The organism is Bradyrhizobium sp. CCBAU 53415, from assembly GCF_028128735.1.
In the GTDB taxonomy this organism is placed as follows: Bacteria; Pseudomonadota; Alphaproteobacteria; order Rhizobiales; family Xanthobacteraceae; genus Bradyrhizobium.
This window is the reverse complement of record NZ_LBJF01000027.1, coordinates 1,540,248-1,652,340: the sequence shown is the minus strand read 5'-3', so window position 1 is coordinate 1,652,340 and position 112,093 is coordinate 1,540,248. Positions and strand designations below refer to the sequence as shown.

General features: G+C 65.2%; 114 protein-coding genes and 1 pseudogene (2 of these 115 only partly in view). 53 read left to right on the top strand and 62 right to left on the bottom strand.

Annotation, left to right across the window (positions count from 1 at the left end; translation table 11 throughout):
* Positions 1-734, bottom strand: partial view of a cysteine desulfurase family protein gene (locus XH87_RS36020; protein WP_271590846.1) — the 5' portion only. 406 nt of this gene lie to the left of the window's left edge; the window shows 734 of its 1,140 coding nt (coding positions 1-734); the start codon lies at positions 732-734; the stop codon falls past the left edge of the window.
* 346 nt (positions 735-1,080) lie between these two features.
* On the opposite strand from XH87_RS36020, the gene XH87_RS36015 reads away from it, so the two are divergent.
* Positions 1,081-1,728, top strand: coding sequence for an alpha/beta hydrolase (locus XH87_RS36015; RefSeq protein WP_024337874.1), 648 nt, complete (start codon positions 1,081-1,083; stop codon positions 1,726-1,728).
* Positions 1,729-1,738: 10 nt separating this feature from the next.
* Here XH87_RS36015 and XH87_RS36010 read toward each other — a convergent pair whose 3' ends face one another.
* The 3 genes from XH87_RS36010 to XH87_RS36000 all read right to left on the bottom strand — a co-directional run bounded on the left by XH87_RS36010 (position 1,739) and on the right by XH87_RS36000 (position 3,951).
* Entirely contained in the window at positions 1,739-2,062 is a 324-nt protein-coding gene (locus XH87_RS36010) for a DMT family transporter (RefSeq protein WP_271590845.1), read from the bottom strand.
* Positions 2,063-2,072: 10 nt separating this feature from the next.
* Complete coding sequence (locus XH87_RS36005; RefSeq protein ID WP_271590844.1) at positions 2,073-2,750, bottom strand: glutathione S-transferase family protein; 678 nt, start codon at positions 2,748-2,750, stop codon at positions 2,073-2,075.
* A gap of 97 nt (positions 2,751-2,847) precedes the next feature.
* Positions 2,848-3,951, bottom strand: coding sequence for an anhydro-N-acetylmuramic acid kinase (locus XH87_RS36000; protein WP_271590843.1), 1,104 nt, complete (start codon positions 3,949-3,951; stop codon positions 2,848-2,850).
* 165 nt (positions 3,952-4,116) lie between these two features.
* On the opposite strand from XH87_RS36000, the gene tyrS reads away from it, so the two are divergent.
* From tyrS to XH87_RS35980, 4 genes are all read left to right on the top strand, one after another.
* A complete protein-coding gene (gene tyrS, locus XH87_RS35995) occupies positions 4,117-5,370 on the top strand; it encodes a tyrosine--tRNA ligase (protein ID WP_271590842.1) in 1,254 nt (417 codons plus the stop codon).
* 56 nt (positions 5,371-5,426) lie between these two features.
* On the top strand, positions 5,427-6,698 hold the full coding sequence (locus XH87_RS35990) for an MFS transporter (RefSeq protein ID WP_271590945.1): 1,272 nt from the start codon (positions 5,427-5,429) through the stop codon (positions 6,696-6,698).
* A gap of 218 nt (positions 6,699-6,916) precedes the next feature.
* Positions 6,917-7,354, top strand: a complete 438-nt coding sequence (locus tag XH87_RS35985; RefSeq protein ID WP_271590841.1) for a DoxX family protein — start codon at positions 6,917-6,919, stop codon at positions 7,352-7,354.
* Positions 7,355-7,720: 366 nt separating this feature from the next.
* Entirely contained in the window at positions 7,721-9,415 is a 1,695-nt protein-coding gene (locus XH87_RS35980; protein WP_271590840.1) for a methyl-accepting chemotaxis protein, read from the top strand.
* A 76-nt stretch (positions 9,416-9,491) separates the two neighbouring features.
* On the opposite strand, the gene XH87_RS35975 is transcribed toward XH87_RS35980, so the two are convergent.
* The gene (locus XH87_RS35975; protein WP_271590839.1) at positions 9,492-13,301 is read right to left on the bottom strand and encodes a YhdP family protein; all 3,810 of its coding nucleotides are present in this window, start codon (positions 13,299-13,301) and stop codon (positions 9,492-9,494) included.
* Between the two features lie 195 nt (positions 13,302-13,496).
* Here XH87_RS35975 and XH87_RS35970 point away from each other — a divergent pair, with 195 nt between their 5' ends.
* A complete protein-coding gene (locus XH87_RS35970) occupies positions 13,497-14,189 on the top strand; it encodes a peroxiredoxin (RefSeq protein WP_271590838.1) in 693 nt (230 codons plus the stop codon).
* A gap of 111 nt (positions 14,190-14,300) precedes the next feature.
* Positions 14,301-15,656, top strand: a complete 1,356-nt coding sequence (locus tag XH87_RS35965; protein ID WP_271590837.1) for a M23 family metallopeptidase — start codon at positions 14,301-14,303, stop codon at positions 15,654-15,656.
* Here XH87_RS35965 and XH87_RS35960 read toward each other — a convergent pair.
* From XH87_RS35960 to XH87_RS35935, 6 genes are all read right to left on the bottom strand, one after another.
* Positions 15,653-16,630 (bottom strand): DMT family transporter, encoded by a 978-nt coding sequence (locus tag XH87_RS35960; protein ID WP_271590836.1) that lies wholly within the window; start codon positions 16,628-16,630, stop codon positions 15,653-15,655. The genes XH87_RS35965 and XH87_RS35960 overlap by 4 nt on opposite strands.
* A gap of 145 nt (positions 16,631-16,775) precedes the next feature.
* Positions 16,776-17,657 (bottom strand): NAD(P)-dependent oxidoreductase, encoded by an 882-nt coding sequence (locus XH87_RS35955; protein WP_271590835.1) that lies wholly within the window; start codon positions 17,655-17,657, stop codon positions 16,776-16,778.
* A gap of 1 nt (position 17,658) precedes the next feature.
* A protein-coding gene (prfB, locus tag XH87_RS35950; protein ID WP_158667804.1) for a peptide chain release factor 2 occupies positions 17,659-18,790 on the bottom strand; the annotation gives its coding sequence in 2 pieces (ribosomal slippage) (positions 17,659-18,720 and positions 18,722-18,790; 1,131 coding nt in all).
* 113 nt (positions 18,791-18,903) lie between these two features.
* Positions 18,904-21,405 (bottom strand): penicillin-binding protein 1A, encoded by a 2,502-nt coding sequence (locus XH87_RS35945; RefSeq protein WP_271590834.1) that lies wholly within the window; start codon positions 21,403-21,405, stop codon positions 18,904-18,906.
* 230 nt (positions 21,406-21,635) lie between these two features.
* Positions 21,636-22,931: an N-acetylmuramoyl-L-alanine amidase gene (locus XH87_RS35940; RefSeq protein WP_271590833.1), complete on the bottom strand. Its 1,296-nt coding sequence runs from the start codon at positions 22,929-22,931 to the stop codon at positions 21,636-21,638.
* A 614-nt stretch (positions 22,932-23,545) separates the two neighbouring features.
* Entirely contained in the window at positions 23,546-24,304 is a 759-nt protein-coding gene (locus XH87_RS35935) for a hypothetical protein (RefSeq protein ID WP_271590832.1), read from the bottom strand.
* A 51-nt stretch (positions 24,305-24,355) separates the two neighbouring features.
* Here XH87_RS35935 and XH87_RS35930 point away from each other — a divergent pair, with 51 nt between their 5' ends.
* Positions 24,356-26,764 (top strand): Rne/Rng family ribonuclease, encoded by a 2,409-nt coding sequence (locus XH87_RS35930; protein ID WP_271590831.1) that lies wholly within the window; start codon positions 24,356-24,358, stop codon positions 26,762-26,764.
* Between the two features lie 66 nt (positions 26,765-26,830).
* The gene (locus XH87_RS35925) at positions 26,831-28,063 is read left to right on the top strand and encodes an NAD(P)/FAD-dependent oxidoreductase (protein ID WP_271590830.1); all 1,233 of its coding nucleotides are present in this window, start codon (positions 26,831-26,833) and stop codon (positions 28,061-28,063) included.
* A gap of 93 nt (positions 28,064-28,156) precedes the next feature.
* Here XH87_RS35925 and XH87_RS35920 read toward each other — a convergent pair whose 3' ends face one another.
* The 3 genes from XH87_RS35920 to XH87_RS35910 form a co-directional block, all read right to left on the bottom strand.
* Entirely contained in the window at positions 28,157-29,491 is a 1,335-nt protein-coding gene (locus XH87_RS35920) for a dicarboxylate/amino acid:cation symporter (protein WP_271590829.1), read from the bottom strand.
* An 84-nt stretch (positions 29,492-29,575) separates the two neighbouring features.
* Positions 29,576-30,133, bottom strand: coding sequence for a biotin transporter BioY (locus XH87_RS35915; RefSeq protein WP_271590944.1), 558 nt, complete (start codon positions 30,131-30,133; stop codon positions 29,576-29,578).
* Between the two features lie 91 nt (positions 30,134-30,224).
* Positions 30,225-31,412 carry a pyridoxal phosphate-dependent aminotransferase gene (locus tag XH87_RS35910; protein ID WP_271590828.1) on the bottom strand — a complete coding sequence of 396 codons (1,188 nt, stop codon included), beginning with the start codon at positions 31,410-31,412 and terminating at the stop codon, positions 30,225-30,227.
* Positions 31,413-31,604: 192 nt separating this feature from the next.
* Here XH87_RS35910 and XH87_RS35905 point away from each other — a divergent pair, with 192 nt between their 5' ends.
* The 10 genes from XH87_RS35905 (at position 31,605) to aat (ending at position 41,512) form a co-directional block, all read left to right on the top strand.
* Positions 31,605-33,005 carry a M48 family metalloprotease gene (locus XH87_RS35905; protein ID WP_271590827.1) on the top strand — a complete coding sequence of 467 codons (1,401 nt, stop codon included), beginning with the start codon at positions 31,605-31,607 and terminating at the stop codon, positions 33,003-33,005.
* A gap of 98 nt (positions 33,006-33,103) precedes the next feature.
* On the top strand, positions 33,104-33,871 hold the full coding sequence (locus XH87_RS35900; RefSeq protein ID WP_271590826.1) for a DsbA family protein: 768 nt from the start codon (positions 33,104-33,106) through the stop codon (positions 33,869-33,871).
* A 225-nt stretch (positions 33,872-34,096) separates the two neighbouring features.
* Complete coding sequence (locus XH87_RS35895) at positions 34,097-34,915, top strand: DUF1236 domain-containing protein (RefSeq protein WP_271590943.1); 819 nt, start codon at positions 34,097-34,099, stop codon at positions 34,913-34,915.
* A 257-nt stretch (positions 34,916-35,172) separates the two neighbouring features.
* On the top strand, positions 35,173-35,640 hold the full coding sequence (aroQ, locus tag XH87_RS35890; RefSeq protein ID WP_271590825.1) for a type II 3-dehydroquinate dehydratase: 468 nt from the start codon (positions 35,173-35,175) through the stop codon (positions 35,638-35,640).
* A 35-nt stretch (positions 35,641-35,675) separates the two neighbouring features.
* Positions 35,676-36,164: an acetyl-CoA carboxylase biotin carboxyl carrier protein gene (gene accB / locus XH87_RS35885; protein ID WP_035703787.1), complete on the top strand. Its 489-nt coding sequence runs from the start codon at positions 35,676-35,678 to the stop codon at positions 36,162-36,164.
* 79 nt (positions 36,165-36,243) lie between these two features.
* Positions 36,244-37,602, top strand: coding sequence for an acetyl-CoA carboxylase biotin carboxylase subunit (accC, locus tag XH87_RS35880; protein WP_035703789.1), 1,359 nt, complete (start codon positions 36,244-36,246; stop codon positions 37,600-37,602).
* 104 nt (positions 37,603-37,706) lie between these two features.
* Positions 37,707-39,233, top strand: coding sequence for a sensor histidine kinase (locus tag XH87_RS35875; RefSeq protein ID WP_271590824.1), 1,527 nt, complete (start codon positions 37,707-37,709; stop codon positions 39,231-39,233).
* Positions 39,230-39,670, top strand: coding sequence for a response regulator (locus XH87_RS35870; protein ID WP_271590823.1), 441 nt, complete (start codon positions 39,230-39,232; stop codon positions 39,668-39,670). The genes XH87_RS35875 and XH87_RS35870 overlap by 4 nt, the downstream gene beginning before the upstream one ends.
* Positions 39,667-40,770 carry a sensor histidine kinase gene (locus XH87_RS35865; protein WP_271590822.1) on the top strand — a complete coding sequence of 368 codons (1,104 nt, stop codon included), beginning with the start codon at positions 39,667-39,669 and terminating at the stop codon, positions 40,768-40,770. Before XH87_RS35870 ends, XH87_RS35865 begins: the two co-directional genes overlap by 4 nt.
* Positions 40,771-40,831: 61 nt before the next feature.
* A complete protein-coding gene (gene aat, locus XH87_RS35860; RefSeq protein ID WP_271590821.1) occupies positions 40,832-41,512 on the top strand; it encodes a leucyl/phenylalanyl-tRNA--protein transferase in 681 nt (226 codons plus the stop codon).
* Positions 41,513-41,524: 12 nt separating this feature from the next.
* Here aat and XH87_RS35855 read toward each other — a convergent pair whose 3' ends face one another.
* Positions 41,525-42,559: a DUF2155 domain-containing protein gene (locus tag XH87_RS35855; protein WP_271590820.1), complete on the bottom strand. Its 1,035-nt coding sequence runs from the start codon at positions 42,557-42,559 to the stop codon at positions 41,525-41,527.
* Between the two features lie 205 nt (positions 42,560-42,764).
* On the opposite strand from XH87_RS35855, the gene XH87_RS35850 reads away from it, so the two are divergent.
* Together XH87_RS35850 and XH87_RS35845 are read left to right on the top strand one after the other, a co-directional pair.
* Positions 42,765-43,712 carry an alpha/beta hydrolase gene (locus XH87_RS35850; RefSeq protein WP_271590819.1) on the top strand — a complete coding sequence of 316 codons (948 nt, stop codon included), beginning with the start codon at positions 42,765-42,767 and terminating at the stop codon, positions 43,710-43,712.
* 13 nt (positions 43,713-43,725) lie between these two features.
* The gene (locus XH87_RS35845) at positions 43,726-44,745 is read left to right on the top strand and encodes a Na+-dependent transporter (protein WP_271590818.1); all 1,020 of its coding nucleotides are present in this window, start codon (positions 43,726-43,728) and stop codon (positions 44,743-44,745) included.
* 510 nt (positions 44,746-45,255) lie between these two features.
* Here the strand turns inward: XH87_RS35845 and XH87_RS35840 are convergent.
* Both XH87_RS35840 and XH87_RS35835 read right to left on the bottom strand, forming a co-directional pair.
* On the bottom strand, positions 45,256-45,585 hold the full coding sequence (locus tag XH87_RS35840; protein WP_271590817.1) for a cytochrome c: 330 nt from the start codon (positions 45,583-45,585) through the stop codon (positions 45,256-45,258).
* 10 nt (positions 45,586-45,595) lie between these two features.
* A pseudogene (locus XH87_RS35835) lies at positions 45,596-46,833 on the bottom strand (molybdopterin-dependent oxidoreductase).
* A 17-nt stretch (positions 46,834-46,850) separates the two neighbouring features.
* On the opposite strand from XH87_RS35835, the gene XH87_RS35830 reads away from it, so the two are divergent.
* Positions 46,851-47,099 (top strand): hypothetical protein, encoded by a 249-nt coding sequence (locus XH87_RS35830; RefSeq protein WP_271590816.1) that lies wholly within the window; start codon positions 46,851-46,853, stop codon positions 47,097-47,099.
* A 232-nt stretch (positions 47,100-47,331) separates the two neighbouring features.
* On the opposite strand, the gene XH87_RS35825 is transcribed toward XH87_RS35830, so the two are convergent.
* The 4 genes from XH87_RS35825 to XH87_RS35810 form a co-directional block, all read right to left on the bottom strand.
* Positions 47,332-48,222 carry a LysR family transcriptional regulator gene (locus XH87_RS35825; RefSeq protein WP_271590815.1) on the bottom strand — a complete coding sequence of 297 codons (891 nt, stop codon included), beginning with the start codon at positions 48,220-48,222 and terminating at the stop codon, positions 47,332-47,334.
* Between the two features lie 2 nt (positions 48,223-48,224).
* On the bottom strand, positions 48,225-49,283 hold the full coding sequence (locus tag XH87_RS35820; RefSeq protein WP_271590814.1) for a YeiH family protein: 1,059 nt from the start codon (positions 49,281-49,283) through the stop codon (positions 48,225-48,227).
* 62 nt (positions 49,284-49,345) lie between these two features.
* Positions 49,346-50,389, bottom strand: a complete 1,044-nt coding sequence (locus XH87_RS35815; protein WP_271590813.1) for an alpha/beta hydrolase — start codon at positions 50,387-50,389, stop codon at positions 49,346-49,348.
* 256 nt (positions 50,390-50,645) lie between these two features.
* Positions 50,646-51,584, bottom strand: coding sequence for a GlxA family transcriptional regulator (locus XH87_RS35810; RefSeq protein WP_271590812.1), 939 nt, complete (start codon positions 51,582-51,584; stop codon positions 50,646-50,648).
* A 95-nt stretch (positions 51,585-51,679) separates the two neighbouring features.
* Here XH87_RS35810 and XH87_RS35805 point away from each other — a divergent pair, with 95 nt between their 5' ends.
* Positions 51,680-52,411, top strand: a complete 732-nt coding sequence (locus XH87_RS35805) for a DJ-1/PfpI family protein (RefSeq protein WP_271590811.1) — start codon at positions 51,680-51,682, stop codon at positions 52,409-52,411.
* A 456-nt stretch (positions 52,412-52,867) separates the two neighbouring features.
* On the opposite strand, the gene XH87_RS35800 is transcribed toward XH87_RS35805, so the two are convergent.
* A complete protein-coding gene (locus tag XH87_RS35800) occupies positions 52,868-53,275 on the bottom strand; it encodes an NADH:ubiquinone oxidoreductase subunit NDUFA12 (protein ID WP_035703818.1) in 408 nt (135 codons plus the stop codon).
* A gap of 243 nt (positions 53,276-53,518) precedes the next feature.
* On the opposite strand from XH87_RS35800, the gene XH87_RS35795 reads away from it, so the two are divergent.
* The 12 genes from XH87_RS35795 (at position 53,519) to XH87_RS35740 (ending at position 63,873) form a co-directional block, all read left to right on the top strand.
* Positions 53,519-54,184: a BA14K family protein gene (locus tag XH87_RS35795; RefSeq protein ID WP_271590810.1), complete on the top strand. Its 666-nt coding sequence runs from the start codon at positions 53,519-53,521 to the stop codon at positions 54,182-54,184.
* A gap of 248 nt (positions 54,185-54,432) precedes the next feature.
* Positions 54,433-54,855, top strand: coding sequence for a response regulator (locus XH87_RS35790; protein ID WP_035703845.1), 423 nt, complete (start codon positions 54,433-54,435; stop codon positions 54,853-54,855).
* On the top strand, positions 54,852-57,104 hold the full coding sequence (locus tag XH87_RS35785; protein ID WP_271590809.1) for a CHASE3 domain-containing protein: 2,253 nt from the start codon (positions 54,852-54,854) through the stop codon (positions 57,102-57,104). The genes XH87_RS35790 and XH87_RS35785 overlap by 4 nt, the downstream gene beginning before the upstream one ends.
* A gap of 276 nt (positions 57,105-57,380) precedes the next feature.
* Positions 57,381-58,817: a F0F1 ATP synthase subunit beta gene (atpD, locus tag XH87_RS35780; RefSeq protein WP_271590808.1), complete on the top strand. Its 1,437-nt coding sequence runs from the start codon at positions 57,381-57,383 to the stop codon at positions 58,815-58,817.
* Positions 58,814-59,236 (top strand): F0F1 ATP synthase subunit epsilon, encoded by a 423-nt coding sequence (locus XH87_RS35775; RefSeq protein ID WP_271590807.1) that lies wholly within the window; start codon positions 58,814-58,816, stop codon positions 59,234-59,236. Before atpD ends, XH87_RS35775 begins: the two co-directional genes overlap by 4 nt.
* Positions 59,233-59,532 (top strand): AtpZ/AtpI family protein, encoded by a 300-nt coding sequence (locus XH87_RS35770; protein WP_271590806.1) that lies wholly within the window; start codon positions 59,233-59,235, stop codon positions 59,530-59,532. The genes XH87_RS35775 and XH87_RS35770 overlap by 4 nt, the downstream gene beginning before the upstream one ends.
* On the top strand, positions 59,529-59,822 hold the full coding sequence (locus XH87_RS35765; RefSeq protein WP_271590805.1) for an ATP synthase subunit I: 294 nt from the start codon (positions 59,529-59,531) through the stop codon (positions 59,820-59,822). Before XH87_RS35770 ends, XH87_RS35765 begins: the two co-directional genes overlap by 4 nt.
* Positions 59,822-60,505: a F0F1 ATP synthase subunit A gene (locus XH87_RS35760; RefSeq protein WP_271590942.1), complete on the top strand. Its 684-nt coding sequence runs from the start codon at positions 59,822-59,824 to the stop codon at positions 60,503-60,505. Before XH87_RS35765 ends, XH87_RS35760 begins: the two co-directional genes overlap by 1 nt.
* Entirely contained in the window at positions 60,502-60,747 is a 246-nt protein-coding gene (locus XH87_RS35755) for a F0F1 ATP synthase subunit C (protein WP_035703862.1), read from the top strand. Before XH87_RS35760 ends, XH87_RS35755 begins: the two co-directional genes overlap by 4 nt.
* Before the next feature lie 23 nt (positions 60,748-60,770).
* The gene (locus XH87_RS35750) at positions 60,771-61,487 is read left to right on the top strand and encodes a F0F1 ATP synthase subunit delta (protein ID WP_271590804.1); all 717 of its coding nucleotides are present in this window, start codon (positions 60,771-60,773) and stop codon (positions 61,485-61,487) included.
* A complete protein-coding gene (locus tag XH87_RS35745; protein WP_271590803.1) occupies positions 61,484-63,025 on the top strand; it encodes a F0F1 ATP synthase subunit alpha in 1,542 nt (513 codons plus the stop codon). Before XH87_RS35750 ends, XH87_RS35745 begins: the two co-directional genes overlap by 4 nt.
* Positions 63,025-63,873, top strand: a complete 849-nt coding sequence (locus XH87_RS35740; protein WP_271590802.1) for a F0F1 ATP synthase subunit gamma — start codon at positions 63,025-63,027, stop codon at positions 63,871-63,873. Before XH87_RS35745 ends, XH87_RS35740 begins: the two co-directional genes overlap by 1 nt.
* 26 nt (positions 63,874-63,899) lie before the next feature.
* Here the strand turns inward: XH87_RS35740 and XH87_RS35735 are convergent, their stop codons facing one another.
* The gene (locus XH87_RS35735; RefSeq protein ID WP_271520013.1) at positions 63,900-64,796 is read right to left on the bottom strand and encodes a DMT family transporter; all 897 of its coding nucleotides are present in this window, start codon (positions 64,794-64,796) and stop codon (positions 63,900-63,902) included.
* An 806-nt stretch (positions 64,797-65,602) separates the two neighbouring features.
* Between XH87_RS35735 and XH87_RS35730 the strand changes: the two genes are divergently transcribed.
* The 3 genes from XH87_RS35730 to XH87_RS35720 are packed head-to-tail and all read left to right on the top strand — an operon-like array spanning position 65,603 to position 69,879.
* Positions 65,603-69,373: a vitamin B12-dependent ribonucleotide reductase gene (locus XH87_RS35730; RefSeq protein ID WP_271590801.1), complete on the top strand. Its 3,771-nt coding sequence runs from the start codon at positions 65,603-65,605 to the stop codon at positions 69,371-69,373.
* A gap of 31 nt (positions 69,374-69,404) precedes the next feature.
* On the top strand, positions 69,405-69,650 hold the full coding sequence (locus tag XH87_RS35725) for a DUF4160 domain-containing protein (protein WP_271590800.1): 246 nt from the start codon (positions 69,405-69,407) through the stop codon (positions 69,648-69,650).
* Positions 69,631-69,879, top strand: coding sequence for a DUF2442 domain-containing protein (locus XH87_RS35720; protein WP_271590799.1), 249 nt, complete (start codon positions 69,631-69,633; stop codon positions 69,877-69,879). Before XH87_RS35725 ends, XH87_RS35720 begins: the two co-directional genes overlap by 20 nt.
* A gap of 230 nt (positions 69,880-70,109) precedes the next feature.
* Here XH87_RS35720 and XH87_RS35715 read toward each other — a convergent pair whose 3' ends face one another.
* Positions 70,110-70,673 (bottom strand): type 1 glutamine amidotransferase domain-containing protein, encoded by a 564-nt coding sequence (locus tag XH87_RS35715; protein ID WP_271590798.1) that lies wholly within the window; start codon positions 70,671-70,673, stop codon positions 70,110-70,112.
* A 164-nt stretch (positions 70,674-70,837) separates the two neighbouring features.
* On the opposite strand from XH87_RS35715, the gene XH87_RS35710 reads away from it, so the two are divergent.
* Complete coding sequence (locus XH87_RS35710) at positions 70,838-71,353, top strand: ParB N-terminal domain-containing protein (protein WP_271590797.1); 516 nt, start codon at positions 70,838-70,840, stop codon at positions 71,351-71,353.
* A 121-nt stretch (positions 71,354-71,474) separates the two neighbouring features.
* On the opposite strand, the gene XH87_RS35705 is transcribed toward XH87_RS35710, so the two are convergent.
* Positions 71,475-71,741 (bottom strand): DUF2312 domain-containing protein, encoded by a 267-nt coding sequence (locus tag XH87_RS35705; RefSeq protein WP_025575662.1) that lies wholly within the window; start codon positions 71,739-71,741, stop codon positions 71,475-71,477.
* Between the two features lie 109 nt (positions 71,742-71,850).
* Between XH87_RS35705 and XH87_RS35700 the strand changes: the two genes are divergently transcribed.
* From XH87_RS35700 to XH87_RS35690, 3 genes are all read left to right on the top strand, one after another.
* The gene (locus XH87_RS35700) at positions 71,851-72,633 is read left to right on the top strand and encodes a class I SAM-dependent methyltransferase (RefSeq protein WP_271590796.1); all 783 of its coding nucleotides are present in this window, start codon (positions 71,851-71,853) and stop codon (positions 72,631-72,633) included.
* 203 nt (positions 72,634-72,836) lie between these two features.
* Entirely contained in the window at positions 72,837-73,088 is a 252-nt protein-coding gene (locus tag XH87_RS35695) for a hypothetical protein (RefSeq protein WP_081492412.1), read from the top strand.
* Positions 73,089-73,331: 243 nt separating this feature from the next.
* Positions 73,332-74,315: a hypothetical protein gene (locus XH87_RS35690; RefSeq protein ID WP_333909214.1), complete on the top strand. Its 984-nt coding sequence runs from the start codon at positions 73,332-73,334 to the stop codon at positions 74,313-74,315.
* Between the two features lie 21 nt (positions 74,316-74,336).
* On the opposite strand, the gene XH87_RS35685 is transcribed toward XH87_RS35690, so the two are convergent.
* Positions 74,337-75,377, bottom strand: coding sequence for an acyl-CoA desaturase (locus tag XH87_RS35685; RefSeq protein ID WP_271590795.1), 1,041 nt, complete (start codon positions 75,375-75,377; stop codon positions 74,337-74,339).
* A 205-nt stretch (positions 75,378-75,582) separates the two neighbouring features.
* Between XH87_RS35685 and XH87_RS35680 the strand changes: the two genes are divergently transcribed.
* A complete protein-coding gene (locus tag XH87_RS35680; RefSeq protein WP_271590794.1) occupies positions 75,583-76,371 on the top strand; it encodes a transglycosylase SLT domain-containing protein in 789 nt (262 codons plus the stop codon).
* A gap of 148 nt (positions 76,372-76,519) precedes the next feature.
* On the opposite strand, the gene XH87_RS35675 is transcribed toward XH87_RS35680, so the two are convergent.
* The 6 genes from XH87_RS35675 to XH87_RS35650 all read right to left on the bottom strand — a co-directional run bounded on the left by XH87_RS35675 (position 76,520) and on the right by XH87_RS35650 (position 80,393).
* Positions 76,520-77,026, bottom strand: a complete 507-nt coding sequence (locus XH87_RS35675; protein ID WP_035703891.1) for a hypothetical protein — start codon at positions 77,024-77,026, stop codon at positions 76,520-76,522.
* Positions 77,027-77,424: 398 nt separating this feature from the next.
* Complete coding sequence (locus XH87_RS35670; RefSeq protein ID WP_081492413.1) at positions 77,425-77,706, bottom strand: hypothetical protein; 282 nt, start codon at positions 77,704-77,706, stop codon at positions 77,425-77,427.
* Positions 77,707-77,942: 236 nt separating this feature from the next.
* Positions 77,943-78,479: a helix-turn-helix domain-containing protein gene (locus XH87_RS35665; RefSeq protein WP_271590793.1), complete on the bottom strand. Its 537-nt coding sequence runs from the start codon at positions 78,477-78,479 to the stop codon at positions 77,943-77,945.
* A gap of 157 nt (positions 78,480-78,636) precedes the next feature.
* A complete protein-coding gene (locus XH87_RS35660) occupies positions 78,637-79,278 on the bottom strand; it encodes a cell envelope biogenesis protein TolA (protein WP_271590792.1) in 642 nt (213 codons plus the stop codon).
* A 138-nt stretch (positions 79,279-79,416) separates the two neighbouring features.
* Complete coding sequence (locus tag XH87_RS35655; RefSeq protein ID WP_271590791.1) at positions 79,417-79,821, bottom strand: VOC family protein; 405 nt, start codon at positions 79,819-79,821, stop codon at positions 79,417-79,419.
* Positions 79,822-80,033: 212 nt separating this feature from the next.
* A complete protein-coding gene (locus XH87_RS35650; RefSeq protein ID WP_271590790.1) occupies positions 80,034-80,393 on the bottom strand; it encodes a c-type cytochrome in 360 nt (119 codons plus the stop codon).
* A gap of 187 nt (positions 80,394-80,580) precedes the next feature.
* Here XH87_RS35650 and XH87_RS35645 point away from each other — a divergent pair, with 187 nt between their 5' ends.
* On the top strand, positions 80,581-80,754 hold the full coding sequence (locus XH87_RS35645) for a hypothetical protein (RefSeq protein WP_018644642.1): 174 nt from the start codon (positions 80,581-80,583) through the stop codon (positions 80,752-80,754).
* 110 nt (positions 80,755-80,864) lie between these two features.
* Positions 80,865-81,215 carry a zinc ribbon domain-containing protein YjdM gene (locus XH87_RS35640; RefSeq protein ID WP_271590789.1) on the top strand — a complete coding sequence of 117 codons (351 nt, stop codon included), beginning with the start codon at positions 80,865-80,867 and terminating at the stop codon, positions 81,213-81,215.
* A 6-nt stretch (positions 81,216-81,221) separates the two neighbouring features.
* On the opposite strand, the gene XH87_RS35635 is transcribed toward XH87_RS35640, so the two are convergent.
* The 4 genes from XH87_RS35635 to XH87_RS35620 form a co-directional block, all read right to left on the bottom strand.
* The gene (locus XH87_RS35635) at positions 81,222-82,142 is read right to left on the bottom strand and encodes a DMT family transporter (RefSeq protein WP_271590788.1); all 921 of its coding nucleotides are present in this window, start codon (positions 82,140-82,142) and stop codon (positions 81,222-81,224) included.
* Positions 82,143-82,285: 143 nt separating this feature from the next.
* Positions 82,286-82,537 carry a hypothetical protein gene (locus tag XH87_RS35630; protein WP_271590787.1) on the bottom strand — a complete coding sequence of 84 codons (252 nt, stop codon included), beginning with the start codon at positions 82,535-82,537 and terminating at the stop codon, positions 82,286-82,288.
* A 170-nt stretch (positions 82,538-82,707) separates the two neighbouring features.
* The gene (locus XH87_RS35625) at positions 82,708-82,911 is read right to left on the bottom strand and encodes a hypothetical protein (RefSeq protein ID WP_271590786.1); all 204 of its coding nucleotides are present in this window, start codon (positions 82,909-82,911) and stop codon (positions 82,708-82,710) included.
* 126 nt (positions 82,912-83,037) lie between these two features.
* On the bottom strand, positions 83,038-83,202 hold the full coding sequence (locus tag XH87_RS35620) for a Flp family type IVb pilin (protein WP_035703914.1): 165 nt from the start codon (positions 83,200-83,202) through the stop codon (positions 83,038-83,040).
* 351 nt (positions 83,203-83,553) lie between these two features.
* Here XH87_RS35620 and XH87_RS35615 point away from each other — a divergent pair, with 351 nt between their 5' ends.
* On the top strand, positions 83,554-84,861 hold the full coding sequence (locus tag XH87_RS35615; RefSeq protein WP_271590785.1) for a hypothetical protein: 1,308 nt from the start codon (positions 83,554-83,556) through the stop codon (positions 84,859-84,861).
* 5 nt (positions 84,862-84,866) lie between these two features.
* Here XH87_RS35615 and pdxY read toward each other — a convergent pair whose 3' ends face one another.
* Positions 84,867-85,685 (bottom strand): pyridoxal kinase, encoded by an 819-nt coding sequence (gene pdxY, locus XH87_RS35610; protein ID WP_271590784.1) that lies wholly within the window; start codon positions 85,683-85,685, stop codon positions 84,867-84,869.
* Between the two features lie 115 nt (positions 85,686-85,800).
* Between pdxY and XH87_RS35605 the strand changes: the two genes are divergently transcribed.
* On the top strand, positions 85,801-86,145 hold the full coding sequence (locus XH87_RS35605; protein ID WP_028179789.1) for a DMT family transporter: 345 nt from the start codon (positions 85,801-85,803) through the stop codon (positions 86,143-86,145).
* A 21-nt stretch (positions 86,146-86,166) separates the two neighbouring features.
* Here the strand turns inward: XH87_RS35605 and XH87_RS35600 are convergent, their stop codons facing one another.
* From XH87_RS35600 to XH87_RS35580, 5 genes are all read right to left on the bottom strand, one after another.
* Positions 86,167-86,451 (bottom strand): hypothetical protein, encoded by a 285-nt coding sequence (locus tag XH87_RS35600; protein ID WP_050990965.1) that lies wholly within the window; start codon positions 86,449-86,451, stop codon positions 86,167-86,169.
* A 166-nt stretch (positions 86,452-86,617) separates the two neighbouring features.
* Complete coding sequence (locus tag XH87_RS35595; RefSeq protein ID WP_333909213.1) at positions 86,618-86,824, bottom strand: hypothetical protein; 207 nt, start codon at positions 86,822-86,824, stop codon at positions 86,618-86,620.
* A gap of 220 nt (positions 86,825-87,044) precedes the next feature.
* Positions 87,045-87,323 (bottom strand): hypothetical protein, encoded by a 279-nt coding sequence (locus XH87_RS35590; RefSeq protein WP_035703935.1) that lies wholly within the window; start codon positions 87,321-87,323, stop codon positions 87,045-87,047.
* 170 nt (positions 87,324-87,493) lie between these two features.
* Entirely contained in the window at positions 87,494-88,462 is a 969-nt protein-coding gene (locus XH87_RS35585) for an SH3 domain-containing protein (RefSeq protein WP_271590783.1), read from the bottom strand.
* 171 nt (positions 88,463-88,633) lie between these two features.
* Positions 88,634-90,556: an FAD-binding monooxygenase gene (locus XH87_RS35580; protein ID WP_271590782.1), complete on the bottom strand. Its 1,923-nt coding sequence runs from the start codon at positions 90,554-90,556 to the stop codon at positions 88,634-88,636.
* Positions 90,557-90,659: 103 nt separating this feature from the next.
* On the opposite strand from XH87_RS35580, the gene XH87_RS35575 reads away from it, so the two are divergent.
* Complete coding sequence (locus XH87_RS35575) at positions 90,660-91,124, top strand: MarR family winged helix-turn-helix transcriptional regulator (protein ID WP_035703938.1); 465 nt, start codon at positions 90,660-90,662, stop codon at positions 91,122-91,124.
* Positions 91,125-91,241: 117 nt separating this feature from the next.
* A complete protein-coding gene (locus XH87_RS35570; protein WP_271590781.1) occupies positions 91,242-91,676 on the top strand; it encodes a COG4315 family predicted lipoprotein in 435 nt (144 codons plus the stop codon).
* A 56-nt stretch (positions 91,677-91,732) separates the two neighbouring features.
* Here XH87_RS35570 and XH87_RS35565 read toward each other — a convergent pair whose 3' ends face one another.
* The gene (locus XH87_RS35565; RefSeq protein ID WP_433960422.1) at positions 91,733-92,329 is read right to left on the bottom strand and encodes a L,D-transpeptidase; all 597 of its coding nucleotides are present in this window, start codon (positions 92,327-92,329) and stop codon (positions 91,733-91,735) included.
* 345 nt (positions 92,330-92,674) lie between these two features.
* Between XH87_RS35565 and XH87_RS35560 the strand changes: the two genes are divergently transcribed.
* Both XH87_RS35560 and XH87_RS35555 read left to right on the top strand, forming a co-directional pair.
* Positions 92,675-93,706 carry a hypothetical protein gene (locus tag XH87_RS35560; RefSeq protein ID WP_271590780.1) on the top strand — a complete coding sequence of 344 codons (1,032 nt, stop codon included), beginning with the start codon at positions 92,675-92,677 and terminating at the stop codon, positions 93,704-93,706.
* A 384-nt stretch (positions 93,707-94,090) separates the two neighbouring features.
* Complete coding sequence (locus XH87_RS35555; RefSeq protein WP_025035960.1) at positions 94,091-94,321, top strand: DUF6894 family protein; 231 nt, start codon at positions 94,091-94,093, stop codon at positions 94,319-94,321.
* A gap of 1 nt (position 94,322) precedes the next feature.
* On the opposite strand, the gene XH87_RS35550 is transcribed toward XH87_RS35555, so the two are convergent.
* Positions 94,323-95,105 carry an SDR family NAD(P)-dependent oxidoreductase gene (locus tag XH87_RS35550; RefSeq protein WP_271590779.1) on the bottom strand — a complete coding sequence of 261 codons (783 nt, stop codon included), beginning with the start codon at positions 95,103-95,105 and terminating at the stop codon, positions 94,323-94,325.
* Between the two features lie 125 nt (positions 95,106-95,230).
* Here XH87_RS35550 and XH87_RS35545 point away from each other — a divergent pair, with 125 nt between their 5' ends.
* Together XH87_RS35545 and XH87_RS35540 are read left to right on the top strand one after the other, a co-directional pair.
* Positions 95,231-95,623 carry a hypothetical protein gene (locus XH87_RS35545; protein WP_035703957.1) on the top strand — a complete coding sequence of 131 codons (393 nt, stop codon included), beginning with the start codon at positions 95,231-95,233 and terminating at the stop codon, positions 95,621-95,623.
* A gap of 110 nt (positions 95,624-95,733) precedes the next feature.
* Positions 95,734-95,982: a hypothetical protein gene (locus XH87_RS35540; RefSeq protein WP_158671529.1), complete on the top strand. Its 249-nt coding sequence runs from the start codon at positions 95,734-95,736 to the stop codon at positions 95,980-95,982.
* A gap of 21 nt (positions 95,983-96,003) precedes the next feature.
* Here the strand turns inward: XH87_RS35540 and XH87_RS35535 are convergent, their stop codons facing one another.
* From XH87_RS35535 to nuoG, 18 genes are all read right to left on the bottom strand, one after another.
* Complete coding sequence (locus tag XH87_RS35535; RefSeq protein ID WP_035703960.1) at positions 96,004-96,189, bottom strand: hypothetical protein; 186 nt, start codon at positions 96,187-96,189, stop codon at positions 96,004-96,006.
* Between the two features lie 187 nt (positions 96,190-96,376).
* A complete protein-coding gene (minE, locus tag XH87_RS35530) occupies positions 96,377-96,658 on the bottom strand; it encodes a cell division topological specificity factor MinE (protein ID WP_035703963.1) in 282 nt (93 codons plus the stop codon).
* Entirely contained in the window at positions 96,655-97,470 is an 816-nt protein-coding gene (gene minD / locus XH87_RS35525) for a septum site-determining protein MinD (protein WP_158671528.1), read from the bottom strand. The genes minE and minD overlap by 4 nt, the downstream gene beginning before the upstream one ends.
* A gap of 21 nt (positions 97,471-97,491) precedes the next feature.
* Entirely contained in the window at positions 97,492-98,190 is a 699-nt protein-coding gene (minC, locus tag XH87_RS35520; RefSeq protein ID WP_271590778.1) for a septum site-determining protein MinC, read from the bottom strand.
* A 184-nt stretch (positions 98,191-98,374) separates the two neighbouring features.
* Positions 98,375-99,667 carry an S-methyl-5-thioribose kinase gene (gene mtnK / locus XH87_RS35515; protein WP_271590777.1) on the bottom strand — a complete coding sequence of 431 codons (1,293 nt, stop codon included), beginning with the start codon at positions 99,665-99,667 and terminating at the stop codon, positions 98,375-98,377.
* A 33-nt stretch (positions 99,668-99,700) separates the two neighbouring features.
* A complete protein-coding gene (locus XH87_RS35510) occupies positions 99,701-100,048 on the bottom strand; it encodes a hypothetical protein (protein ID WP_158671525.1) in 348 nt (115 codons plus the stop codon).
* 145 nt (positions 100,049-100,193) lie between these two features.
* Positions 100,194-100,469 (bottom strand): DUF1467 family protein, encoded by a 276-nt coding sequence (locus XH87_RS35505; RefSeq protein WP_271590776.1) that lies wholly within the window; start codon positions 100,467-100,469, stop codon positions 100,194-100,196.
* A gap of 9 nt (positions 100,470-100,478) precedes the next feature.
* A complete protein-coding gene (mce, locus tag XH87_RS35500; RefSeq protein WP_035703977.1) occupies positions 100,479-100,883 on the bottom strand; it encodes a methylmalonyl-CoA epimerase in 405 nt (134 codons plus the stop codon).
* Positions 100,884-100,949: 66 nt separating this feature from the next.
* Positions 100,950-102,620 carry a ribonuclease J gene (locus XH87_RS35495; protein ID WP_271590775.1) on the bottom strand — a complete coding sequence of 557 codons (1,671 nt, stop codon included), beginning with the start codon at positions 102,618-102,620 and terminating at the stop codon, positions 100,950-100,952.
* Positions 102,620-103,426 (bottom strand): biotin--[acetyl-CoA-carboxylase] ligase, encoded by an 807-nt coding sequence (locus XH87_RS35490; RefSeq protein WP_271590774.1) that lies wholly within the window; start codon positions 103,424-103,426, stop codon positions 102,620-102,622. The genes XH87_RS35495 and XH87_RS35490 overlap by 1 nt, the downstream gene beginning before the upstream one ends.
* A 1-nt stretch (position 103,427) precedes the next feature.
* A complete protein-coding gene (nuoN, locus tag XH87_RS35485; protein ID WP_271590773.1) occupies positions 103,428-104,864 on the bottom strand; it encodes an NADH-quinone oxidoreductase subunit NuoN in 1,437 nt (478 codons plus the stop codon).
* A 22-nt stretch (positions 104,865-104,886) separates the two neighbouring features.
* The gene (locus tag XH87_RS35480; protein WP_271590772.1) at positions 104,887-106,395 is read right to left on the bottom strand and encodes an NADH-quinone oxidoreductase subunit M; all 1,509 of its coding nucleotides are present in this window, start codon (positions 106,393-106,395) and stop codon (positions 104,887-104,889) included.
* On the bottom strand, positions 106,396-108,501 hold the full coding sequence (nuoL, locus tag XH87_RS35475) for an NADH-quinone oxidoreductase subunit L (protein ID WP_271590771.1): 2,106 nt from the start codon (positions 108,499-108,501) through the stop codon (positions 106,396-106,398).
* 8 nt (positions 108,502-108,509) lie between these two features.
* Positions 108,510-108,818, bottom strand: coding sequence for an NADH-quinone oxidoreductase subunit NuoK (gene nuoK / locus XH87_RS35470; protein ID WP_008547737.1), 309 nt, complete (start codon positions 108,816-108,818; stop codon positions 108,510-108,512).
* Positions 108,815-109,453, bottom strand: coding sequence for an NADH-quinone oxidoreductase subunit J (locus tag XH87_RS35465; RefSeq protein WP_271590770.1), 639 nt, complete (start codon positions 109,451-109,453; stop codon positions 108,815-108,817). The genes nuoK and XH87_RS35465 overlap by 4 nt, the downstream gene beginning before the upstream one ends.
* A gap of 9 nt (positions 109,454-109,462) precedes the next feature.
* Positions 109,463-109,957, bottom strand: a complete 495-nt coding sequence (gene nuoI / locus XH87_RS35460; RefSeq protein ID WP_191093171.1) for an NADH-quinone oxidoreductase subunit NuoI — start codon at positions 109,955-109,957, stop codon at positions 109,463-109,465.
* A gap of 8 nt (positions 109,958-109,965) precedes the next feature.
* Positions 109,966-111,033: an NADH-quinone oxidoreductase subunit NuoH gene (gene nuoH, locus XH87_RS35455; protein ID WP_085973683.1), complete on the bottom strand. Its 1,068-nt coding sequence runs from the start codon at positions 111,031-111,033 to the stop codon at positions 109,966-109,968.
* Positions 111,034-111,043: 10 nt separating this feature from the next.
* Positions 111,044-112,093: the 3' portion of an NADH-quinone oxidoreductase subunit NuoG gene (gene nuoG, locus XH87_RS35450; protein WP_271590769.1), read on the bottom strand. The gene runs 1,026 nt beyond the window's last position; 1,050 of the gene's 2,076 nt are visible here — the last part of the coding sequence; the start codon falls outside the window, past its right edge; it ends in the stop codon at positions 111,044-111,046.

The following is a 112,093-nucleotide window of genomic DNA, read 5'->3' as shown; positions in this document are numbered from 1 at the left end:
CCGGCGATCCCCGCGACATTCTCGGTTCCGGCGCGACGGTTGAGCTCCTGCCCGCCGCCACGCAGCACCGGCTCCAGGCCGCCGACCCCCTCGGCCATCACCAGTGCGCCAATCCCCTTGGGGCCGCCGATCTTGTGTGCAGAGAAGGTGGCAAGGTCGGCACCTACCGACTTGATATCGAACGGAATTTTGCCCAAGGCCTGGACCGCATCGACGTGCAGGAGGCCGCCGGCCTCGTGGACGACGCGTGCGGCTTCAGCGACGGGCTGGAGCGCGCCGGTCTCGTTGTTGGCGGCCATGATCGAGACCAGGGCTGGCGGGCCGTCCTTGAGCTGAGTTTCCAAATGATCGAGGTCGACCACGCCGGAGCGCGTGACCTGGATCAGGCCGATCCTGTCCACGGGGAACCGGCCGCCGGCGAGCACAGAAGCATGTTCAACCGCCGAGACCAGCAGCCGCTCGACAGGGCCGCCAGAAGACCCCCGCAAGCCCGGCGACAGCGCCATCGCGTTCGCCTCGGTTCCAGCGGAGGTGAAGACGACGTTCCGCGGCAGCGCGCCGACCGCGGCTGCAAGCGTCGCGCGGGCCTCCTCGACCAGCCGCCGCGCCTCCCGCCCCTCGGCATGGACCGATGACGGATTGCCGACCAAATCCCAGGCGGCGAGCATCGCACTGCGCGCTTCCGCGCGCAGCGGCGTGGTCGCATTCCAATCGAGATAAACGCGCGTCGGCATGCAGTATTATATTACCCGATGAGAAAACCGTGGCCAGGCGGCCCGCCCGCCGGACATGGCGGGCCGGCACGCCCTTGGCAACCGCGATTCCATATCCGCGGCGCCCGATGACATCGCAATGACACGCTAACACCTTGAGCCCATTGGGTGATGTTCAAGATGCTTGCTTTTTGACCCTCAGCCTATGTTAGAAGCGCACCGTCAAGTCACCGCGCGCTCTCAGCGCATCACCGCAAGGCGCGCCTTCTCACCCGTCATTCGCGCTTCCGTCGGCATCTGCCGATGAAGCCATAATCGGTTGATTGCTAGGGATCATCTCTCCAGGAAATCAATCAAGAGATCACCGATGCCCGAAGTCATTTTCACCGGCCCTGCTGGCCGTCTCGAAGGCCGCTATCATCCGGCCAAGCAGAAGAACGCGCCGATCGCGATGATCCTGCATCCGCATCCGCAGTTCCACGGCACGATGAACCATCAGATCGTGTACCAGTGCTACTACGCCTTCGCGCATCGCGGCTTCTCGGTGCTGCGCTTCAATTTCCGCGGCGTCGGCCGCAGCCAGGGCTCGTTCGACCACGGCACCGGCGAATTGTCGGATGCGGCGGCGGCGCTCGACTGGGCGCAGACCATCAATCCCGAAGCGCGCGCCTGCTGGGTCGCCGGCTTCTCCTTCGGCGCCTGGATCGGCATGCAGCTCCTGATGCGCCGTCCCGAGGTCGAAGGCTTCATCTCGATCGCCCCGCCTGCCAACCTCTACGACTTCTCGTTCCTCGCCCCCTGCCCGTCCTCTGGGCTCATCGTGCACGGCGAGAAGGACGCGGTGGTGCCGCCCAAGGACGTCAACACGCTGGTCGAGAAGCTGAAGACGCAGAAGGGCATCGTCATCGATCAGCAGATCATCCCCGGCGCCAACCATTTCTTCGACGCCAAGCTCGAGCCGCTGATGGAAACCATCACGGCGTATCTGGACATGCGTCTGGCGAACGTTCGGTAAAGGATGCAGCTCAAGCCAGCTTGAGCGCGACGATCCCCATCAAGACGAGCGCGATGCCCGCCAGCTTCATCGCGCTCAAGGACTCGCCGAACAGCACCACGCCCATCAGGAAGGTGCCGGCGGCGCCGATGCCGGTCCACACCGAATAGGCGACGCCGATCTCGAGCACCTTCAAGGCGCGTCCGAGCAGAAACACGAAGGCTGTGAGCAGCACGAGCGAAGCGATGCTCCAGCCGGGCCGCGTATAGCCTTGCGCATATTTCATGGCGATCGCCCAGCCGACGTCGAGCGCGCCGGCGACCAACAGCATCAGCCACGCCATAGACTGCGACATCGGCGCGCGCTCAGGCCGCAAGCTTGAGCATATGCGCGTCGTGGCGAACGAGGAAGGCGCGCAGCAACTCCGGATAGTCTTGGCCAACGGCAGTCCGGACGCTCGGACGCTTCGCCAGCTCCGCGCGCCATGCCCGGACCTTCGGCACATCCGTGAAGATGCCGTGCTCGGTCAGTTCGTCGAACAGGTCGAAATAGCGGAAGATCGGGGCGAACACGGCATCGACGAGGCTGAACGCGTCGCCCGCGAAGAATGGACCGGCGCCGAGCGCAGCCTCGACACGCGCGAATTTTGCGACGAGTGCCTGCCGCTTGCTTTCGAACGTCGCAGGGTCGGTCGTGGTCTCCAGGCCCCAGAGATCGCCGAGGATCGCCGAGCCGAACTCCATCCACGCGCGATGCTCGGCGCACTTGAGGGCTTCGGCTGGATGCAGCCTCACGCCGCCCTGCGTCTCCTCGATGTACTCGCAGATCACGTTGCTCTCGAACAGCGCGACCTCGCCTTTTTCCGTCGTCACCACCAGCACCGGCACCTTGCCGAGCGGCGAGAGCTTCAAGAACCAGTCGGGCTTGTTGGCGAGATCGATGTCGATCCGCTCGAATGGCACGCCCTTTTCGTTCAGCGCGATCACCGCGCGCTGCACGTAGGGACAAAGCTTGTGGCTGATGAGCTTGAGCGAAGTCGTCATGGCAATGATCCCGGCGGTTAGATGCAGCTGCATTGAATATAGATGCACTTGCATGCACTCGTCAAGATGGATGCATCTGCATTAACTGCGGGTGGCCTCAGGGCCGCGCGATCACCCCGCCCGTCATCGGCATCGGCACGCCGGTGGTGGCCGGATAGGACAATGGCAAGCCCTTCAGGCCGCGGGCGGCGAGGAAGCCGAAGGCCTGCGCCTCGATGGCGTCGGAGGCCCAGCCGAGCGTCTCGGCGGCTTCGACGGTGGCCGAGCCTACCCGCTCGCGCAGCATCCGCAGCATGGTGAGGTTGCGAGCCCCGCCGCCGCAGACGATCCAGCTCCGCGGCCGGCGCGGCAGAAGCGGAATGATGCGGGCGATCGCGGCCGCGGTGAAGGCGGTCAGCGTCGCCGCGCCGTCGGCCGGCGCGACATCGCCGAGCTTGAGCGCCGCAAAGTCATTGCGGTCCAGCGATTTCGGCGGCGGCAGCGCGAAGAACGGCAGCTCCAGCGCGCTGGCAATCCAGGCCTCATCCGCCTTGCCGAGCGCTGCGAACTTTCCTTCCGCATCGAACGCCTGGTTCATGGTCCGGTACATGAAATCGTCCAGCAGCGCATTGCCGGGGCCGGTATCGCAGGCGATCAGCGTATCGTTGCCGTCGATATAGGTGATGTTGGAGACGCCGCCGATATTGACCACGACGATCGGCCCCTCTCGCTCCAGCGAATTGGCCAGCGCCCGGTGGTAGACCGGTACAAGCGGCGCGCCCTGCCCGCCCGCCTCGACGTCGGCGGCGCGGAAATCATGCATCACGGGGATATGGATCGCCCTGGCCAGCGCCGGCGCGTCGCCAATCTGCACCGTGAGCCGTTTTTCGGGCCGGTGCAGCACGGTCTGGCCGTGAAAGCCGACGATGTCGATGTCCTCCGGTCTCATGCGGTTCTGGGCGACGAATGCGGCAACGGCCTCGGCATGGGCCTGCGTCACGGCACGCTCGGCTTCGGCCAGGATGCCCGGCCGAGCGTCGCGTTGCGAAAGGTGCACGGCCTCATTCAGCGCCCGGCGCAGCAGGTTGCGCTCTGCCGGACTATAGGCCCGGTAGCCGGACGGCCCGAACGCCTTCACCTGCTTTCCATCGGTTTCGATCAGCGCGACGTCCACCCCGTCCAGCGAGGTGCCGCTCATCAAACCGAGTGCCGTCAACATCATGGATCAGCGTCCTCAAGAGACCCGCCCTGGCCTGCCGATCTTGTGCCAGAGGGACACATCTTATAATGCCAACGCGCCAAGTGGCGGGCGGTCATCGGGTTCCCCCCGAAAACCCTTAAATTGCCCCCAAAACAGTAAACCAAGAATTGTCAGGCACGCCGACAGATGACTGCATTTAAATCGGATTTCCTCAATATCCTGCAGGAACGTGGATTCATCCACCAGTGCTCCGATTTCGCGGGGCTGGATGCGCTTGCCGCCAAGGGCGAGGCCATCGCCTATGTCGGCTACGATTGCACCGCCCGCTCGCTGCACATCGGCAATTACCTGACCATGATGATGCTGCACTGGCTGCAGCAGTCCGGCAACAAGCCGATCACGCTGATGGGCGGCGGCACCACCATGGTGGGCGATCCCTCCGGCAAGGACGAGACGCGCGCGATGCGCACAATCGCCGAGATCGAGGCCAACAAGGAATCGATCCGCGGCGTGTTCGCAAAGGTGCTGCGTTATGGCGAGGGCAAGAGCGACGCCATCATGCTCGACAATGCGGAGTGGCTGACCAGGCTGAACTGGATCGAGATGCTGCGCGATGTGGGCCGGCACTTCTCGGTCAACCGCATGCTGACCATGGACTCGGTGCGGCTGCGTCTCGAGCGCGAGCAGGAGATGAGCTTCATCGAGTTCAACTACATGGTCTGCCAGGCCTACGACTTCGTCGAGCTGGCCAGGCGCACCGGCTGCCACCTCCAGATGGGCGGCTCGGACCAGTGGGGCAACATCATCATGGGCGTCGATCTCGGGCGCCGCATGGGGAGCCACCAGCTGTTCGCGCTGACGACGCCGCTGCTGACGACCGCGTCGGGCGCCAAGATGGGCAAGACCGCGCAAGGCGCGGTCTGGCTCAATGCCGACCAGTTCTCGCCCTATGACTTCTGGCAGTATTGGCGCAACACCGAGGACGCCGACGTCGGCAAGTTCCTGAAGCTGTTCACGACGCTGCCGATCGCCGAGATCAACAAGCTCGAATCGCTCGGCGGCTCGGAGATCAACGAGGCTAAGAAGGTGCTCGCGACCGAAGCGACCGCGCTGCTGCACGGCCGGGACGCCGCGAACGAGGCAGCGGAGACCGCGCGCCGCACCTTCGAGGAAGGCGCGCTCGCCGAGAGTCTGCCGACCGTGGAAATTCCGCGTGGCGAGCTCGACGCCGGCCTCGGCGTGCTCAACGCCTTCGTCAAGGCAGGCCTCGTCGCTTCCAACGGCGAAGCACGGCGCCAGATCAAGGGCGGCGGGCTGCGCATCAACGACGCGCCGGTCACCGACGAGAAGATGGCGCTGTCGGCGGGCAATCTGACGCCGGAAGGCGTGATCAAGCTGTCCTTCGGCAAGAAGAAGCACGTGCTCATCAAGCCTGCATAGGCGTATGAGCTTTTCACTGCTTGTCAGGGCGCGCCGAAGCGCGCTCCCTGACCGCAATGGACCAGAACACGCCCAAGGAAGCGAGCACGGAAGCGAGCAAGGAACGAGCCGGAAGCCCCGGGCCGAACGCGGTGCGCACCGCACTCGTCGTGCTCGGCCTGTGCTTTGCGTTGGCGGTTCTTGGGCGCGGGCTCAGCGAGAGCTTCACCGTCTTCCTGAAGCCAATTTCCGAAAACTTCGGTTGGGATCGCGCCCAGGCGGTTTCGATCTATTCCCTCACCTGGCTCGTCAGCGGGCTGACCGCGCCGCTGGTCGGCCGCCTGTTCGATCATTCCGGACCGCGCATCGTCTATGCGCTCGGACTGTTCCTGCTCGGCGCGGCCTTCCTGATCGCAAGTCACGCGCAAGCACTCTGGCAATTCCAGCTTTCGATCGGCATCTGCCTCGGCATCGGCGTTGCCTTCATCGGCAATGTGCCCAACTCGATCCTGCTCGGCCGCTGGTTCGGTCCAAAGCTGCCGACCGCCATGGCGGTGGTCTATTCGGCGATGGGCGGCGGCGTGCTGGCATTGCTGCCGGCCTCGCAGCTTCTGATCGATCATCTCGGCTGGCGCGAGACCTATCAGGTCTACGCCCTCGCCGCGCTCGGGCTGCTGGTGCCCCTTCTGCTCCTGCCCTGGCGCATGTTCGCGGCCGGCTCACCCCACGTCACCAAGAAGAGCGATCCGGATTTCGTCGACGGCGGCTGGACGCTTGTGAGCGCGATGCGTCACCATGCCTTCTGGGCGCTGTTCTCGACCTTCTTCTTCACCGCGGTCGGCATGTATTCCATCGCGGCGCAGATCGTGGCCTATCTGATCGACGCCGGCTTCCCGCCGCTCCAGGCTGCGACCGCCTGGGGATTCTCTGGCGTCGTGCTGGTATTCGGCATGCTCGGCGTCTCGGCGCTTGACGGGCTGATCGGGCGGCGGCCATCGGTACTGCTCAGCTACGCGATCTCGATCCTCGGCATCGTTCTGCTCTGGCTGCTGCAATACTATCCAAACGTCATCCTGCTCACCGGGTTCGTCGTCTGCTTCGGCAGCATGATGGGCTCGCGCGGGCCGTTGATCACGGCGACCGCGATGAAGGTCTTTCGCGGCAAGCGCGTCGGCACCATCTTCGGCACGATCTCGATCGGCAGCGGCTTGGGCTCGGCGTTCGGCTCATGGAGCGGCGGTCTGATTCACGATGCAACGCACGGCTACAATCTCCTGCTGGTCTTCGCACTTGCGAGCGTGATCCTCGGAATGATTCCCTTCCTGGTCGTCCCCGCCCTGCGGGAGTAGGTCTCCCCGACGTAACCTGCATCCCTTGGCTTCACCGGGAAATTACCTATGAGCGCGAGGCGAACACACGCAAAAAGGGGGATCGCCCGCGGCTCAAGGCCGGGCCTGCGGTGTTTTGTCCGACATGACAAAAATGTCAGCGCGGAATTGATCCTGGGTGGCTTGCGAGACGAAACTGAATGCGGTCCAAGTCGCAGCATTGGATGGAGGGCAAACCAATGGACTTTCCCTATCTCACTCGCTTTCAACCGGTTCTCCTGAGCCTGTTTCGCTTCATCACCGGCCTCTTGCTGTTCCAGTACGGCGTCGCCAAACTGTTCAAGTTTCCGGTGCTCCCCTACTTCGCGAACATCCCGCCGCTGATCTACGCGGCCGGTGCGCTGGAACTCGTGTTCGGCGCGCTCCTGATGATCGGCCTGTTTACCCGCCTCAGCGCCTTCATCCTGTCGGGTGAAATGGCCTTCGCCTACTTCATGGGCCACATGTTCAAGGGCGGGACGCCGGTGTTTCTGCCGCTGCTCAACGGCGGCACCGCCGCGATCCTGTTCTGCTTCGCCTGCCTGTACGTCTCAGCAGCTGGCGGCGGCTCGGTGAGCGTCGATGCCGCGATGGGCAAGGAGAGCGACGCGGGCGGCGGTGCTTTTGCGCGACGCTGACGCGCTTCGCCGGTTAACCTGAAAGCAAGACGGCACCGGCGGGTCCGCCGGTGCCGGGTCAGCGCGCACCCAGCACGTTCCAGATGAGAACAAGGGCAGCCACGAGCAGCACGGACATGATGATGCGATGAACGAATCGGTTCATTAGCGTTCCTGCCAGACTGGCCGATCACCAACGCGAAAGACCAATCCTCTCCGGCATCCGCACCGGCCTGCCCCGACGCCTGTCGCCGATTTGGTTGCAGGATTGCGCACAAGGCTGCACAGCAGCTTTCGCGCGGCACGCTTCTGCGCGCCTATGTTCATGATTGGTAAGAACTTCATGCTACCCATGCGAGCAATAACAACCATTTCGTAGGGGCTGTGATGAAGTTGCTGAGCCATCTGAAGATCCGCACCAAGCTCGCCAGCATGGTTTGCCTTGCGGCCCTCACAGTCACGGCCATCATCGGTGTATCGGCCGTTCTCAGCAAGAGCCGCATGATGGAAGACCGCGTCCAGCAGATGCGGACCGCGGTGGAGCTTCTCTACAACTACGCACAATCGCTCCAGGACGAGGTGACCGCCGGCAAGCTGACGCCCGCCGACGCCAAGTCGATGTTCCATCAGCGCGGCCGCCGCATGAGCTTCAATGGCGGTCAGGGCTACCCGGTCGTCTACAACGCCGATACCTCCTTGGTCGCGAACGGCGCCAACCAGCAGCTCGAAGGCAAGATCACCGGCGCCAAGGATTCCAACGGCGTGCTGATCGCCGACGCCATTATCAAGGCCGGCAGCGAGACCGCGCAGGGCGGCGTGACCTCCTATCTCTATCCCCGCCCCGGCCAGACCGAGCCGGTCCGCAAGACCGTGTTCGCGCGCAAATTCGCGCCCTGGAACGTGACCATCAGCTACGGCCTCTATGTCGACGACATCGACGCCGACGTGCACGCATTGACGCTGGAGCTTGCCGCGATCGGCCTCGGCCTGATGCTGCTGATGGCGACGCTGTCCTGGCTGATCGCCCGCGACGTGCTCAGCGCGCTCGACCGCCAGAAGAACCGGATGCAGGAGATCGCCGAGGGCGCCATCGACAAGCCGGTCGAGGAAACCGACCGCGGCGACGAGATCGGCCGCATGGCCGAGACTCTCGAAATCCTGCGCCAGACGGCGCTGACCGCCCGCACGCTCGAGGCCGAGCAGGTCGCCACCAAGACCCGCAGCGAGCAGGAGAAGCGCGACGCCCTGATCGCGCTCGCCGACCGCTTCGATGCCTCCGTCGGCCAGCTCGTCGGCCTGATGGCCTCCGGCTCCGGCGAGCTCGAGACCACCGCCAAGTCGATGTCCTCGACCGCCGAAGGCACCAACCGCCGCGCCGCCGTGGTCGGTTCGGCCGCCACCGAAGCCAGCCAGCGCGTCCAGACCGTCGCCGCTGCCGCCGAGGAACTCTCCTCCTCCATCACCGAGATCAGCCGTCAGGTCGCGCAATCCGCCGAGGTCACCGGCCGCGCCGTGGACAGCGCCCGCCGCACCGACACCATCGTCCGCGCACTGTCCGACGGCGCCCAACAGATCGAGCATGTCGCCGAGCTGATCTCCAGCATAGCGGCACAGACCAACCTGCTCGCGCTCAACGCCACCATCGAGGCCGCCCGCGCCGGCGAAGCCGGCCGCGGCTTTGCCGTGGTCGCTTCCGAGGTGAAGTCGCTGGCGAGCCAGACCGCGGAAGCCACCCGCGAGATCGGCGACAAGATCGCCCAGATCCAGGGCGCCACCAAGGAAGCGGTGGACGCCATCGGCGGCATCACCGCCACCATCGAGGAAGTCAGCCGCATCGCGACCTCGATCGGCGCGGCGATCGAGGAGCAGGGCGCCGCCACCGCCGAGATCGCCCGCAGCGTCTCGCAGACCGCGGAGGCGACCAAGGAGGTCACCACCAATATCGGCGTCGTCTCCACCGCCGCCAACGAGACCGGCAACGCCGCCGGCATTGTGCTCGCCGCAGCCAGCAACCTCTCCAAGCAGGCCGAGCAGCTCTCCGGCGAAGTCGGGACGTTCCTGGCGGGCGTGCGCGCGGCGTAGGACTTCCGGCGCAACTATCTCCATTTGCGTCATGGCCGGGCTTGTCCCGGCCATGACGGCGTCTGGAGCTTCGTGCTTACCGTCGCGCCAGACTGCAACCGCTCGAGAGCTGACGCGTCGATCCGGTCGAGCCGCCGTTCGACTGCGACGGGAATTCCTCGAACGGCGAGTTCTGCTTGCCGGTGTTGAATTCGAAGATCTTGCGGAACAGGCCGGGAGCCATCGCCGAGATCGGATTGACACGCATCACGGGTGCCGCCGGCGTGCCGACGACCTCGTAGGTCACGCCGATCAGCCCCTCGTTGTTGCCGCCGCCGAGGAAGATGCCGAACAGCGGGATCTGGCCGAAGATGTTGTTGACGCCGTACATCGGCACAAAGGTGCCGCTCATGCAGACCTGGTTGCCGGGATAGTCGATCGAGCCCTCGATGGTGGCGCCGATCATCGGGCCTTTCACGACGCCGTCACGGATCGTCAACGCGCCGTTCTGGCGGGTGAACTCGGCGCGCAGCGCACTGAAGGAGACGCCGTTGCCGGTGCCATTGGGCGCGCCGGCGGCGACGCGTTCGAGCTGCGCCTCGCCCTTCACCGTGAAGTCGCGAACGTTGATGAGGCCCTCGCGCGACGTGTTCGGCTCTGATGTCGGCGGCTCCATCGCCACCACCATCTGGCCGCCGACCGCCTTGGTGTAGGTGTCAGTGAAGCGCAGCAGCGCGCCGGCATCGTTGGTCTGGAGATAGATCACCTCGCGGTTGCCCTGCGCGCGGCCGCCGCGCAGGTCGGCTGCCACCGGCGTGTCGCGGCCGATCTTGCCGCTCAGCGTGAAGGCTTTGACGGCGCCGTTGCGTTTCGACATCTTGGCATCGACGCTGCGCATGGCCTCGCCGTTGAATCCGGCCACGGCGCCGAGCTTCACGTCGATGTCGAAATCGACGTTCTTCAGCTTGCTCTTGGCATCGTCCTTGGAATTGCCCGAGATCGCCGACTTCAGGAAACCGCGGCCGTCGAAGACGTCGCCGCGCATCGTGCCGCGCACCACGCCGTCCTGGCTGCGCTCCACCTTGAGCGACGCCTTGTCGCCGTCGGACGGCGCGTAGGTCGGAAAATTCGCATTCATGAGATCACCGTTCGCGTCGACCTCGAGCGAGCCCTTGATCGAGGCGCCGCCGCCCTCGATGACGATGTCCTCGAAACGCGTCGATTGCGCCGTCGGCACCACCTTGAAGCTGGCCTTGGCCGACTTGCCCGGCAGCTTGACCCAGCCGGGCAGGATGTTGTCGAGCTTGACCGAGGTCAGGTCGGCCTCGACGCCGAGCTTGGTCGTCTGATCCGGGCCGCTTGCGATCCTGCCCGACAGCTTGATCGGCAACGATCCGCTGACGGCGGGGCTCAGATCAAATCCCAGGCGCGCGCGGCTGGCATCGTCCAGCGTCGCCTGCAATCGGACGTCCGCATCGCCCTCGGCCGGCTTGCGATAGTCGAGCGAGGCCGCCTGCCCGTTGATCTTGACGTCGCCCTTGACCTGATAGCCCTGGTTATTGGCGACAATCTTGAGATTGTTCGCCTCCAGTTTCTGGTTCATTACCAGCTTGTCGGCGGCAAAGCCGTTGAGGTCGGCGGTGACGGCATAGGTGGTGTCGGCCTTGGTCAGCTCGCCCTTGACAGGCATGCCGAGCTGGATGTTCGCCGAGAACGTCCCCTTGCTGGTGCTGGGATCGACGACGGTCGACGACAGATCGCTCAGGCGGTCATTGGCGAGCATTTCGGCCGCGGCAGGCACCGATCCGTCGACGCGAAACTTCGTTCGCGACGGCGACGGCTTGGGCGCCATGTCCGGCACCTCGAAGGTGAAGTCGGAGATCGTGATCTTGCGGCCGGCGGGCGTATCGGCAACGCCCTGCCCGATGTTCACGGTCGCGGTGCGTCCGGTCACGCGCGCCTTCAAATCGGCATCACGCACCACCGGCATGCCGTCCACGGGGCGGACCGCGACGCCGCTCGCCACGATGTTGACCGAGAGGCCGTCGTCCGGAATGGGCGGGCCCCTGCGGGGCAGGTTCTTGGTCGGCGAGTTGATGCCGATCTCGATGCGCTGGAGCGTTCCGCGCTCGATCCGTTCGATCACCCACTCACGCAATTCGGGAACGACCAGCGTCGGCCACATCCGCTTCAGGGCGGAGGCCGACATCGGCGTTCCCGCAAAGCCGAGTGTCAGCCGCGGCTCGCCGGAATAGTCGATGGCACCGGTGCCGGCGACGCCGATCTCGCCATTGCTGATGTCGGCCTGCGTCAGCAGGAGGCGCTTGTGATCCGTGTCGAAGCGGAAGCCGATCGCAATGCGGTTGAAGACGAGCGGCGGCTCGTTGTCGATGCCGCCGAGCAGGATCGAACCGCCGCTGAAGCCGAGCTGCCAGTCGTTGGTGGTGCCGTTGGGCGGCTCGAGATGAGCCAGCAGCGTCAGGCGGTTCGCACCGGAGAGAACCTTGAACGGAGCGACCAGCACGCGCCGGTTGGCGTCCCACTCGACGTTGATCTCGGCCGAGTCGATTCCCATCGGATAGTCGGGCGTGTCGGTGTCGATGATATTGCCGGCGCCGACCGCGATCCTGCCGCTGAAGAAGGTCGGGACGCCGTCGCGGCCGAGCTCGCCCTTGAGCTCGCCGGTCAGCGGCAGGTCGGCGGTATAGGTGAGGTCCTTCACCCGCAGCGCCAAGAGGATGTTGGAGGTCGAGACCTTGTCGGCCTTGATGTCGACCGAACGCACGCCGTTTTCGGCAGGGCCGATCGTGGCGCGCAGCATCCAGGGGTGCGCGCCCTCCTCGCCGAGGCTGAGCGCGACGCCGCCGCGGCTCGGCCGGCGCAGGCTGAGCGTGATGTTCTCAAAGGTCCATTTGCTGCCGCGCTGCTGATCGTCGACGATCAGATTGCCGTTCTTCAGGCCGATCTCGTTGAGGTTCTGGCCGTCGAGGCCGGTCATGCTCAGACTGTCGAGCCAATCGAGACCCTGGAGGATGCCGCTCTGCGCGGCCGCCTGCGGTGCGGTCTGTGATGCCTCCGGGCTCGCAGGCGCGGTCGCGAATGGCGGCGGCGGGACACCGCTGCGCGGGAATGTCGGCGGCAGGCCCGCATCCTTCTTGGACGCGACACCCGTCGCCAGCGGCTTGGCTGTGTCGCCGGCCGACACGGTGACAGTGCCGTCAGGCGCAATGCGAATTGCGAGCTCGGCATCAACGAGATTGAGGCTCTCGGCGCGCAGATGCCCCATCAGCAGACCCGCCCCCGACAGCCTCACCTCGGCCTTCGGTGCGCTGGCGACGATGGCGTGATCGCGGTCGCGAACGATGATGTCCCGGATGCGGACGGCAATGCGGACCCGGCCGGCGCGCTCGATCTGGGTGCCGCCGACCTCAACCGTGTTGCCGTGACCGATATTGTCCTCGATCGCGGCCGCCAGCCATGGCGTTGCGATGTCCAGATTGATGGGACCGGCGCCGAGCCGCCACCACACCGCACCAAAACAGCCAACGAAAATGGCGACCAGGGTGCCGACGACAACGACCAGGCGCTTCAGCCAGCGACCACCACCCAGCCAGCGGCGCAACGCGCCGAATCCGTCACCGACGCGGTGGAATCCCGAACCGGAACGAGCCAGCAGCCGGCGTGCACGATGGCCCGCCGCCGCTTCCTGATCCGGATCCCAGTCGGCGTCGTCCCAATCCTGCGGCTCATATTGGCCGCCGCGCCGATCGAAATCCCGGTTGTGGTTCTGGGGCGACGTATTCCTTGCCATTGCCTCTCGATACAGGCGCCCGTCATAGGATTGAGCACCGCCGGGACCGCAGCCGTCCAGGGGAAGTGAAGCTCCCTGCGCCGGCACTGCCGCCATACCTCGAATATTCCTGCTGTTCGTCATTTCGCCCCGGGAGCGCGTTCAACGAGCAGATGGGTGGTGTGTGGAATTCCTTGTAACCATACTCCGGCGTCGTCAGACTTGCCCAGCCGAGGGCGCGACTCCGGCACGCCGGACGAGAGTTGCAATACCGCTTCGATTGACCCGCCGAAAGCGTCGAAAGGAAGGCGTATGTCCAAGAAATCCCGAAAGAAATCGTCCAAAACGTCCTCCGGCAGTTCAACCGCCAAAAAGAAGACCGCAAAAACGCGGGCATCGACTCAGGCACAGTCCGCGACAACTCAGCGGACACCGGCAAGCAAATCAACCGGGAGCATAGCAAAAGCAGGGTCACATAAGGCCGCATCGAAACAGTTAAGTTCATCCAAATCAGCCTCCCGCCCGCCCGCTGCAGCGAAGTCCGGCCTGGCCGAGGGCCAGAAGGCCCCCGCCTTCCGCCTGCCCCGCGACGGCGGCGAATTGGTCACGCTGGCAGACTATGCCGGTCGAAAGCTCGTCCTGTTCTTCTACCCCCGGGCCGACACACCCGGCTGCACCCGCGAGGCGATCGACTTCACCCGCCTGGCCGATGCCTTCGCTGCCGCTGGCACCGCCGTGCTCGGCATCTCCGCCGATCCGTTAAAGGCCCAGGAGAAGTTCCGCGACAAGCACAAGCTGGGCGTCCCCCTCATCTCGGATGAGACACATGAGATGCTGGAGGCCTATGGCGCCTGGGGCCAAAAGTCCATGTACGGCAAAAGCTTCCTGGGAATTCTTCGCACCACTATATTGATCGGGACCGACGGCAGGGTGGCCCGGATCTGGCGCAATGTCCGGGTCGACGGCCATGCCGACGAGGTGCTGGAGGCGGCAAGAAGCCTTTAACCAGTCCGTTGAATTCGCCTGTTCCCATTTCCGGAAAATTAACCATGACCGGCCCAGATTGCTGCGGCAATTGAGCCGGAAGGAGCCCATCCGACCGGCGCGGGAGTGCCGATGTCGAAAAGTTCTGCCCAATACTCGCACTACTCCCAGCATCATCCTCATGACCACGGACGCGCCTTCCAACGCCGTCCGGCCGCCCCGGCGGCGGCCGCCGCGATTCCCCTGCCCGCCGCTGACGACGCCTACACCATTGTCCATGCCGGCAAGCAGGTCCGCTTCGGCCCTGTGGTGTTCTGGATCGTGGTCGGCACCGTCGTGCTGCTCGGGCTGTGGTCGGCCGCGACGGCCACTTATTTTGCGTTCCGTGACGACGTCCTGACCCGGCTGATCGCCCGGCAGGCCGAGATGCAATATGCCTATGAGGACCGCATCGCCGAGCTGCGCGCCAAGGTCGACCGCACCACCAGCCGCCAATTGCTCGACCAGGAACAGTTCGACCAGAAACTCGACCAGATCATGAAGCGCCAGACGGCGCTGGAGTCCCGGGCCACGGCGCTCGGGGCCATGCCCGACGTGACCGGCTCGATTCCCCGCTCCGCACCGCAGCGTGGCGATTCAAGCCAGACCACGCCAAAGCCGTCGCCGATCAGCGACACCGTCATCTTCGTGGCGCCGCCGGACCGCGAAGCGCGCCTCGAATCGCGTGCCCCGACCGTCGTGGCGCCGCCAGTCAGCCAATTCGCCAGGAACAACGGTTTCGACAACGTGCTGGCCCGGCTCACGAACTCGCTCGACCAGGTCGAGCGGCGCCAGATGGCGGCGCTCAGCGCCGTCGAGGAAAGCATGGATTCGCGCATGCGCCGGATGCGCGGCGTGGTCAGCGATCTCGGCTTGAACCTCGCCCATCTCGAAGCCGCCGTACCACGCACCGCCATGGGCGGGCCGTTCGTTCCGGTCAGGCTGCCGGCGAATGCGGGAACGTTCGAGAAGCAGCTCTATCGCATCAACACCACGCGCGCCGAGATGGACCGCCTCAACCGCACGCTGGCGCTGGTGCCCTACCGCAAGCCCGTCATCGGCGAAGTCGAGTTCACCTCCGGCTTCGGCGTGCGCAGTGATCCTTTCCTCGGACGGCCCGCGATGCACACCGGGCTCGACTTCCGCGCCGCCAGCGGCGATCCCGTTCGCGTCACCGCCAACGGCAAGGTGGTTTCGGCGGGCTGGTCCGGCGGCTACGGCCGCATGGTCGAGGTCGATCACGGCAATGGGTTATCGACGCGCTATGGCCATCTCTCCGAGATCAATGTCAGGGTCGGCGAGATCGTGAAGATCGGCCAGGTGATCGGACTCGTCGGCTCGACCGGCCGCTCCACCGGTCCGCATCTGCACTATGAGACCCGCATCGAGGGCGAAGCAGTCGATCCGCAGAAATTCCTGCGCGCCGGGGTCCGGCTCAGCGCGGGCTAGACCCTCGCTTCTCTTTTCGCCTCCTGCTCGCCCCTCGCGGTCTTCCTTGTCAGGCCGGGAGCTTGCGCGCCGCGGCGCAGCAGGCCAAATGCGCGCCCGTCGATCACGAGCAGCGCGCTGCCGATGATGATTGCGCCGACGATCTCGCGCATCGAGATCGGCTCGCCCAGCGCCAGCCAGCCCAGCAGGATGGCGGTGACGGGAATGAGCAGCGTCACCAGCATGACATTGCTCGCACCCGAGCGCCGTATGATCTGAAAGAAGACGATGTAAGCGAGTGCCGTCGACAGGGCGGCAAGGCCGAGCACCGCCAGCCATGTCGTGAGGCCCGGCGCTGCAAGGCGCCAGGGCCGCTCCACCACGCCCACCACAATCGCCATCATCACCGTCGATGCCATCAGCTGAAACGTCGCCGCGCCCAGCGGGGCTGCGTCCTTCAGCATTCGCCGCGCCGCCAGCGCCGCAAAGCCATAGCTCAGTGCGCCGCCGAGGCAGAGCAGGATGCCGAGCCCCTGCCCCGGTCTCGTCTCAATGCCCCACCCGCGCAGGATGACCACGCCGACGACGCCAAGCGCTACGCCAGCGACCCGCCTCATCCGCAATGCTTCCTCGCCAGCGGCAGCCATCACGACCACCGTGAACAACGGCGTGGTGGCATTCAGGATCGAAGCGAGCCCGCTCGAACTGAAGGTCTGGCCGATCACGATCAACGAGAACGGAACGACGTTGTTGAGTAGCCCGATCACGACGAACGGCCGCCATCCCGTCATGCTCTTGGGCAGGCTGATCCCCCGCAGGCGCAGCAACGGCAGCAGCATCCCCGCGCCGAGCGCAACCCGCAGAAACACCAGCGTCAGCGGCGGAAGTTCCTGCAACGCCGCACCGTTGAAGAAGAACGAACCACCCCAGAGGATCGAGAGCACGGCGAGCAGCGACCAGTCGCGCGCATCGATCCTGTTGTCATTCGGGGGCATGGGCTCTCACATCGACGGCCGAGCCCGCTGGCCTAGGACGACGCGGCGATCGGTGCCACCCGATTTCCGATGAACTGCCGGTTTACAAAACCGATGCTGGCAACGAACGGAGCGATCGAATTTACTCCATGTCGATGCAACCCGGCTAGGACGGCTCCCTCGGCCGCGACACCAGCTCGATCATCCTGCCTTCGTCGTCATCAGGCATCTCGGCCCTCGCCTGCGCGTAGGCCTCGACCGCGGCGCGCGAGACCAGCGGCTTGTCGGCCAGCAGGCTCTCCGCGAGCTTCACGGCATAAGCGGCATCCTTGTGCCGCAGCGCTGCCGTAAAGGTCGCACCACTGAAGTCGCGAGCAACCATGCGCTTGGAGTGGCGCTGCACCTGGGGGCTTGCGGCGACGCCTGCCTGGATCGACTCCAGCACAAGGTTCATGTCGAGCCCGGCCTGCTCGGCGATCGCAAGGCCCTCGGCGAGACCAGCGATCTGAATCGCGCCCATCAGATTGTTTATGAGCTTGTAGACCGTCCCCGTGCCGACCGCGCCGAAATGGCGGATGGTCGAACCGATCGGTTCGAGATAGGGCCGCGCGCGCTCGAGATCTGCCGCATCGGCGCCGGCGAGCAGCGTCAACTTCCCGGCCGCGGCAGCATCCGGCAATCCCGTCACGGGGCAATCGATGTAGATCAGCCCGCGCGCGTTGAGCTCGCGGCCCATCTCGCGCGCGTGGTCATAGGAGACGGTGGAGCATTCAATCGCGATGGTGCCGGCTTTCGCCGTCTTGGCCGCGCCCTTCGGCCCGAGCCAGACCGCGCGCGAGGCCTCGTCGTCGGCGACCATGGTCACGACCGCGTCGGCATCGATCGCGGCGTCCTCTGGTGAAGTCGCCCAATGCGCGCCGCGCGCAACCAGATCTTCCGCCTTGGCCTTGCTGCGATTCCACAGCGTCACCGTGAACCCGGCATCGAGATAGCGGCCGGCCATGCCATGACCCATCCGCCCCAATCCGATGAAGGCGACACGGGGCATACTAGTCCACGTCCTCGATCTCGCCGGTCGTGGTGCCGAAGGCGCGCTGTGCCAGCGTCGCGGCCATGAACTCGTCGAGATCGCCGCCGAGCACGCCTGAGGTGTCGGAGGTCTGCACGCCGGTGCGCAGATCCTTCACCATCTGGTAGGGCTGGAGCACGTAGGAGCGGATCTGATGGCCCCAGCCGATATCGGTCTTGGCGGCCTGGTCGGCGGCGGCCTTTTCCTCACGCTTCTTCAGCTCCATCTCATAGAGCCGCGCGCGCAGCATGTCCCAGGCCTGCGCCCGGTTCTTGTGCTGGGAGCGGCCGGCCTGGCAGACCACCGCGACGCCGGTCGGGATATGCGTCAGGCGCACCGCGGATTCGGTCTTGTTGACGTGCTGACCGCCGGCGCCGCCGGAACGCATGGTGTCCACGCGGACATCGGATTCCTTGATGTCGATCTTGATGCTGTCGTCGATGACGGGGAAGACCTGCACGCTCGAGAACGAGGTGTGCCGGCGCGCGTTGGAATCGAACGGCGAGATGCGGACCAGGCGATGCACGCCCGCTTCCGTCTTCAGCCAGCCATAGGCGTTGTGCCCGGAGACCTGGATGGTCGCGGACTTGATGCCGGCCTCTTCGCCTTCGGATTCTTCCAGAAACTCGACCTTGAAGCCGTGGTTTTCGGCCCAGCGCGTGTACATGCGCAGCAGCATCTGCGCCCAGTCCTGGCTCTCGGTGCCGCCGGCGCCGGCATGCACTTCGAGATAGGAATCGAAGCGGTCGGCCTCGCCCGACAGCAGCGCCTCGAGCTCGCGCCGTGCCACTTCCTTCTTGAGGCTCTTCAGCGCAGCTTCGGCTTCCGCAACGACGCCGTCATCGCCCTCGGCCTCGCCGAGCTCGATCATGCCGATGTCGTCTTCGAGCTCCTGCTCGACCTTGCCGATGCCCGAGAGCGCATCCTCCAGCGAGGTGCGCTCCTGCATCAGCTTCTGGGCTTTCTGGGGATCGTTCCAGAGGTTGGGATCTTCTGCGAGCTTGTTCAGCTCAGCGAGGCGCGCCGTCGATTTCTCGACGTCAAAGATGCCTCCTCAGCAGCCCGACTGACTGCTTGATCTCTTCTACCAACCGTTCGATTTCGGCGCGCATGTCGTTCTCTGGTTTCGCGGAACAGGTCCCGCAAGCGATTGAGGTGGGCATGTAGCGGCGGCGGCTGCAAAGCGCAACCGCCGGAACCGCGATCGTCCGTCTTGTCCTAAGGCCTAGTACAGCCCGCCGGTGCCCGGCCGCATGAAGAAGCCGGAATCCGGCTGCTGCTGCTGCGACGCCGGCATGCGCCCGTCAGCGTCGGCGACACCGATGACCGAATAATTGTCCGGCGGCGCCGTACCCGGCTTGAAGGCCTCGAGGATGGTTCCGCCGGTCTCGCCCGGGCCGGCGCGCATGCCGGTCTTGGCGACGACGCGCACGAGCTTGATGCCGGCCGGCACCTTGAACGGCACGGCGGGCTTGTCGGCGAGCGCGAGCTTGAGGAAATCGCGCGCGATCGGAGCTGCCAGATGGCCGCCGGTCGCGGCGTTGCCCCTGCCCAGCGGACGCGGCTTGTCGTAGCCCATATAGATCGCGACGGCGATGTCGGGTGAGAAGCCGACGAACCAGGCGTCCTTGGCCTCGTTGGTGGTTCCGGTCTTGCCGGCGACCGGCTTGCCGACATCCCTGACGACAGTGGCCGTACCGGCCTGCACCACGCCTTCCATCAGTTCGGTGATCTGATAGGCGGTCATGGAATCCAGCACCTGCTCGCGGCGATCGATCAGCTGCGGCTCCGGCTGGTTCTTCCAGCCGCCCGGCGCGTCGCAACCGCGGCATTCGCGCTGATCGTGCTTGAAGATGGTGTGGCCGTAGCGGTCCTGGATGCGGTCGATCAAGGTCGGTTTCACCCGACGGCCGCCATTGGCGAGCATCGAGTAAGCCGTGACCATGCGCATCGCCGTCGTCTCGCCGGCGCCGAGCGCGTAGGAGAGATAATTCGGCAGCTCGTCATAGACGCCGAAACGGCGGGCATATTCACCGATCAGCGGCATGCCGATGTCCTGCGCGAGGCGCACCGTCACCGTGTTGAGCGACTGCCGCAGCGCGTTGCGCAGCGTTACCGGTCCCTGGAATTTGCCGGAGGAGAAGTTCTCAGGCCGCCACACGCCGGCGCCCTGGCCCTGATCGATTTCGATGGGCGCGTCGAGCACGACGGTCGAGGGCGTATAGCCGTTGTCGAGCGCGGCCGAATAGACGATCGGCTTGAACGACGAACCCGGCTGCCGATAGGCTTGCGTGGCGCGATTGAACTGGCTCTGGTCGAACGAGAAGCCGCCAACCATCGCGAGCACGCGGCCGGTCCAGGGATCCATCACCACCATGGCGCCGGAAACTTCCGGGATCTGGCGGAGCCGGTACTGGCCCTCCACCGGCTGGCCATCCTTGTAGAGCGGATCGGCATAGATCACGTCGCCGGGCTGGAGCACCTGCGACACCGCCGTCGGCGTCTTGCCCTTCGTGCCGCCCTGCGCGGCCCGCGCCCAGCGCACGCCGTCGACCGTGACGATGCCGGTCTCGCGCTGCTTGCTCACTGCGCCGCCAAGCTCGCGGCTCGGCTGGAAGCCGATGCGCGCCGACTGATCGCTGGTCTCCAGCACGACGGCCATGCGCCACGGCGAAATGTCGGAGAGCGATTTGATCTCGGCGAGCTTCACGCCCCAGTCGCCGGAAATGTCGAGCTTGCTGATCGCGCCGCGATAGCCCTGCCGTTCGTCATAATTCACGAGGCCGGCCACCATGGTCTTGCGCGCCATGACCTGGATCTTCGGATCGAGCGTGGTGCGAACCGACAGGCCGCCCTCGTAGAGCTTCTTCTCGCCGTAGCGCTCGAAGATGTCGCGACGGACTTCCTCGGCGAAATATTCGCCGGCGAAGGTGTGGGCGCCGTTGGAGCGGCTGGTGACGGCCAGCGGCTCCTTGCGCGCCTTGTCGGCGTCGGCCTGCTTGATCCAGCCGTTCTCCAGCAGACGGTCGATGACGTAGTTGCGGCGCTCGATGGCACGGTCGCGGTTGCGGACCGGATGCAGCGTCGCAGGCATCTTCGGCAGCGCCGCCAGATAGGACGCTTCCGCCACCGTCAGCTCGTTCACCGACTTGTCGAAATATACCAGCGAAGCGGCCGCGATGCCGTAGGCGCCGAGGCCGAGATAGATCTCATTCAGATACAGTTCGAGGATCTTGTCCTTCGAGTAGGTCTTCTCGATGCGCATCGCCAGCAAGGCTTCCTTGATCTTGCGGGCGAAGGAGACCTCGTTGGTGAGCAGGAAGTTCTTGGCGACCTGCTGGGTGATCGTGGAAGCGCCCTGCGGACGGCGGTTGGAGCCGTAGTTCTGCAGATAAAGCAATCCGGCGCGCGCCATGCCGGTGTAGTCGATGCCGCCATGCTCGTAGAAATTCTTGTCCTCGGCGGCCAGGAACGCGTTGATCACGAGCTTGGGCACCGCCTGGATCGGCAGGTACAGCCGCCGCTCCTTGGCATATTCGCCAAGCAGCGAACCGTCGACGGCGTGCACACGCGTCATCACCGGCGGCTCGTAATCCTGGAGCTGAGAGTAGTCCGGCAAGTCCTTGGAGAAATGCCAGATCAGGCCTGCCACGGCCCCGACACCAACAAGGAACACCACCGTTCCCGCGGCGAACAGGAAGCCCATGAACCGCACCAGCAAGCGCATTATCTGTTTATCCGTTCAAACTCTGGATCAGCCCAGTATCAGCCCATTGGCGCCCCAAACAGGCACCGACCTCACGTCGCGAATGCACCGGCTTACGCAATCACATCAAGGCCGGGCTTAGGACGCTTGCCGAACAGGATTCTCGCCGATTCCGGAACCCCCTGCGGGGTTTTTATAAAGCGTCCGCTGTGGCTAAACTAGGGCCTTCGGGTCGGGACGGAAAAACCCGTTCAGTTCGACGTGCCGGCCGTGGCCATCCGCTTGGCCAAAAACCCGTCGATCGCCTGCGCCATCGAGCCCACGGCGCGGGACCGCCACCCCTCGGAGACCAGGTGCTCGAGGTCCCCCTTGTTGGAGACATAGCCGATCTCGACCAGCACCGAGGGCACGTCGGGCGCCTTCAGGACCCGGAAGCCGGCGGACTTCAGGGGATGCTTGTGCATTCGCACCGTCGACTTCATTTCACCCATCAAGAGGCGGGCAAAACGATTTGAAAAGGTACGGGTTTCCCGCTGCGTGAGGTCGATCAGGATGTCGGCGACGTCGGTCGGCTCCTCCGCGAGGTTGAAGCCGGCGATCGCATCCGCCCGGTTCTCTGCATCCGCCAGCCGCTGGGCCTCGGCGTCGGATGCCTTGTCGGAGAGCGTATAGATGGTCGCGCCCTGCGCATCGCCCTCGGCACGAGGCAGTGCATCGGCATGAATCGAGACGAACAAAGCCGCCTTGAGATTGCGGGCGATTTTGGTCCGGTCGTTGAGGGGGATGAAGGTGTCGTCATCCCGCGTCATGACCACGCGGTATTTACCGGCCTTCTCCAGCTTGTCGCGTAGCGCCAGCCCGAAAGCCAGCACCAGGTTCTTCTCGCTTTCGCCGCTCGACTGCGTGCCGTTATCGATGCCGCCGTGGCCCGGATCAATCACGACCACCGGCCGGCCGTCGGCCTTCTGCTCCGCGGTTTCCGCGGCCGCCGCAGCGGGGACTGTGCCGGGCGGCGGCTCCGCGATCGCGGGCCGCAGCTCGGGACGTTTTTCGGGGGCAAGCGACGGCACAAAGGCAGTGCGATCGACCTCGGCCAACTCGAGCACGAGCCGCGCCGGTTGGCCGTTGGCCGCTTCCAGGACGTAGGAATTGGCGATCTTTGCCGGTCCGGTCAGATCGAACACGATTCGCGAGCCGCCGGGCATGACGAGCCCGTAGCGGAAGGCCTTGATCAGCCCTCGCCCCCCGCTCCCCGTACCGGCGGGCAGCTGAAAATTGACTTGCGGCACGTCCACCACCACGCGGTAGGGGTCGGCCAGCGTGACGGCGCGGAAGGTAACGACCTGATCGAGGTCGAGGATGAAGCGGGTCTGCTTGCCATCGCCGGCCAGCCGGGCGGCCGAGGCGATCGGAAAATTCGCTGCCGCAACAGCGGGCTGCGGCTGGCTTTCCGCAGCAATGAGACGCGAGGAATCAGCACACGGCAATGCTGCGGCGCACAGCAACACGCCGCCCAGCAAAACCCGTCGATTTGTGCGGCTCGCCACCGATTCCGCGCCTCCGAGCAGCTCTCTTAACGCAATAGAACCACAGGGTTAATCGATCCTTTATGACGGAGCTGCGAAACTGGCCGACTGTGACCGCCGTGCGACGCTCCCTTGCACGGATGGCTCATTCCTCGTATGTACGGAATGCTGACGGCCGATATTTCCGGTTGTGTCGCATTCAGCCTCCCGGTGCAGCGCCGGAACTCCCAAGGTTTGGGAATTCCAGCGTTTTCCGCTTCCCTCCAAGACCAGCGCAGTGCGCGGCAACGAGGTGGAGGGGTCAAGCCCCGGCGGCGGACGGTCTCGGGTTACCACTCATGTTACCGGGACGGTTCTGACAGCGACGTAACCCATTACCCGGTCCCTTGATCCCCAAGGGAGCGGTTCGTGATCTCAAGGCGAGCGCACTCGCGCCGTGCCTGGCCAGCAGCAACTGATTGAAGGGCGGCCTCGCCGCCCAATGTTTCATACGGGCCGACGCTTGATGCGCCAGACTGTGCCGACGAAATCTGAAGGACCATTCGCGACGCTGCGGAGTGACAATCCCGCGCGTCGCAATGGCCCTGAAGCTTCCGGTTCGGCGAGGCGCGAGAGACGGCGTTTCGGCCTTCCCCTCACCCCCGAATCAGGTGGACCGTCGCGTCACCCGGCGGCGCGATACGCGCCCACGGCTTATCGCGCCCGCCGCCGCCAAGAGTTAAGACATGCCCAACAAGATGTTGATCGATGCCACCCACCCGGAAGAGACCCGGGTCGTCGTGGTCCGCGGCAATCGCGTCGAAGAGTTTGATTTCGAGACCGCGCAACGCAAGCAACTGCGCGGGAACATCTACCTCGCCAAGGTCACAAGGGTCGAACCCTCGCTCCAGGCCGCCTTCGTGGAATATGGCGGTAATCGCCACGGCTTCCTCGCTTTCAGCGAAATTCATCCCGACTATTATCAGATCCCGGTCGCCGACCGGCAGGCGCTGATCGAGGCCGAGGAACAGGCCCATCGCGAGGCCGAGGAAGAGAGCGAGAATCGCTCGCACGGCCGCCGCCGTTCGCGCCACCGCAACGCCCGCCGCCGCGGTCATGGCGAGCGCGTGCGCAGCGACATCGTCGAAGGCCTCGAGGCCGATCCCGCGGCCCAGCCGATCGAAGGCGAGACCTCGCATAGCGAGGGCGCGCCGGACGAGGGCGAGCACCTCCACGCCGACGTGGAGCATCACGGCGAGCATGAGCATCACGACCACGAGCATCACGACCATGGCGATCATGATCACGCCGATCATGATCACGAGGGACATGGTCATGAAGGACATGGTCAGGATGACCACGATCACGTCGATGCGGACGATCACGCGCACGATCACGATCACCAGCACGACCATGATCACACCGATGCAACACCCGCGCCTGTCGCGGCCGTCGGCGCCGAGCCCGTGGTTGCGACCGAGACCACCGCCGAGCCGCAGGAGGCTGCCGCCTCCGAAGCCCGCACCTCGGAAGGGCACGCCGAGGCTCTCGCCGAAGCCGTGACCGCGGCCGTCGAGCCGGCCGATGCCGTTTACGGTGAGAGCACTGAAGCGCCGCACGCCGAAGCTGCGGAGGCTGCCGGTGAAAACGACGACGAGGATGAGGACGGCGAGGAAGCCGAAGAAGAGGAGGTCGTCGAATCCGTCGGCGGCGACGACGTGCTGGAGGAAGTGCCGGAGCGCACCTTCCGCCCGCGCCGCCAGTACAAGATCCAGGAAGTCATCAAGCGCCGCCAGGTCATGCTGGTGCAGGTCGTCAAGGAAGAGCGCGGCAACAAGGGCGCGGCGCTGACGACCTACCTCTCGCTCGCCGGCCGCTACGCTGTCCTGATGCCCAACACCGCTCGCGGCGGCGGCATCAGCCGCAAGATCACCAGCGCCCAGGACCGTTCGCGCCTGAAGGAAGTGGTGCAGGACCTCGACGTGCCCGAGGGCATGGGCATCATCCTGCGCACCGCGGGCGCTTCCCGCACCAAGCCCGAGATCAAGCGCGACTTCGAATATCTGATCCGGATGTGGGAAACGGTGCGCGACCTCACGCTGAAGTCGCAGGCCCCGACCCTCGTCTACGAGGAAGGCTCGCTGATCAAGCGCTCGCTGCGCGACCTCTACAACAAGGAGATTGACGAGATTCAGGTGGCCGGCGAGTCCGGCTACCGTGAAGCGCGCGACTTCATGAAGATGCTGATGCCCGCCAATGTCAGCGCGGTGAAGCAGTATCGCGACGGCCAGCCGCTATTCTCGCGCATGGGCGTCGAGAGCCAGCTGGATGCGATGTTCTCGCCGACCGTGCAACTGCGCTCCGGCGGCTACATCGTGATCAACCAGACCGAGGCGCTGGTCTCGATCGACGTCAACTCCGGACGGTCGACCCGAGAGCATCATATCGAGGACACCGCGCTCAAGACCAATCTGGAGGCCGCCGAAGAGGTCGCCCGCCAGCTCCGGCTGCGCGACCTCGCGGGCCTGATCGTCATCGATTTCATCGACATGGACGAGAAGCGCAACAATCGCGCGGTCGAGCGCAAGCTGTCCGATTGCCTCAGGCAGGATCGCGCGCGCATCCAGGTCGGCCGCATCTCGCATTTCGGCCTGCTCGAGATGTCGCGCCAGCGCATCCGCGCCAGCGTGCTGGAGAGTTCGACCGATCCGTGCCCGCATTGCGGCGGCACCGGCCACGTCCGCTCGGTCTCCTCGGTGGCGCTCCAGCTGCTGCGCGGCCTCGAAGAGATCCTGATGAAGGGCGCGACCCACAATCTCGTGGTCCGCACCCGCACCGACGTCGCGCTCTATGTGCTGAACCACAAGCGCGGCCATCTGCGCGACCTCGAGAACGGCTTCAAGGTCACGCTGTCGGTCATCGCCGATCCCAGCGTCAGCGGCCCGCAGGCATATGTCATCGACCGCGGCGAGCAGGTGCATACGCTCGAAGCCGCCAAGGCGCTGCTCGCCGCGCAAGCCGCCGCGAGCCCGCCGCCACAGGCCGAAGAAGCCTATGACGACGAAGATGGCTTCGACCTGGAGACTGAATCCGAGGTCGAAACCGACGAGACCGAAGGTCTTGCTGACGAGCAGGCTGCCGGCGAGGCGGCCTCCGAGCAGGATGGCCAGCGCCGCAAGCGCCGGCGCCGCCGCCGCGGCCGCGGTGGCCAGCGCGAGGGTGAGTTGCGCGAGGATACCGCGCCCACACTGCCCGAAGCGGCCGTGGCGGCCGGTGAAGGCGAAGAGGACGCCGAGTCCGAGCAGGAGGGCGAGGAAGGCGAGGAGCAGGCAGCCCGTGGCGAGCAGCAGGGCGGCGGCGAGCGCCGGCGCCGGCGTGGTCGCCGCGGCGGACGCCGCCGTCGTGGTAGCGGCGAGGAAGGTCTCGCCGGCTCGATCAACGACGAGCTCGGCACCAGCCAACCGTCGGAAGCTACCGACGCGGTTGCCGATTTCGACGGCTTCGGCGGCGAGGCTGCGCCCTCGATTGCGCAGGCCGAGCACATCGCGGAGCCGCAAGTCGCGGAGCCTGAGCCGCGCGCCGAGGTGCAGGCCGAGGCGCCAGCCCAACCAGAGCCGGCTCCCGCCACGACGATTGCAGCGCCGGAAGAAGAACCCGCCGACGACAAGGCCACGCGCCGTCGCTCCACGGTCCGGGAAAAGGTGAGCTTCCTGCTGAACAGCCAGCCCGAGCCCGCAACGCCGCCGGCCCAGGCGACCGAACCGGTCGCCGCGCCCGCGCCGGCACCTGAGCCCGCGCCGGAGGCCGCAAGCGAAACCCCGGCCGCTCCGCGCCGTGCCGGCTGGTGGTCACGCCGTTTCGGCGGCGGCGAGTAAAAGGAACAATGGAGTTGAAACCGCCCGGCCAAACCGGGCGGTTTTGATTTGGTGAGGTCAGGTTCGATGCAAAGCGCGATCATTCTCGGCGGCGGCATGGTGGGCATCGGCGCCGCGCTGCATCTGCAGCAGCGCGGCTGGTCGGTCACGCTGGTCGATCGCAGGGAGCCGGGCCGGGAGACCAGCTACGGCAACGCCGGGATGATCCAGGCCGAAGCGGTGCGCCCCTATCCCATGCCGCGCGATTTCGCTTCGCTCCTGAAGATCGCGACCGGCCGCACCAACGACGTGCGCTACAGCCTCTCCTCTCTCCATCTCCACGTCGAGCCCCTGCTCCGCTACTGGTGGCATTCGGCGCCGAAACGGCATCGCGAGGCGATCGAGGCGTGGGCACGGCTGATCGCCTACGCAACGGCCGAGCACGACATCCTGATCCGCGAGGCGCATGCCGATAATCTCATCCGCCGCGCCGGCTACCGAGCGTTGTTTCGCGACCCCGCTTCATTGGATCTCTCGATCAAGGCCGCGGAGGAAGATCAGCGCGAATTCGGCGTCAACTTTCGCGTGCTGTCGGGCGGCGAGCTTGCCAGGGCCGAGCCGATCCTGCGCGACGATCTCCCTGGAGCGATCCATTGGCTCGACACCTGGACCGTGTCCGATCCCGGCGCACTGGTCACGGCCTATGCCGGACTGTTCGAGCGCCTCGGCGGCACGATCGTGCTCGGCGATGCCCAGAGCCTGCAACAGACCGCGACCGGCTGGTCGGTCGATACCGACAATGGACGCCTCGATGCTCCCCACGCTGTCGTGACGCTCGGGCCGTGGTCGCCCGACCTCCTCCACAAATTCGGCTATCGCATTCCCCTGGTGCGCAAGCGCGGCTACCACATGCATTACAGCGGCGGCGCTTCGCTCGACCTGCCGCTGATCGACAAGGCCGGCGGCTATGCCATGGGGCCGATGGCCAGGGGCATTCGCATCACCACGGGGGCGGAGCTGACGAGCCCGGACGCGCTTGCAACGCCGGTTCAGCTCGCCAGCGCCGAAGCCTCCGCACGCGAGCTGATCGACCTCGGCAAGCGGGTCGAGCCGGATCCGTGGTTCGGCACTCGGCCCTGCACGCCCGACATGCTCCCGGTGCTCGGTCGCGCCCCGCGCCACCCCGGCCTCTGGATGAACTTCGGCCATGGTCATCAGGGCTTTACGCTGGGACCCGCGACCGGACGTTTACTCGCCGAGATCATGAGCGGCGAGACGCCGGCGGTCGATCCCACGCCATATCGGCCTGAGCGGTTTTAGACCCGAAGAAAACGGGCTGATCGAGGATCGCGACCAGCCCTGCCATTTTCAAGTCCGACGGCGCGGCCAACGCCGTCAGATGTGGCTTGCAGATCAGTCCGTCGTGATTGCCGTCTCCATGTCGGTCGGATCGATCCGCTTGGCGAGGTTGGCGTTGAGCTTGTCGCGGTCGAGCTCACCCTCCCACCATGCGACGATCACGCAAGCGACGCCGTTGCCGCACAGATTGGTCAGCGCGCGGCACTCGCTCATGAACTTGTCGATGCCGAGCACGATCGCCATGCCCGGCACCAGGCGGGGATCGACCACGGCGAGCGTCGCCGCCAGCGTGATGAAGCCGGCGCCGGTGATGCCGGAGGCGCCCTTCGAGGTCAGCATCGCCACAACCAGGATCGTGAGCTGTTGGCCGAAGGAGAGATCGAAGCCGAGCGCCTGTGCGATGAACAGCGTCGCCAGCGTCATGTAGATGTTGGTGCCGTCGAGGTTGAACGAATAGCCCGTGGGCACCACGAGGCCGACCACCGACTTGGAGCAGCCGAGCCGCTCCAGCTTCTCCATCAGGGACGGCAGCGCGCTTTCCGAGGACGAGGTGCCGAGCACGATCAGCAGCTCGTCCTTGATGTAGGCCAGGAACTTGAAGATCGAGAACCCGGCGATGCGCGCGATGATGCCGAGCACGACGAACACGAACAGCGCCGCGGTGACGTAGAACGTCGCGATTAGTCCGACAAGGTTGAGAATGGCGCCGGTGCCGAACTTGCCGATGGTGTAGGCCATCGCGCCGAACGCGCCGATCGGCGCCGCGCGCATCACGATCGAGATGACGCCGAACACCGCATGCGCGGCATCGTCGATGAAGCTGCGGATGGTGTGGCCGCGCTCGCCGAGGCTCATCAAGGCAAAGCCGAACAGCACCGCGAACAGCAGCACCTGCAGAATTTCGCCTTGCGCGAAGGCGCCGACCACGGTGTCCGGAATGATGTGCAGCACGAAGTCGACGGACCTCTGGCCGGCGGCCTGCTTGGCGTAATTCGCAACGGCCGCCTCGTTTGCCGCCGCATTGCCGAAGCCGGCGCCCGGTCTGACGAGATTGCCGATGATGAGCCCGATCACCAGCGCAAAGGTCGAGACGACCTCGAAATAGACCAGCGCCTTGACGCCGATGCGCCCGACCTTCTTGGCGTCCTGGATGTGGGCGATGCCGGAGACGACGGTGCAGAAGATGATCGGGGCGATCACCATCTTGATCAGCTTGATGAAGCCGTCGCCGAGCGCCTTGATCCAGTCGTTGGTGGCGACATGCGGCCACAGCCAGCCGACGATGGCGCCGAGCACGATGGCGATCAGCACCTGGACGTAGAGGACTTTGTACCACGGCTTGGCGGCGGGCGGCGCGACCGGCGCCCCCGTCATCGTTGTCGTCGTCATCGGTTCACTCCCCCTCAAAACACTGGGCCAGCCAAGATCAACTTGGCCGGCCCTGTCAATTGGAACTGCTCGTGATGACGCGTTTTACCCGCGGCGCTCGACGATGCGGCGTGCCGCTGGCATCAGTGTCGCGCCGAGCGCATTCTTGACCAGCGAGGCCGCAATGAACGGCACGATGCCGACCTGCCAGGCCTTTGCGGCGCCGAGACCCAGGCCGAATGCCAGCCAGCCGAACCCGGCCGCCAGAATGACGATGTGGCCAACGGCCATCGCCGCAAACAGCAGCATCACGCTGCGATCCCAGCCGCGCTCGGCGAGCCAGCCGGTCACGAAGGCAGCCAGCACGAAACCGAACAGGTAGCCCGCGGTCGGACCGACCAGCGGCGCAATCCCACCCACGGGACCGGCGAACACCGGCAGCCCCATCGCGCCCTCGGCGAGATACGCAATCATGGTTGCGCTGCCAAGGCGCCGGCCATAGGCGGCGCCGATCATCAACACCACCAGCGTCTGCAGCGTCATCGGCACATAGGGCAGCGGAAGATTCACCTTGGCCGACAGCGCCATCAACGCCGTGCCGAGCGCAATCAGCACGACGGCGCGCAGCGCGCCGACGGCTTCGCCCGGCCTGGTCGGCCACATCAAAGCGGCGAGAGAGGAATGTGGCGCAGCGGCGGACGGGACGGAACGGTCTGACAAGTCGAACTCCGGGGGGTGAAGAAAACTGGCGCAGTTATTTAAGCCACTCAGCAATCCGGTCAACTGCCTCGCGCATATCATCGCGCGAGCGGGCATAGGAAAGCCGGATGAACGAACGGCCATGGATGGGATCGAAGTCGAGGCCGGGCGTTGCCGCCACGCGCGCCTGCTCCAGCATCTGCTTGGCGAACTCGAAACTGTCCGAAGTGAAGTCCGAGACGTCGGCATAGAGATAGAAGGCGCCATCGGCCGGCAGGAACCTCGTCAGTCCGGCCTTGGGCAATCCATCGATCAGGATACGCCGGTTTTCCTGATAGCCGTGCTTGATCTCCTCCATCTCGGCCGCGCCGTCGAAGGCGGCCTCCGCCGCGATCTGCGACAGCGACGGCACCGAGATCGAGAGGTTCTGCTGCAGACGCTCGATCGGCCGCACCAGGATCTCGGGCACGACCATCCAGCCGACGCGCCAGCCCGTCATGCAGAAATACTTCGAGAACGAATTGATCACGAGTGCGTGCTCGGACAGCGCCGCCGCCGTCACGGCCGGAAACGCGTAATCGAGCCCGTGATAGATCTCATCCGAGACGAAGCGGATGCCAGCGTCTTCCGCGGCCGCAATGAGGCCGGCGAGCGCTTCGCGGGACATCATCGTGCCCGTCGGATTGGCGGGGCTGCCGACCAACACCCCCTTCAGCGGCGCCTTGCGATGGGCGGCGAGCAGCGCCTCACCGGTGAGCGCGTGGCGCGTCTCGTTCGTGGTTTCGATCAGCACCGGCTCGCAGCCGAGCGCGGTGAGGATATGACGGTACGGCGGATAGCCCGGCACTGTCACGGCGACGCGATCGCCGGGCTCGAACATCGACAGGAAAGCCAGAATGAAGCCACCGGAGGAGCCTGTGGTCACCACGATCCGCTCGGGGTCGACGTCGCAGCCGTAGGTGTCGCGATAGTGGCGCGCGATGCGCTCGCGCAGACTGGGGATCCCGAGCGCGGAGGTATAATCGATCCGTCCAGCCTCGAGCGCCGCATGGGCGGCCGCGATCGCGGTCCTGGGTGCACCGGCCGCGGGCTGGCCGACCTCCATGTGGATGACATGGCCACCGGCGGCCTCGATTCGGGCCGCCGCCGCCATGACGTCCATCACCATGAACGGGGGAACATCGCTGCGGCGGGAGGGCTCGAGCCACTGCCCCAACCGGTTCCTCAATGTCGCATCGTGCATCGATTTCTGCTATTTCGCTGGCGGACCGGCCTGTCCGGTCCGGGAAACGGGGCGCTTGCGCCCCAGACTGGCCGCATTGTACGGCTCATAAGGGGTACGGCTCATAGGCCATATCGCGTATCCGGTCCGCCGCCAATCGCCAAAACCAATCACGAAACTGCTTGACCCAGACCGTTTGACCCAGACCGCCTGATGTTGCTCCAGATTGCACTGCGCAGGAAGGCCTCCGCCCTCACCGCCCTCGTCACGGCAGCGGCCATCGCGCTGTTGCCGATGCCGGCGGCGCATGCGCAGGCCAAGGGTCCGCCGGTGCTGCGCGACACCGAGACCGAGCAGCTGCTGCGCGATTATACGCGCCCGATCCTGCGCGTCGCGGGTCTGGAGAAGCAGAACATCCAGATGGTCATCATCAACGACGGCTCGTTCAACGCGTTCGTTGCGGACGGCCGCCGCATCTTCGTCAATTGGGGCGCGATCCTCCAGTCGGAGACGCCGAACCAGATCATCGGCGTGCTCGCGCACGAGACCGGACATCTGGCCGGCGGCCATCTGTCCAAGCTGCGCCAGCAGCTCGCCACGGCCCAGACCCAGATGATCATCGCAATGCTGCTCGGCGCCGGCGCGATTGCAGCCGGCAGCGTCCAGCGCGGCAGCGCCGGCAACAACGGTCTGGCCAACGCAGGCGCGGCCGCCATCGCCGCTCCGCAGGAGATGATCCGCCGCACGCTGTTGTCCTACCAGCGCCAGCAGGAGGAGAACGCCGACCGCGCCGGCGTGAAATTCCTGACTGCGACGGGGCAGTCGCCGAAGGGCATGTACGAGACCTTCAAACGCTTCACCAGCGAGAGCCTGTTCGCCTCGCGCGGCGCCGATCCCTATCTCCAGTCCCATCCGATGCCGGCCGAGCGCGTCGCCGCGCTCCAGGAATTCGCGAGCTCCAGCCCATACTGGAGCAAGAAGGACGATCCCGCGCTTCAGCTCCGGCACGACATGGTCCGCGCCAAGATCTCCGCCTTCATGGAGCGGCCGGAGACGGTGTACCGCCGCTATCCCCAGACCAACGACAGCCTGCCGGCGCGTTATGCCCGCGCCATCAGCACCTATCTGCACGGGGATTTGCGCAGCGCACTCACTCAGATCGACGCGCTGATCCAGGTTCAGCCGAACAACCCGTACTTCTACGAGGTGCGCGGCCAGGCCCTGCTGGAAAGCGGCAAGCCCGCCGAGGCGATCCCTGCCCTGCGCAAGGCGGTGCAACTGTCGAACAATTCACCCCTCATCGAGATGTTACTTGGGCAGGCTCTGGTTGGAACCGATAATAAGGCCTACACGGACGATGCCGTTCGGATTCTCCGCGCTGCGGTGGCACGCGAGCCCGAGGCGGCGCTCGGCTATACCCAGCTCGCGATGGCCTATGGCCGGAAGGGAGATTATGCCGAGGCAGATCTCGCCTCGGCCCAGGCCGCGTACCTGCGCGGCGACAACAAGACCGCCCGCGAACTTGCCACGCGCGCGAAAACCCGTTTCGCCGTCGGCACGCCCGGATGGGTCAAGGCCGACGACATCGTGGCGGCGAAGCCGCCGCGCAACTGACGCAACTCGAACGACGCCCGACACCACGACGTCACGACACCGAGCTTAAGTCCGCCGGGACGTTTCTCGAAACCTGCTTTGGATAAGAGGATTTGCCTATGCCTTCGCTGCGCCTGCTTGCTCCCGCATTGTTTGCGCTCGCCATGTTCGGTGCAGCCGTGCCCGCCTCGGCCGACAGCTTCTCCGATACCCAGCGCACCGATATCGAGGCCATCATCAGGAACTATCTCGTCAGCCACCCCGAGGTGCTCGAGGAGGCCATGGCCGAGCTCAGCAAGCGCCAGGCCGCGGCCGAAACGCAGAAGCACGAGGCCAGCATCGCGCAGAACGCCGATGCGATCTTCAACTCGCCGCGGCAGGTCGTGCTCGGCAACAAGGATGGCGACGTCACCTTCGTCGAGTTCTTCGACTACAATTGCGGCTACTGCAAACGCGCCATGGGCGACATGCTCGACCTCATGAAGAGCGATCCGAAGCTGAAGGTCGTGCTGAAGGAGTTTCCGGTGCTGAGCCAGGGCTCGGTCGAAGCGGCGCAGGTCGCGGTCGCCGTGCGGATGCAGGATCCCTCGGGCAAGAAATATCTCGATTTCCACCAGAGACTGCTCGGCGGTCGCGGTGCGGCGGACAAGGCGCGCGCGCTTCAGGCGGCCAAGGAGGCCGGCCTCGATACGGCGAGAATCGAGAAGGACATCGCCAGCCCCGAAGTGCGCGCCACCATCGAGGAGAATTTCAAGCTCGCCGAGGCGATGGGCATGAACGGCACGCCGAGCTATGTGATCGGCAAGCAGATCGTGGTCGGCGCCGTCGGCGTCGAAGGCCTCAGGGAAAAGATCGGCATCGCCCGCTGCGGCAAGGCGACTTGCTGAAGGCGACTTGCTGATCGCGCCGTTCGCAACTCGTGCATGCACAAGGGCCGGCTGAAGAGCCGGCCTTTTTTTTCGCGCGCCCAACATTGGCGTCTTCGTGCAAAGTCATTCATCCAGCGTTCAACAAACAAATGCCGCGGAACAGACGAAGTTCCGGAACAACTCAAATCTCCTTTCGTTGTCGGCGCGGGCAATGACGCAAAGAAACACGTGAGGAGAATTTCGATGTTGAACCGCTTTATGATCTCGGTTGCCGCAGTCGCACTCGTCGCGGGCACCGGTCTGGCGAACGCACAGGGCACCACGGGCCGCGACAGCGGTGGCGGCGCCGGTGGCTCGCAGCAGATGCAACACTCGCAGTCTTCCGGCGGCGCCGCCGAGCGCGGCGGCGCGATGGGGCGCGACTCCATGAGCCATGACAAGAGCACCGTCGGCCAGGCCGGCGGCGCCATGAAGTCTGGCGGAGCGGCTGAGAACAAGTCGCCCGGCATGATGGAGAAATCCGGCGCAGCGGAAAAGTCCGGCGGGATGGAAAAGTCCGGCACGATGCACAAGGACGCGGCTGATGAGAAGGCCGGTATGAAGGGTGAGCACGCCCAGGGTGCGCAGGACAAGTCGAAGAGCATGAGCTCGGACTCGACGATCAAGTCTGACTCCGCCAAGTCAGCCAAGGACATGAAGGCCGAGGACAGCAAGGCCGGCGGCGCCGCCAAGAGCAACAATGCCGAAAACCGTCCGGCTGCGACCGACAAGTCCCAGACCACGACCGGCACCGCCTCGGCGACCGCTTCCGCTCCGCCGGCCGAAAAGCGGGCTGAAATCTCGACGGCGATCAAGTCGGCCAAGATCCAGGAGACGACGAACGTCAACTTCAATATCTCGGTCGGCACCGCGATCCCGGCCTCCGTCCGAGTCCATCCGCTTCCGCCCCGGATCGTGGAGATCTACCCGGAGTGGCGTGGCTATGACGTGATCTTCGTCCACGGTCAGTACGTGATCGTCCGTCCGCAGACGCGCGAGATCGTCTACATCATCGAGGGCTAAGCCGCTTCGCTGGCCACACAAGGAGCCCCTGCCGAGAGATCGGCAGGGGCTTTTGGCCTATGAGCCGGTCTCGGTCGGGGCCGCGGCCCGCAGCCATGGTTCGGACTGGTTAACAAGCAATTTCCGTAGTTTCCGCACAGGTTTTTGCGCACTGGATGAGGTGCTTGAACCCGCCCCTGAGGCCCTTCGAGGCTTCCCCTCACGCGCTTTGTTACCTATAACCCCCGCCACGCCGAAGCACCTCTTCCGGGATTGGAATGGCAGAACCTGCAACCGACACGATCCTCGTCCTGAACGGGCCGAACCTCAACATGCTGGGGACGCGCGAGCCCGATAAGTATGGCCATGCGACGCTGGCCGACGTCGAGGCGCTGTGCCGGGAGACGGCGGCGACGTTCGGCCTGAAGGCCGATTGCCGGCAGTCCAACCGCGAAGGCGAACTGATCGACTTCATCCACGAGGCGCATCGACGCAAGATGAAGGGCATCATCATCAATGCCGGCGGCTATTCACACACCTCGATCGCGCTCCACGACGCTCTGCTCGCGGTGCAGATTCCCGCGGTCGAAGTGCACGTGACCAACGTCCACGCCCGCGAGAGCTTTCGTCACCATTCCTACACCGCACGCGCGGCCTTCGCATCGCTCTGCGGTTTCGGCATCGAGGGCTACCGCCTCGCCATCCAGGGCCTTGCCGCCAAGCTCGGCATCAAGCCCAACGCCTGACGCTCCCTTCCAACAGAACATTCGGATCAAACAACATGGCGCGCCAGCCAGACGACAAAGCAGCCGCAAAGTTCTCCAGCGAGGATTCCGCGCTCGTTCGCGAGCTTGCCTTGCTGCTCGATGAAACCAGCCTGACCGAGATCGAGATCGAGCGTGCGGGGCTGCGCCTGCGCGTCGCCCGCAACATCAGCGTTGCCGCGACCATGCCGGTCGCGGCCGCTCCCGCCGCCCTTCCGGTGGCAGCAAGCGCCGTCGCGCCCGCAACTGCCGCGGCCGACCTGTCGAAGCATCCCGGCGCCGTGACCTCGCCGATGGTCGGCACCGCCTATTGGGCGCCGGAGCCGGGCGCAAAACCGTTCATCGACGTCGGCACCAAGGTCTCGGTCGGCCAGACGCTGCTGATCATCGAAGCGATGAAGACGATGAACCAGATCCCCTCGCCGCGCGCCGGCACGGTGACGCAGATCCTGGTCGAGGACGGCCAGCCGGTCGAGTACGGCGAGCCGCTCGTCATCATCGAGTGAGGGAGTGGCGAATAGCGAGTAGCGAATAGCTGCTCCTCCTATTCGCCATTCGCTATTCCCCATTCGCCCCTGAGGCACCATGTTCGATAAGATCCTCATAGCCAATCGCGGCGAGATCGCCCTTCGCATCCTCAGGGCCTGCAAGGAGCTCGGGATCGCGACCGTCGCCGTGCACTCCACCGCCGACGCCGATGCCATGCATGTGCGCCTGTCGGACGAGAGCGTGTGCATCGGGCCGCCGTCGTCCAAGGACAGCTATCTCAACGTGCCCGCGCTGCTCGCAGCCTGCGAGATCACCGGCGCCGATGCCGTGCATCCCGGCTACGGCTTCCTCTCCGAGAACGCGCGCTTTGCGGAAATCCTTGCCGAGCACAATCTGCATTTCATCGGTCCCAAGGCGGAGCACATCCGCCTGATGGGCGACAAGATCGAGGCCAAGAAGACCGCCAAGCGTCTCGGCATCCCCGTGGTGCCCGGCTCCGATGGCGCGGTCGGTCCCGATGACGACGCGATGGCGATCGCCAGGAAGATCGGCTTCCCGGTGCTGGTCAAGGCGGCGGCCGGCGGCGGCGGCCGCGGCATGAAGGTCGCGCACAGCGAGGCCGACCTCCAGCTGGCGCTGTCGACGGCGGCCAACGAGGCCAGGTCCGCCTTTGGCGATGCTTCGGTCTACCTGGAAAAATACCTCCAGAAGCCGCGCCACATCGAGATCCAGATCCTCGGCGACGGCCGCGGCGGCGCGATCCATCTCGGTGAGCGCGACTGCTCGCTGCAGCGCCGGCACCAGAAGGTCTGGGAGGAAGGCCCCTCGCCGGTGCTGTCCGCCGCGGCGCGGGCCAAGATCGGCGAGACCTGCGCCAAAGCGATGCGCGAGATGAAATATCTCGGCGTCGGCACCATCGAGTTCCTGTACGAGGACGGCGAGTTCTACTTCATCGAGATGAACACCCGCATCCAGGTCGAACATCCCGTCACCGAGAGCATCACCGACATCGACCTCGTGCTGGAGCAGATCCGCATCGCCGCCGGCGGCGACCTGCCGGCCAAGCAGGACGAAGTCCAGGTCATCGGCCATGCGATCGAGTGCCGCATCAACGCCGAGAATCCGCAGACCTTCCGTCCCTCGCCCGGCCGGATCCTGCAATATCATCCGCCAGGCGGCCTCGGGGTGCGGATCGATTCCGCCGTCTATCAGGGCTACTCGATCCCGCCCTATTACGATTCGCTCGTCGGCAAGCTGATCGTGCACGGCAAGACCCGCGCCGAATGCCTGATGCGGCTGCGCCGGGCGCTGGACGAGATGGTGGTCGAAGGCATCGAGACCACGCTGCCGCTGTTCCGGGCACTGGTGCGCGAAGACGACATTATCAACGGCGACTACCACATCCATTGGCTGGAGCAGTACCTCGCCGGCAAGCCGGAACCCGAAGCGAGATAATCTTCTCCTTGTGGAACCCTTTGGCCCCAATCGCGTTCTGGACGGTTGGGGCCAGTTCCAAGGGGGCGTCTTGAACTCCATTGAACGCAGACAGGTGAACCGTCGTGACGGCTGAAGGCCAGCGACGGCGCACATTCTGGCAGATCCTGCTGTTCGCGGCGGGCCTTTTGGTGCTGACCGTGATCAGTGCGGGCTCCGTCTACCTCGTCAACAAGGCGCGTGAGGACAGCAAATGGGTGGTTCACACCATCGAGGTGGAGAACCAGATCAACACCCTGCTGCTGGAGATCCGGCGCGCAGAAAGCGGCGCCCGCGGCTTCCTGCTGACGCAGGGACCGGATTTCCTGTCGGATCATGAGAAGGCTGTCGCGGCGATCGTTCCGGCGCTCGACAAGCTCGCGCGCCAGATCGGCGATAATCCGGCGCAACGCGACAGCATTGAGAAGCTGAGGGCGGCGATCGAGATCCGGCTCGACCAGTTCTCGCGCGAAATGACGTTCGTGCAGGAGGGCCAACCCGGCAACGCCTCTGCGCTCGTCCGCGAGGCCGCGGCCGGCAACACCACGACCACGATCAGCAACCAGGCCAACGCGATGATCCGCGAGGAGGAACGGCTGTTCCGGCTCCGAACGGCAAACTCCGACCGGAGTCAGACCCTCGCTGCATCGATGACCGGCATCGGCTCGGGCCTCGTCGTGCTGCTGGCCCTCGTCTCGGCCTGGCTGGTACGCCGCTCGGCTCGCGCCCGCGACGAGGCTGAAGCGCGCCTGCGCGACGCCAACTTCAATCTGGAGGCCATCGTCGACGAGCGCACGGCGGACCTGCGCGAGGCCAACGACGAGATCCAGCGCTTTGCCTATATCGTCAGCCACGATCTGCGCTCGCCGCTGGTCAACATTATGGGCTTTACCAGCGAGCTCGAAGAGCTCAGCGGCGATATCTTCCGCCGTATCGGCAGCCTCGCACGCGTCCCTGCGGAGGGCGCGACGCTGGCCCCGGCCGGGCCGGGCGAGATCGTGCTCGAGGGCGCCGACAAGCAGCTCTCGGAGGATTTTTCCGAAGCGCTCGCCTTCATAAAGACGTCGATCGCCAAGATGGACCGGCTGATCTCGGCCATCCTCAACCTCACGCGCGAGGGCCGGCGCGAATTCCAGCCGGTGAAGATCGACACGCGCGAGCTGATCGAGGCCATCGCCTCGACGCTGGCGCACCAGGCGGCCGAGGCACAGGCCGAGATCCACCTCGAGCCGCTGCCGGACGTCGTGAGCGACCGTCTCGCATTCGAGCAGATATTCTCCAATCTGATCGACAACGCGATCAAATATCTCAAACCCGGCTTGCCCGGCGAGATCAGAATCCGCGGGCGGACCAAGCTCGGCTACGCCATCTTCGAGATCAGCGACAACGGCCGCGGGATCGACGCTAGGGATCACCAGCGGATATTCGAGCTGTTCCGGCGCGCGGGAACCCAGGACAAGCCCGGCCAGGGCATCGGTCTTGCGCATGTCCGTGCACTTGTGCGTCGCCTCGGCGGCACCATGTCGGTATCATCGGAACTGAACGCTGGCAGCACCTTCACGATCACGCTGCCGATCGCATGGAATGTGAGCAACCGGAACGCAGATCGATGACCCAGCCTGTCACCATCATCATGATCGAGGACGACGAGGGCCACGCCCGCCTGATCGAACGCAACATCCGCCGCTCGGGCGTCAACAACGAGATCGTCTCCTTCCGGAACGGCACGGACGCGATGAAGCATCTGTTCGGCGCGGACGGCTCCGGACTCGTGCAGAAGGGCAATGCGCTCCTGATCCTGCTCGACCTCAATCTCCCCGACATGACCGGGATCGACATCCTGAAGCAGATCAAGGAGAACAAATATCTAAAGGCCTCGCCCGTGGTGGTGCTGACCACCACCGACGATTCCCAGGAGATCAAGCGCTGCTACGAGCTCGGCTGCAACGTCTACATCACCAAGCCCGTCAACTACGAGAATTTCGCCAATGCCATTCGGCAGCTCGGCCTGTTCTTCTCGGTCATCCAGGTCCCGCCCGCCGCCACATGAACCAGCGCACGCCGACACTGCTCTATATCGACGACGACGACGCGCTGGCGCGCCTGGTCGATCGCGGCCTGACACGACGCGGCTACCGGGTCGTTCATGCCGCGAGCGGCGAGCAAGGTCTCGAGCGCATCCGCTGCGCGGCCGCCGAAGGCGGCATCGATGTCGTGGCACTCGATCAGTACATGCCGGGCCTTGACGGGCTGGAGACGCTCGAGCAGATCATGGCGATCCCGGACGCGCCGCCGGTCGTGTTCGTCACCGCGTCGCAGGATTCCAGCATCGCGGTGACCGCGCTGAAGGCGGGGGCGGCCGACTATCTGGTGAAGGACGTTCAGGGCGACTTCATCCCGCTCCTCCACGTCGCCGCCGACGGCGCACTGCGCCAGGCCGCGTTGCAGAGGGCACGCGAGGAAGCCGAAGCCGAAATCCACGCCTCGCGCGATCGCTACGCGGCGCTCGCCGCCGAACGCGAGCTCCTGCTGCGCGAGGTCAACCACCGCGTCGGCAATTCGCTCCAGATCATCGCCTCGCTGCTGCACCTTCAGGCCAGCTCCGCCGCGCAGGATGAGGTCAAGGCGGCGCTGACCAATGCAATGGGCCGCGTCGCCGCGGTCGCGCAGGTGCACCGCCGCCTCTACACCTCGCAGGACCTGAAAAGCGTGGTCCTGAACCAGTATCTGGACTCGCTGCTCGAGGATCTCCGCCGCTCGGCCGAAGGCAACCGGATGTCGCGCCTGACGCTGAAGGCCGAGCCGATCGAGATCGATCCGGACCGTGCGGTCGCCGTCGGCATCATCGTCAACGAGCTGGTGATGAACGCGGTGAAATACGCCTATCCCGACGGCGCCGGCCCCATCCATGTCGAGCTGGTCTCGCAGGGCGACGATCTCCTGCTCTCGATCACCGACGATGGCGTCGGCGACAACGTCAAGGCCGATCCGCGCTCCACCGGCATGGGCCAGCGCATCGTCGCGGCCATGGCCTCCAAGCTCGACGCCTCGGTCGAGCGCGATCCCGCGCATTCCGGAACCCGGATCGTGCTCAAGTTCGGCCGCATGCCCGCAGCCCCCGGCAAGACCAGCACCGCCGCGGCGAGCTGACCTCGCGCCCGGCCGCGCCACCCATCGCAACCGCATTGCGATCCTGCTATGATGGCAAGCCATGACTTCGCGCGACTCCGCCCCGTCTGAAATCACACCGGCCGTGCTGCTGCGCGCTTATGCCTGCGGCATCTTTCCGATGGCGGAAAGCGCCGACGATCCCACGCTGTTCTGGGTCGAGCCGGAGCTGCGCGGCGTCATCCCGCTCGACGGCTTCCGCGTCGCCTCGCGGCTCGCGCGCACCGTGCGTTCGGATCTGTTTCGCGTGACCGTCAACACCGCGTTCAAGGCCACGATCGCCGGCTGCGCCGCGCCGCAGGCCGGACGCGAGGACACTTGGATCAACAAGCGCATCCGCGACCTCTATGGCGGCCTCTTCGAGCTCGGCCATTGCCACAGCGTCGAAGCCTGGCAGGGGGACGAGCTCGTCGGCGGGCTGTACGGCGTGAGCCTCGGACGGGCCTTCTTCGGCGAGAGCATGTTCCACACCGCGCGCGATGCCTCGAAGGTCGCACTGGTGCATCTGGTCGCGCGGCTGATTTATGGTGGCTTCGAGCTGCTCGACACCCAATACGTCACCGAGCATTTGAAGAGCTTCGGCGCGGTCGAGATTTCGCGGCGGCGCTATACGGCGCTGCTCGACCAGGCGCTGGCCGGCGAACCCGGCGATTTCCTGAGGCTCTCCGCCGGCGAAGCAATCCCCGGCGCGCACGCGCTCGAGATCATCGCCTCCCGGCAGTAATCGCTAGCGGGCTTAGCGACCGAACCCTGGAATACCGAACAGACCTGGCCGCTGCTCCGGTGGGGGAGGAGGCGGCGGAGCCGGTTGTTGCTGCTGGATCGGCGGCAAAGGCTGCGGCGGACGCTGCTGCACCTGCTTCGGCGCGGCCTTCTTCTGCGCAGGCGGCGGAGGTGGGGGCTTGGTCGCAGGATCCGGTGCCGCGGTTGCAATGGTCTGCTGCGGCTCTTTGCAGTCGGTCAGCCAGATGTCGTAGATCGGGTGCTCGACGCCGTGCAGGCCCGGGCTTGCCGCATACATCCAGCCCGAGAAGATACGCTTCACCTCGCCCTGCAAGGTGATCTCGTCGACCTCGACGAAGGCGTCGGTATTGGCCGCCTCGGTCGCCGGTCGCGTGTAGCAGGCGTCAGTCTTGACCCTGAGCGCGCCGAACTGGACGGTCTCGCCGATCTCCTCGTCGAAATTGATGATGCGCCCGGTGATCTTGTCGAGGCCGGAGAAGGTCGCCTTCTTGTTCACGATCTTCTGGGCCGGCGGCTCGGTCACGACCTCGTCGCCCGGCTGGAGGCTCGCCGGCGTCTGCGGAACCGTGCCCGGCGCGCCCTTCTGCTGCGGCTGGCGTTGACCGGGCCCACCTGGAGCGCCTTGCGGACCGGTCGGAGCGATCACGGCGGACGGCAGCTGGTTTGGCGGCGCCACGGTGGAGCCCGGCGGCGGCGCCAGCGGCTGGCTCTCGACCGGCCCCGGCATCACATTACCTTGGCGGCCTGGAGGCGGCAGCATCGGGCGCGACGGCAGCACGCGACCCTGCGGCGGCAGCTCCGGCACCTCTTCATCGTCTTCCGGAATTTGCTGCGGCTGCGGCTGGCCGCGCGGAATATTGCCGGGCGGCCGCAGCGGCGGCGGATCGGAGAAGATCGTGCCGATCTGCGCCTGAGCCGGCGTCGCGACCGTGAGTGCGGTGGCGGCTAGAAGCGCCGCAAGGCCTGTCAGGGTGGAGGTTCGAAACATCTCGCGCGGCTTCAACGGCGAATCGGGCTTGTTGGACATTCTACAGGGGATACCGCCGCTCGCAGGCCCTCCGGTTAACACGGCGAATACGGCGGGGGAAGGGCGGCATCCCTGCCCTTCCCGGCGCGGTCTGGCCAGGCCAGCTCCCGGATGGGATAGTCATGAGCCCTCCCCGGGGCCGCAGGCGGGCGCCCGCCCCGAAAATGACATCCAACGATAACCGGAAATCCCAAGGCCCCCTTTCATGCCCGTTGTGCTCGATCCCGATGCCGCCGCCGTCTACAAGGCCTTCCAGGAGGCCGGCCGCCCCGCCTACGAGACGCTGACCGCGGACGAAGCACGCGCCTATTATTCGCAGGCGCGTTTTGCCACCAATCCTGACGCGCCGGAGCTGGCGCGCGTCGCGCCACTGGCAATCCCGGCGCCACACGGCACGATCCCCGCCCGCCTCTACGTTCCGAACCAGCTGCGCCGGCACGACGGCCTGTCGCCGGCCCTGGTATTCTTCCATGGCGGCGGCTGGGTGATCGGCGATCTCGACTCCCACGACGTCGTCTGCCGCCAGCTCGCGGCCCAAGGTGCACTGATCGTGATCTCGGTCGACTACCGCCTCGCGCCCGAGCACAAGTTTCCCGCCGCCGCCGATGACGCGATCGCCGCGACCAGATGGGTCGCCGCAAATGCGCGCCAGCTCGGCATCGACGCCTCGCGCCTTGCGATCGGCGGCGACAGCGCCGGCGGCAATCTCGCCGCGGTCGCGGCGCTTGCAGCCCGCGACGGCAACGGCCCCGCGATCGCGGGGCAGGTGTTGATCTATCCGGCAACCGATTTCGCCATGACGCACCGCTCCCACAGCGAACCCGAGACCAGCGTGCTGCTGACGCATTCGGTGATCCGCTGGTTCCGCGACCATTATCTCAATGGCGCTGCCGACATCCACGACTGGCGCGCCTCGCCGGCGCGCGCGCAAAACCTGGCCGGCCTGCCGCCGGCCTATGTGCTGACCGCCGGCGCCGATCCGCTGCGCGACGAAGGCGACGAATATGCCGAGCGCCTGAGCCAGGCCGGCGTGCCCGTGACTTACAGGCACTATCCCGGCCAGTTCCACGGCTTCTTCACGATGGGCAAGCTGTTGCGACAGGCCAACGTCGCCGTGAGCGAGATCGGCGTTTGGTTGAAGGGATTGGGCTGACCCACCGTCCCGCATGCCGTCCATTCTTCATCCCATCTTCGCACTCCCCCTGCGCGGGCTGACCTGGCTCGGCGGCCAAGGCACCCGCGCGGTGGCGGCCGTCGCCTTCATCGCCGTCGCGGTGCCGCCGCTCGGCGCCCTCCTGCGCCCTTACGTCACCGAGGCGATTTTCCTTCTGCTCTGCATCTCCTTCATGCGCGTCGATCTCATGGCACTGTATGGTCATTTGCGCCGGCCGGCGCTGGTCGCGGCCGCCACGGCCTGGACCACGATCGGTGTGCCGCTGATCGTCGGATTGATCGCCCATGCAACGGGGCTGACGAGCCACTCGCCCGGCCTCGCTCTCGCGCTGATGCTCCAGGGCATGGCCTCGCCGATGATGGCCTCGCCGGCCCTCGCTGCGCTGATGGGGCTCGATGCCACGCTGGTGCTGGTCACGCTGGTGACCTCGACCGCGCTCGTTCCCTTTACCGCTTCGCTGTTCGCGGGCCTCTTTCTCGGCGACATGCTCAGCATCTCGCCGCCGACGCTCGGCCTGAAACTGCTCGGCATCCTCACCGCATCGCTGCTGGCCGCGACCGTCATCCGCTGGATCTTCGGCGCGAAGGCGATCCAGCGTCAGAAGCGGCCGATCGACGGCTTCAACATCATCATCCTGCTTGTGTTCGCATCGGCAGTCATGGGAGATGTCGCGAGCGACCTGATGAGCCAGCCGATGTTCACCATCGGCCTCGCGCTGCTGTCCTTCGCGATCTATTTCACACTGCTCGCGATCACCACGCTGCTGTTCCGCCGCATCGGCACCGAGCGCGCGCTGGCGCTCGGGCTGATGGTGTCACAGCGCAATCTCGGCCTGATGCTGGCGGCGACGGCCGGCGCATTGCCGCCCGCCACATGGCTCTATTTCGCGACGACGCAGTTCCCGATTCATCTTGCGCCGTACATGCTGATGCCGATCGCGCGGCGCTTGACAGCGCGCGCAGATACATCGAGCGGGGCGGCGGCAAATGGCACGACTAAACAGTACTCATAATCCTGAAATGTCTGCTTCGAGCGCAATCGGAGGGGCGGTCCCACGATCGTGGCGTCACCCCGTGAACCCGTAGAAGGTCTAGGTGCGACATCTAGATACAATGCCATTTAGCTTATGTTATTGCGTTAATTTTAAATAGAATATAAAATGATTTAATACTTTTAATTTAGTGGGCCCGGCGGAGCACAACCTGGGAGAGCAGCCATGAAGATCACTTGGGGTATTCTTTCCGCCGCGGCACTTGCGTTGACTCTGGCGATGACGACCGCACCACCTGCCGCGGCTTGCAACGGCAAGGGCAATTGTTCCAACGCGCCCGGCCATACGAGGGGAGCCCCCGGACCGATTGCGGGTGCCGGCCTTCCCATTCTCGCGATTGGATACGGCGTGTACTGGCTGGTGAGACGGCGGCGGACCCGCTAGTCTATAGGCGGACGGTTCAGCGGTGCTCGGTTTGGAAGAACGTCTTGGTCTCATCCATTCGGTACCACTTGTCAGCGGCGCCGAGCATCACCGGTCGCCTCCTTTGACCTTGGCAAGATAGTCGACGATCGCGGGCACGTCGCTGTCCTCGACGGGAGCTCCATAGACCTTGATCATCTTGTGCACCTCGGATTCCCAGCTGGACTTGGGCAAGGCCGGCTGGTTCAGCACCATGTCTGCCGAATGGCACGCCAGGCAGTTGTTGTTGATGGCATCCGCTTCGGGTCCACCGGGAAAGAGCGCGTCGCCCGCCGGGAGCTCCACGGTCGTGGAGGTCATTGCGGGGGCCGGCCACGCGGGCGAGGATGCCAGCAGAGCGGCGAACGAGGTGCCGATGACGAAGATGAGGTGACGCATGGTGTTGCCCCTAGATCGCGGTGAGTTGGACCGTCTCGACGACATTGCGCATGAAGCCGCTGCCATTCCAGTTTGATGCTGCCGGCTGAATGTCGCCGGCGGCGTTCGTGCAGCGGACCATCAACGAATGGCCGCCCTTCGTCAGTTGTGGAATGTCCAGCTGCCAGCGGCGGAAGCTGTACTTGCCGTGGTCCTCGCCAAGCGTCGCGGGTTGCCACGTCCGGCCATCATCCATCGACAACTCGACCCTGGCGACGCCGGCATCACCGCCGAACGCGATCCCGCGGATCGTTGCGACTGCGCCCGCCGGAAGCGAAGCGCCGTCCGCGACGTTCGTGAAGAACGACCGTGGCACCATGCGGCTGATCGGGACCATCTTGACGCCGGTCTGGCCCGGCTTGATGTTGGCATGCGGCGTATCCGGTACGGTGTAGGCGGTCGCCATCCAGTAATTGTCGTCCTGGCGAGAACCTCGATGTCGCTGAGCATCTTGACCCAATAGGTCGAGTACCATCCCGGCACGATCAGCCGCAGCGGGAAGCCGTTGAGGAGCGGCAGCTGCTCGCCGTTCATGGCGAAAGCGATCATGACCTCGCCGTCACGGGCGTGATCGATATCGAGCGACTTGCGGAAGTCGGGTGCCCCGGGCACGACCGGCTCGTCCAGTCCGTTGAAGCGGACCTGAACTGCGCCCGGCTTGACGCCCGCGCGGTCCAGCACGTCCTTGAGCAGGACTCCCGTCCATCGCGCATTGCCCATCGCGCCATGCGCCCATTGCGCGCCCGGCACACGAGGCAGGAAGAACCCTCGCGAATTTCCGGAGCATTGGTTGACGGCGGCAAGCTCGACACGTGGCAACTTGAGCAGGTCGCCGATGGACAACGAGAGGGTTTGGTTGACGTGACCGCGCACGGACAGTCTGAAGGCGTCCGCATCCACCGACGTCGGTATCACCGCCCAGTGCCAGCGCACATAGAACTGGTCGTTGGGGGTGAACACGCCGCGGTCGAACACCTCCATCGGGGTCTCAAGCAGCGGCGGTCGCGTGCGCTGCAGGATCATGCTCCCCTTTTGCGGAAAGTCATGCGTGATCGGCCGATCACGCGGCTCGCCGGCGATCGGCAGCCGGATCGATTGATCGGCGCGGACCGATGAGCCGGCGAGCGTGAGGCCGGCAACCCCGAGGGCTTGAAGCATGGCGCGGCGGGACCATGCCGGAGAGCGTGCATGGTCGAGATATTGGGACATCGAAGACTCCTGTTCGAATGCATTTGCTGAATCAGTCCCGCGGCTCATCCGAGGAGCAAGTCCGCGAGCGGATCTTCGACCTGCCGGTGAGGTTGCGCCTGCCGGACGCTCGGAAGATGCCTGCCGATCTGGCGGACTCCTCGTTCCGAGTGAATGGCAATTTTGGGATCCGGCGCGTGCACCGGGCTGCCGGCAAACGCGGGCGGCGCACCAAGCGTGGACGCGGCAGCGACGAACAGGGCGATCGCAAGGAAAGCGCGACGTGAATGGGTCATTGTCGTTCTCCATCTCTGTATTTTCCGCACGCAATCCTCGAAGCGCCTGCGTGTGTCCAAGGAGGTAGACCTCGGCGCATCGGCAATCCAACGAGATGATCAGATCGTTCTGATCGTCGACCGCGATCGAATTCCCCAGCCGCTCGCACGCGCGCGCCGGCGCACTTGCCGGCGAGACGTGGGTTCGATCGTTGCGGAATACGCGCTACGGGCTGGGCTCCGCCTATGGCGCGGCGCCGGCGGCGATGCTGGACATCAGGGCGGCTTCCGCCTTGCTGATGTGCCGCTCCTTGTGACGGAGCGCGTAGAACGAACGCTTCGCCAATTCGTCCTCGAGCTGAACGAGCTGTTTTGCCTTTATCGCCTTTTCGACCACGAGATCGGAGATGGCTGCAGCGCAGCCGCCCGCTTCGATCGCGGTTCGAATCGCTTCGTTCGAGGCCAATTCGAGTTGCACCGTCAGATCGGCGAGGCGCACCCCGCGCTTCTTCAGCGCGCGTTCGAACATGGCCCGCGTTCCGGAGCCCGGCTCGCGAAGGATCCACGGTGTCCTGGTCATCCAGTCGGAGGGCAGCTTCTTTTGGCTCGCCAGAGGGTGCCGCGCACCCACCACGGCGACCAGCGCATCGCCGTCGACCCGGCGGGCGGACAATGCGGCGTCATCAATGTCGCCCTCGACAAAGCCGACATCCGCCATGCCGTCGCGAACGTCGGTTGCGACCTGCTCGCTGTTGGCGATCCTGACGTGGATTTCGATGCCGGGATGGACGGCCTGAAACGCCAGCAATCTCATCGGAAGCCAGTAGCTCCCGACCGTCTGGCTTGCCGCGATCACCAATCGTCCGGCCTTGAGGCCGGCAAAATCGCGCAGGACCTGCTCCGCGGCGTGCGCGCGCGCCAGCACCGCACGCGCTTCCCCGAGAAACGTCCGGCCCATATGCGTGAGGACGATACCGCGTCCCACCCGATCGAACAGCTTGACCCCGTAGCGTACTTCGAGCGCGGCGATTGCCGCGCTCGTGGCCGATTGTGTCAGATTCAATTCCTGGGCGGCCTGGGTGACGTGCTGCTTGTCGGCGACAGCGGCGAATATCCGGAGCTGTTCGAGCGTCATGGTCATCCCACGAGTTTGATGAGAATCAAGCTGAAGGCTGCGATGAAGAGGAAGGCCAGCCCGCCCAGCATAGCCGGACGCAGCCCCTCCGCGTACAATTTCGAGACGTCGGTCTCAAGGCCCATGGCCGCAAGCGCCATCGTGAGCAGGAAGGTCGAAAACGTGATCGTCGCGCTCCTGAGGCCCGCCGGAATGCACACGACGCTGTTGAGTGCGGCTATCGCGACAAAGCCGATCGCGAACCAGGGGATGGGCGGCCTTGCCGACTTGCCGCCGGCCGGCTGCGCCGAAGCCCGGGTGACGACGCTCAGGGTCAGGACGACCGGCGCGAGCAGCATGACGCGGGCAAGCTTGGCAACGGTTGCCATTTCACCCGCGCGCTGGCTGTTCTGGAAGGAGGCGGCAGCCACCTGGGCGATCTCGTGGATGGATGCGCCGCTCCAGAGGCCGTACGCGTCGGCATCGAGATGCAGAAGACGAGGCAGCATCGGATAGACGAACATCGCGATCGAGCCGAAGATCGTGACGCATGCGATCGCATATGCGACGTCCTCGTCGGACACTTCGGTGACGCTGTTGGTTGCGACGACGGCTGACGCGCCGCAGATCGAGGTGCCCGCGGCGATCAGTTGGGTGAGCTTGCGTTCGACGCCCAGCGCACGCCCGGCTGCAAGCGTGAATCCGAACGTGGCAACGAGCGTGCCGGCGACGATGAGAATCCCCTTGGTGCCGACGGTGGCAAGCTGGGTCAGCGTGATCTGGAAGCCCAGGAGCACGATCGCGAGCCGGAGCAACCGGCGCATGCTGAAGCTGATTCCAGCGCGGGCGAGAGCTGGCGTTCCGGCGAGGTTGCGCACGGCCATTCCGATCGCGATCGCCAGGATCATGGGACTGAACGTCGCGACGGCAGGAATACTGCGCATCATGTTGGCGACCACGGCAATGGTCGCGGCCAGCGCGACGCCGGGGACGATGGCAAGGGCGGAGTCCCGATATGACAGGATGTTGTCGCGCATGGCACGCGTGGTGGGGTATGGGCGGGAATTCTGAACAATGGTCATTGGCGTGTCTCTGGGGAGCTGCGAGGGATGCGACGGCGAAAAGCCGCCGCATCTCTCATCGGTCAATCGGTCGCGGCCGCGAGATGCCGACGCAGACCCTGGTTCACCTGTTCGATCGCAGCTTCAGTGGAGGGCACGTGACGCAGTGCGTTGAGCAGCACGAAATCGTGGATCGTGCCGTTGTAGCGGACCGCGTCCACGCTGACCCCGTCCTCCTTCAGCTTCCTCGCATAGGCCTCGCCCTCATCGCGCAGCGGATCGTTCTCCGCGGTGATGACGAGCGCAGGCGGCAGTCCCTTCAATTCCTCGCTGCTGGCGCGCAGCGGCGATACGTAGGGATTGTCCCGGGTCGTCGCGGCGGGCGCATAGAGATCCCAGCCGTACTTCATGAAGGCGCGGGTGAGGAAACGGCCGGCTCCGTATTCGTGATATGACGCCGTATCGACGCTGGCGTCCGTCGCAGGGATGAGCAGCGCCTGATAGCTGATCTGCGGCCCCTTGCGGTCCTTGGCCATGAGGGCCAGTGCCGCACCCATGTTGCCGCCAACGGAGTTGCCTGCAATCGCAATACGATGGCCGTTGGCACCGAATTCCTCGGCATGCACCGCGATCCACTTGAGCACGGCATAGCATTCTTCGAGTTGCGTCGGATACTTCGCTTCCGGCAACGGTGTGTATTCCACGAACACGCCGATCTGCCCCGAGCCCACGACCAGGTCCCGCAACAGCCGCTGATGGTTCTGGAAGTTGCCGACGATCCAGACACCGCCATGGATGAACAGCACGACGCCAGGTCTGCCGGTCAGATGTTCGGGCTTCATGACGTAGAGCCTGACGGTGCGCCCGTCCTGCTCGATCGTCCGCGCGGTCGTGGTGACGCCGGACATGTCCACGGCCGTCCGAGACTGCAGCGATGTCAATACGTCTTGCGGCTCGGGTTGGGGCAGCTCCCAGAATGGCGTGCTGTCCTTGTTGATCTCGGCGAGAAATGCACGAATCCCGGGATCGAGGCGCGGGTCGTCGGAGGGAGCCGGAGCAGCCGTTGCGGCCTGGTTGATCTGGCTCGCTTCCGTGATCGGGGCTGCAAACGTTGTGGTGCGGTTCATGAGATTGATCCAATGCTGGTTGGAGTGACTCACTGAGTGGGTCTCAGCGCAGCGAGGATCGGAGAATCCAATAAATTGATCCAACGAATTGTTCGAGTTCAATCAATCGATAAAATCGATTCGTTTCAGTCCGACGCAGCAGGCGGCTGGCCAGCCGATTGCGAAACGGGATGTCGCGCGCGAACTAACATTTGTGCGATCGGACTGATCCCACCGAACTCCTCGAGGCCATTCGCGAAGGAGGTCCGTAGAGCACCTACCCGGCCCGCGCCGCGCGCCGCAGTGCCTGCGGCGGCTGGCCGAAGGCGCGGATGAAGGCGCGCCGCATTCGCTCGGGATCGCGGAAGCCGGTCGTTTCCGCAACGAGCTCGATCGCCTCGCGCGAGGACTGCACGCGCTCGCGCGCGACTTCGAGACGCAGGCGCTCGATCGCCTTGGATGGCGTCGTGCCGGTCTCGGCGGCAAAGGCACGGGCAAAATGCCGTGCGCTCATGCCGGCGCGATCGGCGAGATCTTCCACCGTCAGCGGCGCATCGAGGTTTTCGCGCGCCCAGGACAGCAGTGCGCCGAAGCGCCCGCTCGGCGTCTTCAGCTCCAGCAGCGAGGAGAATTGCGACTGGCCGCCGCTGCGGCGGTGATAGAGCACGAGCTGGCGTGCGGTCTGCTGCGCGATCTCCTCGCCGTGGTCCTCGGTGATCATCGCGAGCGCGAGATCGATGCCCGCGGAGATGCCTGCCGAGGTCCAGACATTGTCGTCCCGGGTGAAGATCTGGTCCGGCTCGAACTTCACCTTGGGAAAGCGCGCGACGAAATCGCGCGTCCGCCCCCAATGCGTGGTGGCGCGGCGGCCGTCGAGAAGTCCCGCCTCGGCCAGCACATAGGCGCCCGAACAGACGCTCGCGATCCGCACGCCGCGTTTCGCCAGGCGCTGCACCAAGGCGCGCGTGACCTCGCAGCGCGCGGCATCAGCCACACCGGCGCCGCCGGCGACGACCAGCGTCGTGATGGCGTTCGACGCCTTGAAGTCGTGGGCCATCATCTCGACACCCGACGAGCTGCGCACGAGGCCCGCCGTCGCAGCCAGCACGCGAATGCCCGGCGCCTTGCCGGTGCAGCGCGCTGCGATCTCGAACGCCGAGATCGGGCCTGCCGCATCGAGCAGCTGGAAATCCGGGAAGATCAGGATGCCGATCATGGATCGTGTCCGAAAGTGAGGGAATTACGCCATTTCGGACGGAAGGGCACCATGACATCCTGCCGGCGTCAAGCTCGTAATTGGAGGATCCGCAGATGCCGTCACCGCTCCAGATTGGCCTCTTGGTGTTTCCGCGCGTCACCCAGCTCGACTTCACCGGTCCCTTGCAGGTGTTCTCGATGGTTCCCGGCGCAAAACTGCACCTGATCTGGAAGCGGATAGAACCGGTGCCGAGCGATTCCGTGATGACCCTGACGCCGACCGCGACCTTTGCAGACTGCCCTCAACTCGACGTGATCTGCGTGCCCGGGGGCGGCGGCACCAACGACCTGCTCAGCGACACGGAGGTGCTTGACTTCCTGCGCAGGCAGGCCGACGGCGCCAAATACGTCACCTCGGTCTGCACGGGATCGCTGGCGCTCGGCGCCGCCGGCCTGTTGAAGGGCTACCGCGCCGCCACCCATTGGAGCGCGATGGACATGCTCGCCCAGTTCGGCGCGACGCCGACAAAGTCGCGCGTCTGCATCGATCGCAACCGCATCACCGGCGGCGGCGTCACCGCCGGCATCGATTTCGCGCTGACGCTGGTGTCGATCATGGTCGATCGCACCACGGCGGAAGCGATCCAGCTCCAGATGGAATACAATCCGGCCCCGCCGTTCAATTCGGGCTCACCCGACACCGCGTCCGCCGAGGTGCTGGCATTGCTGAGGGAGCGCGGCGCGCAGAACCAGGCGCGGCGCCTGGAAGCGGTCAAGCGCGCGGCGGAGCAGGTGAACCGCTCTCGTGTCCCGGACGCGGTGCAGCGTGCAACGCTGCTCCGCTGAGCCGGGACCCAACAGAAGGCTACGCAAACCGCTGCAACATGGGCTCCGCTCTGCAGCGCATCGCTGAAGGAGCCCTGCGCTGCGTCCGGGGCACGTTGATCTTCGTGCCGGTCTCCAAAAGAAAAAGGCCGCTCGGTTTCCCAAGCGGCCTTTCCTGTCTTACGGCGGCTGCACATTTCATCGGGCGATTTCGGAGCTTCCAGACCGGGGGCCTATCTCCCGATCGAGTCCTGGTCGGCGGCCGCTGCATCTCGGGACAGTCGCGAGCTGTTGCCCGAACCGAACGCGATGGTCTCCCATCTCCGTAAGATGCGATCATTGAGCCGCATCGCCCGCGCCGGCGCAACGCCCGCGCGAACGGCATCCCCGCTGTTCCCCTTGTCCACAGCAGCGTGCCGCGGATGCATGTGCATCCGCTTCGGACGACGGCGGCGGTCCGCGGATGGGCCGGAAAGGCTAGCCAGGCGTCCAGGGCTGGTAGTCGCCGGTCGCCTTCGGACGCCTGCCGCTGGCAAGCGTCGAACCGGAGGGACGATACGCCCGTGCCGTGCCGGTGAGGTTCGGCTGGTGAGGCTTTTCCCACTCGCGCGGCTGATAATTGGCCTCGGTCGGCGGCACGTCGACGACGTGATGAATCCAGCCGTGCCAGGATGGCGGAATCCGGCTCGCCTCGGCATAGCCGTTATAGACCACCCAGCGCCGCTCGAAGCCGAGCGTCGGGTCGACCGCCCCGCCGCGGGTGCGATAATAGAGGTTGCCCTGCTCGTCCTGGCCGACCAACTCCCCGTACCGCTTGGTCCAGAGCTGGGTGCCAAAAGTCTGGCCATTCCACCAGGTGAAGAATTTGAGGAAGAACTGTTTCATGCGGCGAGGGCCCTGCTTCGTCGGGTCCTGATGCCATCCGGGCGGCGAAATGTCCAGTTCGGTGGCGGGCCGGGCCCTCTCCGCAAATCCGGCTATCGACCAGACCCTGCCGCAAAGCGGACGCGATTCATTCATGCCCGGTACAGCGGCAGCGCGTGAGGCTCCATTCGCGCGCAAACCGGCGTGATCTCAAGGAACCCCCGCGCTTTCATAGGGTTTGCTTTCCGGGAAAGGAGTTCAACCATGAACAGTCTGAAAGTCTTGAGTGCCGCCGCGGCGGTGGCCCTGGTTCTTCCCCTTGCGACGCCGAGTTTTGCCCAGGGTCGTCCCACATTGGGCGGAGGCGGTGGCGCCCATATCGGCGGCGGCGGTGGCGGTGCCGGCGCGCACATGGGTGGCGGCGGCGCTGCGTTCCATGGCGGTGGCGGCGCTGCGTTCCGCGGCGGTGGCGGCAATTTCGGGGCTGGTGCCGCGATGCGTCCGAGCGGAGGCAGTTTCGCGGCCCGCACTGCGATGCGTCCGAGCGGCGGCAGCTTCGTAGCCGGCGCGACGCCCCGTCAGTCCCTCTCGCCCTCCTTCAGCGGCACCCGTGACGTCGCAACCGCAGGCAACTGGCGCGGTGGAAGCAACTGGAGCGGCCACCACTGGCATCATCGTCGCGGCGGCTTCTGGCCGGGCTTCGCGGCTGGCGCCGCAATCGGCGGCCTGGGCTCGTACGCCTATTACGGCGGCGGCTACGGCTATTACGATGATCCCTATTATTACGGCTATTATGACGAACCGACGGTTGCGGTGGTGCAGGATGGCGGCGGCGATTCCGCTGCCTATTGCGCGCAGCGCTTCAAATCGTACGACCCGGCTTCGGGCACCTATCTCGGCTACGACGGCCAGCGGCATCCCTGCCCGTAGGCAGATCCGCCGAGGCGTAAGGCAAAAGGCGTCGCAGCGATGCGGCGCCTTTCTGGCAGTCGGCGTATCCCCTCGCCCGCTTCGGTTCCGTCAAGATCGGATCCGCCAGGATGCCTACAAATCGATGCAAATGGACCTTTATGCACCGCGCCGTGCATATCCTTGGTGATCCAATCCAAAATTGACCGGATACACGATTCGCGGATATCACCAACCACAGTGGGGACTTCGATCACCTGGGAAGTGTCATGCCGCGTATTCTCGTGGTTGATGACGATCCGATGGTCGGCGCGACCATCGAGGTCCTCCTCCAACGTCAGGGCTTCGACGTCACGCTGACCGACGGCGGCGAAACAGGACTGGCTGCGCTGGAATCGCAGGCCTTCGACGTGATGCTGGTTGACATCTTCATGCCGCATATGCGCGGCTTCGAATCCATCCGCATCTTTCACGAGCGCGCGCCGACTACGCCGCTGATCGCGATGTCGGGCTACGCCTTCGCCTCATCCGCCTCGCCCTCTCCGGACTTTCTCCGCATGGCGCTGGAGCTCGGCGCAACGCGCTGCCTGCGCAAGCCGTTCACGCCCGAGGCGCTGCTGACCACGATCCGGGAATGCCTCGCCGGCCGGGGCGAGAGCGCACAGCCGATGGACAAGAAAGAAGCCCCTTGATTGCAACGCAGCGCGTCATTCTCGGTGCTGGACTTGCCATCCTCCTGATCATCACCGCGGCCTCGATCGCCCTCGACGTCAAGTCGCGGTCCGACGCGGCATGGGTCAGTCAGACCGTCCAGATACAGAAGAAGATCTCCGATCTGCGCGTGCTGCTCCGCCGCGCCGAGAGCGCCGCACGCGGCTATGAGCTCTATCGCAGCCCGGGCTTCAGCGAAGAGTTCCAGGCGGTACACGCCAGCATCGCGCCGGCCCTTGCCGACCTCAAGCACGACCTGCGCGACAATCCCGACCAGGTCGCGCTGCTGGAGGGCACCGAGCCGCTGGCGATGCGCCGGATCGAGATCGCCGCCACGGCGATGCGCCTGCGCGCCGAGAACGACCAGGCCGGCATTGCCGCGCTCAACGGCAGGGCCGAGGGCCGCGGCCTCATGGACACGGTGATGGGCAATCTCGACCATCTGAGCACCGAGGAAGAGCGCCTGCTCAACGAGCGCAGCCGGGATTCGCGCCGCACCGGCATCGTGCTGCTCGGTATCGACGTCGCCGGCGCCGTGCTGATCCTGCTCCTGGTCGCGCTGGTGATGCGCGAGAGCCGGCGCACCACGGGGGAGCTCCAGAACTCGCTCGAGCAGACACAAGCCGCCAAGGCGGCGCTCGAGGAGGCAGTGGCCGAGCGCACCGAGCACCTGGTCACCGCGCACGACGAGCTGCGGCTGTCGGTCAACGTGCTGCAGAGCACGTTTCGCAGCATGGCGGAGGCGGTGCTGGTCATCGACGCCGAGGGCAATGTCCTTCTGTCCAATCCGGCCGCCGAACGCATGCTGCAGCATCGCGCCGGGATGAACTTGAGCAATCTGCGCGCACTTTCGGATGTGTTTCACGGCGACGGCGTCACGCCGCTCAAGGCCGACGAGCTGCCATCGAAGCGCGTGCTGCGCGGCGAGCAGTTCGAAGAGCTGGAGATGATCGTCCGCCCGCACAGCGGCAACCCACCCCGCCATCTCATGATCAGCGGCCGGCCGATGCGGGACGCGAAAGGCAACATCTCCGGCGCGGTGCTGGTCTATCACGATGCGACGACCTCGCGCGAGACGGAGCGGCAACTGCACCAGTCGCAGAAGCTGGATGCGATCGGCAAGCTGACCGGCGGCGTCGCGCACGACTTCAACAACATGCTGACCGTCATCTCCGGCAACACCGAGACGCTGGTGGAGAGCCTGAAGGACCAACCCGAGCTTCAGCGCACGGCACGGCTGATCGACGATGCCGCCGAGCGCTGCGCCGAGCTGATCCAGCACCTGCTCGCGTTTGCGCGCCGGCAGCCGCTCGAGCCGCGCAACGTCGAGATCAATGCGGCGATATCGGACATCGCCAAGCTGCTGCGCCCCACCCTCGGTGAGCAGATCCAGATCGAGACCGCGCTGGAACAGGGACAGATGACCGCGCATATCGATCCGTCCAGGCTCACCAACGCCGTGCTCAACATGGCGATCAACGCGCGCGACGCCATGCCGAACGGCGGCAAGCTGCTGCTGGAGACCCAGCGCGTCGTGCTCGACGAGGCCTATGCGCAAGCCAATGCGGAGGTTCAGCCCGGCGCTTACGTGATGGTCGCGGTGAGCGACACCGGTACCGGCATGCTCCCCGACGTCCAGCAGAAGGCGTTCGAGCCTTTCTTCACCACCAAGGAGGTCGGCAAGGGATCCGGCCTCGGCCTCTCGATGGTCTACGGCTTCGTCAAGCAGTCCGGCGGCCACATCAAGATCTACAGCGAGGAAGGCCACGGCACCACGATCAAGCTCTATCTGCCGCCGGGCGAAGGCACGTCGGACGTGGCAGCCGGCGTCGCGCCGCAGGCCGAAGGCGGCGCGGAGACCATTTTCGTGGTCGAGGACGACACGCTGGTGCGCAACTTCGTCACCGCGCAGCTCCAGAGCCTCGGCTACAAGACGGTGGCCGCGCCCGACGGCCGGGCCGCGCTGCAATTGATCGAGGCCGGCCAGCCGTTCGATCTCCTCTTCACCGACATCGTCATTCCCGGCGGCATGAGCGGCCGCGAGCTCGCCGAAGAAGTGGCCAGGCGGCGGCCGGGTGTGAGGGTGCTCTACACCTCCGGCTACACCGACAACGCCGTCGTCCATCACGGCAAGCTCGACGACGGCGTGATGCTGCTGACCAAACCCTACCGCCGCAACCAGCTCGCCGAGATGATCAGGAAGGCGCTCGGCCGCGGGGCGGCCGGTTAGTTAGCCGGGATCCCATAACGCAGACTAAGGAATAGATGGCAGAGCAGGCCAGGGGTCCGTTTGTCCGGTGGACAGTGTCCCTCGGTCCGCCTTTCCCAACGCACAACCCGCGCCCTGTCTCGCAAGCATCGGTGGAACGACGGTCCATTCGCGATTGCAGGCTCTTGGGAGACTCTCGCTCGCAAACGGATTCGTGATGAGGGGCGCCGCCCCATTTGATTTCCGTCAAAGGCCGCGTGGAGTTCAACCTTAGCATAGCAAACAAAAGGACGCGGGATGACGGAAAGCAATCCAAAAACAGCTCGCGTAGACGGTAAGGTACTCGCCGTTCGTGGTGCAGTCGTCGATGTCGTTGTTGACGGAACCGTTCTTCCGGAGATCGGCGATGCGCTGATAGTCCAACGCGGAGGCAACGCCCCCTCAACACTGACGGTCGAGGTTCAAGCACATCTCGACGAACACGTCGTTCGTGGCGTCGCGCTGCAATCGACCGCGGGCCTGAGACGCGGCTTGACGGTGCGCGCGAGCGGAACTCCGGTCGCCATTCCCGTCGGTGACGCCCTCCTCGGCCGCCTGCTCGACGTGACCGGGCAACCGAGAGACGATGGGCCGACGCTGCCGGAAGACTTGCCGCGCGTTCCCATCCATGGCCGCGCGCCGCCACTGAGCGAACGCAGCCCGGCGACTGCGATCTTCGAGACCGGAATCAAGGTGATCGACCTTCTCGCTCCGCTGCCGCAGGGAGGCAAGGCGGCGATGTTTGGGGGCGCCGGCGTCGGCAAGACCGTCGTCGTCATGGAGCTTATTCACGCCATGGTCCAGGCTTACAAAGGCATTTCCGTGTTCGCCGGGATCGGCGAGCGCTCGCGCGAAGGGCACGAACTATTATCGGAAATGCGTCGATCCGGCGTGCTTGATCGCAGCGTGCTGGTGTTCGGCCAGATGAACGAGCCACCGGGCGCACGCTGGCGGGTTGGGTTGACAGCACTGACGATCGCCGAATATTTCCGCGACCGGAAGCGGCAGAACGTGCTGCTGCTGATGGACAATGTATTTAGATTCGTCCAGGCCGGCAGCGAGGTCTCGGGCCTCTTGGGAAGGCTGCCGTCACGCGTTGGCTACCAGCCGACCCTGGCGACGGAAGTCGCGGCCCTTCATGAGCGCATCGCCTCCATTGCCGGCGCCGCCGTGACCGCAATCGAGGCCGTCTATGTTCCCGCGGACGACTTCACCGATCCGGCGGTGACGGCGATATCAAGTCATCTGGACAGCACGATCATGCTGTCTCGCGCGATGGCTGCGGAAGGAATGTATCCGGCCGTGGATCCCCTGAGTTCATCCTCGATTCTGCTCGATCCTACGGTCGTCGGGCAAGAACACTACAGCACCGCAGAGCGAGTTCGCGAGATCATCGCGCATTACCGCGAACTTCAGGACGTCATCTCGCTCCTCGGTATGGACGAATTGACCGCCGGGGACCGGCTTGCAGCCGCCCGCGCCCGCCGGCTCCAGCGCTTCCTGACCCAGCCCTTCGCTGTGACGGAAGCATTTACCGGCGTAGCGGGCAAGTCGGTGCCGCTCGTAGAGACCATCAGGGGATGCCAGGCGATCCTTCGTGGCGACTGCGACAAATGGCCGGAGAGCGCGCTCTACATGATCGGCGACCTCGCCGAAGCCACGGCACGGATGAAGGCCTCGGAGATGGCCGGATGAGGCTGCTGATCACTTCCCCTACCGCAATTGTCGTCGATGATTCCGACGTTGTCTCGGTACGGGCCGAGGACGCAAGCGGCGGCTTTGGCATTCTTCGTGGTCATGCCGACCTGCTCACGGCGCTGAGCGTATCGATCGTGGCCTGGCAGGCTGCTTCCGGTCACACGCGCTACTGCGCGGTGCGTCGCGGCGTTCTCTCGGTGACCGGAGGGAATGAGGTCGGCATCGCAACGGCAGAAGCGGTTCCCGGCGACGATCTCGGCCAACTCGAGCAGATCGTCCTCGACGAATTCCGCAGGCGTACCGAAGCCGAACGCGCCTCGCGTGTCCAAGGCGCCCAGTTACAGATGAAGGCGATCCGGCAGATCGTCCAATACCTGCGCCCCGACCCGAACCACCTCAGGGAGGGCGGCGCGTGACGGCCCGTTCCGATCCATCCGGCAAAGCCTCTCCAGACGGCCTCGCAAAGGCCGTGCGCGATCAGCGTGTCCGCCGCGAGCGATGGCGGACCGAAGGCGAACCGTCCATGATGAAGTTCGTCGGCCAGATAGGCGTGCTTGGCTGGATCATAGTCGCACCCGCGCTTGGCGGCCTCTTCATTGGTCGCTGGATCGATCACAGATTCGGCACGGGCATCTTCTGGAGCGCGCCGCTGCTGTTCCTTGGCGTGACAATCGGCTGCTCGTCGGCCTGGCGATGGATGCATCAACGGTGATCGGCACAATCCTGTACAACTCCCTGGCCGTCGCGGTCGCTTCCTCGGGTTGGTTCGCGGCCGGTTCGCTGCTCGGTCTTGCGCATTTCGGCTCGCTGCGATGGACCACCCGGTGGATGCTCGGGGGACGTACCCTGTTTTCGATCGGACTACAGGGTCTTCGCTTCGTTGCGACCGCCGGGACCCTGGCCCTGCTCGCACGCTGGTTCGGCGCGCTGCCGCTACTCACGGGCACGATCGGCTTGCTGGCGGCCCGCACGGGGCTGCTGTTGCTGGAGCCGCAGCAATGATGAGTTCACCCCTCACGGCAGAGGTCGTCTTCGTGATCGGCCCTGTCGCGGTCACCAAGCCTGTCATCGTTACCTGGGGACTGATGCTGGTCATGGGCCTCGGCGGCAGCCTTGCGGCCCGATCGCTCTCGGTCCAGCCAACGACACGCCAAGTCGTCGTCGAGATGATCGTCGGCTTGGTGGAAGATCAGATCCGCGCAACCATGCGCGTGAGGCCGCAGCCGTACATCGCAACGATCGGCACTCTCTTCCTGTTCATCCTGTCTGCCAATCTGTGCTCGCTCGTGCCGGGTATCGAGCCGCCGACGGCGCATATCGAGACCGATGCCGCGCTCGGCCTGATCGTCTTCTTCGCCATAATCTATTTCGGCATCAAAGCTCGAGGGCTGAGAGGCTATTTGAAGACCTTCGCCGAGCCGACGTTGATCATGATCCCGCTCAACATCGTCGAAACGTTCACGCGTACCTTCTCGTTGATCGTTCGCCTCTTCGGTAACGTGATGAGCGGCGTTTTCGTCGTTGGCATTGTGCTCTCGCTCGCCGGCCTCCTGGTGCCGATCCCGCTGATGGCGCTCGACCTGCTGACCGGAACGGTACAGGCCTACATATTCACGGTCCTCGCCATGGTTTTCATCGGCAGCGCGCTGGACGCAGGGCAATCGAAGGAAGGAAGAAAATCATGAACTGGATCGAAATCGTCAGCATTCTCGCCGCCGCGCTTGCCGTCTCGTTCGGGGCGATCGGTCCGGCGCTTGGCGAAGGCCGCGCCGTCGCCGCGGCCATGGACGCCATCGCGCGCCAGCCGGAGGCCGCCGGGACGATCTCGCGAACGCTGTTCGTCGGCCTCGCCATGATCGAGACCATGGCGATCTATTGCCTTGTGATCGCTCTCCTCGTCCTGTTCGCCAACCCGTTCTTGCACTAGCTATGCACATCGATTGGTCGACGTTGGCGTTCCAGACCGTCAACGTGCTCATTCTGATCTGGCTTCTCGGTCGATTCTTCTTTCGTCCCGTGGCTGATATCGTCGCCCGACGGAAGGAAGAGGCAACCCGAACTCTTGCGGACGCCGAAGCGGCGCGCAAGCAGGCCGAAGACATGCGCACCGAGGCGGCCCGATTGAACGCCGCCGTCAACGCCGAGCGTGATCGTCTGCTGGGCGAGGCTCGCAAGGCGGCGGAGACGGAGAAAACGGCTTTGCTCGCACAATTGTCGGTCGAAGCCGACAAGCAACGTGAGACCGAGAAGGCGGAGATCGCGCGACAGCGCGCCGCGATGGCGCACGACGTGCTCGCGCATGCCAGCGAGCTCTCCGTCGAGATCGCGCGGCGCCTGCTCGAGCGGATTCCGGCGAGCAACCTGTTCTCGGCGTTCCTCGCCGATCTCGGCGGCACGCTGCGCAAATTGCAGCCCGACGCGCGCGAGGCCCTGGCAGTCAGCGGCGCTGAGCAGCCAATCGAGGTGATTGCGGCGGCGCCCCTCGACGACGAGCAAGCCGCAAATCTGAAGGACGCGCTACGTGCGGCCCTCGGCGTAGAGCCGGTCATGAAGATCGCGACTGACAAGTCGCTGATCGCAGGCTTCGAGGTCAGGAGCCGGAATCTCATCCTGCGCAACAATTGGCGGGCCGATCTCGCGCAGATCAGACGGGAGCTCGACAGGTGACGGACACCGTGGGTCTCGACAGATGGCTCGACGATGCCAGAACGCGCGTGAGCGCATTCGTGCCCTCGCCGACTGTCGATGAGATCGGCCGTGTCGAATCCGTCGCCGACGGCATCGCAATGATATCCGGCCTTCCCGAATTGCGTCTGGACGAGCTTGTGAGTTTCGAGCACGGACAGCGCGGTTACACGACGACGCTCGACCGCGACATGATCTGCTGCGTGCTGCTCGATGCTGCGGGGGTTGCGGCGGGCCAAACGGTGCGCGGCACTGGCGAAGTGCTCCGCGCGCCGGTCGGGCAATCGCTCCTGGGGCGCATCATCGACCCGCTTGGTCGGCCGCTGGACGAGGGGCAGGAAATCGAACCGGAGCGGTTCGATCCCATCGAACGTGCAGCACCGTCGATAATCGACCGAGACTTCGTCAGCGAACCGGTCCAGACGGGTCTGCTCGTGATCGACACCATGTTCGCACTAGGCCGCGGACAGCGCGAACTCATCGTCGGCGACCGCGCCGTCGGAAAGACGGCCATCGCGCTGGATTGCATTATCAACCAGAAATCAAGCGACGTCATCTGCGTCTATGTCGCGATCGGCCAGAAGTCGTCGACAGTGAAGCGGGCGATTCAGGCCGTGAAGGCTCACGGCGCTCCGGAGCGCTGCATCTTCGTCGTGGCCGGCGCGTCGACGGCGCCGGGGCTGCAGTGGATCGCACCTTTTGCCGGATTTACAATGGCTGAGTATTTCCGCGACCGCGGCCAGCACGCATTGATCGTGATCGACGATCTGACCAAGCATGCGGCAACCCACAGGGAAATCGCCCTGCTGACGCATCAGCCTCCCGGTCGAGAAGCCTATCCGGGCGATGTGTTCTATGTTCACGCTCGCCTGCTCGAACGTGCCGCCAAGCTCTCAAAGGCTGCGGGAGCAGGCTCACTCACGGCGCTTCCGATCGCGGAGCTGGACGCCGGAAACCTCAGCGCCTACATCCCGACCAATCTGATATCGATCACGGACGGGCAGATCGTGCTCGACTCCCGCCTGTTCCACGAAGGCCACAAGCCGGCGGTCGATGTCGGCAAAAGCGTAAGCCGCGTCGGCGGAAAGACCCAGGCGCCGGCGCTGCGGGAGGCAGCGCACTCCCTCCGCCTCGACTACGCGCAGTTCCTTGAACTCGAGACGTTCACTCGCTTCGGCGCCGTGACCGATACCGCAGTCAAGGACAAGATCGCTCACGGCAAACGGATCCGAGGCATCCTCGGCCAGCAGCAGTACGCGCCCATTCGGCTTGCGGACGAGGTCGCACTGGTCATGGCGGTTCAGGAAGGGTTGCTGGATCGCGTCGACCTTGCTGACGTCGATCGGTTTCGCAGCGAGTTGACGACCTGGCTCGATCGGAATGCAAAGGACGTAGTGGACGATCTCTCAGGCACAGGACGGCTCCTTAGCACCGACCGGACCAAATTACTCGGCGCCCTAACAGACCTTGCATCGACATTCACGAGCGACGAACCCGTCGCGGCCGAAGGAGCTTCATAGTGGCCGATCGGCTCGCCCAGGTCTCGGCGCAGATCGAGAACGTTCGCCAGCTTCAGTCCGTGGTCACCGCCATGCGCGGCATCGCAGCCTCCCGCGTGCAGCGCGCGCGTGCCCTGCTGGCAGGAGGTGACGCCTACAGCGCCGTCATTTCACGTGCCATCGGCCAGGCTTTGACGCTGCTGCCGGCCGACTACCGGCCAGGACACGGATCGCGGCGGGCCGCCGTCGTCCTTTTTTGCGCGGAACAGGGTTTTGCCGGCGCCTACAGCGAGCGCGTTCTGGATCACGGTGGCGCATATCTGCCGGACGCGACGAAATTCCTGATCGGAAGCCGCGGCGGGATAGCCGCCCGCGAGCGCGGCCTGACCACAGCATGGAGTGCGCCAATGGCAACCCATACAGAGGCGATCCCGGCGCTGGCGTCCACCATCGCGGACGCACTCTACGAGTACATCGCCGATGGCGCGCCATCGGCGATCGACGTGGTCGTGCCTGTCTGCAACTCCGCGGGCGACATCCGCATCGAGCGGCGCTCGCTGCTTCCGCTCGACCTCTCGAGCTTCAAGCGGCCCGTCGCGCAAATGCCACCGCTGACGACGCTGCCGCCCCACGAACTGCTGGAGCGGCTGACGGCGGAGTACGTCTACGCCCTGCTCTGCGAGGCCACGATGCATGCCTATGCGGCGGAAAACCAGGCGCGTATGATGGCCATGACCTCGGCGCGCAACAACATCGAAGCGAGGCTCGCCGAACTCGAGCATCGGAAGCTGCAGCTCCGGCAGGATGAGATCACGAGCGAGATTGTCGAACTCACAGCAGGTGCGCACGCCATGCAAACCATCCGCTGACTGCACCTCGCGACGCGCATCCGCGATCATCGCGTCGCCAGCACCACCGCGGCCAGCGTGAAGACCAGCGCCGCGATCTGCCCTGCCCCGAGCGGCTCGCCCAGCGCGATGGCCGAGGCCACCACGCCGATCACCGGCACGGCCATCGTCCCGATCGCGGCGACCGACGCCGGCAGGCGCGCAAGCGCTGCGAACCAGCTGACATAGGCGATGCAGAACTGCACCACGGTCGAATAGACCAAGAGCCACCAGCCGACCGGCGTCACCAACGAGAGATGCGTGGTCTCGACCAGGAGGCCGATGATCGAGATCGGCAGGCAGCCGATCCCGATCTGCCAGGCCGCGGCCGTGATCGGTGGCAGATGGATCGGGTACTTCTTCGAGAACACCGTGCCGACGGCGAAGCCGAACGCGCCGGCGAGCGCCATGATGATCCCAGGCGCTTTCTCTGCGCTGGCGGCAATGCCGTTGCCGCCCATGATCGAGGCAAGCCCGGCAAAGGCCATCACCAGCCCCAGCGTGCGCAAGACCGTCGGCCGCTCGCCCAGCACCGGCCAGGCGATGATCGAGGCCCAGACTGGCATGGTGTAGGCGATCAGCGCCGCCTCGCTCGCCGGCAGCCAGAGCAGCGCGAGGCCCATCAGCACCATCCAGCCAGTGACGTTGAGCATGGCAGCGGTCACGAGGCGCGGCCAGATCGCGCCCTCCACGCGCAGGCTTTGCCCGCGCAGCACCGCAAGCAGCGCCAGCAGCACCGCCCCGAGCACGCCGGTGACCCCGCGCAGGGTCAAAGGCGGCAGCTCGGCGAGCAGGAATTTCGTCACCGGCCAGTTGAAACCCCAGCCGATCGAGGTGATCGCGAGGAACATCAGGCCGGCCGGGGCGATGCGCGGCCGCGCATCCCGGCGAGTCGAATCAAGCATGTCTGGTAGCCCGGCAAGATCGAGCGTCAGCTTGGCCCGGATTCGGGGTCGGAACCACCACCTCGGCGGGCATGCCTGCCCTCACCTTCCGTGGGGCTACGTGAGTCCCCCTGACGCAATCCCGCCCACCAAAAATATACCTGCCCTGTGAACAGCGGGATGAAGCCTCCTCATCATCACGGGACGCAAATTTTTTCGGTTGGGAATCCCTGAGGACTCACTGATACTTGGCTCCACAACAGGCGCGGTGCAGACCCCTGTTATCCCCCGCAATCCACCATATTTAGTATTTGATTCAGGAACTCGCACTAGTTCTTGACGGGCGCAACGGAGAGTCCTAGCTTTCGATCCGTTCGGCGCGAGTGAGTTTGCGTCCCGCCGGCACTCCCCCAAAGGGTCTCGCAAATCTTTCGCTCCGCCAGCCAGCCAAAGGCTGCGGAATGAGGGCTTGTCTGCCCGCGAAATGCGGACTCCCGGGGGCGCCAGAACGGGCCGGCAACAGGCTCGGAAGGCAGACTTCACGGCGGTTTCGAAGTGACACCTGCGTGAAGTGAGACAAGTAGCGGCGTTGTGGGGCGTTGAACGCATGTCGCGCACATCCCCTTGGGGGCGGATGGGTGTGGACGTGCCGGCGGGATGATCGATGCACGCATCGACATCGCGTCGGGAAAAACAGGGCCGGATCCACCGGCTGAACTGCGGTATCTCGAGGCCGGACGGCCGCAAGGAGCCGCGAAACGAAATGTCGACCCGGCACGTCCTCAACGAGGGGCGATCCGGTCAAAGATTAAGGACGGGGCAAGACGATGCGGATTGAGCGGCGCCACACCACTTCAGGACAGTCACCTTATGCGGGAATCGAATTCCGCCTGACCACGTCGGAGATTCGCAATCCCGACGGCTCGGTCGTGTTCAAGCTGGACAATGTCGAGGTGCCGACCGAGTGGTCGCAGGTCGCCTCCGACGTGCTGGCCCAGAAGTATTTCCGGAAAGCGGGCGTTGCCGCGCGCCTGAAGAAGGTCGAGGAGGAATCCGTCCCCTCCTTCCTGTGGCGCTCCGTGCCCGACACCGACGCGCTCGCGGGTCTGCCTGAGAAGGAGCGCTATGTCAGCGAGCTCTCGGCCAAGCAGGTGTTCGACCGCCTCGCCGGCTGCTGGACCTATTGGGGCTGGAAGGGCGGCTACTTCACCTCGGACGACGACGCGCAGGCCTTCTACGACGAGCTCCGCTACATGCTCGCCATGCAGATGGTCGCGCCGAACTCGCCGCAATGGTTCAACACCGGCCTGCACTGGGCCTATGGCATCGACGGCCCCGGCCAGGGCCACTATTACGTCGACCCCTTCACCGGCAAGCTGACCAAGTCCAAGTCGGCCTACGAGCATCCGCAGCCGCACGCCTGCTTCATCCAGGGCGTCGGTGACGACCTCGTCAACGAGGGCGGCATCATGGACCTCTGGGTCCGCGAGGCGCGCCTGTTCAAATACGGCTCCGGCACCGGCTCCAACTTCTCGCGCCTGCGCGGCGAAGGTGAAAAGCTCTCCGGCGGCGGCCGCTCGTCCGGCCTGATGAGCTTCCTCAAGATCGGCGACCGCGCCGCCGGCGCGATCAAGTCGGGCGGCACCACGCGCCGCGCCGCCAAGATGGTCGTCGTCGACGTCGATCACCCCGACATCGAAACCTATATCGACTGGAAGGTGAAGGAGGAGCAGAAGGTCGCCGCCCTCGTCACCGGCTCCAAGATCAACCAGAAGCACCTCAAGGCGGTGCTGAAGGCCTGCGTCAACTGCGAAGGCTCGGGCGACGACTGCTTCGACCCCGAGAAGAACCCGGCGCTGCGCCGCGAGATCAAGCTCGCCCGCCGCAGCCTGGTGCCCGACAATTACATCAAGCGCGTCATCCAGTTCGCCAAGCAGGGCTACAAGGACATCCAGTTCGACACCTACGACACCGACTGGGACAGCGAAGCCTACCTCACGGTGTCGGGCCAGAACTCCAACAACTCGGTCTCGCTGAAGGACGACTTCCTGCGCGCGGTCGAGACCGACGGCGACTGGAATCTGAACGCCCGCACCTCGAAGAAGGTGACGAAGACGCTGAAGGCGCGCGATCTCTGGGAGAAGATCGGCTACGCCGCCTGGGCCTCGGCCGACCCGGGCCTGCACTTCAACACCACGATGAACGACTGGCACACCTGCAAGGCGTCCGGCGACATCCGCGCCTCCAATCCGTGCTCGGAATACATGTTCCTGGACGACACGGCCTGCAACCTCGCCTCCGCCAACCTGCTGACGTTCTACAACACCACGACCAAGCGGTTTGACGTCGAGGGCTACGAGCACCTCTGCCGGCTCTGGACCATCGTGCTGGAAATCTCCGTCATGATGGCGCAGTTCCCGTCGAAGGCGATCGCCGAGCTCTCCTACGAGTTCCGCACGCTCGGCCTCGGCTACGCCAATATCGGCGGTCTCTTGATGACCATGGGCCTGCCCTATGACAGCAAGGAAGGCCGCGCGCTCTGCGGCGCGCTCACTGCGGTCATGACCGGCATCACCTACAAGACCTCGGCCGAGATTGCAGCCGAGCTCGGCACCTTCCCCGGCTACAAGAAGAACGCTCAGCACATGCTGCGCGTGATCCGCAACCACCGCCGCGCCGCGCACGGCCAGTCGAGTGGCTATGAGGCGCTCAGCGTCAACCCGGTGCCGCTCGACCTCGTCTCCTGCCCGCAAGCCGACCTCGTCGGCCATGCGCAGGCGGCCTGGGATGCGGCGCTCGAGCTCGGCGAGACGCACGGCTATCGCAACGCCCAGACCACGGTGATCGCGCCGACCGGCACGATCGGCCTCGTGATGGATTGCGACACCACCGGCATCGAGCCCGACTTCGCGCTGGTGAAGTTCAAGAAGCTCGCCGGCGGCGGCTACTTCAAGATCATCAACCGCGCCGTGCCGGCCGCGCTGCGCGCGCTCGGCTATCGCGAAGCTGAGATCGCCGAGATCGAGGCCTACGCCGTCGGCCACGGCTCGCTCTCCAACGCGCCCGGCATCAACGCCTCGACCTTGAAGGCCAAGGGCTTCACCGATGAAGCCATCGCCAAGGTCGAGAAGGCGCTGCCGACCGCCTTCGACATCAAGTTCGCCTTCAACAAGTGGACCTTCGGCGAGGACTTCATCCGCGAGCAGCTCGGCATCGGCGCCGAGGCGATCGCGGCCCCCGGCTTCGACCTGCTCCAGGCCGTCGGCTTCACCAAGCGCGAGATCGAGGCGGCCAACGTCCACATCTGCGGCGCGATGACTGTGGAAGGTGCCCCGCACCTCAGGCCTGAGCACTATCCGGTGTTCGACTGCGCCAATCCCTGCGGCAAAATTGGAAAACGCTATCTGTCGGTCGAGAGCCACATCCGCATGATGGCCGCGGCCCAGCCCTTCATCTCGGGTGCGATCTCCAAGACCATCAACATGCCGAACGACGCGACCGTGGAGGATTGCAAGTCCGCCTACATGCTGTCGTGGAAGCTCGCTTTGAAAGCCAACGCGCTCTATCGCGACGGCTCCAAGCTCAGCCAGCCGCTCAACTCGCAGCTCATCAGCGACGATGAGGACGAGGACGATGCGGTCGAGACCCTCTACGAGAAGCCGATGGCCGCGCGCGCGGCCCAGGTCTCGGAAAAGATCGTCGAGAAGCTGGTCGAGCGCATCATCGTGATGCGCGAGCGCGAGAAGATGCCCGATCGCCGCAAGGGCTACACCCAGAAGGCGGTCGTCGGCGGACATAAAGTCTATCTGCGCACCGGCGAATATGACGACGGCCGCCTCGGCGAGATCTTCATCGACATGCACAAGGAAGGCGCGGCGCTCCGCTCCTTCATCAACAACTTCGCCATCGCGGTATCGCTCGGCCTGCAATACGGCGTGCCGCTGGACGAATATGTCGACGCCTTCACCTTCACCCGCTTCGAGCCGGCGGGCCCCGTGCAGGGCAACGACAGCATCAAGTACGCGACCTCGATCCTCGACTACGTCTTCCGCGAGCTCGCGGTGAGCTATCTCAGCCGCTTCGACCTCGCCCACGTCGATCCCAACGAGACGGGATTCGACGCGCTCGGCAAGGGCGTCGAGGAAGGCAAGGAGCCGGACGAGGACGGCGGCCACCACGCCACCAAGCTGGTCTCGCGCGGCCTCACCCGCTCCCGCACCGACAATTTGTTCGTGATGCGCGGCGGCTCGGCCGCGGTCAGCCAAGGCAACGACAGCGCGCCCTCAGGCGGCAGCAAGGTCACGGCGATGGCCTCGCATGGCGCGAGCGCCCGCCTCAGTGACGCCCTCGAAGGCGCCGTCGCCCTGAAGCAGGAAGTGAGCCACGACCTCTCGCCGACGGAGAAGCTCGAGCAGCTCCAGTGGAGCAAGGCCGGCAGCGCCGCGACCGCAGCCCCCACCAAGGCCGAGCGCCGCGCCGAAGCCAAGGCCAAGGGCTACGAAGGCGAGATGTGCAGCGAGTGCGGCAACTTCACGCTGGTGCGGAATGGCACGTGTATGAAGTGCGATACTTGCGGCAGCACGACGGGGTGTAGCTGATACCAGCAGCGCAAGTCGCCCGGAGGCATCGATGCCGGTTGCATTACGCCAGGGGGGCTTGCGCTACTACTTCTTCTCGAACGAGGGGCAGCCGCCCGAGCCGGCGCATATTCATGTTAAAGGCGGCGGCTGCGATGCCAAGATCTGGCTCGAACCTGCCATATCGATTGCCGATAGTTATGGCTTCAATCCGCGGGAACTTTCGAATATCCTGCGCGTCGTCGAGGACAACCGCGATCTTCTCCTGAAGGCTTGGCATGACCATTTCGGCAACTAGCGTACGCTTTGACGAATACACTATGTGGGTGGAACTGTCGGACGGCCGGACGCTCGGCGTCCCCCTCGCCTGGTTTCCGCGGCTGCTGCACGCCACGCCCACCGAGCGCGACCAAGTCGAGCTAAGCCGTGTCGGGCTGCACTGGGAAGCACTCGACGAGGATATTTCTATCGCTGGCCTACTTGCGGGACGTGGCGACGTCACGCGAACATCCGAACACGCGGCGTAGCCACCCACGCAACCGTGAGCGCAACCGACCACCCACGAAGGGCGGCAGAAGCGGGTGCGTTTCTTGCGCTTGAATCCGGTCTAGGCGCTCCCACATCGTGTCAACGGAGACTATTCATGAAGCGCGCACAAGACTTTATTACGGTGACAGTGCACTAAACATTCCCTCTCGCCCCTCCTCCACGACAGCAGCTGGATGGCGTACTCAGTGCACCGCCACAGTAACCGCGGCTAAGCCGCGCTGCTGCGCTGCATGTGACGCCCTTCCTTCACCTCTTCGATGATCTTTGCGCTGAACGCCTTGAGGTCACCGGGGTTGCGCGAGGTGATGATGCCCTGGTCGACGACGACCTCCGAATCTTCCCACTTCGCCCCGGCATTGGCGACGTCGGTCTTGATCGATTTGTACGATGTCATCCGACGGCCCTTCGCGATCCCCGTCTCGACCAGCAGCCAGGGCGCATGGCAGACCGCGGCGACGACCTTCTTGGCATCGAAGACACTCTTGATGAATTGAAGCGCCTTCGGTTCGACGCGCAGCAGGTCGGGGTTGATCTGCCCGCCGGGCAGCACCAGCGCGTCATAATCGGCCGCGGCGGCCTGATCGAGGGTCTTGTCGACTTTGACGGGGCGGCCCCAGTCCTTCTTGTCCCAGCCCTTGATCTCGCCAGGCTGCAGCGAAATGATCTCCACTGTCGCACCGGCCGCCTTGAGTGTGTCACGCGGTGCTTCGAGTTCCGATTGCTCGAAGCCATTGGTGGCGAGAATCGCGATCTTCTTCCCGGACAGTTCCATCCGTGTCTCCTTTGAGCGTGTGGTGATGCCAGTCAATCGAACGCTTCGGCGTTTCGTTCCTCGCGCCCCCCGCCGAAATTTCCTTTGCGGTCGAGCCCTTCCCTCCTAAACTCCTAACCCACCGTCATCGGTTCCGACGGGCCCGGTAGAAGCGGAGTCAGACTATGCCCAAACCGGAAAGCTTCCCGATCGAGACGATCTTCGTTCCCACGAAGCAGAAGAAGGCCATCAGGCCCGAGACCGTCGGGGAGATCGCGGAAAGTATTCTGGAGATCGGACAACAGGCCCCCATCTCCGTTCGGCGCGACGGAGACCGCCTCGTTCTGGTCGAGGGACTGCATCGGTTAGAGGCCTGCAAGGCGCTCGGCGAGACGACCATTCTCGGCGTCTTGGTCCCGGCCGAGCTTGCTGAGCACAAGCCGCGGCTAGCCGAGCGACCCGAAGTCGAGGCAGAGCGCATCAAGATGGCGCGATTGAAACAGTTGCGCCTGGCGAAGGAAGCCGCAGAGGCAGCGACGGCGGCCCCGCAGCGCATCAACGCAACGCAAGCGCCGCGCACCCGTCTGGCGAAAGGCGTCCCCAGCAATCCGAAGGCATCACAGGGCCGGGCTGCGAAGTCGCCACCGAAAACATTGTCGGCCTGGATCACGCAGCAAAAGGGCAGCGGCGGCCGCTATTGATGGCCGGGATTGCGGCGAGATCGAACCAAACGCCCGATCATAGATCGATCAATCCGTCACCGTCACGCAGGAGCGATAGCCGCAAGCGGCGGCTACCTCTCCTTGCATGATCGCGATCGTCTCAAGCCGCCTTCGCCTGCTCCGGCGAGGCCGTTTCCATCGCGCGCATGTAGAGGTCGAGCAGGCTTTCGCGCTCGTCGCGCTCGTTCTTGTCTTCCTTGCGGAGCTTGATGATCTCCTTGAGGATCTTCACATCAAAACCCTCGCCCTTGGCTTCCGCGAAGACTTCCTTCTTCTGTTCGCTCAACTCCTGCATTTCGCTGTCGAGGTTCTCGATCCGCTCGACGAACGAACGGATTTTGCCGCCGGGAATGGTGATGTCGGACATGATGCCTCTTTGCTGACTGAGGTCGTGAAAATGACCGCAAAGAAATGACCAATGTGTTAACCTCGCCGCCCACGCATTGCCTGCTGATGGACACCGAGGGAGCCGTTCCATGCCTGAGCTTCGCTTCGATGACGGTGCCGCCTATGAGCAGGTGATGGGAGTCTGGAGCCGTTCGGTCGGCGAGGTCTTTCTCGACTGGCTCAAGCCGGCGCAAGGGCTGCGCTGGATCGATGTCGGCTGCGGCAGCGGCGCCTTGACCGAGCTCATCCTGGCACGCTGCGCTCCCAGCGACGTGCAGGGCATCGATCCCTCGGAGGGACAGCTCGCCTATGCCCGCGCGCGTCCCGGCGCGCGCGGCGCTGCGTTTCAAACGGGCGACGCCATGGCACTGCCCTTTCCGGCGGAAAGTTTCGATATCGCGGTGATGGCATTGATTCTCGTCTTCGTGCCGGACCCAGCAAAAGGTGTCGCGGAATTGGCGCGGATCGTTCGCCCCGGCGGCCTGGTTGCGACCTACATGTGGGACATGCTGGGCGGCGGATTTCCGCTCGATCCGATCCTCGACGAGATGCACGCGCTGGGACTGTCGCCGACGCGTCCGCCGCATATGGAAGTCTCGACCCTCGCCGCGCTTCAGGGACTTTGGCGCGCGGCTGGGCTGCAGCAGATCGCGACCCGCGAGATCGCCGTGCAGCGGGGGTTTGCCGATTTCGACGAGTTCTGGAACGTAGAGACGAAATCTCCCTCTATTGCGCCGGTGATCGCAGCCATGCCGGCGACCGATGTCGCCGCGCTCAAGCAGCGCATGAAGGCGCGGCTTCCCGCCGGCGCGGACACCCGCATCACCTGCAGCGCCCGCGCGCACGCGATCAGCGGACGCAAGCCGGGCTGACGATGCGGGAGGCAGGAATGATTGTGGCCCGTGGGGTCGCCGCAATCGCTACGTTCACGGCGGATCGCAGCACGGCGCGTTCCGATGAGGGGCTTCGCGAGATCCGGGACTATTCGGCCCGCACTCGTGGAGATTGCCGATGACAGTTCTCTCATGCTAACCTTGGGATGAGCAGATGCTCAATTTCAGGGTCTGGGGGGACAATGACCAAGCTGATAGTTGCGGTTGTGATGACGTGCTTTGGCGTCTCGGTTGCGCAAGCCGCCCCGCTATATGAATGTGGCGGCGATCCCGCCTGCCAGGCCAAACGCGATAAGATGTCCCGTTCGAGTTACGAGCAAAACATCAACAGATGTTTGGCCGCGGCTGGAGCGACGCGCGAGCAGTGGCGCGCCCACGCGGTGCCGCGACCTGCTGCCGACAAGGTTCGCGCCTGTCTGGAAAAGCACGGATAGCGCGCACCCCGAGATTGATGGTGCCCATAGGGCGCATCTCGTCGGCGTAACCCATCTCTTTGCTTTCCGCGATAATAGACGTGCTGGGTCACGCTGCGCGACTCCGCTTTGCGCTCGTTTCGGAGCCAACCCACCTACGCGCTCGCACCGTCCGCGCCCTCGCCCGCCATAATTTTTCCTTGGCATGCGCGTTGTGTCGAACAGCGGCGAGACCTATCCTTCCAGTGATCGGACTGCCTCCCATTGACGCCCGACCGGATGGAGAGCGCATCGGTGCCTGACACGCACGCCCCCAAAGCTGAGATCGCCAAGCCCGATACCGGCAGCCCTGAGACCGCCAAGCCGGGCGAGGCGCGCGCCGATAGCGGGTTGACGCGGGCCTACGACCGGATCAAGAGCGCGGAGGAGGACCTGGCGCGGCTGGACCGGCTGGTTTCCGGAATGGAACGCGACAGCGAAGACAAGCGGGCCTCGCACACAGGCGCCGCTGCGACGGCGGCCGCCACTCCCGAAAGCAAGGCGCCGACGCTCGATGCCAAGGCCTCGAATGCCAAAATCCGGGAGGCTCGCCGTCGCGATCAAGGCTTGAGGAAAGATCCGGCCATGATGCGCGCCCTGGTTATTCTCGTGCTGGCGATCGGCCTTCTCGGTGCCGCCGTCGCTTCGCAATATCGCGATGAGGCCAAATCGATCATGGCGCGATGGGCGCCACCGGCCGTGAGCCCATCCCCGCAGGCATCCGCTGCGGATGAGCCGAGCCCGGTGCCCGCACCGCCACTCCCGAAGGAAACGGACAGCGCGCCGAAGCCTGCCGCCACGGCGGCCGACCCGCCATCGTCCGAGCTCGCGCAATCGTTCAAGGCCATCACGAGCGAGCTTGCAAGCATCAGCGGGAAGCTCGAGCAGCTGAAAAGCAGCAACGAGCAGACCCTGCGCGAGCAGGCCGCCACCATTCAACAGCTGAAGGCGGCGCAGGAGAAGGACGCGGCGGACAATGCGCGCCTCGCCGCGCAGGTCCAGGCGCTGCAGACGCAACTGAGCGCGCCATCGGCGTCATCCGCCTCTGCAGCCGCCAAGCCCGTCGTGCGCAGTGTGAACAACGATGCGGCTGCGCGTGCCCGGGGGCAAGTCCCGGACGCCGCGCCACGGCGGGTGAGGCCGCCGCCGCGACGTCCCTGGATGCCACCCTATATGGACGACCCCTATTACGGCTATCCGGACTGGTGAGCCGTCGAGGCGCGGAAAGCCTTACCTTCCAGCCGAGCGAAGGTCTTCTGCAACACCGTCGAATGCGTTCTGCATGGCGGCGGCCTCCGCGCCGCCCTGCTCGGCCTCCGCCGACAGCTGACGCTTGCCGACTCCGAAAATATCGTGCACCAGCCCCAGCTTCCCCAGCCCCAAAATGATCAGCCCATTGATGTCCACCTCGTACCAGGCGTGCGACAGATACGCATCCCGCGGAAACCGATGGTGGTTGTTGTGCAGTCCTTCGCCGAAGGTGAGCAGCGTCGTCACCAGCTCGTTGGTGGTGCCATCATGGGTCTCGAAGCGGCGGTAGCCCCAGCGGCCATCGCTGTGGCAGACCGAATTGACCAGCGAGGTGGCCATGGTCATGAGGTAGCTGCGGAACAGGCCGGCGAACAGGATGCAGCCGACCATCGTGTGCACGCCACTGAGGGCGTAGCCGATGGCGCCGGGAATGATCAGCGCCGACAGCGCGTACCAGTACCAGCGCGTCCGGGTGAAGAACATGGCGATCGGGTCGGCCAGGATGTCCTTGGCGTAGTATGCGGCATCGGTGGTCTCGCGGTCCCACACCCAGCCGCCTTGCGCATGCGACATGCCCTTGGCGAAGCTGGTATAGGCGTTGCCGGAGCCGTCATAATAGGGGCTGTGAACGTCGCCGGGCCTGTCGGAGTGAAGATGATGCCGCCGGTGGTTGCTCACCCATTTCAGGATCGAGCCCTGCACCGCCATCGTCGCGAGTGCGGCGAAGATCGTCCGCATCACCGGACCGCAGCGAAAACTCCGGTGCACGAAGTAGCGGTGCATGAACCCGATCCCGACCGTGGACAGCACGAACGTGCCGGCGAAGACCGAAAGCTCCACCCGGCCGATGCCTTGCCAGAACGCCCAGACCAGCGCCGCGATCGAGCCCCCGACCATGATGGCGAACGAGATGTAGGAATCGCGAAACTTGGCGTCGACCACCGGGCCCTCGAGAAGCACACCCGGTGGCATCTTCCGGTCCGCAGCTTGCTCGGACGCCACGCTCTCAACCACGGTCATTTCGGCCGATCCATTCACAAAAAATTAACTCTTCTGCAGCGCACCGTACAACCACTGGTTATTTCCAGCAAGGACCGGTCGGCCCTTGGAGCACGGAGCGGGGACCTGAAATGACGCGGACAGAGGAAAATGAAGCGGAATTTCAAGGCTCCGAGGACGGCGTTAACCAGCTACACAATGTCCGCAATCGCACTCCCGCAACGCCATGCCCAGCAAAAGCAGTCGCCTCCTCCCTCGCCTTCGCAGCGTCCGTCGGGGCGTGCGGAAAGCATTCGCACGGGCACCGCGGACGGTTCGCATCGCGAGCGGCGTGGCGATGCTGCTTACGGCCGTCGCACTTGTGAACATCGGCTACCAAGTGGTGCGCAAGCCGACCGAGCTGTTCGTCCTTGCCGGCAACGCCTTCGACAAGGAGCCGGCGGAGACCTGGGCGAGCTACGGGCCGCTGTTCCGGAAAGCGTCCACCGCGACGATCACGCCGGAATTGCTGGCGGCGCTGGCGCAGGTCGAGAGCTCGGGCAACCCGGTGGCGCGCACCTATTGGCGTTGGCGATGGAGCCTCAATCCGCTCGCGATCTACCGGCCCGCCTCCAGCGCCGTCGGGCTCTTCCAGATGACCGACCCGGCCTTCGCCGAAGCCGCGCGGTTCTGTGTCCGCGGCAACGTGGTCACGGAGACGGCCTGCGGCTTCACCAGCTTCTATGTCCGCGCGATCCCGAGCCATGCCATCGAGCTCGCCTCGGTGTATCTCGACCGCAACGTCGCTGACGTTCTCGACCGCGCCGGCGACGTGAAGGCAACCGCGCAGCAGAAGCAGGATCTCGCCGCCTTCATCCATCTCTGCGGCGCGGGCCCCGCCACGGCTTACGCGCGCCGCAAGTTTCAGATGCGGGCCGGCGAGCGCTGCGGCGATCACTCGGTCGCAAGCTATCTTTCCCGGGTCAACGCGATGAAGCGGCAGTTTCAGCGGCTTGCCGCGGATGACGGCGGTTAGCAGACGAGCGCAGCCCGGATGAGCGACTTGTCCGCCGTAGCTCGAAGAGCGAAGGCGGAAGCGACATCCGGGGGAATGCTTCGGCAGCATAGCCCCGGATATCGCTCCGCTCATCCGGGCTGCGAACTGGCTACGCTCTACGCCCGCCTCACCGTATCTCGCTCATCGTCACCTTGGCGGCGATCCCGCTCAACTCGGGCTCCTGCGGTTCAAGCTCCTCGTCGGAAGATGGGCCGAACGAGACTTCGGCCATTCTGCGCTTGACCTGTTCGCATGTCTTGCGGACGTCTTCGGTGAAGAGCGCGCATTCCTCGATGCGCTTGAAGATCTTCCGTCCCTCTTCACGATACCCCGCCGCCGTTTCTCGCATGAAGGCGATCGCATCATGAACCTGGACCGTCAGCGCCTCGCATTTCTGCGCGGCATCGATCAACTCGGTGCCCATGGCCTCGATCTCTTTTGCCGCGGACTCATAGTCGCGAATGACCGCCTCTGCACTGAGCGCGCCTACGCGCGTCACGCCCGCGGTGTGCTCGACGTAATCAGGTAGAGCAATTGAAGTAATGGAGCTTCCCGAGCGGACCGACGCAATGTCCGCCTCGAGTTGGACAAGGTTCACACCTTCCCGTCTGCGCAATTGTTCAACACTTGCCATGACTGATCCTCCCAATACGTGCCCAAAACCCCAAGCAGCATTGGTTTTATTATGGGGATAAATGCCATTCCACCCCGATGTATTGTTGACAGTCTCAAATTTGCCATTTTTTCCTGGCGATTGACGCCGCACGCAGAGATCATCGACTTGCCAATATTCAACTTTATCCGGCCGGTGGTTGGCGAAGACGGCAGATTTCGCAAGAACTCGACCCGTCCAATGACAAATGAGCCCGTACGAACGGTTGAGCGAGGCTGGCCCGGATCTAGAGTGGCGAAATCGGCAGGTAGGCCGGGCGCGTGGAGCCCGTCATCGACGGCGCCTTGCGCCGGCAGCGGGTTGTTCAGTTCTGCGTCCGACGCTGGCTGATCGTCACATGTCTCGAATGTGATCGTTCCTCACCACCAATACGGCCACCGCCATCCCTCATAGCGAACGTAGGACGGCACCAGCGGCGGACCGTAGGGATCGACCCGGTCGTCTTCAGGGCGATACCGATATCGTGGAACAATATAATAATCCCACGGCGTCGGCCTGAGCACGGGCGCCGTGACGACAAGCCTCTGCTGCGGCTCACGAACGACGACAGCCTTCCGCGTCCGGGCTTCAGCACCGGATGCCCCAAGGCTGCACAGCACCAGCGCCGTTCCGAGCGCACACGCGATGTTCTTTTTCTTCATGCGTTGGTCTCCTTCCCCGGGAGAGTGCAAAAGGACGCAAGGCAAGGCAAGCGAATTCGCGCGCGGCGTTGCGGGAATGACCGATGCCGGCCTACGCTCTCTCTCCACCGTCATTGCGAGGAGCCCTTGCGACGAAGCAATCCAGATTGTCCCCGCGGAAAGATTCTGGATTGCTTCGCTGCGCTCGCAATGACGGAGAATGTGACGGCACTCGGAGTGCGACGCGCGGCACCCGCCTACGCCGCATCCACCTCATCAGGCGCTGCGCCCGCAACGAGTTGGTCGAGGCTGACCATCAGCAGATCGGCCATGTGCATCAGCTGATAGAGCGGAATATCCGCCTCGCCCTTCTCCGCCGATGACAGGAAGGAGGGCGCAGCGCCGATGCGCTCGGCGAGCTGCTCCTCGGTGTAGCCGCGGGTCTCGCGCGCAGCTTTGACGCGCGCGCCGATGCCGAGCCGGTGCCGAGACTGCTCGTCCGCGGTCATCATGACGGCCTGCTCGTCCGGACTCGCATAGCCGTCCGCGAAACCGCTGCCGATCAGCCGACCCTTGCGCCAGGCCACCCGGCAGCCCTTGCGCAGGCCGCTTCTGAAGATCAGCGTGAACTGCTCGGCCACCCACAGCGACGAGTTGAGCTGCAGGCGCGCGCCGCTGCCGGAGACATTGCGGATCGTGCAGGGCACGCTGACTGTGCTGCCGCTGCCGTTGTCGAATTCGACGATGCCGGTCCTCAGCGTGTGATGCCTGACTGCGGCGCGATGATCGCTCATGACAGCTCCCAAAAGCCTGCGGCGACATCGAAGGGCAAGTCCGACGCGGGCATGATCGGGGCAGGATACCGCAGAAATTTCCTGCAACTGCTAAACGTCGAGCGGCGCGGCCGGGACTGGATGGGATGGTAAAGAAATCCCTCCCCACCTGCGAAAGCTATTCGCGCGCGCGTCGCAGCGCCTGCTCCAGCTTTGTCCGCTGCTTGTCCCAGCGGGCCTGCTCGGCCTCGGCGCGCTCGTCGAGCGCGGCCCGCTCGGCTTCGATCTCCTCGGTCTTCGCTTCGTGCTCGCGCCCTGCCTTGTCCAGTGCCGCTTCGGCAGCGGCAACCGCCTTGGCGCGGCGCGCGCGCTCCCTGGCGCGGGCGGCCTCCTCTTTCCGGCGCTCGGCCTCGCGCCGTCGCTCTTCCTTCTCGAATGCCGCGGCCGCCTTGCGGGCGGCCTGATCGTCGATCTCAAGGGATGTTTTCCTTGCGGTCTTGGCCGGACGCTTCTTGAGTTTACGCGTGGACTTGGCGCCGTCGTCAGCGAGATCGGTCGGCAGCTCCGCGCTCTCGGTGAACGGGCCGTGCGAGCCGACCGGACGCCTGAGCACGATGCCCGGCTTCGCCATGGTCGCGGCGACGATATCAGGGTCGTCGGTCTCCTTGGCGACGCCCTGATGGAAGAGATTGGAGCTGGCGCCCCACGCCTGAAGCGCCGCCTTCATCGAGGGGGCGGCAATCGCCTGATCGTAGAAGCCGAGCGAGGTCTGGTAGGTCTTCAATTTTCTCGTCGACTTGCTTTTCGCTTGTTTTGGCATGCCCTGATTTCAGCTTCGCTGTCCGCTGGCGATCGTAGCAAGCGAAGCCCGGATGAGCGAAGCGATATCCGGGATTCATCTGCCGAGGTAGTTCCCGGATGTCGCTTCGCTCATCCGGGCTACGAACTCGGTCGCGAACTACGAACTCCCCAACAACGCGTCATATCCTCTCGCGCTGAACGCCAGCAGACAGAATCCGTGCCCGAACGGATCGGCCAGCATCGCGATCCGCCCGTAGGGCGCATCGCACGCGGGCGCCTCCAGGATCGCGCCCGCGCCGAGCGCACGCGCCACGGCAGCATCGACATCGTCAACGACGACGTCGATATGCACGGGCGTCCAGTGCCGCTCGTAGCGGCGGCGGTCGCCGCCGGCGCCGACCGTGCCGGCCCGCTTGGTCAGGAGATACACCGGTGCCGGCCAGCCGAGCAGTTCGACGAAGTCGGCGCCGAAGCGGCGGCCGACCGTCAGTCCGAAGGCTTCGGTGTAGAAGGTCGTGGCTTTCCCGACGTCCGGGACGTCGATGTTGAGGAGGAAGGTCATGGCAGGCTCGTCGGTGTCGTTTCCGGATGAGCGGAAGCTACGCACCGAACGCCGAGACGTCGAGGGAACACCACCGTGGCATAATGCGCCTGTTTTGCCCGACGGGTCAAACCATTTTCTGTATTACCGAAGTAAAATCAAACCCCGAGCGATTCCAGAGGGATGTCTACTGTGCATGGGGTTGTTTTCGCAAAATTCGTTTGGCCCGGCTCTCAATCGCCCCTCAGGCTCAGGATGTACGCCGAAAGCGCATCCGCCTGCTCCGGCGAGATCACGAGGTTCGGCATGTTCTGGTGGCTGGTCCGCCAGAACACCTTGAGCGACAGCGCGGTGGTGCCGTGCCGGTCGGCGACGGCCTGGAAGCTCGGGGCCTCGTCGAACAGTCCGATCATGTGCGGCTCGACGGCGTGACAGGTTTGGCACCACGCTCGCGCCAGGCGATGTCCTTCGGCGATCATGCGCGAGCCGGGCCTGGAGGCCCCCGCGGCGGTGTGGACGACGCTGAAGAGAAACAGCACCGACAAGGCGATCAGGATGACGATGCCGATGTAGATTCGAACACTGTGCGACATGGCCCAGACCTCACCGCGAATGAATCGTCGAACGAGCCTAGATTTGCACCGAAAGGCCGAGTTGATCTGCGTCAAGGGAGGCGCGGACGACTTGCGCGGTCGACATTGCCTCATTGATCGGACCGCTCGCCAAGATCACGGCGACCGCATAGGCTCGGCGCTCATGCGACGGTCAGGAGGCATCACCATGAACGGCAATCGCTATTACGGGGTCCGGGTCGAGGGCGCGAAATACGGCGTGGGATTCGGCTCGGCGCTCGCCATCGCGATCTCCTACACCAACAATCATTCGATCCTGTGGGCGATCATCCACGGCATCCTGGGTTGGCTCTACGTGATCTTCGTCGCGCTGTTTCGGTGACATCGCACCGGCAGGCGAGGCCGGGTCCGCGCGGTTTGCAGCTTTTCCTTGCTTTCGCGGTTCCCGCCTCTACGGTCGCGCCGCGAACGAACCGTTGAGACGAGACAGACATGACCGACACGATGAAATGCCCGGCCTGCAACTCCGAGCACGCCTACCAGGACCGCGATCTCTGGGTCTGCCCGGAATGCGGCCATGAATGGAGCGGCACGGCGGAAACGACCGCGGACACGGCGCAGGATGCCGGCGTGCGCGATGCCAACGGCAATGCGCTCGCCGACGGCGACAGCGTCATCGTGATCAAGGATCTCAAGATCAAGGGCTCGTCCTCGGTCGTCAAAGGCGGCACCAAGGTGCGCAACATCCGCCTGCAGGACGCCAGCGACGGCCACAACATCGCCTGCAAGATCGACGGCATCGGCGCGATGAATCTGAAATCGGAGTTCGTGAGGAAGGCGTAAGGTCCGCTAGTTTTGCCGCTGCGCCAGATAGAAGCCGCACAGCACCGTCACCAAGCCTGCCGTCTGCAACATCGTCGGCGGCTCGCCGAGCAGCAGCCAGCCGGTGAGCAGCGTCAGCGCCGGCACGCAGGCCGGAAACACCGCGGCGCGGGCAACGCCGAGGCGCTGGACCGAGACGGCGTAGAGATAGAGCGCGGCGGGACCGGCGAGCACGCCCTGCGCCAGCGCCTGGATGGCGTTCTCGGTCACGCCGATTGCCGCAACATGGGCGAGGCCGACGGTCGCGATGTAGACCGGCAACAGCAGCAGCGACAGCACGTTGATCACCAGCGCGGCCGATACGGCCGAGACGCGCCAGCGGCGCAACATCGCACCAAAGCCGCCGAACATGAATCCGGTGAGCACGAAGATCAGATCGCCCTGCACGCCGTCGGTCCCGATATGGCCGATCGATTCCGCACCGATCACGCCGAGGCCGCCGACGATGACGACCGCGCCGGCGAGGCGCGAGGCGGAAATCCGCTCCTTCAGCACGAGTGCCGCGAGCAGCAGGCCGCCCAGCGTCGCGCAAGAGGGCTGGATCACGCTGCCATGGCCGAGCGGCACGAACAGGAAACCGGTGTAGGAAATCAGCGACATCACGGGGCCGCCGAGCACCATCAGCACGAGGCCCCTGCTCCAGCCGATGCCGCAGAGATCGGAGATGCCCGCACGCGCTACCAGCGGCAGGAACGCGATCCCCGACCAGACATAGCGATGCACCAGGAGATCGACCGGCGTGAAGCCGACCTTGAGGCCATGCCGCGTGCCGGCAAAGCCGAGCGCCCAGAACAGCGCCGCGGCAAGGCCGCAGATCACGCCGAGCAGTGCCGGCGCCGAATCGTTCTTCCGAGTGAGAGCGTCAGCGCCGCTCGTCCGCTGATCCATGGATCAAGCGATATGTCGTCGCGCCGAGCGGCTCAACCCACGCGGTTGCAGGGCTGGCACGCAGGCATCGCGACGGACGCGCGCAGCCTGCAGCGCCGTGATCGCCGCACCCGCAATGCGCATGCGGCGACGTGATGTCATCCTTAGCGGGCTGCGCCGGTGGTGACGTCCGCGGTCTTGACCTTGCGGGGGCTGAGCACCTTCGCCTGGTGGGCCGAGGCGACTGCAGTGGGCGCCGAGACATGCTGCTCGACATGCGCAGCACCGAGCACGCGCACCTGCAGGGGAGAGACCGGGAAGCCGTTGGCCTCATAGGTCGGCAACTCGGCGGCGACTGCGGTACCGCCCGCGATCATCAGGATGGCGGCGGCGATCGACAAAGTCTTCTTGTTCATTGGTGATGCTCCAAAGGTGAGAGTCGGAGCATATTTAGGTCCGTTTTGCTGCATTGCGACATGCTTTGTTGCAACGCAATAGCGCGCGTGATGCATGGCGATATGCCTCATGCGTATAAGGCCTTGGAGGAATCACGCTGGCTGCGACGTCGCGCTTCCATAGGCGGCGCTCAGCCACCGAGCACGTCGCCCCAGCCATCAAAGAGATAGGATTTCCAGGCCACGGTCCCGCCCCCGCCGGGCCTGCTGGCACGGCGATAGTCATCGGCCTGATCGGCGGTCCAGGTGATGATCGTGTCCGAAAGGCGATCGTGCAGGATGGCGGGTTCGGTGGGATCGAAGGCGTCCATGGGACGAAGCGTGGGATGCGTCATGGCGCCTCCAACGCACCAGCCGCCGCAAGGTTGCGGCAGCGCGTCGGACGAAGCACCGCGTCAGGGAAGGTGAATCGAAAGGGCGTTGCAGCGCGTCCGGGATACGAGGGGGGCGATGCAGGGACCTCATTTCAATGCTGTTGCCAGCGATTGCAGCTTTGCGACGAGATCGGTGCCGAGGGCATAGATGATTTCGATGATGGCGAGCGCGATTCCGGCTGCGATCAAGCCATATTCGATCGCGGTGGCGCCGGATTCGTCGGCGGCGAATTCGGCCAACATGCATTTCAATTTCACAGGCGACGTCCTTCCAATTCGACCGGAGATTGCCGGCACACGAGGGATGCACGACCACAATCCAAGATTGAGTTAATGCGATCGCTGCAAGTCGACGACAATGCTGCGTTTGCCGCCGTTGTCGCCCCGGGACACACTGGACCGTCTCGGAACCCGCGTTGCATATCGGCAACACCCGGCCTGAAAAGCCCGTTTTCGCCGATTTACGCCATTGCGCCGCCACACCGTCCCTCGAACAATCGACGCGTTGCGTGCCCTTCCGTGCAAGACGGTTTCGTCAGGACTGTCTGCATCATGACTATCCGGACAAGATGGTTCGAACAGAACCGTCTGGAGGCAGGGATCATGAACGATCGGCGGTCTCTTCTGGTGGCGGTGTCGTGTCCCTCGGCCGTTCTCGCCGGCTGGCTGGCGTTGTCTCTCTCCGCCTATGCGCCTGCCCTCATCGAGAACAGCGGCGCCAATGCGGCCGCCGTCTCGCACGCCAAGGATCCCGGCCGCCTCGACCTCGCCGACGTGCCGCCCGCTGCGACCATCGAGGATGGCCTCGCCTTGACCGCCGACATCGCCGCCGCCGTCGCTGCGGCGCCTGCCCCGGCGGCGCCCCCGCAGGAAACGCCAGAGGAGCCCGCCGCAGCCGTCAAGCTCGCTTCGGCCGACCCGGCGTTGATCCTGCCGACCGAGGCGGCGCCCGCGCCGCAGATTTCGCCTGAACCGGAAGCCATCGTCAGCGAAGCTGCCCCCGCCCCTGCGCCAGAGCCCGTCCAGGTCGCGTCCGCCGATCCCACCGAGATCGTGACGACGGACGCGCCGTCCCCCGCGGCGATCGCGAGTGGCCCGGCCGCGGCTGCGAGCAACGCGTCACCGCCTGCCGATACAGTCGCCGTGCTCGACGAATGCTTCGTCATGGATGCCTGCATCGACCGCTACCTCTGGACGCTCTATCAGCGCACGGCCAAGGAGGACACGATCAAGGTTCAGGAGCGGCGCGCCGTCACCGTCAAGCGCAAGGGCAAGACCGTCACGGTGATGCGCAGCTTCACGAAGCTGGTCGACCAGGACTTCGCCTGGAAGGATCCGAAGGCGGCCGAGCGCGCCGGCATGTCGATGATGGACTACGTCATCGGCGGCATGGACAAGAGTTTCAAGCGGAAGCTGTTCCGCACGCTGCTCGCGGCCGAAGCCGCCGGCCTGTCGCCCGGCATCACCAGCGCGTTCCGCGACGACTACCGCCAGTCGATCGCGAGCGGCCTGAAGGCCGCTTCCGACCGTTCCTATCATGGCGGCAGCATGCGCGGCGGCTATGGTCACGGCATGGCGGCCGACATCGTCAGCACCCAAGGCAACAACCGCGCGCAGCGCTGGGTCTCGACCGAGATCCTCTGGAAGTGGGTCGACGCCAACGGCAAGGCGTTCGGCATCGGCCGCCCCTACCTCGACCGCGATCCGCCGCATGTCGGCCCGATCGACGGCAAGGAGTACATCTCTCGCCGGGGCACGGGCGATGGCAAGGAAGTCGCCAGTGTGAGATCCAAGAAGGTGGTGCGCGCCGCGGCCCATGCCAAGCCGCCAAAGGCCCAGGCCGCACGCGCGCAGAAGAGCCCGGCCAAGCCGCAGAAATCGGCGCAATCGGCCGGCAAGCGCGCGACCTGACGCCGTTACGCCTTACGCGCCGGGATCGGCAATGGCACCAGCCGCATCTCGGCGGAGCCGGCTTCCTGAGTGCGCACCAGCACTGCGAACACAGTCTCGACCGCAAGTCGCACCGCTGCCTCCGTCGCCTCGCCCTTGGCCAGATGCGCCGCGATCAGGCCGGTGAGGAGATCGCCGGTGCCGTAGGGTCGGATCGGCAGGCGCGGCGTCGCAAAGCGCGACAATCGCCCGTCGGCGCACAGGATCGTCTCCAGCTGCCCCGCCGCCGTGTCAGCAAGCGTGCAGCCGGTGGCGACGACGTCGGTGCGGCCCGCCCCTGCCAGCATCGCACACGCCGCGCCGAGGCCCGGGGCATCAGCGGCCGTGACGCCGGAGAGCAGCTCGAGCTCGAACTGGTTTGGCGTCGTGAGGTGCGCCGCCGGCAGCAGCCGGCGTCGGACCACGTCCAAAATGCCGTCCGCGACATAGACGCGGCCGTCATCGCCGATCACGGGATCGCAGAGATAGACGAGCTTCGCATTCCGCGTGAGCGCCCGCTCGACGAAGTCGGCGATCACGACCGCGTTGCCGAGCGAGCCGAGATAGCCGGTGACGAGCACCGCGGCCTCGTCGACCAGGCCGCGCTCCTCGACGCCCTTCAAGAGGTCGGCGACGAGTTCGGTCTCAAGCACCCGCCCGCGCAGGCTCGGATAGCGCGGATGGTTGGACAGCAGCGTCGTCGGTACCGCTGCAACGTTCACGCCCTCCGCCTGCATGGCGTAGGCAGCCGCGCTGTTGCCGACATGGCCGTGGACCACCTGGCTCTGAATGGAGATGACGAGCATGAGAGGTCCGTAGAGTCAAACGTGCGGCGATGCAAGCGCAGCCCTCTGTCGCGGGCGCGTCACCCTCGCGTGATATGCGCCGTCAGATGTCAGCCATCATCGGCCCGGTCTCCGCATGAGCTCCGTCTTCAACGCCTATACGGCTCTCGCCCTCGCCATCGTGTTCGAGGTCACCGCGTCGGCATTCCTGCAGCAGTCCGCGCAGTTCACCCGTCCTTGGCCGACGCTGGCGATGGTGCTGTTCTACGTCGCCTCGTTCTACGCGCTGTCGGTGGCGATCCGAGTTATCCCGTTGAGCATCGCCTATGCGATCTGGGGCGGGGTCGGCATCATCCTGACCGCCACCGTCTCCTTCGTGCTGTTCCGCCAGATACTGGACGCCGCAGCCTTCGTCGGCATCGCGCTGATCGTCTCCGGGGTCGTGGTCATCAACCTGTTCTCGGAGACCACGGTGCGTTGACGCCGGAACGCCTGCGTGCAGCTATCGGCTCTGCGTCGGCTTGGGCGGACGCGGCGCCTTTGCACCGGGCTTGGCCGCACCCCGGGGCGGCGACGCATCGACTGACTCCAGGTAGGCGGCGAGCGCCTTGGCCGAGTCGGAGCTGGCTGCGTAGTGATCCTTCAGGAACCAGGACAGCGTCAGGCTGAAGCGGCCCTTGGCGAGACCGCGCGGGCTGCGGTGGCAAGTCGCGCAGCCTTCAGCGAAAAGCTTCGCGGGCGACTTTCCGGCGTCGAGATTTTGCGCGGCTGCAACCGTCGCGGTCATCACGGCGGCGGCTGCGATCAGACCGCACCCCGGTCGAAACAATGCTGTCAAGTGTCGTCCCCTCGAGCATGATCCGGAACAGTAAAGAGCGATTTTCCCCCGCGACCAACGCGCAAGCGTTTGAGCGGAGATCATGCTCGAACAATAGTCCAAATCCGCCCTGCGATCACGCCGCCGACAGCTGATCGAATTCGGGCGGCGCGTAGGCCTTGCCGTCCTGGTCGGTGATGACGACCTGCCACCCCTCGCTCGCCCACACTTTCGCCTTCGCCACGATGAGCAGCCGGCTCTCGCGGGCAAAGCTGTACTTCTCGTTCTCGCGTTCTGCGATCATCTTGTAGGCCAATTCGCATCCCCTTGCGTCGCCCAGCACCCGGCCTCGTCGTGGCAGCGGGCTTTGGCGGCAATTCGCCGGGAGCGTGGCAATTTGGTGCCATCCGCAGGAAGAGGCTCCGTTCGGCCCGAAAACGGAGCCGTCCTCCCATGTCCGAGCTGCGCTGGAGCATGGTCCGGAAAGTGAACCGGTTTTCCGAAGAAGTCATGCTCGAACAATAAACTAACGCGTGATGACGATTCGTCCTGATCTCATCGCGCTAGTGCACCCGGATAATGTGAGGGCGGCCGAGATTGATCAGGCCCTGCACCGCCGAGAGGCGGTCATCGAGGGCTGCAATGGTGAGCAGCAGATTGTTTCGGCGCTCGTCGAGCAGGCCTATCTCGGCGCCGGTGAGCTTCGTGCTCGCCCGTTCCTTGTGGATCGCGTCGAGGGATTTGCGCAGTCCGGCAATCAGGCCGGTCAGCTGCTTGGCCTCCTTGGTCATCGACCGCTTCGCGACATTTTGGCGGCGCGTCTCCGCCTGGCTCTGTCTCATCGTCATCCTCCCGTGCCCCGCTGCCCCGAGTGGATGCTTACATCTTTGGGTACACATCTTACGATCGATGAAATCTGCCCGCGAAGAACTTTCTTAAATTGTACGCGCAGGGAACTCGATCCGAACCAAACAGAAAGCCCGGCGCAAGGGCCGGGCTCTCATCAGCGACGTCAGTGCTTCTGATGACCGCCACCGGGGCCGCCGGCCGGCGGGCCACCACGCGGCGCGGCGTTGATGTGCGGAGCGCCGCCGCCCGGATGCGGCATCGCCGGTGCAGCCGCGCGCGGCGCCGGCATCTGCGCACGGGCATTCATCGGCGAACCGTGGCTGACATTCGGCCGGGCCACGTGCGGCATCGCAGGCCGCTTCGGAGCCGCGGCAGAGACACGCGGAGCCTCATGAGCACGTGCCATCGGCTGCGCGCGCACCGCGGCGCGGCCCGCAGCATGATCGTGCATCATGCGCGCCTGTGCGTCGCGCGGGTGACGGCCCTGCACGGCGGTTCGCTCATTCACGATACGCGCGCTCCGTCCGGCGCGGGTCCGGTCAGCCGTAACCGCGGACTCCCGCTTGGCGATGGCGGCTTCCGGCCGAGCGATCGCGGCACCACGTCCCGAGACGGCGGCCCCGCCCCTGCCGCGCACACCGCTGCGTTCGAGTGCGACTGCCGCATCGCGCGTGGCCGCGCGACCGATGCGGGCTGCGCGCGGATCGAGCGTTCTCCGCGTCGCAAAGCGCTGATGCGACGTCCAGTAGTTATTCCAGTAGGCGTGGCGGCGGTACCAGGGACGTCCCGCATAGTAGCTCGACCAGTACGAGGTCAGCACGAACGGGGCGACGGGCACGTCGATCTCGTCGACATAGTCCGGGAGATAGACGTAGTGATTGCGATAGAGATATTCGAGATATTGCGACGACACCCAGCCGCGATCGTCGGAGAAGCTGACGTCGCACCAGGCATTGCCGCGCAGGCAGCCATGGATGTTGACGCGGGCGCCTCCTGGGATGCGATCGACCAGGGGAAAGCCCGTGCCCGGCCCGGCACGCAGGCCGGTGGAGACAGTGACGATGCCCGGCGCAGCCAGCGCGGCCGTCGGGGCAAGTAACAATGCGGCAACCAGAATGCTTCTGAATTTCATGGCGTGTTCCTCCTCTTCGAGTCGGAACGCGCAAGCGGAATGGGCGTTCCGCGCGCAGTCGCCGCATCAGGCGAAAGATTGAGCCGCCCGCCGCACGGCGAGTTCAATATTCATCCGCCGTTCATCGCAGCGGCAAGCGCGGTGCTTGCCGGGCCTCAGCTCGCCTTCGCCTCAGTTCGCCTTCAACATGAAGCGTTCGAAGTACGACGCAAGCCCGGCATGGTCATCAAGCGGCAGCACATTCGCGACATACTGGTCAGGCCGCACCACGACCATGCAGCCGTTCTTTCGATCGATGCCTCGCATTGCGAAAATGTCGTGGCCGGCCTTGAGGTCCGGACAAAACATCTTTTCGTAGTCGATCAGGCCATAGCGGCCCTTGCGCGGGAGCAGCAGCGGTGGCATCGCCGTCACGGCCAGCTCACGATGATCCTGCTGGAAGACGGCGCGCAAGTCGATCACGCTGTCGATGTCCGCGCCAACAGGCGTATATCGCCTGGTTGGCGATTCTCCGGCCTCGGTCAGGAACTTGCACAGCGCGCGAATGGCCGAGCCGGCCGCCGCAGGATCTTCCGCAGGTGAAAACGCGTAGATGCGGAAACGGCCATCGGCCTGCGCGGCGTGGCCGAGGTGGACCGGCTTGGCGTCCGCCAGCCGGATCGCCGGCGCGGAATGGAAGCGCTTGCCGATGATGAGACCTTCCGCGAGGTGCTGATGCGACGCCGCGCCGGTGAGAACCGAGGGCTTGTAGTGCGTCGCCGTGCCCGCGGTGTAGCGGCCGTGCCTGACGAAATAGTCTTGCGTCTTGGCGGCACCGGCGCCGCCGGCCTTGGCAGCGGAGGCGAGAATCCCCGCCCATTCGCGGTCGAAATCGATCAGCTCCTTCGCGACCGCCTGGCGCTCCGCCGAATAGGAATGCAGCAGGCTCGGGGCGCACTGTCTCCGCAGGACCGCGGCGAGCTTCCAGCCGAGATTGAAGGCATCCTGCATCGAGACGTTCATGCCCTGCCCCGCTTTCGGGCTGTGGGTATGGCAGGCATCGCCGGCGATGAAGATGCGCGGAACGCGCGTATCGGTCTCGGCCTCCGGCACGTCGTCGAATTTGTCGGTGAGGCGCTGGCCGATCTCGTAGACCGACCACCAGGCGATCTCCTTCACCTCGAGCGTATGCGGCTTCAGGATCCGCTGCGCCTTGGCGATCACGTCGTCGGCAGTGATGTTGCGGCTCGCAACGCGCTCGCCGACATCGAGTTTTGCGAGCTCGACATAGATGCGGACCATGTAGCCGCCTTCACGTGGAATGATCAGCAGGCTGCCGTCCCTGGCCGACTGGACCAGGGATTTGAAGCGGATGTCCGGGAAATCCGTCGACGCCAGCACGTCCATCACGCCCCAGGCGTGGTTGGCGGAATCGCCATGCAACTCGCGTCCGATCGACCTGCGCACGATGCTGCGCGCGCCGTCGCAGCCGACGACGTAGCGCGCCCTGATCGTCTCGACCTTGCCTTCGTTCGCGGCATCGACGCGTTCGAGACGCACGGTCACGGCATGAGCGGCTGCATCGGCAGCCCGATCGACGTGGAGATCAAGCACGCGTCGGCTGTAATACGGCTCGAGCTTCGCCGGCGATCTGCGCATCACGTCGATAAAGCAGTCATGGATGCGCGCCTGGTTGAGGATGACGTGCGGGAATTCCGACAGCCCGTCCTCGACGTCCTGCACCCGGCCGCTGCGGGTGATTTTCTCCGGCGTTCGCTCATCCGGCTTCCAGAACGTCGTTTCATTGACCCAATAGGCCTCCTTCAGCACGCGCTCGCTGAAGCCATAGGCGTGAAACATCTCCATGGTGCGGCAGGCGATGCCATCGGCCTGCCCGACCAACAGGCGGTCCGGCTTCTGCTCGACGATGCAGGTCTTGAGGTCGGGGAATTGCGCAAGCTGGGCGGCGAGCGTCAGGCCGGCCGGCCCGCAGCCGACGATGAGAACATCGACCTCGTCCGGCACGGCGCCCGCGGCACCCGAAGCCTGAACGCGCTCGGCGGGATCCGCAATCTCGGGATCGCCCGGCTGAAATCCATTCAGATGGAATTGCATGAGCACCTCTCCCGCAAACATTCTGTTTTGATATTGATCAGTATGCTGACTATCAGTATACTTGTCAACGCCCCGCACCTCGCTGCGACTTCCGGAGGATACGGTGAAAGACAACAACGACATGCCCGGGCATCTGGCGCGCCGTTTCCAGCAGATCGCGGTCGCGGTGTTCCTGGCCGAGGTCGAAGACGCCGGCTTCGATCTCACCCCGGTGCAGTACGCCGCGCTCGCGACCATCAAGGCCAATCCGGGGCTCGACCAGGTGACGCTCGCCGGATTGATCGCCTACGATCGCACCACCATCACCGGCGTGATCGATCGCCTCGTCCAGAAGGGCCTCGCGGAGCGCCGCCCCTCCAGCCGCGACCGCCGCGCGCGCGAGCTCGAGATCACCGACGAAGGCCGGCGCACGCTGCGCCGGATCACGCCGGCCGTCGAATCCGCGCAGCGCATCATGCTGCGCGGCCTCAGCGCGAAGGAGGGCGAGGAGCTGATGCGGCTGCTGCGCAAGGCCATCGCCGCCGGCAATGAGCTCAGCCGCGCCCCGCTACGCGATGCGCAGGTCTGATCCCGGACCGTGGCCGCAATTGTCGCAGCGCACGAAACCAGGAACTAACCTTCAGCTGCTAGCCTCGGCTGCATTGGGCGCTTAACGCGCGATTAACTTTGCGGGGCGGAGTTTCGGATGTTCAGGTTCCTCGTGGTGGCCACAGCCGTCGTGCTCTCGAGCAGTCACGCGCTCGCAAACGGCCATGGCGGCGGCGATGCCCCGCCTCCCCCGAAGCCCGAGGCGACGACCGCTCCGGCGAAGGTGGTCCTGACCAAGCAGGGTCCGAAGCTCGTCGATCTCAAGGGCATGACGCTCTACTATTACGAGCGCGACACCACCGGAAAGACGTCGAGCTGCAACGGCAAGTGCACCGAGAGCTGGGTGCCGCTGGCGGCCACGGCCGACGCCAAGGCCGTCGGCGACTTCACCGTGATCAGCCGCAATGACGGCAGCAAGATGTGGGCGTATCGCTATCGCCCGCTCTACACCTCACCCGCCGACAAGGCGCCGGGCGATGCCAACGGCAATGCCACGACACTGCAATGGAGGATCGCCCGGCCGGGCGAATAGCGCGATCGACCCGCGCGCGTGGACACCAGACGCATTGACGTCCGAGTGAGCGTTCCTCACCCGCGCCAGCGCGAGCCCGTCTCGGCCTGCGCGCTCTGCCCTGGCGGCAACACCACGACCGTCGAATTGAGCTTGACCCGGTCGTAAAGGTCGATGACGTCCTCGTTGCGCATCCGGATGCAGCCGGACGAGATCGCCTGCCCGATATATTCGGGCTGGTTGGTGCCGTGGATGCGGTAGAGCGTATCCTTGTTGCCGACATACAGATAGATGCCCCGCGCACCCAGCGGATTGGCGGGACCACCGCGAACGCGCGCCGGATACGGGCCGAGCCGCGCCTGGATATCCGCCGTCGGAACCCAGTCCGGCCATTCCGCCAAGCGGCCGACCCGCGCGACGCCGGAGAACGCCATGGCTTCCTCACCGACCGCAACGCCGTAGCGGATCGCTTTGCCCTCGGGCAGCACGTAATAGAGGTAGCGCGCATCGGTATCGACCAGGATCGTGCCGGGCTGCTCCTTGCGGTGGTAGTCCACGATATGACGGAGATATTGCTCGGGCACGTTCGCCTGCGCGTAAGGCGTGTGCGCAAGCAACTGACGGTCGCGCGGCGTCATGCTCGCATCCGTCGATGGCGAAAGCGTCGTCTGCATGCAGCCGCCCAGCGGCAGCAAGGCTGCGACGAACAAAACGAGTAGAGATCTTGGCACCGCCGGCCCCCCGATAGCGGATAGCAGCACCCCCAGCCCCTCTACATGCGGCCAAAATCGTGCAGAAAACAAGGCAGGGACGGAACACGTGCGCGTGTTCGGTCAACCGGGTTCCATCACCACAAACGGCGGAGGACTGTCGCATCATCTCCACCTCCTCGCCTTGCTTTGGTCAAACCCGGCTGGACTCGTGCGCCATGGGGTTCGGGATGGGCTCACCTCGATAAATCGGCCCCGCGCCAATGCGGTCGACCTTGACTTGAAACACCAGGCTTCAAAGGAGCTGCGATGCTCGCGACGCTGAACGCCAAGCAAATCGTCGATGAGATCGTGAAGGACACGATCAAGGACAACGATCCGCACGACGCGGTTCAGATCTCTCCAGAGATCGTGCTGGCCTCGCGGCCCATCAGCGTGTCACCTGCGCTGGCGCCCGGGATCGCGCCGCGTCCGGAGCCCAAGCTCACCTCCACCTCGGAGCCGAAGTTCACTCCGGAGCCGGCGCGCGCGCCCGAGCCCACCATCAACGTCGTCTACGGAAAGCCCGCCGCGACACCGTTTGTCGACACGGCTGTCCGCGTCACGTCCAGCGACGGTCCCGTCAGGCAGAAGCGATCCTCGGTCGGCAAGTGGCTGCGCGGCGCGTTCGTCACGTTGCTGCTTGCGGGGACCAGCACGGCCGCCGCCATCGCCTGGGAGAAGCACGGCGACACCGCCAAACAGATGCTCGCGGAATGGACGCCGGCACTGGCCTCGTTGCTGCCTGCGACTTCGTGGCTGACTGCGACATCGCAGACCGCGCCGGCCCCCGCTGCGCAGGCGGCGCCGCCCGTGGTGGAAGCCGCGGCGGATCAGACGGCTGACCAATCTGCGACGCCGCCCGCGGCTGAAGTTGCGGCAGCCGCGCCCGCAGCAACGGAGCCGGTCGACGCAGCGCAGTCGGTACAATCGATGACGCGCGATCTCGCCGCGATGGCGCAGCAGATCGAGCAGCTCAAGGCCAACATCGCCGAGCTGAAGGCCGGGCAGGAGCAGATGGCGCGCGAGATGGCGAAGCCGCCCGCACCGAAGCCGGCAGCCGAAGTGAGGCCGCCCGCCGATCCCCGCGCGCGCGCCTCTGCGCTTCCGCCGAAGCCGCCGGTTCGCAAGCCGAAGCCGGCCGTGTCGCACACTTACATGCCGGCCCACGCGCCCGCGCCGCTCGCGCCTCCGCCGTCGCAGTCCGCCGCGGCCCCGCCACCAGCTGCGCCGGTTGCAACGACACAGGCCGTTGCCGATGACGATGGGCCCGTCGTGCGTCCACCAATGCCGCTGCGTTAGGGCAAACACCGGGCGACGGCAGCACAGCGTGGCTGTGACAGCGCGCACTCTGTCCGAGTCGATGTGATGCGTTGAGTCCGGGCAATTACGGAGATCGCTGCTGCGATCGTCCGCGATCAAGAGAAAAGGCCGTCGGGATCTATGCCGCCGGCCTTCTCTTGCAGCTGCCGGTTCCCGGAGCCCGGTTCTGCCGCCATTCGATGCCTTATGATCGCGCCGGCATATTTAATAAATTCTTAACGACCTCGCATGCTGCACATCATTTCTGCGCCATGAGCACAGAGATTGCGCCGCCTGTTCATTCGCTGGATATCGACTCGTGATATCATCCGACATCTGTTGAGACTTGCACTGAAACTCGGATCGTCACATCGGGGAATTCGAATGCCCTACTACTATTTCGATCTTGTGGTTGGTGAAGAGTTCAAGAACCAGGGAGGAATCATCCTCGAGGACATCGAGGTTGCCTCCGACCGCGCCGATCAATTGGCATGCGAGCTGTCGCAGGTGAAGCCGGAGCTGCAGCAGAAGGGCTGCGCGGTGCGCGTCACCGATCGCGATCACAACGAGCTCTATCGCACGCCGCTCGATCCGGTGCCGGCCTGGCAGCGCTGAGCTAGTCCAGCGTCGGCGGCTCGAACCAGTTCGTCAGCGACAATCCCCCGTCAACGACGAAGGCTGCGCCGGTGACGTAAGCGGAGAGCTTGTTCGACAATACGGTAAGCGCCATCGGTGCAAGGTCCTTGGCCTCGCCGAGACGCCCGAGCGGAACGTGCCGCGCCAGCGCCGGATCGGCAACGAAGCCACCGGCGGCGATTGCGCCGGGCACCAGCGCGTTGACGCGGATGTCGTAACGCCCAAACGTCTTCGCGAGCTCCTTCACCAGCATCGCCATTGCCGCCTTTGCCGTCGAATAGTGCAACAGGTTGCGCGGGGTGCCCGCATGCAGCGAGGTGAGAAACAGGAACGAGCCCGGCCGCTTCGCCGCGATCAGCCGTCTTGCGATCTCGCGCGCCAGGTGAAAGCCGGCATCGAGATTGACCGCGTGCATCTCCTGCCACGTCCTGCGATCGACCGCGAGCGCATGATCGGCCTCGCGCCGTGGCGGCGATGCGCTGTGGACGAAATGCGTCACCTCGCCCAGCGCTGCCTGTGCGGCGGCCAGCAGTTCGTCGCAGGCCTCGGGCATGGCGAGATCGCCGACCCAGGGCACGGCCAGACCGGGCCTTTCGCTCGCGCTGATCGCGGCACGCACCCGCTCCGCGCTCACATCCGCGAACATGGTGCGGACGCCCTCGCCGACCAAGCCTAGCGCGATCGCGCGGCCGATGCCATTGCCCGCGCCGGTGACGAGCGCGGTGTCGCTTGCGGTATCGAACGGCGTGCTGAAAAGGCTCATGTCGCGCTCCGAAGCTGGGAGCACCAGGTTAGCTCATCGCCCGGACGGACGACAATTGTGCCGCGCACCATTGCGGAGCGGCACGCCGGGCGCTAGCCTCTCGAAAAACGGAGGAGGTTCCAGGGATGCGCACCGGTTTTCTGATGACGGGCCTGTTGCTGTTGGCCGCGCCGGCACAGGCGGCCGACGCGCCGCCGCGGTCGATCTATGTGACGATGGTCTTGCAGGCCTTCGCCGCCAAGGTCGAGTGTCCCAACACGGACCTCGTCTATCAGGACCTCGTGCAGAAGGCCCAGCAGATGCACCTGCCCGACGGCACCACCGAGAAGGTGCGCAAGGCGATCGCTTGGATGCACACCGGCGGCAAGATGGGCGAGAAGCAGGACGACGATCTGATGGCCGAGGTCGCGGTCGCGACCCAGGCCACCGACATGGACCAACGCCGCCTCGGCATGTCCAGCTGGTGCGAAGTCCAGAAGACCAACCTCGCCGGCCTGATCCGCAGCAAGGGCGGTTAGCGAGCCGGCTTCGCTGCATTAAGCACGCGCGACGGAATCTCTGCCCCGGCCCAAAATCGTCACAATTCTCGAAAGCATGCGGGCTCTTCGAATTCGAACAGGAGGCCCTGATGCGGAGTATCCATTTCGTTTTCGCCGGCGCGATCGCGGCCGCCACGGTGCTGACGGCGCCCGTGCTGGCGAGGAATGCCGACGCCCAGAAAGGTGAGGAAAAAACCACTTCGTCGTCGTGCAGTGCCTATCAGCAGGCGCCGGACGGCTCGTGGGAACAACTCCCCTGCAAGGAAACAGGTGGGCGCGAGCAGCCGCAGACACAGCACCGGACCTCGCCGCAAGGCGCTGATCGCGAGGAGCGCTGAAGAGGCTCGCGCTGACGAATGTCAGCTCTGATGCGGCCCGCGCATGATCTTCATGGCGTCGGCGATGTGACGCCACTCCGTGGCCTCGTCGGCCTCGCCACGGCTCTCGCAGGCCTGGGCCTGCTCGGCGGCCTTCGCGATCGCAGCAAAACCGTGCCGTTCCAGCATCTGGCGGGCAACGGTATGAACCTGGACCTCGGACATCATGGGCAGTCTCCCGCTCGAGGGAACTGCGGTGCAGCGCGCGCAACTGCCACCGCGGGTCTCTCACAACGATTGGGGCCCGGAACTCGTTCCGTCCCATTGATGTGAGCCTCAGGACAAAGGCGGCCCGCTGTTGCCAGCGGACCGCCTTTCACCCACCCCAAACCTGGCGGTCGTCGGCCGCGGCTCCCTACGCGACAGCCACTTTCTTGCGCTCGAAATCGTTGGGCACCTCGATGTCGACCTCCAGGGTCGAAACCTCGTCGCCGCGCTCGAGCCGGACGATGACCTTGGTCGGGTCCAGCGTCACGTGCTTGGACACGACGGCGAGAATTTCCTCACGCAGCACACCGAGCAGATCTGGCTGGCCGCGCATTCCGCGTTCATGGGCAAGCAGGATCTGCAGCCGTTCGCGAGCGACGGGTGCCGAGGCCTTCTTGCCGCGGAGAAGTCGAAGCAGGCCCATGCTCATGCAGCCCTCCGTCGCAGCAGACGATCCATCAGACCCCTCCGCTCGGCAGGAACATGCATCGTCACGTTCTCGCCGCAGAGGCGCTTGGCCGCGTCCATATAGGCCCGCGCCGGCGCGCCGTCCGCGTTCGACAGCGTCACGGGCGTTCCGACGTTGGAGGCCTTCAGCACGTCCTGGCTCTCCGGGATGATGCCGAGCAAGGGCGTCGCCAGGATCTCGAGGATGTCGTCGATGGTCAGCATCTCGCCGCGCGCGGCGCGAGAGGGATCGTAGCGCGTGATGAGGATGTGCTTCTCGACGCGCTCCCCCTTCTCGGCGCGCACCGTCTTGGAATCGAGCATGCCGATGATGCGATCGGAATCGCGCACCGAGGAGACCTCCGGATTGGTGACGATCACGGCCTCGTCGGCGAAACGCATCGCCATGGAGGCGCCGCGTTCGATGCCGGCCGGGCTGTCGCAGATCACCCAGTCGAAGCGGCTGCGCAGATCGGCAATGACCTTGCCGACGCCCTCCTCCGTCAGCGCGTCCTTGTCGCGGGTCTGCGAGGCCGGCAGCAGCCAGAGGTTCTCCAGCCGCTTGTCGCGGATCAGCGCCTGCGGCAGCTTGGCGACGCCCTGCACCACGTTGATGAGGTCGAACACGACGCGGCGTTCGGCGCCCATCACGAGGTCGAGGTTGCGCAAGCCGACGTCGAAGTCGACGACGACGACCTTGTCGCCGCGCTGCGCGAGCGCCGCTCCCAGCGCGGCGGTCGTCGTGGTCTTGCCGACCCCGCCCTTGCCTGATGTCACGACCAGTACCTTACTCATCTGAAATGTCTCCTTTGCTGGTCAGTTCAGTGCTGTAATTCGCATGGTATTTCCCTCCAGCCAGGCCTGCGCCGGCTTGCCGCGCAAGGCGGTGTCGATGTCGTCCGCAGTCTGGTAAAACCCGTCAATTGCAAGCAGTTCAGCCTCGATCTTCTGACAATAGATGCGCGCGCTGGTGTGACCGTTCACGCCTGCCATGGCGCGGCCGCGCAGCGCGCCGTAGACGTGGATGGAGCCGCCGGCGACGACCTCGGCGCCGGACCCGACCGAGCCGAGAATGGTGACATCGCCTTCCGGGAAGATCACGGTCTGGCCCGAGCGCACGGGGTTTTCGAGGAGCAGCGAGGTCGGCTTGGTCTCGGCCTTCGCTTCGGCCTTCTTCGGCGCGCTCGACTCGACCACGCAGCTGCGCCCGCCCGACAGGAGCGGCGGCATCATGGGGGTCAGCCGGCCCTCCTCCACGCCCTCGATGCCGAGCACGCGGATGTTGCGGTCCTGAAGGCTCGTGAGCAGATGTCCGATGCCGGACTGGCTGAGATCGACCGAGGACAGATCGATCACCACGGGCCGCCCGGCAAAAAACCCCGGCGAGCGTGCAATGGTGGCGTCGACCTCATGCAGCCAGTCCTGGACCGGAACCGTCGGCGTGAACACGAAAGCCACATAGGAGCGCCCGCGCAGGCGCACCATTTGACGTTGGACTTTTGCTGCAGCCTCCATGGCGGCCGACTCGTTCCCTGTTATTGAATGGTTAACGATGCGGCCGACATGGTTAACGACGAGTTAATGCCTCCAGGGTTACGCAGGAAGTGAAGCCCGGGCCCCGGGTATCGCCCCGTTCCGTCATCGCGAAGGCCCGCCGCAGGCGGGCGACTCGAAGGATGGCCCTAGGCAAGGACGCGCCTTAGCCCGCAGCCAATTTCGGCTGCCAGTTGCGCAATTTTCGCGCAGCACCGGTGATGTCGGCAACGGCCGGAAGTGCCCCCGCCTCCACCATCATCGCCCTCGCCAGCCGTACCGCACGCGCCTCGCTCGTTGCCCGCATCCGCGGATCCTCGATCAGCTCGAAATCGATGTTGTGGGCGAGGCCGAAGATACGGCGGATGATCTTGGCGGCGGCGAAGCCGACCGCATCAGTGAACAGCCGCTGCATGTAGGCCTGCCGCTCGGCCTCGAGACGCGTGGCGCCCTGCTCGCCGGCGAAGAGCGCGACCGGATAGGCGTCGCCGGCGGCTCCACCGCGCCAGAGGTCGAGGAATTTGCGGGCGAACTCGTTCCAGACCTGCTCGACCGTCTCCAGCACCCAGGCCTCGAATGCCGCCCGTTCTCCCGGTGCGCGCTCGTGGCCGGCGGAGGCGAAATAGGCCATCAGGAGATTGGCCAGCACCGCGCCGACGTCGAAGCCGATCGGGCCGTAGAATGCGAATTCCGGGTCGATCACCCGTGTCTGGCTCTCCGTCACCATGATCGATCCGGTGTGGAGGTCGCCGTGGAGCAGAGCCTCGGGGCTTGCCATGAACTTCAGCTTGAGACGGGAGATCGCGACATGCAGCTCCATGTCTTCGCGCAACGCCGCCGCCAAGCCGTCGAGATAAGGCGCGGTCCAACGGTTCTGTTCGGCGATGCGGTACGGGTCGGTGAAGATCAGATCCTCTGTGATCTTGCACAGTGCGTGGTTGCCGGCAAAGGCCGCGATGCCCTCCTTCTTCTCGGCGGCGGAGAGCGCGAGGTCGGAGGTGAAGAACAAGGTCCTTGCCATGAACGTGGTGACGTCGCTGGCGAAGCGCGGATATCGCGTGCCCGCAACCAGACCCTTGCGCATGATGATGTGCGGCTCGAGCAGCTCCATCACGGTCAGCGCCAGCTTGTCGTCGTGATGCAACACGGCCGGTACGAGGCCGGATGCGAGTTGGGCCTGCCGGGACAGCGCGAGATATTCGTAATGGGCACGTGACAGCGGCAGCGGCCAGCTCTCGCCGACGAGACGGACATAGGGCAACGCCTGCTTCACGGCGATGCCGCCGCGCGCGCCCTTGACGATGAAGACGAGGTTGAGATTGCCGTCGCCGACCTCGGTGACCGGCCAGGACGCGGGCTCGCCGCCAACCAGCTTACGAATATCCGGAAGGCCTGCGAGATAGTCCCGCAAATCGGCCTCATGCAGAATCCGATAGTTCCCTGCCCGGTCCCCGGTCATGACGATCCCATCCCATTTGCATGGGCCGGATCGTTATTCCCGCTCCAGGAAGCTGGAGCCGATCCCGGCCTTTCTTTTGATGGGATCGTAGTCACAATAGATGCCGTCCGCCACCAGAGTGTAGCTGGCGCTGACGGTGTATTTGTCCAGCTTGACCGAGTTCAGGCCGATCACAGAGGTGCTCTTGCCCCCGTTCCACCTGAACGGCGTCGAGCTCTTGGACTGCTCGCAGGCCATCACCGCCTCGTTGAAGACATAGCCCTCGACGAACGCCTTCAGCGTCCGCGCCTGCACCGCCATCTTCCATTCGAAATAGCCGATCGCACCAAGACCGGCGACGATCAGCAACAGAAGCGCGACCACGATACGCTGAAAAGCCATTCGTATTCCCCCAACTATACAAACTATCTCCGCCGTCATTGCGAGCGCAGCGAAGCAATCCAGAATCCCTCCGCGGTAAGACTCTGGATTGCTTCGCTGCGCTCGCAATGACGAGCTTGGTTGATATCGTTCGTCCCTTACACCCCTAGAACGGCATGCCCATCAATTTCGACAGGCGCTCGATCGAGAGATAACCGGCATGATAGGCCGCGACGCCGAGGCCGTAGATCACCGCCGAGATGATCGTGGTCCAGATCAGCTTGCGGCCCATCCGCGTCAGGATCGGTGCGCCGGGGTCGGTGCCCGGTGCGCCGACGCCATCCTCGTGCTGGCTGCGAACGCCGAACGGCAGCGTCAGGAACAGCGCCACCCACCAGATGACGAAGTAGACCGCAAGCGCGGTCGATATTTGAATGGCCATGGGACGGCCTCACGCCTGCTCGATCTCGACCAGCGCGCCGGAAAAGTCCTTCGGGTGCAGGAACAGCACCGGCTTGCCGTGGGCGCCGATCTTCGGCACGCCGTCGCCGAGCACCCGGGCACCCTCCTTCACCAGCGTGTCGCGCGAGGCGATGATGTCGACGACCTCGTAGCAGACATGGTGGATGCCGCCGTCGGCATTGCGCTCGAGGAATTTGGCAATGGGGGAGGATTCACCGAGCGGTTCGATGAACTCGATCTTGGTGTTGGGCAGTGTCGCGAACACGGTGGTGACGCCGTGCTCGGGCAGCGGCACCGCCTCCGAGATCTGAGCGCCAAACGCCGCGCCATAAATCTTTGCGGCCTTGACGGCGTCCCTGGTCGCGATCGCGACGTGGTTGAGGCGACCCAGCATGGTTCTTCTCCCTCGGCGCATGATCCGGGCCAGCGGCGAGCCGCCGTCCCGGAGATGCTGATACAATTACACTGTCAGGACATGTACCAGACAGGGGGGCTTTTTGCCCCAATGTTCGTTGATCACGGCCCGGACCGCACGTCGCACCGACTCGGCCAGCGCGTCCGGATCTCGCCGGCGCGCCTTTGGCAGCCCCTCGATCGTGGACATCACGGCGTCGAAGACCAGGTCGTCGAAGGTCTCGCCCGCCCTGTTCTTTTCGGGGACGCCGACCAGATCGACCTCAGGATCGTCGGCGAGCTCGCCCTGCTCGGTCATGGCAATGGCGACGAAGGCGCAGCCGGAAAAGGCCATGCGGCGCCGCTCGACGACGGCGCGGGACTTGGAGTCCTCCAAAATCGTGCCGTCCTTGTAGAGACGGCCGGAAGGCACCTCGCCGACGATGCCGGGGTCGCCGGGGCCGAGCTTGACGAGGTCGCCGTTGCGGCAGACCAGCACGCGCGGCACGCCGGCTGCCCGCGCCAGTTTTGCGTGATCGTGCAGGTGCAGGGCCTCGCCGTGGACCGGAATCAGGAGTTGCGGCTTCACCCAGGAAATCAGGTCGCGCAGTTCGTCGCGGCGGGGATGGCCGGAGACGTGAACCAGAGCGTCGCGGTCGGTGATGATCTCGACGCCCTGGAGCACCAGATTGTTGACGATCGAGCTGACGGCCTTCTCGTTGCCTGGAATGGTGCGCGAGGAGAAGATGACGCTGTCGCCGCGGTTGAGCGTGATCTCGGGATGGTCGTCGTTGGCGATGCGCGCCAGCGCCGCACGCGGCTCGCCCTGGCTGCCGGTGCACAGCGCCAGCACCTTGTCCGGCGGAAGGTGACCGTAGACCTCGGGTGAACGGAAATTCTGCACGCCTTCGAGATAGCCGGTCTCGCGCGCCACCTGCACCACGCGCTCCATGGCGCGGCCGACCACGACGACCTCGCGGTCGGCGGCCTTCGCCGCGTCGGCGACGGCCTTGATCCGGGCGACGTTGGAGGCGAAGGTCGTGACGGCGACGCGGCCCTTGGCCGACTTGACGAGGTCGATGATGGTCCGGGCGACCTCCGCTTCCGACGGCGAGCGGCCGTCGCGCACGGCGTTGGTGGAATCGCCGATCAAGGCGAGCACGCCCTGCTCGCCCAATTCGCGCAGCCGCTTCTCGTCGGTCGGAGCCCCCAGGGTCGGGGTCGGATCGATCTTCCAGTCGCCGGTGTGCAGCACCGTGCCGGCCTCAGTGTGGATCGCCAGCGCGTGCGCTTCCGGAATCGAATGCGCGACAGGGATGAACTCGACGTTGAACGGGCCGATATCGACGCGACCGCCGGACGGGATCACGGTAACAGGGATATCAGGCGCATTGCGCTCGGCGGCGCATTTGGCCTCGAATAACGCCGCGCTGAACTTGGTGGCGTAGATCGGGCATTTCAGTCTGGGCCAGAGATCGATGATGGCGCCGAAATGGTCCTCATGGGCGTGGGTCAGCACGAGGCCCATCAGGTTCTTGCGTTCCTTCTCCAGGAAGCTGATGTCCGGCATGATCAAGTCGATGCCCGGCACATGCTCCTCGTCGCCGAAGGAGACGCCGAGATCGACCGCCAGCCAGGCGCGCTGGTGGCGGTTGCCGAGGCCATAGATCGACAGGTTCATGCCGATCTCGCCGACGCCGCCGAGCGGCGCAAACACCAGTTCGTCGGGCCTTGCCATCACGCCGCTCCCACCGAGGCGGCCGGGCCGAAGAACACCTCGCCGGCCGCCACCGGCACGCGCCGGCCGTCAGCGGTGCGGACGATCAGGCAGCCGGTATCGTCAATGATGTCAAAAATGCCCTCCAGCGTCATCGTCCCCGTGTGGATCGCAACCCGCTCGCCGAGGCCGGCGGCGCGCTCGAGCCAGAGCTTCCGGATCTCGGCAAAGCCGCGGCCATTGTCCCAGATGCCGCGGAACTCGACCCAGGCATCCGAGAGGGCCGAGAACAGCTCCTCGGCGCTGATCTGGACCCCGAGCGCGGCCAGCGACACCGCGGGCGTCGGGGTGCCCTCGGGTGCTGCGATCACATTGGTGCCCATGCCGACGACGACGGCGAGACCGTTGCCGACGGCCTCGGCCTCGAGGCCGATGCCGACCAGCTTCTTGCCGCCGGCGAGCACATCATTCGGCCATTTCAGGGCGTAGCGGGGCCGGCCCTCGCCGAGGCGGAGCGCAGCCTCGAGGCTCGCCTTCTCCAGCGCCGCCTCCTCCGCCAGCCCGGCGGCAAAGCCGAGCGTGGCGGCTACGGCCGGGGCGACGTCCATGACCTCGAGGATGCTGGCGGCGAGATTGCCGCGCGGCGCAATCCAGGCGCGCTGACGGCGGCCGCGGCCGGCGGTCTGCTCGGATGTGACGAACCACATCGGGCCACGTTCGCCGGCCCTTGCGCGCTCGATCGCCTCGGTGTTGGTCGAGCCGGTCCGTTCGAACGCCGCGAGCTTGTAGCCCGCGGACAATGCGCGAGGACCGAGCGCGAAAGCCATCCTAGAACAGCGACTTTGCCGCGGCGGAGGCGACGCTCACCACCGGGCCTGCGAACAGCGCGAACAGGATGTTGAACAGGCCTGCGACCGCCAGCACCGCCCGCACTTCGATGCGCACCGGATCGACCTGGCCGGCCGGCTCGTCGAAGTACATCGTCTTGACGATGGCGAGGTAGTAATAGGCGCCGACCACGCTGGTCAGCACGCCGATGACCGCGAGCGTGAACAGGTTCGCCTTGATCGCGGCGACGAAGACGTACCATTTGGCGAAGAAGCCGGCCAGCGGCGGAATGCCGGCGAGCGAGAACAGCAGCATCGCGAACATGAAGGCGAGCAGCGGATTGGTCCGCGACAGTCCGGCGAAATCGCTGATCTGCTCAACGGCCTGGCCGTTGCGCTTCATGGCGAGGATGATCGAGAACGAGCCGAGCGTCATCGCGACATAGATCACGATGTACATCAGCACGCCCTGCGCGCCCTCGACCGTGCCGGAGGCAAGGCCGACCAGCGCGAAGCCCATGTGGCCGATCGACGAATAGGCCATCAGCCGCTTGATATTGGTCTGGCCGATCGCGGCGAAGGAGCCGAGCGCCATCGAAGCGATCGACACGAACACGAGGATCTGCTGCCATTGCGAAAGGATGCCGGGGAATGCGGTCAGCGTCACGCGGGTGAAAACGGCGAGCGCGGCCACCTTCGGCGCCGAGGCGAAGAAGGCCGTGACCGGGGTCGGGGCGCCCTCATAGACGTCGGGCGTCCACATGTGGAACGGCACGGCCGAGACCTTGAAGCAGAGGCCGGCAAGCAGGAAGACGAGGCCGAAGACCAGGCCGACATTCGCAACCGTGGCCGCCGCGGCGATCCCGGTGAAGCTGACCGTGCCGGTGAAGCCGTAGACCAGCGAGGCGCCGTAGAGCAGCATGCCCGAGGACAGCGCGCCAAGCACGAAATACTTCAGGCCGGCTTCGGTCGACTTGGCATTGTCGCGGTTCGAGGCCGCCACGACGTAGAGCGCCAGCGACATCAGTTCGAGGCCGAGATAGAGCGAGATCAGGTCACCGGCGGAGATCAGCACCATCATGCCGAGCGTCGAGAGCAGCACCAGGATCGAATATTCGAAGATGCGGCGCGACGGGTCGGACAGGAACTCGGTCGACAGGATCAGCGTCACCGCCGAGCCGATCAGGGCCAGGATCTTCATGAAGCGGGCGAAGTCGTCGACGATGAAGCTGCCGCCGAAGGTCGCCTGCCTGCCCGCGGGCTGCATGTAGACGAGCGCACCGACCACGATCAGGAGCACCACCGCCAGCAACGTAACCGTCCTGGTCGTCCCCTGCCCGCGATAGGCTCCCAGCATCAGAAGCGCCATTGCGCCCACCGCGAGCACGAGTTCGGGCAGCACCGGCGCCAGTTGATAACCTGCAGTCTCAAAGCTCATGGCGATATCCTGACCTGCCCGATCACTGGAGCAGTGCGGCGGCCTTCACGGCCGTCACAGCGGTGTTGTAGTTGTTGACGAGTTGCTGGACCGACGCGGCCGACATGTCGAGCACCGGCTTCGGATAGACGCCGAACAGGATCGTCAGCGCGATCATCGGGAACAGGATCACGCACTCCCGCAAGGTGAGATCCTTCATGCTCGCCAGCGACGGCTTGACCAGCGCGCCGAACACGACCTTGCGGTAGAGCCACAGCGCATAGGCCGCCGACAGGATCACGCCGAAGCTGGCAAAGAACGCGGTCGGGATCGAGACCTTGAAGGTGCCGAGCAGCGTCATGAACTCGCCGACGAAGCCGCTCGTTCCGGGCAGGCCCACATTGGCCATGGTGAAGACCATGAATGTCATCGCGTAGAGTGGCATCCGGTTGACGAGGCCGCCATAGGCCGCGATCTCGCGGGTGTGCAGGCGGTCGTAGACGACGCCGACGCAGAGGAACAGCGCGCCGGAGACGATGCCGTGCGAGATCATCTGGAACACGCCGCCGGCGACGCCCTGCATGGTGCCGGCGAAGATGCCCATGGTGACGAAGCCCATATGCGCCACTGACGAGTACGCGATCAGCTTCTTCATGTCCTCCTGCATCAAGGCCACCAGCGAGGTGTAGATGATGGCGATGGCCGAGAGCGTGAAGATCAGCGGCGCGAAGTCGTGCGAGGCCAGCGGGAACATCGGCAGCGAGAAGCGCAGGAAGCCGTAGCCGCCCATCTTCAGGAGGATCGCGGCCAGGACCACCGAGCCTGCCGTCGGCGCCTCGACATGCGCGTCGGGCAGCCAGGTATGCACCGGCCACATCGGCATCTTCACCGCAAACGAGGCGAAGAAGGCGAGCCACGCCCAGGTCTGCAACGAGCGGGGTACGGCGGTGTGCATCAGGGTCGGGATGTCGGTGGTGCCGCCGTTCCAGTACAGCGCCATGATGGCGAGCAGCATCAGGACCGAGCCGAGCAGCGTGTAGAGGAAGAACTTGAACGACGCATAGACCCGCCGCGGGCCGCCCCAGACGCCGATGATCAGGAACATCGGGATCAGGCCGCCCTCGAAGAACAGATAGAACAGCACGAGATCGAGCGCCGAGAAGGTGCCGATCATCAGCGTTTCCAGGATCAGGAACGCCATCATGTATTCGCGGACGCGGCTGGTGATCGCCTTCCAGCTCGCGATGATGCAGAACGGCATCACGGCGGTGGTGAGGATCACGAGCGGCAGCGAGATGCCGTCGACGCCCATGTGGTAGGTGATGCCGGTGGCAAGCCAGTTCGCCTTCTCGACGAACTGGAAGTCGGGGTTGGACGGGTCGAAGCGCATGACCAGGATCACCGACACAGCGAAGGTGATCAGCGTGGTCCAGAGCGCGATCCAGCGCGAATTGCGCCGCGCCGCCTCGTCATCGCCGCGGCTGAGATAGACCATCAGCGCGCCGACCAGCGGCAGGAACGTCGTGACCGAGAGAATGGGCCAGGTTGTCATTTACTGGCCTCCAAAGCCGAACATGAACCAGGTGATCAGGCCGGCGGCGCCGATCAGCATGGCGAACGCGTAGTGATAGAGATAGCCGGTCTGGATCTTCACGACATTGCGGGTGACGTCCAGCACGCGGGCCGAGACGCCGTCGGGGCCGAAGCCGTCGATGATGAAGCCGTCGCCCTTCTTCCAGAGCTGATAGCCGATCCACTTCGCCGGACGGACGAAGATGACGTCGTAGAGCTCGTCGAAGTACCATTTGTTGAGCAGGAACTGGTACAGCATCGGCTGCGTCTTCGCGAGCTCGACCGGCAGATAGGGCCGGCGGATGTAGAACAGGTACGACACCAGGAAGCCCAGCACCATCATGACCGTCGGCAGGAAGGCGATGGTCTCGGGGATGTGGTGCATCTCCTCGATGATGTGCGGGTTCATCTTCACGGACTCGCGGAAGAACTCCTCGACACCGTGACCGGCGAACAGCTCCTTGAACGGGAGGCCTGCGACGAACGAGCCGACCGCGAGCACGCCGATCGGGATCAGGATCCAGAGCGGGGCCTCATGCGCGGCTTCGTAGTGATGCTCGTCATGCGGCTCGCCGTGGAAGGTCTTGAAGATCAGGCGCCAGGAGTAGAACGAGGTGAGGCCGGCGGCGACGACCGTCATCAGGAAGCCGTACATCGCGAATGGATTGTGCGAGGCGTAGGCGGACTCGATGATCGCGTCCTTGGAGAAATAGCCGGCGGTGAGCGGGAAGCCGGTGAGCGCCAGCGTGCCGACCACCATCACCGCATAGGTGTACGGGATCTTCTTCCAGAGGCCGCCCATGTTGCGGATGTCCTGCTCGTGGTGCATCGCGTAGATCACCGAGCCGGAGCCTAGGAACAGCAGCGCCTTGAAGAAGGCGTGCGTGAACAGGTGGAACATGCCGACCGAATAGGCCCCTGCTCCCATCGCCACGAACATGTAGCCGAGCTGCGAACAGGTCGAGTACGCGACGATGCGCTTGATGTCGTTCTGGACGAGACCGATCGTGGCCGCGAAGAACGCGGTGGTCGCGCCGAAGAACATCACCACGGCCTGCGCGTCCGGGGCGAGCTCGAACAGCGGCGACAGGCGCGCCACCATGAAGACGCCGGCGGTGACCATGGTCGCGGCATGGATCAGCGCCGAGACCGGGGTCGGGCCTTCCATCGCGTCGGGCAGCCAGGTGTGCAGCAGGAACTGCGCCGACTTGCCCATCGCGCCCATGAACAAGAGGAGACAGGTCAGGGTCAGCGCGTCGGCGTGCCAGCCGAGGAAGTTGATGGTCTTGCCGGTGAGGCCGGGCGCGGCATGGAAGATCGTCTCGAAATCGGTCGAACCGACAAGCATGAAGATCGCGAAGATACCGAGCGCGAAGCCGAAATCGCCGACGCGGTTGACCACGAAGGCCTTGATGGCGGCGGCGTTCGCCGACGGCTTCTGGTACCAGAAGCCGATCAGCAGATAGCTGGCGAGACCCACGCCCTCCCAGCCGAAGAACAGCTGCACGAGGTTGTCCGCGGTCACCAGCATCAGCATGGCGAAGGTGAACAAGCTGAGATAGCCGAAGAAACGCGGCCGGTTCGGATCCTCGTCCATGTAGCCGATGGAATAGAGGTGCACGAGCGAGGATACGGTCGTGACAACCACCAGCATCACGGCGGTGAGCGTGTCGACGCGCAGCGTCCACCAGACCTGGAGGTCGCCGGAGAAGATCCAGGGCAGAAGCTGGATGCGGGCGTCATGGTGCATGAAGCCGACATCGACCAGCGTCATCCAGGACAGCGCGGCCGAGACGAACAGCAGCGCCGTGGTGATCAGCTCCGCCGCGCGCGAGCCTGCCGCGGGCGGCTCGGCCGGGCCGTGAGCGTGATCGTCGTGCCCATCGCCGGGCTCGTGATGGGTCACGTGGATGACGGACGCATCCTCGTTGATCGTATCGGACGCATGCGCATGCGCACCATGGCCGTGGTCGCCGTGATGCTCGACCTCGTCGCCCGAGGGGTTGCGGGCATGCGCACCGGCCAGCGCAATCAGGCCGGCGAGGATGGCGCCCAGCAGAGGCAGAAAGACAATCGCCTGAACCATGACCGAGCTCAGCCCTTCATCAGATTGACGTCCTCAACCGCGATCGAGCCGCGGTTGCGGAAATAGACCACCAGGATGGCGAGACCGATCGCGGCTTCGGCGGCCGCGACGGTGAGCACCAACAGCGCGAAGACCTGGCCGACGATGTCGCCGAGGAAGGTCGAGAACGCCACGAGGTTGATGTTGACCGAGAGCAGGATCAGCTCGATCGACATCAGGATGACGATGATGTTCTTGCGGTTCAGGAAGATGCCGAGGATGCCGAGCGTGAACAGGATCGCGCCGACCGCCAGATAATGTCCGAGCCCGATCGTCATTTCACCCACTCCGCCGCATCGGCGTCCGAGAGCCCCTGCCCCGGCGCCACCTTGCGCATCGCCATCGCCATCTCGGGCGTGCGTGCGTTCTGAACGTTGATGTCCTGCCGCTTCACGCTCGCCTTGTGGCGGAGCGTCAGCACGATGGCGCCGATCATGGCGACCAGCAGCACCATGCCTGAGAGCTGGAAGTAGTGGATGTACTTCGTATAGAGCACGAGGCCGAGCGCCTCGGTGTTCGAGACGTTGGTCGGGATCGCCGCCGTGATCGTCTTGGACACGCCGGGATTGATGACCCAGAAGCCGACGGTGAGCAGCAGCTCGAACAGGAAGATGCCGCCGATCACGAGGCCGACCGGCAGGTACTCGATGAAGCCCTCGCGCAGCTCGAGGAAATCGACGTCGAGCATCATGATCACGAACAGGAACAGCACCGCGACCGCGCCGACATAGACGACGATCAGCATCATGCCGAGGAACTCGGCACCCATCAGCACGAACAGGCCGGAGGCGTTGACGAAGGCCAGGATCAGGTACAGCACGGAGTGCACGGGATTGCGCGAGACAATCACCATCACGGCCGAGGCGACGCAGATACCGGCGAAGAGATAGAAGAACAGCGCGGGAAGGATCATGCCCTCACCTCACCGGTACGGCGCGTCGAGCTCGATCGCTTTCGCGATCTCGCGTTCCCAGCGATCGCCGTTGGCGAGCAGCTTGGCCTTGTCATAGAACAGTTCCTCACGGGTCTCGGTCGCGAACTCGAAGTTCGGGCCTTCGACGATGGCATCGACCGGACAGGCTTCCTGGCAGAGGCCGCAATAGATGCACTTCACCATGTCGATGTCGTAGCGCACGGTGCGGCGGGTGCCGTCGTTGCGGCGCGGGCCGGCCTCGATCGTGATGGCCTGCGCCGGGCAGACCGCTTCGCACAGCTTGCAGGCGATGCAGCGCTCTTCGCCGTTCGGATAGCGGCGCAGCGCGTGCTCGCCGCGGAAGCGCGGCGAGATCGGGCCCTTCTCGAACGGATAGTTCAGCGTCGGCTTCGGCTGGAAGAAATAGCGCATGGCGAGGAAGAATGCCGAGACGAATTCCGACAGCAGGAGCGAGCGTGCAGTGGCGTTGACGTTGATACCCATGGCGGCCCTCACTTCGGCGCGATGCCGGCGAAATGCAGCACGCCGGCCACCACGATCACCATCGCCAGCGACAGCGGCAGGAACACCTTCCAACCGAGGCGCATCAGTTGATCGTAGCGGTAGCGGGGCACGATCGCCTTCGCCATCGCGAACAGGAAGAACATGAAGAAGAGTTTCAGCGAGAACCAGATGATCCCCGGCACCCAGTTGAAGGGCGGCAGATCCACCGGCGGCAGCCAGCCCCCGAGGAACAGGATGGTCGCCAGCGCGCACATCGTGACGATCGCGACATACTCGCCGAGCATGAACAGCAGGTATGGCGTCGAGCCGTATTCGACCATGAATCCGGCGACCAGCTCGGATTCCGCCTCGACCAGGTCGAAGGGCGGACGGTTGGTCTCCGCCAGCGCCGAGACGTAGAACACCACGAACATCGGGAACAGCGGCCAGACGTACCAGTTCAGGATCGTGAGCTGCGGCAGCCCGATCAGGCTGGCGAGACCGCGCGCATGCTGGGCCTCGACCACCGCCGAGAGGTTCAGCGTGCCGGCGCAGAGCAGCACCGTGATGATGACGAAGCCGATCGAGACTTCATAGGACACCATCTGCGCCGCCGAGCGCAGCGCGGCCAGGAACGGGTACTTGGAATTCGACGACCAGCCGGCCATGATGATGCCATAGATCGACAGCGACGAGATCGCGAAGATGAAGAGAATGCCGACATTGATGTCGGCGATCACCCAGCCGAGATTGGTCGGGATCACCGCCCAGGCGGCGAGCGCGAGCACGCAGGACACCAGCGGCGCCAGCAGGAACACGCCCTTGTTGGCGCCGGCCGGAATGATCGGCTCCTTCAGCACGAACTTCAAAAGGTCCGCGAAGGACTGCAGCAGGCCCCAGGGGCCGACCACGTTCGGGCCGCGCCGGATCTGCACCGCCGCCCAGATCTTGCGGTCGGCAAGCAGGATGTAGGCGATCGCGACCAGGAGCACGACGAGCACCAGGACGCTCTCGGCGACCATGATGATCAGCGGCCAGAGAAATCCGGTCCAGAATGCGCTTTCGAAGAATTCCATCAGATCACGCTCACTCCGCTGCGGTCAGCATGTGCCCGGAGGCGAGGCGCGAACATTCCGCCATCACGGCGGACGCACGCGCGATTGGGTTGGTCAGGTAGAAATCCTCGACCAGCGGCTTGAACGGCGCCTTCTCCGGCGAGCCGCCCTTCCCCGCCAGCTTCTTGATCTGGTCGGCCGAGCCGGCCTCGATCTGGTCGAGACGGATCAGATGCGGCACCGCCTTGAAGACCGCCTGGCGCAGCGCGGCCAGCGAGTCGTAGCCGAGCTTCTTGCCGAGCGCCTCCGACAATGCGCGGACGATCGCCCAGTCCTCGCGGGCTTCGCCCGGTGGGAACGCGGCGCGGCCCGTCATCTGCACGCGGCCTTCGGTGTTGACATAGATCGCGGACTTCTCGGTGTAGGCCGCGGCCGGCAGGATCACGTCGGCGCGGTGCGCGCCGCGGTCGCCGTGGGTGCCGATATAGACGACGAAGGTGCCGTCGGGCGCCTTGATCTCATCGGCCCCGAGCAGGAACAACAGGTCGAGCGTGCCGAACGTCGTCATCTGCGCCGCGTTCAGGCCACCCTGCCCCGCCGTGAAGCCGATATCGAGCGCACCGACGCGCGAGGCGGTCTCGTGCAGCACGGCAAAGCCGTTCCAGCCGTCCTTCACCGCGCCGACATCGAGCGCGAGCTTGGCAGCGGCCGCGAGGATGGCGGCGCCGTCGTGGCGAGCAGCCGCGCCCGCGCCGACCATGATGATCGGATGCTTGGCGTTCTTCAGCACGTCCATGAAGGAGTGCTTGCCGGCCGCGAGTTCACCGAGCGTCTCGGTGCCTGCGCCGAGATGATCGTAGTCGTAGGTCAGATCGGCCTTGGCGCCGATCACGCCGACCTTGAAGCCGCCGGCACGCCAGCGCTTGCGGACGCGGGCGTTGAACACGGCCGCCTCCTTCCGCGGATTGGCGCCGATGATGAGCAGCGCGTCGGCCTGCTCGACGCCAGCGAGCGTCGGGTTGAAGAGGTAGGAGCCGCGGCCGAGCGCGGGATCGAAGGCGTCGCCCCCCTGCACCGCCAG

Coding starts and splice junctions, on each gene's coding strand:
- XH87_RS35580 (WP_271590782.1), bottom strand. CDS start 90,556: ATGCAATTCCATCTGAATGGATTTCAGCCGGGCGATCCCGAGATTGCG.
- XH87_RS36000 (WP_271590843.1), bottom strand. CDS start 3,951: ATGATGTTGACGGCACTCGGTTTGATGAGCGGCACCTCGCTGGACGGG.
- XH87_RS35970 (WP_271590838.1), top strand. CDS start 13,497: ATGTCCAAGAAATCCCGAAAGAAATCGTCCAAAACGTCCTCCGGCAGT.
- XH87_RS35670 (WP_081492413.1), bottom strand. CDS start 77,706: ATGAAGAAAAAGAACATCGCGTGTGCGCTCGGAACGGCGCTGGTGCTG.
- XH87_RS35920 (WP_271590829.1), bottom strand. CDS start 29,491: ATGACGACGACAACGATGACGGGGGCGCCGGTCGCGCCGCCCGCCGCC.
- XH87_RS35720 (WP_271590799.1), top strand. CDS start 69,631: ATGACCATTTCGGCAACTAGCGTACGCTTTGACGAATACACTATGTGG.
- XH87_RS35680 (WP_271590794.1), top strand. CDS start 75,583: ATGCCCAGCAAAAGCAGTCGCCTCCTCCCTCGCCTTCGCAGCGTCCGT.
- nuoN (WP_271590773.1), bottom strand. CDS start 104,864: ATGAGCTTTGAGACTGCAGGTTATCAACTGGCGCCGGTGCTGCCCGAA.
- XH87_RS36005 (WP_271590844.1), bottom strand. CDS start 2,750: ATGACGACTTCGCTCAAGCTCATCAGCCACAAGCTTTGTCCCTACGTG.
- XH87_RS35605 (WP_028179789.1), top strand. CDS start 85,801: ATGAGCTCCGTCTTCAACGCCTATACGGCTCTCGCCCTCGCCATCGTG.
- XH87_RS35675 (WP_035703891.1), bottom strand. CDS start 77,026: ATGGCAAGTGTTGAACAATTGCGCAGACGGGAAGGTGTGAACCTTGTC.
- XH87_RS35645 (WP_018644642.1), top strand. CDS start 80,581: ATGAACGGCAATCGCTATTACGGGGTCCGGGTCGAGGGCGCGAAATAC.
- XH87_RS35665 (WP_271590793.1), bottom strand. CDS start 78,479: ATGAGCGATCATCGCGCCGCAGTCAGGCATCACACGCTGAGGACCGGC.
- XH87_RS35660 (WP_271590792.1), bottom strand. CDS start 79,278: ATGCCAAAACAAGCGAAAAGCAAGTCGACGAGAAAATTGAAGACCTAC.
- mce (WP_035703977.1), bottom strand. CDS start 100,883: ATGCTGGGTCGCCTCAACCACGTCGCGATCGCGACCAGGGACGCCGTC.
- nuoH (WP_085973683.1), bottom strand. CDS start 111,033: ATGGAATTCTTCGAAAGCGCATTCTGGACCGGATTTCTCTGGCCGCTG.
- XH87_RS35865 (WP_271590822.1), top strand. CDS start 39,667: ATGAACCAGCGCACGCCGACACTGCTCTATATCGACGACGACGACGCG.
- pdxY (WP_271590784.1), bottom strand. CDS start 85,685: ATGCTCGTCATCTCCATTCAGAGCCAGGTGGTCCACGGCCATGTCGGC.
- XH87_RS35960 (WP_271590836.1), bottom strand. CDS start 16,630: ATGCCCCCGAATGACAACAGGATCGATGCGCGCGACTGGTCGCTGCTC.
- XH87_RS35925 (WP_271590830.1), top strand. CDS start 26,831: ATGCAAAGCGCGATCATTCTCGGCGGCGGCATGGTGGGCATCGGCGCC.
- XH87_RS35565 (WP_433960422.1), bottom strand. CDS start 92,329: ATGCAGACGACGCTTTCGCCATCGACGGATGCGAGCATGACGCCGCGC.
- XH87_RS35545 (WP_035703957.1), top strand. CDS start 95,231: ATGCGCACCGGTTTTCTGATGACGGGCCTGTTGCTGTTGGCCGCGCCG.
- aat (WP_271590821.1), top strand. CDS start 40,832: ATGACTTCGCGCGACTCCGCCCCGTCTGAAATCACACCGGCCGTGCTG.
- XH87_RS35505 (WP_271590776.1), bottom strand. CDS start 100,469: ATGGCCATTCAAATATCGACCGCGCTTGCGGTCTACTTCGTCATCTGG.
- atpD (WP_271590808.1), top strand. CDS start 57,381: ATGACGGAAAGCAATCCAAAAACAGCTCGCGTAGACGGTAAGGTACTC.
- XH87_RS35710 (WP_271590797.1), top strand. CDS start 70,838: ATGCCCAAACCGGAAAGCTTCCCGATCGAGACGATCTTCGTTCCCACG.
- XH87_RS36010 (WP_271590845.1), bottom strand. CDS start 2,062: ATGTCGCAGTCTATGGCGTGGCTGATGCTGTTGGTCGCCGGCGCGCTC.
- XH87_RS35895 (WP_271590943.1), top strand. CDS start 34,097: ATGTTGAACCGCTTTATGATCTCGGTTGCCGCAGTCGCACTCGTCGCG.
- XH87_RS35555 (WP_025035960.1), top strand. CDS start 94,091: ATGCCCTACTACTATTTCGATCTTGTGGTTGGTGAAGAGTTCAAGAAC.
- XH87_RS35685 (WP_271590795.1), bottom strand. CDS start 75,377: ATGACCGTGGTTGAGAGCGTGGCGTCCGAGCAAGCTGCGGACCGGAAG.
- XH87_RS35615 (WP_271590785.1), top strand. CDS start 83,554: ATGAACGATCGGCGGTCTCTTCTGGTGGCGGTGTCGTGTCCCTCGGCC.
- XH87_RS35855 (WP_271590820.1), bottom strand. CDS start 42,559: ATGTCCAACAAGCCCGATTCGCCGTTGAAGCCGCGCGAGATGTTTCGA.
- nuoK (WP_008547737.1), bottom strand. CDS start 108,818: ATGACGATCGGGCTCGGACATTATCTGGCGGTCGGCGCGATCCTGTTC.
- XH87_RS35915 (WP_271590944.1), bottom strand. CDS start 30,133: ATGTGGCCGACCAGGCCGGGCGAAGCCGTCGGCGCGCTGCGCGCCGTC.
- XH87_RS35830 (WP_271590816.1), top strand. CDS start 46,851: ATGCATTTGCTGAATCAGTCCCGCGGCTCATCCGAGGAGCAAGTCCGC.
- accC (WP_035703789.1), top strand. CDS start 36,244: ATGTTCGATAAGATCCTCATAGCCAATCGCGGCGAGATCGCCCTTCGC.
- nuoL (WP_271590771.1), bottom strand. CDS start 108,501: ATGGTTCAGGCGATTGTCTTTCTGCCTCTGCTGGGCGCCATCCTCGCC.
- XH87_RS35965 (WP_271590837.1), top strand. CDS start 14,301: ATGTCGAAAAGTTCTGCCCAATACTCGCACTACTCCCAGCATCATCCT.
- XH87_RS35825 (WP_271590815.1), bottom strand. CDS start 48,222: ATGACGCTCGAACAGCTCCGGATATTCGCCGCTGTCGCCGACAAGCAG.
- XH87_RS35850 (WP_271590819.1), top strand. CDS start 42,765: ATGCCCGTTGTGCTCGATCCCGATGCCGCCGCCGTCTACAAGGCCTTC.
- XH87_RS35550 (WP_271590779.1), bottom strand. CDS start 95,105: ATGAGCCTTTTCAGCACGCCGTTCGATACCGCAAGCGACACCGCGCTC.
- XH87_RS35945 (WP_271590834.1), bottom strand. CDS start 21,405: ATGCGCTTGCTGGTGCGGTTCATGGGCTTCCTGTTCGCCGCGGGAACG.
- XH87_RS35985 (WP_271590841.1), top strand. CDS start 6,917: ATGGACTTTCCCTATCTCACTCGCTTTCAACCGGTTCTCCTGAGCCTG.
- XH87_RS35590 (WP_035703935.1), bottom strand. CDS start 87,323: ATGAGACAGAGCCAGGCGGAGACGCGCCGCCAAAATGTCGCGAAGCGG.
- XH87_RS35815 (WP_271590813.1), bottom strand. CDS start 50,389: ATGAACCGCACCACAACGTTTGCAGCCCCGATCACGGAAGCGAGCCAG.
- XH87_RS35775 (WP_271590807.1), top strand. CDS start 58,814: ATGAGGCTGCTGATCACTTCCCCTACCGCAATTGTCGTCGATGATTCC.
- XH87_RS35465 (WP_271590770.1), bottom strand. CDS start 109,453: ATGATCCTTCCCGCGCTGTTCTTCTATCTCTTCGCCGGTATCTGCGTC.
- XH87_RS35955 (WP_271590835.1), bottom strand. CDS start 17,657: ATGCCCCGTGTCGCCTTCATCGGATTGGGGCGGATGGGTCATGGCATG.
- XH87_RS35800 (WP_035703818.1), bottom strand. CDS start 53,275: ATGAAACAGTTCTTCCTCAAATTCTTCACCTGGTGGAATGGCCAGACT.
- XH87_RS35840 (WP_271590817.1), bottom strand. CDS start 45,585: ATGCGTCACCTCATCTTCGTCATCGGCACCTCGTTCGCCGCTCTGCTG.
- minC (WP_271590778.1), bottom strand. CDS start 98,190: ATGGAGGCTGCAGCAAAAGTCCAACGTCAAATGGTGCGCCTGCGCGGG.
- XH87_RS35600 (WP_050990965.1), bottom strand. CDS start 86,451: ATGACCGCGACGGTTGCAGCCGCGCAAAATCTCGACGCCGGAAAGTCG.
- XH87_RS35755 (WP_035703862.1), top strand. CDS start 60,502: ATGAACTGGATCGAAATCGTCAGCATTCTCGCCGCCGCGCTTGCCGTC.
- accB (WP_035703787.1), top strand. CDS start 35,676: ATGGCGCGCCAGCCAGACGACAAAGCAGCCGCAAAGTTCTCCAGCGAG.
- XH87_RS35570 (WP_271590781.1), top strand. CDS start 91,242: ATGTTCAGGTTCCTCGTGGTGGCCACAGCCGTCGTGCTCTCGAGCAGT.
- XH87_RS35820 (WP_271590814.1), bottom strand. CDS start 49,283: ATGACCATTGTTCAGAATTCCCGCCCATACCCCACCACGCGTGCCATG.
- XH87_RS35910 (WP_271590828.1), bottom strand. CDS start 31,412: ATGCACGATGCGACATTGAGGAACCGGTTGGGGCAGTGGCTCGAGCCC.
- mtnK (WP_271590777.1), bottom strand. CDS start 99,667: ATGACCGGGGACCGGGCAGGGAACTATCGGATTCTGCATGAGGCCGAT.
- XH87_RS35935 (WP_271590832.1), bottom strand. CDS start 24,304: ATGGTCGTGCTGGTGATCGTGATCGTGCGCGTGATCGTCCGCATCGAC.
- XH87_RS36015 (WP_024337874.1), top strand. CDS start 1,081: ATGCCCGAAGTCATTTTCACCGGCCCTGCTGGCCGTCTCGAAGGCCGC.
- XH87_RS35760 (WP_271590942.1), top strand. CDS start 59,822: ATGAGTTCACCCCTCACGGCAGAGGTCGTCTTCGTGATCGGCCCTGTC.
- XH87_RS35980 (WP_271590840.1), top strand. CDS start 7,721: ATGAAGTTGCTGAGCCATCTGAAGATCCGCACCAAGCTCGCCAGCATG.
- XH87_RS35490 (WP_271590774.1), bottom strand. CDS start 103,426: ATGGCTTTCGCGCTCGGTCCTCGCGCATTGTCCGCGGGCTACAAGCTC.
- XH87_RS35805 (WP_271590811.1), top strand. CDS start 51,680: ATGCCGTCACCGCTCCAGATTGGCCTCTTGGTGTTTCCGCGCGTCACC.
- XH87_RS35905 (WP_271590827.1), top strand. CDS start 31,605: ATGTTGCTCCAGATTGCACTGCGCAGGAAGGCCTCCGCCCTCACCGCC.
- XH87_RS35510 (WP_158671525.1), bottom strand. CDS start 100,048: ATGGCTTTTCAGCGTATCGTGGTCGCGCTTCTGTTGCTGATCGTCGCC.
- minE (WP_035703963.1), bottom strand. CDS start 96,658: ATGAGCATGGGCCTGCTTCGACTTCTCCGCGGCAAGAAGGCCTCGGCA.
- tyrS (WP_271590842.1), top strand. CDS start 4,117: ATGACTGCATTTAAATCGGATTTCCTCAATATCCTGCAGGAACGTGGA.
- XH87_RS35725 (WP_271590800.1), top strand. CDS start 69,405: ATGCCGGTTGCATTACGCCAGGGGGGCTTGCGCTACTACTTCTTCTCG.
- XH87_RS35975 (WP_271590839.1), bottom strand. CDS start 13,301: ATGGCGGCAGTGCCGGCGCAGGGAGCTTCACTTCCCCTGGACGGCTGC.
- XH87_RS35795 (WP_271590810.1), top strand. CDS start 53,519: ATGAACAGTCTGAAAGTCTTGAGTGCCGCCGCGGCGGTGGCCCTGGTT.
- XH87_RS35735 (WP_271520013.1), bottom strand. CDS start 64,796: ATGCTTGATTCGACTCGCCGGGATGCGCGGCCGCGCATCGCCCCGGCC.
- XH87_RS35640 (WP_271590789.1), top strand. CDS start 80,865: ATGACCGACACGATGAAATGCCCGGCCTGCAACTCCGAGCACGCCTAC.
- XH87_RS35630 (WP_271590787.1), bottom strand. CDS start 82,537: ATGAACAAGAAGACTTTGTCGATCGCCGCCGCCATCCTGATGATCGCG.
- XH87_RS35655 (WP_271590791.1), bottom strand. CDS start 79,821: ATGACCTTCCTCCTCAACATCGACGTCCCGGACGTCGGGAAAGCCACG.
- XH87_RS35540 (WP_158671529.1), top strand. CDS start 95,734: ATGCGGAGTATCCATTTCGTTTTCGCCGGCGCGATCGCGGCCGCCACG.
- XH87_RS35585 (WP_271590783.1), bottom strand. CDS start 88,462: ATGAAATTCAGAAGCATTCTGGTTGCCGCATTGTTACTTGCCCCGACG.
- XH87_RS35715 (WP_271590798.1), bottom strand. CDS start 70,673: ATGGAACTGTCCGGGAAGAAGATCGCGATTCTCGCCACCAATGGCTTC.
- XH87_RS35900 (WP_271590826.1), top strand. CDS start 33,104: ATGCCTTCGCTGCGCCTGCTTGCTCCCGCATTGTTTGCGCTCGCCATG.
- XH87_RS35700 (WP_271590796.1), top strand. CDS start 71,851: ATGCCTGAGCTTCGCTTCGATGACGGTGCCGCCTATGAGCAGGTGATG.
- XH87_RS35635 (WP_271590788.1), bottom strand. CDS start 82,142: ATGGATCAGCGGACGAGCGGCGCTGACGCTCTCACTCGGAAGAACGAT.
- aroQ (WP_271590825.1), top strand. CDS start 35,173: ATGGCAGAACCTGCAACCGACACGATCCTCGTCCTGAACGGGCCGAAC.
- XH87_RS35560 (WP_271590780.1), top strand. CDS start 92,675: ATGCTCGCGACGCTGAACGCCAAGCAAATCGTCGATGAGATCGTGAAG.
- XH87_RS35625 (WP_271590786.1), bottom strand. CDS start 82,911: ATGACGCATCCCACGCTTCGTCCCATGGACGCCTTCGATCCCACCGAA.
- XH87_RS35730 (WP_271590801.1), top strand. CDS start 65,603: ATGCGGATTGAGCGGCGCCACACCACTTCAGGACAGTCACCTTATGCG.
- XH87_RS35480 (WP_271590772.1), bottom strand. CDS start 106,395: ATGACAACCTGGCCCATTCTCTCGGTCACGACGTTCCTGCCGCTGGTC.
- XH87_RS35990 (WP_271590945.1), top strand. CDS start 5,427: ATGGACCAGAACACGCCCAAGGAAGCGAGCACGGAAGCGAGCAAGGAA.
- XH87_RS35790 (WP_035703845.1), top strand. CDS start 54,433: ATGCCGCGTATTCTCGTGGTTGATGACGATCCGATGGTCGGCGCGACC.
- XH87_RS35535 (WP_035703960.1), bottom strand. CDS start 96,189: ATGATGTCCGAGGTCCAGGTTCATACCGTTGCCCGCCAGATGCTGGAA.
- XH87_RS35705 (WP_025575662.1), bottom strand. CDS start 71,741: ATGTCCGACATCACCATTCCCGGCGGCAAAATCCGTTCGTTCGTCGAG.
- XH87_RS35810 (WP_271590812.1), bottom strand. CDS start 51,584: ATGATCGGCATCCTGATCTTCCCGGATTTCCAGCTGCTCGATGCGGCA.
- XH87_RS35870 (WP_271590823.1), top strand. CDS start 39,230: ATGACCCAGCCTGTCACCATCATCATGATCGAGGACGACGAGGGCCAC.
- minD (WP_158671528.1), bottom strand. CDS start 97,470: ATGAGTAAGGTACTGGTCGTGACATCAGGCAAGGGCGGGGTCGGCAAG.
- nuoI (WP_191093171.1), bottom strand. CDS start 109,957: ATGGGTATCAACGTCAACGCCACTGCACGCTCGCTCCTGCTGTCGGAA.
- XH87_RS35695 (WP_081492412.1), top strand. CDS start 72,837: ATGACCAAGCTGATAGTTGCGGTTGTGATGACGTGCTTTGGCGTCTCG.
- XH87_RS35845 (WP_271590818.1), top strand. CDS start 43,726: ATGCCGTCCATTCTTCATCCCATCTTCGCACTCCCCCTGCGCGGGCTG.
- XH87_RS35495 (WP_271590775.1), bottom strand. CDS start 102,620: ATGGCAAGGCCCGACGAACTGGTGTTTGCGCCGCTCGGCGGCGTCGGC.
- XH87_RS35650 (WP_271590790.1), bottom strand. CDS start 80,393: ATGTCGCACAGTGTTCGAATCTACATCGGCATCGTCATCCTGATCGCC.